The 115,343-nt window shown below is 61.3% G+C and carries 97 protein-coding genes and 1 pseudogene (1 of these 98 running past the window's edge); 36 read left to right on the top strand and 62 right to left on the bottom strand.

The annotated features are described in order from the left end of the window. Together nirB and KNN17_RS22660 are read left to right on the top strand one after the other, a co-directional pair. Positions 1-1,538, top strand: partial view of a nitrite reductase large subunit NirB gene (gene nirB, locus KNN17_RS11265; RefSeq protein ID WP_241709129.1) — the 3' portion only. The gene continues 1,078 nt to the left of window position 1, outside the view; only the last 1,538 of its 2,616 coding nucleotides appear in the window; its start codon lies off the left edge, out of view; it ends in the stop codon at positions 1,536-1,538. A 96-nt stretch (positions 1,539-1,634) separates the two neighbouring features. Further along, positions 1,635-1,793 (top strand): annotated as a pseudogene (locus tag KNN17_RS22660) (TIR domain-containing protein); the annotation flags it as partial. A 698-nt stretch (positions 1,794-2,491) separates the two neighbouring features. On the opposite strand, the gene KNN17_RS11260 reads toward KNN17_RS22660, so the two are convergent. Continuing rightward, positions 2,492-3,952, bottom strand: a complete 1,461-nt coding sequence (locus KNN17_RS11260; RefSeq protein WP_241709128.1) for an MFS transporter — start codon at positions 3,950-3,952, stop codon at positions 2,492-2,494. Positions 3,953-4,254: 302 nt separating this feature from the next. Then, a complete protein-coding gene (locus KNN17_RS11255; RefSeq protein ID WP_241709125.1) occupies positions 4,255-5,631 on the bottom strand; it encodes an MFS transporter in 1,377 nt (458 codons plus the stop codon). A 229-nt stretch (positions 5,632-5,860) separates the two neighbouring features. Between KNN17_RS11255 and KNN17_RS11250 the strand changes: the two genes are divergently transcribed. Then, on the top strand, positions 5,861-6,250 hold the full coding sequence (locus KNN17_RS11250) for a MerR family transcriptional regulator (RefSeq protein ID WP_241709123.1): 390 nt from the start codon (positions 5,861-5,863) through the stop codon (positions 6,248-6,250). Between the two features lie 75 nt (positions 6,251-6,325). Here KNN17_RS11250 and KNN17_RS11245 read toward each other — a convergent pair whose 3' ends face one another. Both KNN17_RS11245 and KNN17_RS11240 read right to left on the bottom strand, forming a co-directional pair. Next, positions 6,326-6,880: a VOC family protein gene (locus KNN17_RS11245; protein ID WP_241709120.1), complete on the bottom strand. Its 555-nt coding sequence runs from the start codon at positions 6,878-6,880 to the stop codon at positions 6,326-6,328. A 22-nt stretch (positions 6,881-6,902) separates the two neighbouring features. After that, on the bottom strand, positions 6,903-7,610 hold the full coding sequence (locus KNN17_RS11240; RefSeq protein ID WP_241709119.1) for a GntR family transcriptional regulator: 708 nt from the start codon (positions 7,608-7,610) through the stop codon (positions 6,903-6,905). A gap of 113 nt (positions 7,611-7,723) precedes the next feature. Between KNN17_RS11240 and KNN17_RS11235 the strand changes: the two genes are divergently transcribed. From KNN17_RS11235 to KNN17_RS11220, 4 genes are all read left to right on the top strand, one after another. Beyond that, positions 7,724-9,940 carry an alpha-ketoacid dehydrogenase subunit alpha/beta gene (locus KNN17_RS11235; RefSeq protein ID WP_241709118.1) on the top strand — a complete coding sequence of 739 codons (2,217 nt, stop codon included), beginning with the start codon at positions 7,724-7,726 and terminating at the stop codon, positions 9,938-9,940. A gap of 26 nt (positions 9,941-9,966) precedes the next feature. Continuing rightward, on the top strand, positions 9,967-11,280 hold the full coding sequence (locus KNN17_RS11230) for a dihydrolipoamide acetyltransferase family protein (protein ID WP_241709116.1): 1,314 nt from the start codon (positions 9,967-9,969) through the stop codon (positions 11,278-11,280). A gap of 63 nt (positions 11,281-11,343) precedes the next feature. Next, on the top strand, positions 11,344-13,029 hold the full coding sequence (locus KNN17_RS11225) for a thiamine pyrophosphate-dependent enzyme (protein ID WP_241709115.1): 1,686 nt from the start codon (positions 11,344-11,346) through the stop codon (positions 13,027-13,029). Between the two features lie 69 nt (positions 13,030-13,098). Beyond that, on the top strand, positions 13,099-14,601 hold the full coding sequence (locus tag KNN17_RS11220) for an NAD-dependent succinate-semialdehyde dehydrogenase (RefSeq protein WP_241709112.1): 1,503 nt from the start codon (positions 13,099-13,101) through the stop codon (positions 14,599-14,601). A 433-nt stretch (positions 14,602-15,034) separates the two neighbouring features. Here the strand turns inward: KNN17_RS11220 and KNN17_RS11215 are convergent, their stop codons facing one another. Both KNN17_RS11215 and KNN17_RS11210 read right to left on the bottom strand, forming a co-directional pair. Continuing rightward, entirely contained in the window at positions 15,035-15,235 is a 201-nt protein-coding gene (locus KNN17_RS11215) for a hypothetical protein (protein ID WP_241709111.1), read from the bottom strand. Between the two features lie 129 nt (positions 15,236-15,364). Further along, the gene (locus KNN17_RS11210; RefSeq protein WP_241709109.1) at positions 15,365-16,081 is read right to left on the bottom strand and encodes an NADPH-dependent F420 reductase; all 717 of its coding nucleotides are present in this window, start codon (positions 16,079-16,081) and stop codon (positions 15,365-15,367) included. A 152-nt stretch (positions 16,082-16,233) separates the two neighbouring features. Between KNN17_RS11210 and KNN17_RS11205 the strand changes: the two genes are divergently transcribed. Continuing rightward, positions 16,234-16,584: an ArsR/SmtB family transcription factor gene (locus KNN17_RS11205; protein ID WP_241709107.1), complete on the top strand. Its 351-nt coding sequence runs from the start codon at positions 16,234-16,236 to the stop codon at positions 16,582-16,584. On the opposite strand, the gene KNN17_RS11200 is transcribed toward KNN17_RS11205, so the two are convergent. The 7 genes from KNN17_RS11200 to KNN17_RS11170 form a co-directional block, all read right to left on the bottom strand. Continuing rightward, the gene (locus KNN17_RS11200; RefSeq protein ID WP_241709105.1) at positions 16,572-17,114 is read right to left on the bottom strand and encodes an NUDIX domain-containing protein; all 543 of its coding nucleotides are present in this window, start codon (positions 17,112-17,114) and stop codon (positions 16,572-16,574) included. The two genes, KNN17_RS11205 and KNN17_RS11200, sit on opposite strands and share 13 nt — an antisense overlap. A gap of 35 nt (positions 17,115-17,149) precedes the next feature. Further along, positions 17,150-17,689, bottom strand: a complete 540-nt coding sequence (locus KNN17_RS11195) for a flavin reductase family protein (protein WP_241709104.1) — start codon at positions 17,687-17,689, stop codon at positions 17,150-17,152. A gap of 74 nt (positions 17,690-17,763) precedes the next feature. Next, on the bottom strand, positions 17,764-18,513 hold the full coding sequence (locus KNN17_RS11190) for an SDR family NAD(P)-dependent oxidoreductase (protein WP_241709103.1): 750 nt from the start codon (positions 18,511-18,513) through the stop codon (positions 17,764-17,766). Positions 18,514-18,892: 379 nt separating this feature from the next. Then, the gene (locus KNN17_RS11185) at positions 18,893-20,593 is read right to left on the bottom strand and encodes a flavin-containing monooxygenase (protein ID WP_241709102.1); all 1,701 of its coding nucleotides are present in this window, start codon (positions 20,591-20,593) and stop codon (positions 18,893-18,895) included. Positions 20,594-20,839: 246 nt separating this feature from the next. Then, positions 20,840-21,991: an FAS1-like dehydratase domain-containing protein gene (locus tag KNN17_RS11180; protein ID WP_241709101.1), complete on the bottom strand. Its 1,152-nt coding sequence runs from the start codon at positions 21,989-21,991 to the stop codon at positions 20,840-20,842. Next, complete coding sequence (locus KNN17_RS11175) at positions 21,988-24,114, bottom strand: acetate--CoA ligase family protein (RefSeq protein WP_241709100.1); 2,127 nt, start codon at positions 24,112-24,114, stop codon at positions 21,988-21,990. Before KNN17_RS11175 ends, KNN17_RS11180 begins: the two co-directional genes overlap by 4 nt. After that, entirely contained in the window at positions 24,115-24,711 is a 597-nt protein-coding gene (locus tag KNN17_RS11170; RefSeq protein WP_241709099.1) for a VOC family protein, read from the bottom strand. Positions 24,712-24,830: 119 nt separating this feature from the next. Between KNN17_RS11170 and KNN17_RS11165 the strand changes: the two genes are divergently transcribed. Next, a complete protein-coding gene (locus KNN17_RS11165) occupies positions 24,831-25,652 on the top strand; it encodes an IclR family transcriptional regulator (RefSeq protein ID WP_241709098.1) in 822 nt (273 codons plus the stop codon). Here the strand turns inward: KNN17_RS11165 and KNN17_RS11160 are convergent. The 3 genes from KNN17_RS11160 to KNN17_RS11150 form a co-directional block, all read right to left on the bottom strand. Further along, a complete protein-coding gene (locus KNN17_RS11160; RefSeq protein WP_241709096.1) occupies positions 25,638-27,200 on the bottom strand; it encodes a CocE/NonD family hydrolase in 1,563 nt (520 codons plus the stop codon). The two genes, KNN17_RS11165 and KNN17_RS11160, sit on opposite strands and share 15 nt — an antisense overlap. A 40-nt stretch (positions 27,201-27,240) precedes the next feature. Next, complete coding sequence (locus tag KNN17_RS11155) at positions 27,241-28,497, bottom strand: M24 family metallopeptidase (protein ID WP_241709094.1); 1,257 nt, start codon at positions 28,495-28,497, stop codon at positions 27,241-27,243. Positions 28,498-28,761: 264 nt separating this feature from the next. After that, positions 28,762-29,589, bottom strand: coding sequence for a crotonase/enoyl-CoA hydratase family protein (locus KNN17_RS11150; RefSeq protein WP_241709093.1), 828 nt, complete (start codon positions 29,587-29,589; stop codon positions 28,762-28,764). Positions 29,590-29,766: 177 nt separating this feature from the next. Between KNN17_RS11150 and KNN17_RS11145 the strand changes: the two genes are divergently transcribed. Beyond that, the gene (locus tag KNN17_RS11145; RefSeq protein WP_241709091.1) at positions 29,767-30,642 is read left to right on the top strand and encodes an isocitrate lyase/PEP mutase family protein; all 876 of its coding nucleotides are present in this window, start codon (positions 29,767-29,769) and stop codon (positions 30,640-30,642) included. Between the two features lie 162 nt (positions 30,643-30,804). Here the strand turns inward: KNN17_RS11145 and KNN17_RS11140 are convergent, their stop codons facing one another. The 12 genes from KNN17_RS11140 to KNN17_RS11085 form a co-directional block, all read right to left on the bottom strand. After that, on the bottom strand, positions 30,805-31,620 hold the full coding sequence (locus tag KNN17_RS11140; RefSeq protein WP_241709088.1) for an enoyl-CoA hydratase/isomerase family protein: 816 nt from the start codon (positions 31,618-31,620) through the stop codon (positions 30,805-30,807). Positions 31,621-31,828: 208 nt separating this feature from the next. Further along, positions 31,829-33,451, bottom strand: a complete 1,623-nt coding sequence (locus tag KNN17_RS11135; protein ID WP_241709086.1) for an FAD-dependent monooxygenase — start codon at positions 33,449-33,451, stop codon at positions 31,829-31,831. Then, complete coding sequence (locus KNN17_RS11130) at positions 33,448-34,368, bottom strand: SDR family NAD(P)-dependent oxidoreductase (RefSeq protein ID WP_241709084.1); 921 nt, start codon at positions 34,366-34,368, stop codon at positions 33,448-33,450. The genes KNN17_RS11135 and KNN17_RS11130 overlap by 4 nt, the downstream gene beginning before the upstream one ends. Then, complete coding sequence (locus tag KNN17_RS11125; RefSeq protein WP_241709082.1) at positions 34,361-34,969, bottom strand: nuclear transport factor 2 family protein; 609 nt, start codon at positions 34,967-34,969, stop codon at positions 34,361-34,363. The genes KNN17_RS11130 and KNN17_RS11125 overlap by 8 nt, the downstream gene beginning before the upstream one ends. 24 nt (positions 34,970-34,993) lie before the next feature. Beyond that, positions 34,994-36,184, bottom strand: coding sequence for an acetyl-CoA C-acetyltransferase (locus tag KNN17_RS11120; protein WP_241709080.1), 1,191 nt, complete (start codon positions 36,182-36,184; stop codon positions 34,994-34,996). A 42-nt stretch (positions 36,185-36,226) separates the two neighbouring features. Beyond that, positions 36,227-36,970, bottom strand: a complete 744-nt coding sequence (locus tag KNN17_RS11115) for an NADPH-dependent F420 reductase (protein WP_241709078.1) — start codon at positions 36,968-36,970, stop codon at positions 36,227-36,229. Between the two features lie 70 nt (positions 36,971-37,040). Then, positions 37,041-37,964, bottom strand: coding sequence for an SDR family NAD(P)-dependent oxidoreductase (locus KNN17_RS11110; protein ID WP_241709077.1), 924 nt, complete (start codon positions 37,962-37,964; stop codon positions 37,041-37,043). Positions 37,965-38,009: 45 nt separating this feature from the next. Further along, complete coding sequence (locus tag KNN17_RS11105; RefSeq protein WP_241709075.1) at positions 38,010-38,768, bottom strand: SDR family NAD(P)-dependent oxidoreductase; 759 nt, start codon at positions 38,766-38,768, stop codon at positions 38,010-38,012. Between the two features lie 17 nt (positions 38,769-38,785). Then, positions 38,786-39,736: an isocitrate lyase/PEP mutase family protein gene (locus KNN17_RS11100; RefSeq protein WP_234752177.1), complete on the bottom strand. Its 951-nt coding sequence runs from the start codon at positions 39,734-39,736 to the stop codon at positions 38,786-38,788. Next, entirely contained in the window at positions 39,733-40,254 is a 522-nt protein-coding gene (locus tag KNN17_RS11095) for a cupin domain-containing protein (protein WP_241709072.1), read from the bottom strand. The genes KNN17_RS11100 and KNN17_RS11095 overlap by 4 nt, the downstream gene beginning before the upstream one ends. A gap of 35 nt (positions 40,255-40,289) precedes the next feature. Continuing rightward, a complete protein-coding gene (locus KNN17_RS11090; RefSeq protein WP_241709071.1) occupies positions 40,290-41,492 on the bottom strand; it encodes an LLM class flavin-dependent oxidoreductase in 1,203 nt (400 codons plus the stop codon). Positions 41,493-41,567: 75 nt separating this feature from the next. Next, the gene (locus KNN17_RS11085) at positions 41,568-42,104 is read right to left on the bottom strand and encodes a flavin reductase family protein (protein ID WP_241709069.1); all 537 of its coding nucleotides are present in this window, start codon (positions 42,102-42,104) and stop codon (positions 41,568-41,570) included. Between the two features lie 260 nt (positions 42,105-42,364). Here KNN17_RS11085 and KNN17_RS11080 point away from each other — a divergent pair, with 260 nt between their 5' ends. Continuing rightward, positions 42,365-43,411, top strand: coding sequence for an AraC family transcriptional regulator (locus KNN17_RS11080; protein ID WP_241709067.1), 1,047 nt, complete (start codon positions 42,365-42,367; stop codon positions 43,409-43,411). On the opposite strand, the gene KNN17_RS11075 is transcribed toward KNN17_RS11080, so the two are convergent. Further along, positions 43,408-45,201 carry a glycoside hydrolase family 15 protein gene (locus KNN17_RS11075; protein ID WP_241709065.1) on the bottom strand — a complete coding sequence of 598 codons (1,794 nt, stop codon included), beginning with the start codon at positions 45,199-45,201 and terminating at the stop codon, positions 43,408-43,410. The genes KNN17_RS11080 and KNN17_RS11075 overlap by 4 nt on opposite strands. 534 nt (positions 45,202-45,735) lie before the next feature. Between KNN17_RS11075 and KNN17_RS11070 the strand changes: the two genes are divergently transcribed. The 8 genes from KNN17_RS11070 (at position 45,736) to KNN17_RS11035 (ending at position 54,882) form a co-directional block, all read left to right on the top strand. Further along, positions 45,736-46,791 carry an AraC family transcriptional regulator gene (locus tag KNN17_RS11070; RefSeq protein ID WP_308196797.1) on the top strand — a complete coding sequence of 352 codons (1,056 nt, stop codon included), beginning with the start codon at positions 45,736-45,738 and terminating at the stop codon, positions 46,789-46,791. 283 nt (positions 46,792-47,074) lie between these two features. After that, on the top strand, positions 47,075-48,526 hold the full coding sequence (locus KNN17_RS11065; protein ID WP_241709064.1) for an MFS transporter: 1,452 nt from the start codon (positions 47,075-47,077) through the stop codon (positions 48,524-48,526). Positions 48,527-48,571: 45 nt separating this feature from the next. Then, a complete protein-coding gene (locus KNN17_RS11060; protein WP_241709061.1) occupies positions 48,572-48,799 on the top strand; it encodes a hypothetical protein in 228 nt (75 codons plus the stop codon). 274 nt (positions 48,800-49,073) lie between these two features. Continuing rightward, the gene (locus KNN17_RS11055; RefSeq protein ID WP_241709059.1) at positions 49,074-50,159 is read left to right on the top strand and encodes a sugar ABC transporter substrate-binding protein; all 1,086 of its coding nucleotides are present in this window, start codon (positions 49,074-49,076) and stop codon (positions 50,157-50,159) included. Between the two features lie 144 nt (positions 50,160-50,303). After that, positions 50,304-51,401: a sugar ABC transporter substrate-binding protein gene (locus KNN17_RS11050; protein ID WP_241709051.1), complete on the top strand. Its 1,098-nt coding sequence runs from the start codon at positions 50,304-50,306 to the stop codon at positions 51,399-51,401. 81 nt (positions 51,402-51,482) lie between these two features. After that, positions 51,483-53,051, top strand: a complete 1,569-nt coding sequence (locus KNN17_RS11045; protein ID WP_241709050.1) for a sugar ABC transporter ATP-binding protein — start codon at positions 51,483-51,485, stop codon at positions 53,049-53,051. Continuing rightward, positions 53,048-54,064, top strand: coding sequence for an ABC transporter permease (locus KNN17_RS11040; protein WP_241709047.1), 1,017 nt, complete (start codon positions 53,048-53,050; stop codon positions 54,062-54,064). The genes KNN17_RS11045 and KNN17_RS11040 overlap by 4 nt, the downstream gene beginning before the upstream one ends. 56 nt (positions 54,065-54,120) lie before the next feature. Beyond that, a complete protein-coding gene (locus tag KNN17_RS11035; RefSeq protein ID WP_241709042.1) occupies positions 54,121-54,882 on the top strand; it encodes an SDR family NAD(P)-dependent oxidoreductase in 762 nt (253 codons plus the stop codon). Positions 54,883-55,199: 317 nt separating this feature from the next. Here KNN17_RS11035 and KNN17_RS22655 read toward each other — a convergent pair whose 3' ends face one another. Next, positions 55,200-55,307, bottom strand: a complete 108-nt coding sequence (locus tag KNN17_RS22655) for a Dabb family protein (protein WP_241709041.1) — start codon at positions 55,305-55,307, stop codon at positions 55,200-55,202. 101 nt (positions 55,308-55,408) lie between these two features. Further along, positions 55,409-56,731: an NtaA/DmoA family FMN-dependent monooxygenase gene (locus KNN17_RS11025; protein ID WP_241709040.1), complete on the bottom strand. Its 1,323-nt coding sequence runs from the start codon at positions 56,729-56,731 to the stop codon at positions 55,409-55,411. 1,157 nt (positions 56,732-57,888) lie between these two features. On the opposite strand from KNN17_RS11025, the gene KNN17_RS11020 reads away from it, so the two are divergent. Continuing rightward, positions 57,889-59,148 carry an IS110 family transposase gene (locus tag KNN17_RS11020; protein WP_241709038.1) on the top strand — a complete coding sequence of 420 codons (1,260 nt, stop codon included), beginning with the start codon at positions 57,889-57,891 and terminating at the stop codon, positions 59,146-59,148. A gap of 1,442 nt (positions 59,149-60,590) precedes the next feature. Here KNN17_RS11020 and KNN17_RS11015 read toward each other — a convergent pair. From KNN17_RS11015 to KNN17_RS10975, 9 genes are all read right to left on the bottom strand, one after another. Then, a complete protein-coding gene (locus KNN17_RS11015) occupies positions 60,591-60,767 on the bottom strand; it encodes a hypothetical protein (protein ID WP_241709037.1) in 177 nt (58 codons plus the stop codon). Between the two features lie 89 nt (positions 60,768-60,856). Beyond that, entirely contained in the window at positions 60,857-61,237 is a 381-nt protein-coding gene (locus tag KNN17_RS11010; RefSeq protein ID WP_241709036.1) for a hypothetical protein, read from the bottom strand. Between the two features lie 64 nt (positions 61,238-61,301). Beyond that, a complete protein-coding gene (locus tag KNN17_RS11005; RefSeq protein WP_241709035.1) occupies positions 61,302-62,660 on the bottom strand; it encodes an MFS transporter in 1,359 nt (452 codons plus the stop codon). A gap of 25 nt (positions 62,661-62,685) precedes the next feature. Beyond that, positions 62,686-63,735, bottom strand: a complete 1,050-nt coding sequence (gene dmpG / locus KNN17_RS11000; RefSeq protein ID WP_241709034.1) for a 4-hydroxy-2-oxovalerate aldolase — start codon at positions 63,733-63,735, stop codon at positions 62,686-62,688. Then, positions 63,732-64,676: an acetaldehyde dehydrogenase (acetylating) gene (locus tag KNN17_RS10995; RefSeq protein WP_241709033.1), complete on the bottom strand. Its 945-nt coding sequence runs from the start codon at positions 64,674-64,676 to the stop codon at positions 63,732-63,734. Before KNN17_RS10995 ends, dmpG begins: the two co-directional genes overlap by 4 nt. Continuing rightward, complete coding sequence (locus KNN17_RS10990) at positions 64,673-65,509, bottom strand: 2-keto-4-pentenoate hydratase (protein WP_241709032.1); 837 nt, start codon at positions 65,507-65,509, stop codon at positions 64,673-64,675. Before KNN17_RS10990 ends, KNN17_RS10995 begins: the two co-directional genes overlap by 4 nt. A gap of 96 nt (positions 65,510-65,605) precedes the next feature. Further along, on the bottom strand, positions 65,606-66,550 hold the full coding sequence (locus KNN17_RS10985; protein WP_241709031.1) for a 3-carboxyethylcatechol 2,3-dioxygenase: 945 nt from the start codon (positions 66,548-66,550) through the stop codon (positions 65,606-65,608). Between the two features lie 9 nt (positions 66,551-66,559). Further along, a complete protein-coding gene (locus KNN17_RS10980) occupies positions 66,560-67,474 on the bottom strand; it encodes an alpha/beta fold hydrolase (RefSeq protein ID WP_241709029.1) in 915 nt (304 codons plus the stop codon). After that, positions 67,452-69,260, bottom strand: coding sequence for an FAD-dependent oxidoreductase (locus KNN17_RS10975; RefSeq protein ID WP_241709028.1), 1,809 nt, complete (start codon positions 69,258-69,260; stop codon positions 67,452-67,454). The genes KNN17_RS10980 and KNN17_RS10975 overlap by 23 nt, the downstream gene beginning before the upstream one ends. Positions 69,261-69,592: 332 nt before the next feature. Here KNN17_RS10975 and KNN17_RS10970 point away from each other — a divergent pair, with 332 nt between their 5' ends. The 3 genes from KNN17_RS10970 to KNN17_RS10960 all read left to right on the top strand — a co-directional run bounded on the left by KNN17_RS10970 (position 69,593) and on the right by KNN17_RS10960 (position 72,226). Beyond that, positions 69,593-70,705: an alcohol dehydrogenase catalytic domain-containing protein gene (locus KNN17_RS10970; RefSeq protein WP_241709026.1), complete on the top strand. Its 1,113-nt coding sequence runs from the start codon at positions 69,593-69,595 to the stop codon at positions 70,703-70,705. Positions 70,706-70,781: 76 nt separating this feature from the next. After that, a complete protein-coding gene (locus tag KNN17_RS10965) occupies positions 70,782-71,387 on the top strand; it encodes a cysteine hydrolase family protein (protein WP_241709024.1) in 606 nt (201 codons plus the stop codon). Positions 71,388-71,515: 128 nt separating this feature from the next. Further along, entirely contained in the window at positions 71,516-72,226 is a 711-nt protein-coding gene (locus KNN17_RS10960) for a GntR family transcriptional regulator (RefSeq protein WP_241709022.1), read from the top strand. Positions 72,227-73,302: 1,076 nt separating this feature from the next. Here KNN17_RS10960 and KNN17_RS10955 read toward each other — a convergent pair. Next, entirely contained in the window at positions 73,303-73,608 is a 306-nt protein-coding gene (locus KNN17_RS10955; RefSeq protein WP_241709019.1) for a helix-turn-helix domain-containing protein, read from the bottom strand. Beyond that, on the bottom strand, positions 73,608-74,180 hold the full coding sequence (locus tag KNN17_RS10950) for a type II toxin-antitoxin system RelE/ParE family toxin (RefSeq protein WP_241709016.1): 573 nt from the start codon (positions 74,178-74,180) through the stop codon (positions 73,608-73,610). The genes KNN17_RS10955 and KNN17_RS10950 overlap by 1 nt, the downstream gene beginning before the upstream one ends. Before the next feature lie 926 nt (positions 74,181-75,106). Between KNN17_RS10950 and KNN17_RS10945 the strand changes: the two genes are divergently transcribed. From KNN17_RS10945 to KNN17_RS10935, 3 genes are all read left to right on the top strand, one after another. After that, positions 75,107-76,333 carry a hypothetical protein gene (locus KNN17_RS10945; RefSeq protein WP_241709015.1) on the top strand — a complete coding sequence of 409 codons (1,227 nt, stop codon included), beginning with the start codon at positions 75,107-75,109 and terminating at the stop codon, positions 76,331-76,333. Beyond that, positions 76,330-77,556 (top strand): caspase family protein, encoded by a 1,227-nt coding sequence (locus KNN17_RS10940; RefSeq protein WP_241709013.1) that lies wholly within the window; start codon positions 76,330-76,332, stop codon positions 77,554-77,556. The genes KNN17_RS10945 and KNN17_RS10940 overlap by 4 nt, the downstream gene beginning before the upstream one ends. 1,691 nt (positions 77,557-79,247) lie before the next feature. Then, entirely contained in the window at positions 79,248-79,979 is a 732-nt protein-coding gene (locus tag KNN17_RS10935; RefSeq protein ID WP_241709146.1) for a VOC family protein, read from the top strand. A 378-nt stretch (positions 79,980-80,357) separates the two neighbouring features. On the opposite strand, the gene KNN17_RS10930 is transcribed toward KNN17_RS10935, so the two are convergent. Next, a complete protein-coding gene (locus KNN17_RS10930; RefSeq protein ID WP_241709011.1) occupies positions 80,358-80,963 on the bottom strand; it encodes a hypothetical protein in 606 nt (201 codons plus the stop codon). Positions 80,964-81,597: 634 nt separating this feature from the next. On the opposite strand from KNN17_RS10930, the gene KNN17_RS10925 reads away from it, so the two are divergent. Further along, positions 81,598-84,828, top strand: a complete 3,231-nt coding sequence (locus KNN17_RS10925; RefSeq protein WP_241709009.1) for a DEAD/DEAH box helicase — start codon at positions 81,598-81,600, stop codon at positions 84,826-84,828. A 744-nt stretch (positions 84,829-85,572) separates the two neighbouring features. Here KNN17_RS10925 and KNN17_RS10920 read toward each other — a convergent pair. Both KNN17_RS10920 and KNN17_RS10915 read right to left on the bottom strand, forming a co-directional pair. Beyond that, positions 85,573-85,782, bottom strand: coding sequence for a hypothetical protein (locus KNN17_RS10920; protein WP_241709008.1), 210 nt, complete (start codon positions 85,780-85,782; stop codon positions 85,573-85,575). Between the two features lie 241 nt (positions 85,783-86,023). Further along, a complete protein-coding gene (locus tag KNN17_RS10915) occupies positions 86,024-86,803 on the bottom strand; it encodes a hypothetical protein (protein WP_241709004.1) in 780 nt (259 codons plus the stop codon). A gap of 1,026 nt (positions 86,804-87,829) precedes the next feature. Here KNN17_RS10915 and KNN17_RS10910 point away from each other — a divergent pair. After that, a complete protein-coding gene (locus KNN17_RS10910) occupies positions 87,830-90,259 on the top strand; it encodes an AAA family ATPase (protein ID WP_241709003.1) in 2,430 nt (809 codons plus the stop codon). 454 nt (positions 90,260-90,713) lie between these two features. Here KNN17_RS10910 and KNN17_RS10905 read toward each other — a convergent pair whose 3' ends face one another. The 7 genes from KNN17_RS10905 to KNN17_RS10875 form a co-directional block, all read right to left on the bottom strand. Beyond that, on the bottom strand, positions 90,714-90,854 hold the full coding sequence (locus KNN17_RS10905; RefSeq protein WP_241709002.1) for a hypothetical protein: 141 nt from the start codon (positions 90,852-90,854) through the stop codon (positions 90,714-90,716). A gap of 39 nt (positions 90,855-90,893) precedes the next feature. Further along, complete coding sequence (locus KNN17_RS10900) at positions 90,894-91,325, bottom strand: Wadjet anti-phage system protein JetD domain-containing protein (RefSeq protein WP_241709001.1); 432 nt, start codon at positions 91,323-91,325, stop codon at positions 90,894-90,896. Positions 91,326-91,425: 100 nt separating this feature from the next. Next, positions 91,426-92,139, bottom strand: coding sequence for a GIY-YIG nuclease family protein (locus KNN17_RS10895; RefSeq protein ID WP_241709144.1), 714 nt, complete (start codon positions 92,137-92,139; stop codon positions 91,426-91,428). A gap of 57 nt (positions 92,140-92,196) precedes the next feature. After that, entirely contained in the window at positions 92,197-92,814 is a 618-nt protein-coding gene (locus tag KNN17_RS22535) for a DUF4041 domain-containing protein (RefSeq protein ID WP_308196795.1), read from the bottom strand. Further along, the gene (locus tag KNN17_RS10885; RefSeq protein WP_241708997.1) at positions 92,811-94,010 is read right to left on the bottom strand and encodes a hypothetical protein; all 1,200 of its coding nucleotides are present in this window, start codon (positions 94,008-94,010) and stop codon (positions 92,811-92,813) included. Before KNN17_RS10885 ends, KNN17_RS22535 begins: the two co-directional genes overlap by 4 nt. A gap of 1,445 nt (positions 94,011-95,455) precedes the next feature. Further along, complete coding sequence (locus tag KNN17_RS10880) at positions 95,456-96,010, bottom strand: PIN domain-containing protein (protein ID WP_241708995.1); 555 nt, start codon at positions 96,008-96,010, stop codon at positions 95,456-95,458. A 1-nt stretch (position 96,011) separates the two neighbouring features. Next, a complete protein-coding gene (locus KNN17_RS10875; RefSeq protein WP_241708993.1) occupies positions 96,012-96,467 on the bottom strand; it encodes a helix-turn-helix domain-containing protein in 456 nt (151 codons plus the stop codon). A gap of 239 nt (positions 96,468-96,706) precedes the next feature. Between KNN17_RS10875 and KNN17_RS10870 the strand changes: the two genes are divergently transcribed. Together KNN17_RS10870 and KNN17_RS10865 are read left to right on the top strand one after the other, a co-directional pair. After that, positions 96,707-97,204 carry a hypothetical protein gene (locus KNN17_RS10870; RefSeq protein ID WP_241708991.1) on the top strand — a complete coding sequence of 166 codons (498 nt, stop codon included), beginning with the start codon at positions 96,707-96,709 and terminating at the stop codon, positions 97,202-97,204. Then, positions 97,183-97,908, top strand: coding sequence for a nucleotidyl transferase AbiEii/AbiGii toxin family protein (locus tag KNN17_RS10865; protein WP_241708989.1), 726 nt, complete (start codon positions 97,183-97,185; stop codon positions 97,906-97,908). The genes KNN17_RS10870 and KNN17_RS10865 overlap by 22 nt, the downstream gene beginning before the upstream one ends. 1,086 nt (positions 97,909-98,994) lie before the next feature. Here KNN17_RS10865 and KNN17_RS10860 read toward each other — a convergent pair. Beyond that, positions 98,995-99,696: a hypothetical protein gene (locus KNN17_RS10860; protein ID WP_241708988.1), complete on the bottom strand. Its 702-nt coding sequence runs from the start codon at positions 99,694-99,696 to the stop codon at positions 98,995-98,997. Between the two features lie 1,079 nt (positions 99,697-100,775). On the opposite strand from KNN17_RS10860, the gene KNN17_RS10855 reads away from it, so the two are divergent. Continuing rightward, complete coding sequence (locus KNN17_RS10855) at positions 100,776-100,994, top strand: hypothetical protein (RefSeq protein WP_241708986.1); 219 nt, start codon at positions 100,776-100,778, stop codon at positions 100,992-100,994. Between the two features lie 357 nt (positions 100,995-101,351). On the opposite strand, the gene KNN17_RS10850 is transcribed toward KNN17_RS10855, so the two are convergent. Next, positions 101,352-102,080, bottom strand: a complete 729-nt coding sequence (locus KNN17_RS10850) for a hypothetical protein (RefSeq protein ID WP_241708985.1) — start codon at positions 102,078-102,080, stop codon at positions 101,352-101,354. Between the two features lie 83 nt (positions 102,081-102,163). Between KNN17_RS10850 and KNN17_RS10845 the strand changes: the two genes are divergently transcribed. Together KNN17_RS10845 and KNN17_RS10840 are read left to right on the top strand one after the other, a co-directional pair. Further along, positions 102,164-103,027, top strand: a complete 864-nt coding sequence (locus tag KNN17_RS10845; RefSeq protein WP_241708984.1) for a hypothetical protein — start codon at positions 102,164-102,166, stop codon at positions 103,025-103,027. 31 nt (positions 103,028-103,058) lie between these two features. Then, entirely contained in the window at positions 103,059-103,379 is a 321-nt protein-coding gene (locus KNN17_RS10840; RefSeq protein WP_241708983.1) for a histone-like nucleoid-structuring protein Lsr2, read from the top strand. 266 nt (positions 103,380-103,645) lie between these two features. On the opposite strand, the gene KNN17_RS10835 is transcribed toward KNN17_RS10840, so the two are convergent. Genes KNN17_RS10835 through KNN17_RS10825 form a run of 3 tightly spaced genes read right to left on the bottom strand, consistent with a single transcriptional unit; the run spans position 103,646 to position 105,661 of the window. Beyond that, positions 103,646-103,903 carry a hypothetical protein gene (locus tag KNN17_RS10835; protein WP_241708982.1) on the bottom strand — a complete coding sequence of 86 codons (258 nt, stop codon included), beginning with the start codon at positions 103,901-103,903 and terminating at the stop codon, positions 103,646-103,648. Between the two features lie 16 nt (positions 103,904-103,919). Next, positions 103,920-104,795 carry an aldo/keto reductase gene (locus KNN17_RS10830; protein ID WP_241708974.1) on the bottom strand — a complete coding sequence of 292 codons (876 nt, stop codon included), beginning with the start codon at positions 104,793-104,795 and terminating at the stop codon, positions 103,920-103,922. After that, complete coding sequence (locus tag KNN17_RS10825; protein ID WP_241708963.1) at positions 104,792-105,661, bottom strand: helix-turn-helix transcriptional regulator; 870 nt, start codon at positions 105,659-105,661, stop codon at positions 104,792-104,794. The genes KNN17_RS10830 and KNN17_RS10825 overlap by 4 nt, the downstream gene beginning before the upstream one ends. Before the next feature lie 131 nt (positions 105,662-105,792). Between KNN17_RS10825 and KNN17_RS10820 the strand changes: the two genes are divergently transcribed. From KNN17_RS10820 to KNN17_RS10810, 3 genes are all read left to right on the top strand, one after another. Beyond that, positions 105,793-107,160, top strand: coding sequence for an MFS transporter (locus KNN17_RS10820; protein WP_241708961.1), 1,368 nt, complete (start codon positions 105,793-105,795; stop codon positions 107,158-107,160). 357 nt (positions 107,161-107,517) lie between these two features. Further along, positions 107,518-107,841, top strand: a complete 324-nt coding sequence (locus tag KNN17_RS10815; protein WP_241709142.1) for a flavodoxin — start codon at positions 107,518-107,520, stop codon at positions 107,839-107,841. Between the two features lie 34 nt (positions 107,842-107,875). Continuing rightward, on the top strand, positions 107,876-108,613 hold the full coding sequence (locus KNN17_RS10810) for an SDR family oxidoreductase (RefSeq protein WP_241708959.1): 738 nt from the start codon (positions 107,876-107,878) through the stop codon (positions 108,611-108,613). Here KNN17_RS10810 and KNN17_RS22650 read toward each other — a convergent pair. From KNN17_RS22650 to KNN17_RS10790, 5 genes are all read right to left on the bottom strand, one after another. Then, on the bottom strand, positions 108,601-108,951 hold the full coding sequence (locus tag KNN17_RS22650; protein ID WP_372489659.1) for a substrate-binding domain-containing protein: 351 nt from the start codon (positions 108,949-108,951) through the stop codon (positions 108,601-108,603). The two genes, KNN17_RS10810 and KNN17_RS22650, sit on opposite strands and share 13 nt — an antisense overlap. A gap of 1,486 nt (positions 108,952-110,437) precedes the next feature. Next, positions 110,438-111,316 (bottom strand): alpha/beta fold hydrolase, encoded by an 879-nt coding sequence (locus tag KNN17_RS10805; protein ID WP_241708958.1) that lies wholly within the window; start codon positions 111,314-111,316, stop codon positions 110,438-110,440. A 556-nt stretch (positions 111,317-111,872) separates the two neighbouring features. Then, positions 111,873-113,537, bottom strand: a complete 1,665-nt coding sequence (locus tag KNN17_RS10800; RefSeq protein ID WP_241708957.1) for a thiamine pyrophosphate-binding protein — start codon at positions 113,535-113,537, stop codon at positions 111,873-111,875. Beyond that, positions 113,534-114,598, bottom strand: coding sequence for an agmatinase (speB, locus tag KNN17_RS10795; protein ID WP_241708954.1), 1,065 nt, complete (start codon positions 114,596-114,598; stop codon positions 113,534-113,536). Before speB ends, KNN17_RS10800 begins: the two co-directional genes overlap by 4 nt. A gap of 424 nt (positions 114,599-115,022) precedes the next feature. After that, positions 115,023-115,343 (bottom strand): hypothetical protein (locus KNN17_RS10790; RefSeq protein ID WP_241708948.1); only part of this gene is annotated, 321 nt, incomplete at its 5' end.

Below are 115,343 nucleotides of genomic sequence, written 5' to 3'. Positions count from 1 at the left end.
TGGAAATCGTCTACGCCGACCCCGCCCGGGGCGTCTACCAGAAAATCGTCACCACCGACGACGCCAAGACCCTGCTCGGCGGGATCTTCGTCGGCGACGCCACCCCCTACATGAGCCTGCGCCCCCTGCTCGGCCGCGAACTGCCCGCCGAGCCCGGCGCCTACCTCACCGCAGCCGGAGGCGGGGACGCCCCGGACACCGAACTGCCCGACGACGCGGTCCTGTGTTCCTGCAACAACGTCCCCGCCGGGAACATCCGCGACGCGATCAACGGCTGCGGCTCCTGCGAAGGCAACGCCCCCGTCCGGGAACTGGGCGAACTGAAGACCTGCTCCCGGGCCGGCACCCAGTGCGGCTCCTGCGTGCCGATGCTCAAGAAACTCCTCGAAGGGGAACTGAAGAAGTCCGGCATCGAGGTCTCCAAAGCGTTGTGCGAGCACTTCAGCCTCTCCCGCCAGGAACTCTTCGACGCCATCCGGGTCCTGGAACTGGACTCCTTCGAAGACATCCTGGCCAAATACGGCACCGGCGCCGGCTGCGATATCTGCAAACCCACCATCGCCTCCATCCTCGCGTCGCAGCATTCCGCGTACGTGCTCGACGCCGGGCGAGGCACCCTGCAGGACACCAACGACCGCGCCCTGGCCAACATGCAAAAGGACGGGACCTACTCCGTGGTCCCCCGCATCCCGGGTGGGGAGATTACGCCCGACAAACTCGTCGTCATCGGCACTATCGCGAAGAAGTACGGTCTCTACACGAAAATCACCGGCGGGCAGCGGATCGACATGTTCGGCGCGCGCCTCGAACAGCTCCCACTCATCTGGGGCGAGCTCATTGACGCAGGCATGGAGTCCGGCCAGGCCTACGGCAAGAGCCTGCGCACCGTGAAATCCTGCGTGGGCTCGACCTGGTGCCGCTTCGGCGTCCTCGACTCCGTGGCCATGGCGATCAACCTGGAGCTGCGCTACCGCGGCCTGCGCAGCCCGCACAAACTCAAAATGGGCGTCTCCGGCTGCGCCCGCGAATGCGCCGAAGCCCGCGGCAAAGACGTCGGCGTGATCGCGACTGCGGAAGGGTGGAACCTCTACGTCGGCGGCAACGGCGGCGCGAACCCCGCCCATGCCCAGCTCCTCGTCGGCGGCTTGGACGACGAGACCCTGGTGAAGTACATCGACCGCTACTTCATGTACTACATCCGCACGGCGGACCGCCTCCAGCGCACGGCTCACTGGCAGACGGAGCTCGACGGCGGCCTCGGGCACGTGCGCCAGGTGGTCGTCGAGGACTCCCTCGGCATCGCCGACGAGCTCGAGGCCGCCATGGCCAAGCACGTCGGGTCCTACGAGGACGAGTGGGCCGCGACCCTCAAAGACCCCGAACGGCTCCGCCGCTTCCGCTCCTTCGTCAACGCCCCCGAACAGGAAGACGAGGCCATCGTCTTCGTCCCGGAACGCGGCCAGATCCGCCCCGCCACCAACGAAGAAAAGAGCGCCGTCCTGATCGCCAGCACGATCCCCGTCCGCGGCCAGGACTAAGGAGCAAGAAGCCATTCCTGCAGAGCCGGGTCGAGATTAAAGTCACGATTCTGCAAGAGCAAAGGAACAGGGGGCGGACGACCGCGGAAATTCGAGGACCAGGCAGCGGAGGCCGCATTCGCCGTTGTCCTGTTGACTCCTGATGATCAGGGCGGACCCGCCGGCGTGATGAAACCTCAAGCCCGGCAGAACGTCGTGCTTGAGCTGGGGTACTTCTTCGGCAGGCTCGGCAGAGACAGAGTGGCCGCAATTTAGCGAGATCCCCTTCGAACAGCAGGAGCTGCCACCCTGTCAAAGTCATGCAGCCCGGCCCCTACCCCACCATGAAGAATCAAGACAAGCAGACCACCCCCCAACCAAGAAAGCGAGGCAGAGGACCAACAAAAATGCCCCCGAAGGGGCACACAAAAAGCTGATTTGTGCACAGTCAGAGGGCCAAAGGCCCCCTGAGCTGCGGAAACACGTGCCCAAGGTGGGACTCGAACCGCATTCCAGCCCTTGCAAACAACGGGAACTCCAGAAAACATGCCGAGTAAGGCCCAGTCCGGCACCGGTACGACCGAATCCGACGGCAAGAGTGTGCACATTGTGCACACCCTCTTTTGACGGATTTGGGAGCATCGTCCCCCGGGGTGAGACACGCCGATACAAGGTCTGCCGTGGATTCGGGCGATCGCTGGCCAGCCTCGCAGAGCCTTCGGAATCTGGCTGGGACAGTCGCACTCCCACCAGTTGTCGCCGCAGATGCTGCATTCATTGGAGCCGCATCAGGGCATGGCTCAATGTGGTGATAACGCGTCGCCCGCCCAGACGAGGAGATCGCAATTTCCTGGCCCGCCTCGATCGAGGCGCTGCACCCGGTACAACACACGGTTGGTTCACGTTGAGTAGCCTGGCGGAGCATCGGCCACGATTCGATTCGACATGTTCGCAGATCCGGATAGCCAAGGGTCCTAACCACGTGAGGATGCCGCATTGATCTCGGCCGCCACCTCGGAGGTGGTGCTCTCGCCGTCTACTCCGGGCATCGCGATAACGGCGACAACCGTGAGTATGGCACTGACCAGTACGGCCAGAAACACGGCGGAGGACGCCGACACGATTGTCTGCGGATCGGAATTGCCGCCTGGGACGCTGGCGTAGATCGCGTTGGCTACTGCCCCGAAAACGGCGACGCCGATAGAGCTGCCAATCGAACGGGCAAAGAGATTGGTTCCGGTGACTACGCCGCGCTCGTTCCACTCGACACTTGACTGCGCCGCGATGAGGCTCGGGGTTGCTACCAGCCCCAGCCCTAGTCCGACGATGAAGCAACACGCCGCCACAACCAAAATGTTGGGGGAAGAGGCAGTAAGCGTAAGAACCGATGCACCGATGACCGCGACCGCGACACCGATCAGTGCCGTCCTCCGATACCCAATCCGGAGATAGAACCGGCCCGCCTGGGACGCACTGATCGGCCAGCCGACAGTCAATGCCGCCAGGGCGAGCCCGGACAGAACGGGCGAGGTCGTGAGAGATCCCATGAGGAACGTGGGCACGTAGGAGGTAAGGCCGAACATGGTTGCCCCAATGCCGAAAGAGATGATCGACGTCGTCAGCAGCAGGCGCCGGGACACAACCCACAGCGGCAGTACGGGCTCTGCGGCCCTCCTCTCAACGAGAACGAAAACCGCGAACAGCAGCGTGCCTACTCCAAACACGGACATGCTGGTGGCGGAGTTCCAAGCCCATGCCAGGCCGCCCTCGAGAGCCCCAAGGATAAGCAGGCTGAGGGAAACTGTTAGCAGTCCCGCCCCCAAATAATCTACCCGGTGCTTGGCGCGCTCGATACTTTCGTGGAACGTTCGGATCAGCAGCCACCCAGCCAAGAGGCAAAGCGGGATGTTCACGAGGAATATCGCACGCCAGATGCTGAGTGAAGCGAACAAGCCACCTAGTGTTGGGCCAATGACCGAGGAAAGTGCCCACACACTGGCAAGGTAGCCTTGCACCTTAGCCCGTTCCGTCACCGTGTAGATATCGCCGACGATGGTCATAGCCATCGGCAGGACTGCTCCCGCGCCCAGGCCTTGGAGCACGCGGAACGCAATGAGGGCCGCCATGCTCCACGCCACGCCGCAAAGGATCGAACTGAGCAGAAAAAGAGCGATACCGCTAAGGATGATCGGCTTACGGCCAACGACGTCCGAGAGTTTCGCGTAGACGGGCACGGAGACAGCCTGCGCCAACAGATAGGCCGAGAAAAGCCATGGAAAGGATGTGAAGCCGCCAACGTCTTGCACGATCGAAGGTACAGCCGTCGCCACAATCGTCGAATCAATCGCCACCAAGCCTGACGAGACCATTAAGGCAATAAGGATGGGGCCCCGCCGGGACCGGAACCCGACACCGTCGGCGGTCGCTGTCGTCACTTTATCTCATTCCATCCGTCAATGATGTGCTCTTCGAACCGAGTATGGCGGGTTATGGCAGAACGGACGGCGCGGGTGATTTGATCTTGGTCAATCCCATAGCAGGTGCTGCTTTGATGGCATTGCGATGGATTTCTCACTAAGCCTCGTTCTCAATTAAGGCTAATCGCGTGCGGTACCGGCCGGACATAGGTATCCACGCCAAGAACGCCCGAATGCACGTCACATTGGGCTTGGACCAAACGCCTGACACTGGCTTTGCCCCCTCCTGGCGGGCAGAACCAGCGACAGTTGGCTGACGGTCAGTGCGTGAGGTCTCGTCCCTTGGTTTCCGCCAGGAAGAATACGCACGCTGCTGTGATGAGCCCGGCGATGACGAGGTAGATGGCGACTGACCACGAGGCCAGCGTTGCTGCATACAGGCCGGTTGCGATCAGGGGCGAGAATCCACCACCCAGGGTCTGTCCGAGCTGGTAGCCCATCGACGCACCGCTGTAGCGGAACTTGGTGGCAAAGAGCTCACTAATCAACGAGGCCAGGGGACCGTAAATCATGCCACTCAGGGTGAGGGAGACGGCCATTGCGACCACGATCAGTACGGGACTCTTGGTGTCGACCATGGCGAACATCGGAAATGCCCAGACCCCGTAAGCAATTCCACCAGTGAGAATGACAGGGCGTCGACCTACCCGGTCGGAGATCGCAGAGCTCACCCAGTCACTGATGCCATAGAAAACATAGCCAATCACCAGGGCAATCAGGCCCAGGCCCGCGCCAATCTTGAGGTCCACAGCGGTGTAGCTCAACAACCACCCCAGTACGACGTAATTGAGGGTGCCGAATCCGAAACTGATTCCCGCAGCTAGGAGAAGTTGCTTGGGATTGGTCTTAATCACTTCGAGGATGGGTTTGCGGGTGGTTTTTCCCTTTACCTCTGCGTCTTTGTATACTGGGGTCTCTTTGAGCCGAAGCCGAATGATGAGGCCAGTCACGACGAGGATAATCGATAGCAGGAACGGGATTCTCCAGCCCCACGCCTCGAAAGTTTCCGGTGGCAGGAGACTCACGGCGAAAAGTACGACTGTCGAAAGCACGCCGCCGAGCGCTGATGATGCCGGGATGAACCCTGTGTAGAAGCCCCGCTTTTCGCGGGGGGCCGTCTCGCTCACCATCAAAATGGCACCTCCGTATTCGCCACCAAACGAAAAGCCCTGCACGAAGCGCAGTATGACGAGGAAAATTGGCGCCCAGATCCCGATGGCAACGTATGTCGGAAGAAGCCCGATGGCGGTGGTCGAAATGCCTGCGATGAGCAGCATGGCGACCAGGACGCGTTTTCGACCGTGGAGGTCACCAATGTGGCCGGCTACCAGGCTGCCCAGCGGGCGCGCAATAAATCCAACGGCCTGGGTCGTGAACGCGGCAAGCAGGGCGACAGTCGGGTCGAAGCTTGGAAAAAACAGCTTTCCGAAGATTAGCGCGGCCGCCGATGCGTACAAAGCGAAATCGTATTGCTCCATGATGTTGCCTACAGCGCTGCCGGCGATGGTCCGGCGCAATAGCTTCCTCTGCTGCGGCCCAAACTCCGAGGGGTTTGCCGGGGATAAAACCGTGGTATCCGTGTGTTGCCCCAGCGTCGGTTCACCAGCCTTCACAGCCTGCGACTTCGTTGTCCGCATTGTTCTCCTGAGCGCGTTGTGCCAGCGCCAAAGGCGGCTGGGTGTTCATGTGATGACCGCCCGAACCTTCACATCGGGGTCGGTATGCCGACAGTACTAAGCGCCGGCGTTTGCGTCAAGAAAAACTTTCCCATGAAGTGAGACACTTTCAGGATATGAGTGTTAGGTTGGCGGCAAGTTCTTGGCGTTGTCGCTAGTGTTTACGTCAAGCAGACGACAGAGGAGCGCCATGCGTATCGGAGAATTGGCAGAGCGGTCGGGCGTGCCCGCACGGATGCTGAGGTATTACGAAGAGCAGGGGCTGGTCGTGCCACGCCGGCTCGACAACGGCTACCGCGTCTATGACGACTATCTGCTGGACCGCGTGCAGAAAGTCCGCGGCCTGATTGATGCTGGGATACCGACAAGGATTATCAGTGACATCCTGCCGTGCTTGGATCAACCGCAGGAGATTGTCGTCGCGGACCCCGATCCAAAACTTCGGGAGCTGCTGATTCATGAGCGGGAGCGGATGTCGCAGAAGATTGATCTCCTCATCCAGAACCGCGATGCGATCACCCGTTACATTGAAGCCCTGGACGACGCCGCCACCACTTCGCGCAAGGTCCTCGCAAGCTAGAAACCGCCGGCATGCAGCGTCGTCCTCGTCCCAGCGGGTGTGTTCGTGACAAAGATTGCCGTTGCGCAGCTCTCCTTACGGCATCCAGAGCCGCAGGGGTGTTTGCGATTCGTACTCTTTTCCTTTCGGAAAGGACACGAGTTCGAATTGCATCCCCCAAGGCGCCAGGAAGTAGACCCAACGCTGGCCCTTGCTGGCTCCTGAGCTCAAGGTCGGTTCCCCGAGTACCTGGATCCCCTGGCCCTTCAGGTAGTCGACGGCCGCATCGAGATCGTCAACGTAGAAGGCGAGGTGATGACCGCCGATGTCACTGTTGCGGGGCTGTTCCCGCCGTTGATCCGGGGAGGAGTAGTTGAAGACCTCAAAATTCGCCCCGTTGAAGCAGCGGTAGAAGCGTATCTCCGCCAGTGTCGCCTCCGGGTGGACGTTAAGCTTCGTCCGCATCAACCCGGGGTCCTGTGGATACGGCCCCAGCGAGTAGACGTGCTGGCACCCTATGACGTTGACGAAGAATTCGTGAGCTTGCTCCATGTCGGGCACCGTGAATCCGATGTGGTCCGTGCCACGAATACCCGGTAGCCCGCGCCGTTCCTTGAGGGCATCATCTTGCTGTTCGACGTCCCGGTTCATGTACTTCTCCAACCAAATTTCTTTAGCGGTCAAATATTTCAGGGTGATCAAGCAGGGAAATGCGGGTTTTGCGGACATGCATCGCCAGCAATTCCTCCGCAGAGCGGATGTCACGCCGGCGGATGGCCGCCAAAATGAGCCGATGCTCCAAATGCGTGTCTTCGAGTCCCTCGGGACCGATCAGCTGGACGTATGCGCGCCGATAATGCTGGGTGGTGTTCCAGAGCCTTTCGACCATCTCCAGCAAGGTTGGCATGCCCGCGTCCTGAAAACTGAGCAGGTGGAACTCGCGGTCCAGTTCGACGAAATCCTCCACCACCTGGCAGTTCTCCATCTCCATGGCCAATTGAGTGAGCCGATCCAAAGTTTCGATGCTGACGCTGTCGATGGCCTTGCCCAGCGCGAGCGGCTCAACGCGTTCGCGGATCAGATACGTCTCCTGGCACTCAGCGAGGTTCATGGAACTGACCCAGGCTCCAGAGGAGGCAACCAGTGTGACGAGTCCATGTGATTCAAGAATGCGCAGCGCTTCACGGATCGGCAGCCTGCTCACACCGAACTCTTCCGCGATCTGCTCCTGGCGGATCCTCGTGCCGGGCGCGAGGTCCCCGTCGAGAATCCTTTGACTTAATTCGTCTGCGATGCGCTGACTTGCAGCGCCAGATTTCTTCAACAGAACAGCTTGGGTGGCCATACGTACAGCATACTGATTCACCGCAAATGGATCCATTCGAGGATTATTGTCGGACTAAACAAGGTTGTATACCTTGCATTGGATCCATTGACACGTCTAAGGTGGGACGAACGCAGATGCGATGCACGTACGCCCCATGGGAGCCAAAGATGTCAACCACCACGCCCTTGACCTACTCGACAGAGTGCACAGAATTGCGCACGACCCGCGAAGACTGGGACGCGGCATCTCCCGAGTTGCTCGAATCCATGCTGGTACAAATGCACACCATCCGGATTTTTGAGGAAGTTGTGCTGCAGCTGGCGGCAGAGGGCCTCGTACATGGCCCGGCCCACTCCAGCATTGGCCAGGAGGGAGCAGCCGTGGGATCTGTTCTCGCGCTGCGCGGTGCTGACGGCGTCAACGGCACGCACCGCGGCCATCACCAATTCTTGGCAAAGGGTCTTGCCTATCTGTCCCCGAACGGTATGTCGATCATCGACGGGATAAAGAACGACCAGGTCACGGAATTCATCCGACGGACGATGTCCGAGATTTTGGGTCTCAAGGCCGGGTTCAGCGGCGGCCGGGGCGGCTCAATGCACCTGCAATGGCTTGAGGCCGGAGCTTTGGGCACGAACGCGATCGTGGGTGGCGGCGTGCCCCTTGCCGCGGGCAATGCCTGGGCACAGCGCCATGACGCAGAAGTCCACGACGACGGCGGGCAGGCTGGCGGCATGGGGGTCACTGTGACCTATTTCGGCGATGGCGCCTCAAATATAGGTTCGACGCTGGAGACGCTGAATCTGGCTGCTGCCTGGCGCTTGCCGCTGTGCTTCTATATCGAAAACAATCTCTACGCGGTCTCGACCCATGTTGCCGACGTGACCGGTGAAGCTCGTCTGGCCGCTCGTGGCCCCGGCTTCGGAATCAGGTCCTGGCGCGTGGACGGCATGGATCCCCTCGCGGTCTACCTTGCCCAGAAGGCAGCCGTGGATCACATGCGCGCCGGCAAGGGAGCAACCCTCATCGAGGCGGAAACCTACCGCTATTTCCACCAGAACGGCCCCTTCCCCGGCAGCGCCTTCGGATACCGAACGAAGGAGGAGGAGAAGCAGTGGCGTGACCGCGACCCCTTGGCCAAACTGGCCGCAGAGATGACGCGGCGCGGACTCCTCACGGACGAACAGCTGACTGATCTCACCTTGCAGATCACGGAGCACATTACCCGGATTGTTGACGGAATTACCGAGAAAGACCCGGAGAGCGCGAAAGGCGGCCGCCGGATCCGCCCCACGCTTTGGCCGGATCCCGCCGCGGTGGATACCGACATCAGGAGCGAACCGGCCCTGACAGGATCAACCACCGAAGGACAAACAGAAGCCGGCACCGAGGAGCGCCGCTTCGTGGATGCTATTGCAGACGTACTTGGGCGCAGGATGGATCTGGACCCCGGCGTGCTGGTCCTGGGCGAGGACGTTCACCGGCTCAAAGGCGGCACCAACGGGGCTACCCGCGGGCTGAAGGACGCCTATCCCGATCGGGTTCTTGGCACACCGATCAGCGAGAACGCCTTCGCGGGCCTCGCAGGCGGCCTGTCCATGACCGGGCGCTACAAACCGGTCGTTGAATTCATGTACTCGGACTTCCTCTGGGTCGCCGCTGACCAGATTTTCAACCAGATCGGCAAGGCCCGGCACATGTTCGGCGGCCAGTCGGCGATGCCCGTGGTTCTGCGCTCAAAGGTGGCAATGGGAGCCGGCTATGGCTCCCAGCATTCCATGGATCCGGCAGGCATCTTTGCCAACAACCCAGGCTGGCGCATCGTGGCGCCGTCAACGCCGCACGACTATATCGGCCTGATGAATACTGCTTTGGAACTCCAGGACCCGGTGCTCGTGCTTGAACACGTCGACCTCTACGGGACCAAGGGAGACATCCCCGCGGGGAATCTCGATTACCAGTTGCCAGTGGGAAAAGCTGCCGTGCGGCGGGCGGGCGAAGGCGTCACCGTACTGAGCTACCTGAACATGGTGGATGTTTCGCTTCAGGCTGCCGGGCGGCGCCTCGATCTCGATGCCGAAATTATCGATCTGCGGTGGCTTGACCGGGCCTCCCTGGACTGGGACACGATCGGCGCCTCAATCCAGAAGACCAACAACGTCCTGATCGTCGAGCAGGGTGCCCGCGGCACCTCATATGGCGGCTGGCTGTCCGACGAGATCCAGCGCAGATTCTTCGACTACCTCGACCAGCCCGTTCAGCGGGTCACGGGTAAGGAAGCCGCGCCGAGCATCTCGAAAGTCCTTGAGGCTGCCGCCAACGCCGATCTCGACGACGTCCTTGCCGGCTTCGACGAAGTAGCCCGCAACCTCGGCCGTTCCTGAACCCGATCCATCGAAGGACATTCACCATGGCAACCATTATCACCATGCCGGCCGTCGTCGCAGACGCCACCGAGGCAGCCCTCCAGGACTGGCTCGTGAAAATAGGCGACACAATCGCCGCCGGACAGCCCATCGCCGAAATTGAGACTGAAAAGGCCACTGTTGAACTACAGGCTGAATCTCCGGGCACCATCGGAAGGCTGTTAATACAGCCGGGAACTTCCGTGGGTGTCGGTGAGCCCATTGCTGTGCTCGTCGAAGCGGGGGAAGACGAGGCGTCCATAGACAAGCAGATCGCCTCCGCCGGCGGCGCCTCACACAGCCATGCAGAACATCCCGTGCCGGAGGACACTGAAGCACCAACAACCCGGCGGGATACGCGGCCTGCGGCTCCGGGCGCCAGCCAGGAACCGTCCCGGAATGCTCAAGGACGGGCCTCGCGCATATTCGGGTCACCCTTGGCCCGAAAGCTCGCAAAAGACATGGGCATCGACCTTTCAGCATTGGCAGGCTCCGGACCCAACGGCAGGATCCTGCGCGGAGATGTTGAAGCTGCCGGAAGGCAACAAGCAGCAGGCCCGCAGCCCGTCCCCAAGGCGGAAGGACCCCTCCCCGCTGCCCCAACGGCTTCGTCGCAGACGGCGGGCATGCAAAACTTCCAGGACGTACCGCTCTCAGGCATGCGCAAGGCCATCGCACGGCGGCTGACCGAGTCGAAGACTACCGTTCCCCATTTCTATGTCTCCATCGACGTCGAAATGGACGCCCTCCTGGCTTTACGCAAGCAAATTAACCAGGACTCGATCCCTGCGGGCCAGAAGGCAACCGTCAATGACCTCGTCCTGAAAGCCCTCGGAGGTGCCCTCGTAGACGTGCCCGCCGCAAACGCGTCATGGCAAGGAGACGCCGTCCGCCGCTATTCCACGGTGGATATCTCCGTGGCTATCGCCACCACAGACGGCCTGCTGACACCGGTGGTCCGCGGCCTGGAAAACCTCTCCCTCAGCTCCCTGGGCAGAATCATGGGCGACTACAAAGAACGCGCCAGCGCCGGCCGGATCCGGCAGCAGGAACTCGACGGCGGGTCCTTCAGCCTCACGAACCTGGGAATGTACGGGACACGGGAGTTCTCGGCCATCCTCAACCCGCCCCAGGCAGGGATCCTGGCCGTCGGGGCCGCAGAGCAGCGCCCGGCGGTGCGCGACGGCCAGTTGGCAGTTGCCACGGTCATGAGTTGCACTCTCTCCGCAGACCACCGGGTTATCGACGGCGCGGTGGCAGCCCAATTGTTGGGCGCCTTTAAGAGGCGCATCGAGAGCCCGCTCAGCATTCTCCTGTAATTGCATCCACTAACTGAATTCCTGTTGCGCAAAGACGCGGCATCCAGCGAAAAGGTTTTATCCATGACTCAAGTAACAGCCGAGCAAGACGAGTTGCCAGGGGACCTGCCGCAGGCATCCCTCAAGTCCGCTGGCCACGTCATCGTTGATACGCTGGCCGCCCATGGCATCAAGCGGGCCCATGTGGTGCCCGGCGAGAGCTTCCTTGACGTTCTTGACGGACTCCACGATTCGCCCATCGAAACCATCGTGTGCCGCCACGAGGGTGGAGCGACGTACATGGCAGAGGCTGACGGGAAGATGAACCAGCTGCCTGGCATTGCGATGGTTACCCGTGGTCCCGGCGCTGCCAATGCCCACGTTGGACTGCACACCGCGTGGCAAGACTCCACCCCCATGGTGCTTTTTGTTGGGCTGATCCCCTTCGCCCATAGGGACCGCGAGGCCTTCCAGGAGTTCGACATCAAAGCCTGGTTCGACACCGGTGCCAAGCGCGTGATGGTCCTCGATAACGCCGAACGTGCCTCCGAAATCGTCGCCGAAGCCCTGTTCGCGGCAATGAGCGGACGGCCCGGCCCCGTCGTCGTCGGCCTGCCCGAGGACGTCATCCGCCAGCAGATCAACGCCAGGCTGCATCCCCCCATCCCGGTCGCCACCGGCGGAATGACCACTGTGGACGCGGCTGCGTTGGCCGATGCCCTGGCCGCGTCCAGCAAGCCACTCTTCGTCACCGGTGGAAACGACTGGACCCAGGAAGGCGCCGACCAGCTCACACGCTGGCTGGAAAAGCACCGCATCCCCGCCGCAGCCGAATGGCGCACCGAAGGCACCATCCCCTTCGATTCCCCGTCCTACGTAGGCCCCATCGGCTACGGCCGGCCCCGACCCACCTACGACCTGCTGGAAGAAACCGACCTGCTGATCTTTGTTGGCACGGTCCCAGGGGACGTCATTACCGACGGGTTCCTGTGCCGCCAGGACTGGACCAAAAAGAACTTCCTCGTCACCATCGACCCATCCCTCCGCGGCCGCTCCGGACCCGTCTCCTACCAAATCCTGGCCAAACCGGACGTCTTTATCCGCGACCTGGCCAAGATCGAACTTCCAGTCAAAGACGAATGGGTGAACTGGACGGCCAAAATGCGCGCCGAACAGGTTGCCTTCGCCGCGCTCCCCCCGGCGACGCCGTCGGCCGGTCCCGCACGGATGGACACCCTGATGGCCAACCTGGTCCCCACCCTGCCAGCCGACGCGATGGTCACCCTCGGCGCCGGCGAGCACACCAACTGGGCACACCGCTACTTCCCCACCCAGCGTTATGCCTCGATGATCAGCGCCCGCAATGGCTCCATGGGCTACTCCATACCGTCCGCCATCGCCGCGTCCCTGGAATACCCGGGCAGGCGTGTGGTGACTATTGCCGGTGACGGCGAATTCCTCATGAACGGCCAGGAACTGGCAACAGCCGCCCAGTACGGCGCCACTCCCCTGGTCATCGTCATGGACAACCAGGAATACGGCACCATCCGCACCCACCAGGAACGGCACTACCCGGAAAGGGTGTCCGGAACGCAGTTGAAGAACCCGGAGTTCGCGCTCATGGCCCAGGCCTTCGGCGGCTTCGGCGTCAAGGTAGAACATGATGCAGACGTTCCTGCCGCTATCAAAGCGGCGCTGCGAGCCATCAACGAGGACAGCGTGTTTGCGCTCATCCATCTGGTGGTTGAGCAGCGGGTCAAAGCCTACTAACCCTCCCCCATCAGCCCCCGGGTCGGTTGCGCCCGCCCATACCCCTACAACTTTTAAGGACTTCCCTTCATGACTGTTTCCGCGCTTTCCCCTGCCGTTTCACCCGAACGCGAAGCTTCGCTCCTCGACTCCGTCCCCACCGGCCTGCTGATCGGCGGGCAGTGGCGGGACGCGTCCGACGGCGGCACGTTCGACGTCCACGACCCCGCGACCGGGGAGGTGCTCGCCACCCTTGCTTCCGCGACCAGCGAGGACGCTCTCGCCGCGCTGGACGCAGCCGACGCCGCCCAGGCGTCCTGGGCGCGGACCGCCCCGCGAGAACGCGCCGAAATCCTCCGCCGCGCCTTTGACCTGGTCACCGAACGCGCCGAGGACTTCGCCCTCCTGATGACCCTGGAAATGGGCAAACCGCTGGCCGAAGCCCGCGGCGAAGTCACCTACGGGGCCGAATTCCTGCGCTGGTTCTCCGAAGAAACCGTCCGCGACTACGGCCGTTACCTCACCACACCCGAAGGCAAAAACAAGATCCTCGTCCAGCACAAGCCCGTCGGACCGTGCCTGCTCATCACCCCCTGGAACTTCCCGCTCGCCATGGCCACCCGCAAGGTCGCCCCCGCCGTAGCAGCGGGTTGCACCATGATCCTCAAGCCCGCGAAGCTCACCCCGCTCACCGCGCAGTACTTCGCGCAGACCATGCTCGATGCCGGACTGCCCGCCGGTGTCCTGAACGTCGTGGCCTCCTCCAGCGCGTCCGGGATCTCCGGCCCCCTGCTCAAAGACTCACGGCTGCGGAAGGTTTCGTTCACCGGCTCCACACCGGTGGGCAAGCGCCTCATGGCCGACGCGGCTCAGAATGTGCTGCGGACCTCCATGGAATTGGGCGGGAATGCCCCGTTCATCGTGTTTGAGGACGCCGACCTGGACAAGGCCGTCGAAGGGGCCATTGCGGCCAAAATGCGAAACATGGGTGAAGCCTGCACCGCCGCCAACCGCTTCCTCGTCCAGGAATCCGTCTCCGCCGAGTTCACACAGAAGTTTGCTGCGGCCATGGGCGCCTTGACCACCGGCCGCGGCACCGACCCCTGCACCCAGGTCGGTCCGCTGATCGACGCCGGCGCCCGAGATGACGTGCACGCCCTGGTGGCTGCCGCCGTCGACGCCGGGGCTACCGCCGTTACAGGTGGCGGGCCCGTGGACGGGCCCGGATACTTCTACCAGCCCACGGTCCTCGCCAACGTTCCCAACGGCGCAGCGATTCTAGGCCAGGAAATTTTCGGTCCCGTCGCCCCGGTCACCACCTTCAAAACCGAGGAGGACGCCATCCGGCTCGCCAACAACACCGAATACGGCCTCGCTTCCTACCTCTACAGCCGAGACTTCAACCAGCTCCTGCGCGTGGCAGAGCAGATCGAGTTCGGCATGGTCGGCTTAAACGCCGGCGTCATCTCCAACGCCGCAGCCCCCTTCGGCGGCGTCAAACAATCCGGCCTCGGCCGCGAAGGCGGATCCGAAGGCATCGCCGAATACACCACCATCCAGTACATCGGCCTCGCAGACCCCCACGCCAGCTAGACAAGCCACCCCGGAACACTAAAGCGCCTGTCTGCCCCGTACGTGGGGCCGGCAGGCGCTTTAGTGCTTACTTCAGGAAAGGCAGCCGCGACGCGTGTGGTGGCTACCGGGAGAATTCCGTCGGCGGGCTGTCCACCCAGTCCTTGTAGATCGGGTCCTCGGGATGCCAGGCTCCCCAGTGCGAGACCCGAGGAACATTCACCACTGGGCCGCTAGCGCGATCTGTGCGAGAATCGCGATGGCGTGTGGAAGATCCTCCATCGGACCTGTATCGGGGACTAGATCGACGTCCGGCCCATCAACTCGGATTGGGTGGTCGTTTCCGACGTCGCCACCGTGATCATCGAAAGAATCAGGCCAGTACCGGGACGACGATCTTGCCCACCTGAGTATTGGACTCCAGGTATCTGTAGGCCTCCGCGATGTCAGCGAGCTAATAAAACCGCATCCAGCTCAGGGGCGAGGCTCCTGGTATGTGCGGCGGCGTCAGTGAGGCGCGCGGCACCAGCGGACCTGCGACCGGATCGAAGATCAGCGATTGAGTGGTTGCCAATCCCACGCTGCTGGAGGCCGTCGGCAGAACGACACGTGAGGTGGCCAGGACGAGTTCGCTGTGCAGCGAGTAGTCGGTCATTGCAGATGAGGGTGCGATACCGACCCGGTCTCCGACCTCCAGGCCCACAGTAAGGGCCTGTATGCCCCGCTGGCCTTAGTGCCGCCGTCAAAGGCTTGACCCTAAGGCCAGCCCGCCGTGGAACGGTTTCTAGAAGGTGCGAGCGGCAACCCGCACCGGTTCGGCACGCTTCAGTGCGTCGCTCAGCCGCTCAGCGGACACAGGTGCGGCGGGAGCTTCGAGCATGCTGTCGTCCGGGGTGGCGGCGTCCGCCAGGTAAAGCCTGGTGTAGGCACCGGCTTCCGGCTCGAAACGCCAGCTCTCAGCCAACGAACCGGCGTCCACTGCATCGAAACCCAGTTGCCCGATAAGGCTCATGACCTTGGTCTTGGCGGAAGCGTCATCGCCCGCCACGGGAAGGGCGGTGCGATCGGGTGCGCCGGCGGGGCGCGCCAGCTGGGGGATGTGGTGCGCGAGGATGTTGTTAAAGGCCTTCGTCAGGCCGGCTCCTTGAAAGTGCCGTAGCACGAGTTCGCTCGTAGTCAGCCGTTCCTCGTCGAGCTCAGACACCCTTCCATCCCGGAACGGGTAGTAGTTGGTGGTGTCGAGTACGGCCTTCCCTTCCAGCAGGGATGCGGGAATGGCGCTATGCGCCGTGAGCGGCACGGACAGCACAACAACGTCTCCGGCCGCTGCGGACTGTTCGATGGTGCCGGCGGAAGCCAGCGGTCCCAACTCTGAGACGAGGCCTGCGAGTGTCTCCGGGCCGCGGGAATTGGACAGCACTACCGGGATGCCGGCATTTACGGCGAGACGAGCGATGGCAGCACCGATGTTCCCGGTGCCAATAATTCCAAGTGTGGGCATTTTTTGTTTCCTCAGTCGAGAGTCGTGGATGGGGCGGAAACCTGAAAGCTCCGGCCCGTTGGTGGCACGCACTGGTGGGTGGGTCTGGCGTTAAATGTATCTTATGTTCGCGTCAGGGTAAACATAGGCGGTTTTAGCGATAGACTGGGCACATGGCCAGCCGAACTTCCAATCCCCTCACACACCCTGACGCCAGTGAACTGGACCTGTTCCGCCTGATGGCGGCCGTGACTGACCCGGTGCGGCTGGGGATCGTCATCAAGCTGGCTGGCAGCAGCGAGGACATCCCGTGCACCGACTTTGCCCTTCCAGTGACAAAGTCTGCCGGGACCCGCCATTTTCGGGTGCTGCGTGAGGCTGGCGTGATCCATCAGCACGACGTGGGCGTCCGCCGCATGAGCCGGCTGCGCAGCGATGACCTGGAAGTCCGCTTCCCCGGCCTGCTGAAACTGATCCTCCAGGAGGCTGCCCACTTCAACCACGGGGATCGTCAGGCCTCCTGACGTGGAGCGCCACCCGGGATCCATCCCGAGGATGCCCCGGGTTCAGGCGCCGGAGCGGTACGCGGGACATGACCGGTCGCATCGAGTACGTTGTCCAGCCAGTCCACGCGGTTAGCGAAACGCTTGGCCTTGTGCGGAGCGGTCCACCGGTAGGCGTCGTTTTCCCAATTGATCTTCAGCCGCCGTCGGGACGTCAAGGCAGTGAAGGTATGGATGAGCCAAGGATTGCTCAAGCCGTCAGCCACCACCAAGTCCGGTCCCGGCAGGAGTCCCAGGAGGTCTTTGGTTTGCAGACCTGCTTCCTCAAACAACTCTTCAAGGGTCTGCTGTTCAGGCGTGGCCCCGGCTTCCATAAAACCGGTAATGCAGTGCCAAAGGCCACTGTCGTGGCCAAGTTTTCCGCTTCTTCTGAACAGGGCAATCTTGTCCCGCCACTGGATGACGGCCGCTATCACGGTGCGGTCCGCAGGGATGTCACGCGCAGCGCGCGAGGGAAACCTCTCGCCGGACGCCGCATCAACGACCCTCATAGTGTCCTTCCAACGCACAGCAACCGCTCAGTCTGCTACACCACGTCGATCGACTGCGCGTTGACGAGGTCGCGGAACTTGGCGCCGTGCCAAATGAGCGGCTCGTTTTCGCCCACTCCGAGCTTCTTCACCTCAAGCAGCGCCATCCAGTGATCGCCGGCCTCTGAAACCTCGTGGACCGAGCACTCGAGCCACAACGCCGCATCTTCTATGAACACTGCCCCGTCCTCACCGACGTCGATGGCCACCTGCTCAAAGCGTGCAGCACGGTCCTTGCCTGCGAGCCTGCGGGTCAGATGTCCCTGCCCCTTGCCAAAGATCGATACCCCGAGTGAGGCGGCATTCTTGATCTGCTCCCATGTCTCCGATGACTTCTGCACCGCTACCGCGACGAGGCACGGTTCGAGCGACACGCCAACCATGAACGATGACGCGACGAGTGCATGCTTCTCGTCGCCGGCTTCGACCGCGAGCACCGCCACTCCTGACGGAAACTGTGCGAACGTGCTTCTCACCAGCAAAGGGTCGTTGCCGAATGCACTGACCTTCGGCCGGGTCATAAACTTTTGGGTCATGGTTTTCTTCCTCTCGGTGCCCGCGTGGGAGTGATGGCTCTCTGACCACACCCGGGCCGAATTTGTGTGGACAATTATGCGGCGGTCTGGCCGCCGTCGATCGGCAACGCGACGCCGGTAATGTACGAAGACTGCTCACTGGCGAGGAACAGGACGGCATTGGCTACTTCTTCGGCTGTTCCAACACGACGTGCCGGAACCATATTGATGAGATAGTCCGCGGCGGCAGGGTTTTCTGCCAAGGCTTCTTCCATCATTGGAGTCCTGATGGGGCCAGGGCAGATGGAATTCGCGCGTATATTCTGCTCCGCGTACTCAAGGGCGATGGTGCGGGTCAGCCCGAGGAGGCCTGTCTTGGCAGCGCTGTAACTGCCGTACAGAGGCGTTCCCATCAAGGCTGCGGCTGAAGCCACATTGACTATCGATCCCCCGCCACGCTCCAGCATGGCCGGAATGGCAAACTTCATCGTGAGGAAAGCGCCTCGGAGATTGACGTTGATCATCTTGTCGAAATCGGACTCCAGCGCCTCATGGTGCTGGACCATCGGAGCATTTGCCCCGGCAATGTTGCACAGAATGTCCAGTCCGCCGAATTCGCTGATGGCCAGGCTTACCATTGCCTTCACGTCTGCGGCGTTTGAGATGTCAGCCTGGATGGGCACCGTGCGATCTCCGAGCTCGACAGCCGTTTTCTCCTGGGCCCCGGAGAAGTCCGCCAGAACAATGTTCGCGCCCTGCTGATGAAACAGGCGGGCAGTTGCCAAACCCATGCCTGAACCGGCACCGGTGACTATTGCGGTCTTGCCTTCGAGTACGTTGGTCATCGTTATTCCTTCATGTCCTTGTAGTTGTGGGGCATACCTGCCCGCGAGAGTTGGCCTCGCCTTTGGCGGCCTCGCGTAGGCGGCGGGATGAGGGTTTTGGACTGGGGAAGCTCACCGGATCTCCTTTGATTTCAGTGCGTCGGCTTGCCCTGCCGACTTCGCCCACAATCAACGCTAAGAGAAGGTGGGGCAGCACCGGCATGGCCATCGGTGCCAACCAGGAAGGAAACGGCGCCAAAGTGTGTCCTCCCGTGAGGGCAAGCCAAAAAGCCCTGGCCATGCACTTCGACGGATATGTTGCGCGCAGGAATAAAAGTGCTCCCCGGGAGCCTGAACTGGATGACCAGTCCGGCTTCCGGGGAGCACGTTGGCTGTCTATTTACTTTGCCGTGAGGACCGCGTCACGGCTCCGGCTTTCGTTCGCGCTTTGTCCTGAATTGCCGGGTGCGAAAGCCTTCGTAAAAACGAAGCCGCGGTAGTCGTCGGAGACAACTTCTTCGACCTTCTTGACGTACTTGTCGAAGCCACCGGCATACGGAATGAAATAGCGCGAGCCGTCGTATTTGTTGACGTGGACCATGTAGTTGTCCACGGCACGGCGCAGGAGCGGCGCCGCGATCTCATTGCAGTGGTCGCCCCACTCCCGCTCGGCCTCAAGGCTTGCCTCAATGCGAACGGCGCCCTTTTTTTCGGCGTGCGCAATGATATCCGCCACAAAGTCAACGTGTTGGTTGTTCCCCACGAAGAAGTTTGCGAGCACACTCGGGCTTTGCGCGCCGGTGAGCATAAACAGATTCGGGAACCCATGCGTCATAACCCCCAAATGGGTCTGCGGCTTATGCTTCCACCGGTCGCTCGGCTGCTGGCCGTGCTCGTTGCGGACGTTGGCCTGGTCCAGGGCGCCTGTAAAGGCCTCGAAGCCGAGGGCAAAGACGATCAGGTCAACCTCGTACTCATTGTCCCGGGTCTTAATCCCCGTCTTGGTGATGCACTCGATCGGATCACTTCTCAAGTCCGCGAGACTGACATTGCTTTGATTGAAGATCGGGTAATACCCGGTATCAATGCAGAGCCGACGGATGCCGATCGGGTAGGAGGTAGGCATCAGCTTCTCGGCGGTCTCGGGATCGTCGATCATGTCGCGGATCTTGCCGCGGACGAACTCTGCGACGACGTTATTGACATCGATGTTCGTCCCCTGGTCGGAGAAAGTTCCGAGCAGGGTCTGGCCCCCGAACGCCCATCTGGACTCGAGAATCTGCTGCTGCTGTTCTTCCGAGAAGTCGGAAGCCTTGCCCGCAAAGCCCTGCATGACATAACCGACCGGGGAGTTATATGACTCGTCACGCAGTTGCAGAACTTTTTTATTGAGGCGGGCCTTCTTCCTCCTGTCCGCCGGTCCGTTGTGTGCAGGGATCGAGTAGTTCGGGGTCCGCTGCAGGACACAGAGTTGCGCGGCTGTCTTGGCGATCTCCGTGGCAGCCTGCACACCCGAAGATCCCGTTCCAATGAGGGCCACGCGCTTGCCGGCAATCTCAACGGGGGTCTTAGGCCAATGGGCGGTTTGATACCACTCGCCCTCGAAATCATCGAGTCCCGGGAAGTCCGGCTTCCGGGGCTTGGAGAGCTGTCCCGTCGCCATCACGAGATAGCGGGCCCAAACCGTCCGGCCGGTATTGGTCTTGATGAGGTACTTGTTCTCGTGGGGCTGCCAATCGGCCGAAGTCACCCAGGTGCTCAGCGAGAGGTTTCGGCGCACATCGAGGCGGTCCGCCACATAGTTGAGGTACCGCAGGATTTCGGGTTGTGCAGCGTATCGCTCGCTCCAGTCCCATCCCGCGTAAAGCTCGGGATCAAACATGAAGGCGTAGCTATGGCTCTCCAAGTCCACGCGGGCACCTGGGTAGGCGTTGTGATACCACACGCCCCCCACGCCGTCTGCTCCCTCGAAGCCGTGTACCTCGTGTCCCAAATCTGCAAACCGGTGGAGGGCGTAAATGCCCCCCATGCCCGCGCCGATCACAACGACGGAATATTCCTCCGTCTCGCCCGTGGGGTCCTGGATGTGGTTGTTTGACATGACTTCGCTCCCTGGACGTGCGTCTTCACTGGTCACTGGCGTCACCACTCGTTGGATGGAACAATCCATCCTGATTTCGTACTTTTGAAAAACCCACCGGATCTCCTTTGATGTCAGTGCGTCGGCTTCATTGCCGATCCTTGTTCACAAATAACGCTAAGAGCCGCCGGGGCAGGACCGGCACGGCAATGGACGCCAATAAGGCGGGAAAAGGCGCCAGCTATTCACCCTCCGCCCGCGGGCGGGTCAGCTGATCCGAGTCTCGGCCAGCGAGACGACCGCTACGGCACTCGTGGTCTCCACGCCCAGTTGGTTGATGGCCTTCACCGTGACTTCGGCGCATGCTCCGTGGTTCTCATCGCGGAACACGCGGGTGACCTCGCCTCCGATCCACTGCGTGTCACCGAAGACACCGGGCTGCTTAATGCGCACCGAAAGCGACACGAGATCCGCGTCGTCCCCCATCCAGTTGGTCACACAGTGCGCCATCCACGACACCCGCTGGTTGCCGTTGTCGTACGCGCCCGGCATGCCGATCGCGTGCGCCATTGCAGCATCCTGGTGCCCCAGGCTAGGGAAGGGCTCGGAGAGGAAGTGCTCGGGACCGAGGTTGGTCGGCGCGCTCGGGTCACCGTTCCTCACCCGCTCCTGCTGGCGCACGCGGGTCTCGACGCCGCGGTAGCCGGCGGTTCCGATTGCTCCGGCATAGTACGCGGTCATGGTGATGAGGTCGAGTGGACCCTTGACTATCTGCGGTACGACGTCGCCGACGGACACCGTTTCGGCAAAGCGCGTGCGCTGACCGCGGATCTCCTCAGCCAGGATCTCGGCACGGATCTGTTCTTTCTCCTCGTCGGTGTATACATGGGGGTCGCGCGGTTCGTGCATCCGTTGGCCCTTGGAACTTCTAGCCACGCAGACGATCGTGTTACGGACAATCCCGACAAGCTCCTCGCCGACGAAGTAATCGGTGCGCCCCACCTGCTCCACCAGGCGACCGGAGCGGCGGCCCACGCGTTCACGGACGTCTTCGACGAAGGCTCGGGCGCGAACCCGCTCGCCCAGGCGGATCGGCCGGCGGAAGTCGAGGTCGGCACCGAGGTGGATAGCCTGGATGCCCTCCGACATCCCCATCGCGACCTCGGCGTCGCACACGGAGTAGAGGAATGTCGGGGGTGCGATCCGGGTGCCGTAACGCGTTGTCTGCGCGTACGAATCCGACAGCCACAGCGGGTTCTCGTCACCGATCCCCCACGCGTAGTGGCGGATCGAGTCGGTGCTGGCCTCCTCGTTCCATTGCACAACAACGGCCGACTCACCGATAAAGCTCTTCATGTAGGCGACGTCTTCATCGGTGATCTGCCTTGCAGGTACGCCGGTAGTGGTGCTGGTGGTCATTGTGTTGGTCCTAACGAGGCGGTGTGGACCGACACGACGGCGTCGACGACGGTAACCGTGGCTGTTGCCGGGTCCGCAAGGATAGGGTTGAATTCGAATTCGTCGATGTTCCCGCGCTGTTCCGCCCAGGCGAGAATGTCCATCACAGTACTGGTGAGCGCGTCGAGGGTCCTCCCCGCGGCCTCCCCACGAAGGCTTGCGGCGACGACGCGCACGTCAGAGATAGCTTGGCGGACCTCCGGACGGGACACGGGGAGCGGAAGGATCCTGATATCGTCGATCGCCTCAGTCATACCTCCTCCGGCGCCGAGGACGAGGACCGGGCCGAACTCGGGATCGCGCCGGAGTCCTACCAGGACTTCGGTCTTCCCCGGCGCCATGGTTTGGACGGAGATCGTCGCGGCCTCCCCTTGGATGGACGTGAGCTGGACTGCTGCAGCACGTGCGCTGTCGGCGTCGTTGACGCCGATGAAGACGCCTCCAGCGTCTGCCTTGTGAAGGATCTCGGCATCATCGATTTTGATCGCTACCGGGAAGCCGATCTCCTCGGCAGCCCGGACGACGCCGTCGACATCACTGACGGCGCGGCTGGCCGGTACAGGAACGCCGGACTTGGCCAGGGATTCGGCCACCTCGCGCCAGGTCAGGTTGCACGTCCCGCCCGTTGTTACCGCCTTGAGCGACGCCCCCACCAGATCGCCGCGGTTGGCACGGGTGAGTTGGACCTGCGCCCAGGAGGATGCGGCCGCGATAGCATCCAGTGCCCGCCCGGCTGTGGGCAGGGACAGGACACCTGCCTTGCGCAGGGTTCCTGCCTGGGCGGCCGTGACCCGGTCGTCCTCGGACAGCGGGACCACCATGACGCGTACTCCCGCCGGGATGGTCATGCCGGCGATACCGGCCGCGAGCTCATCGAAGTCGTGCGCGAGCCGGGTCGCTGTCACGATAACCCAGCCGTCCGGCGTCGTGGTGAGAACCCGCTCAACGATGCGCAGGTAGTCGGCAGTTGTTGACTGTACTCCAACGTCGATGGGATTGCCGAGGTGATTGCTGCCCACCGCGTCACCGATTGAGCGGAGCGCTTCCGGTTCAAGGTCGCGGAAGGTCAGGCCGCGGTCGTCGGCCAGGTCGTTCCACAGCCCCACCTGGGCGCCGGAGGTGGTGACGACGGTCAGCTCCTGGTCGCGGCCGGAGAGCCGTCCGTGGAAGACGTCGAAGGTCTCGGTCAGGTCAAGGAGTTGTTCGGGCGACGTGCAGACCATTCCGAAACGGTGGCGGAGGACGCTTAAGGCGACGCGGCCGCTGCCTGCAAGTTTGCCGGTATGGGACTGGGCGCTCATCGCGCCGCGCGTGGACCGGCCCAGCTTCAGGACGATGACCGGGATACCGCGGTCTCCCGCGGCGGTTGCAGCGGCCTCAAGGTCATCGTTTGCGCTGAAGCTCTCGACGATGCAGGTGAGGACATGCGTGTCCGGATCAGCGCCCAGCCACTGCGCCCAGTCGGTAAAGCCCGTCGAAATCTCGTTCCCGGAGCTGGCCCAGGCGCTCAACCCGCTCGCGCCGCGTGCGGCGAGGGACTGCATGAGCGCGTTTCCCAGTCCGCCGCTCTGGCTGAACATCGCCACGTGACCGGCCGGAATCTCGCCACGTTGCAGGACCGATGAGAAGGTTGCGGTCAGAGACCGGCCCACGTGCATGAAGCCGATGCAGTTAGGGCCGATAAGTCGGGTGGTGCCTTTGGCCAATACCGCACGGAGCAGCTCGTCGCGGTCGTGCCGGCCGGTTTCACCGAAGCCGGCAGCGAACGCCACCGCGAAGGGGACGCCAAGCGCCACGCACTCACGCAGATCCTCGATGACCCTGTCCGCGGGTCCCACAAGGACGGCAACGTCGGGCACCTCGGGGAGGTCAGAGAGCGTCTCTACCGCGGGTACACCCAGCACTTCCTTGTGCACACTGCTGACCGCGTAGAAACGCCCCTCGAATCCGAGGCGGGCGAGGTAATCGAGTGTCCGCCCCGAGGTCTTCCACGGGTCCCGGGAAGGGCCAACCACCGCCACACTCTCTGCCTTCAACGGGTTATCGATGCGCACGGGGCTCAAAACAGCCTTGCTATCCAACATTTAGATTCCTCCAGTCCGTCGCACGGTCCCCGGCCTGCGGCTGACCGGGATCTCTATTGCCTCGACCACCACGCCGAGATCCCGGTCGGTGTCAAAGTAGGCGAATCCGCCGTCGCCGCCCTGGCCATAACCGCGCGCCGTTTGCGTAACCCTGTATCCGGACGCTTCCATGAGCGTGATCGCAGCATCCAGGCTGTCTACAAATACGCCCAGGTGGTGGAGGCCGGTGCGGCCCTGCTCGGTGAACTCGTGGTAGATACTTGGGCCGGCCAATGGCTGAATGAGTTCGATCTGGGGATTGGAACCGCCCATGGCAATGTGCATCGCGAAAGCGCCTTCCTCGGCACCAAAGCGCGACCAAGGCATGAACTCCTGGTCATAGCGGTAACAGAGCCACTCTTCGATGCCGAAAGCGCGTCCGTACAGCTCGATGGCCTCGTCGAGGTCCGGCACGAGGATCCCCACCTGCCCGACGCTCCCGATCGGAACAGGAGCTGCGGACTGAACCTCGGGCAGGCCTCTAAGGTCCTTCCCGGCAGCGGGCGTGGCACCGTTGCCATCACCGCTAAACTCTCTTGATGTGATAGTTACATTCATAATGTAATAACTACGCTACCCTTCCGGTTGCTGTCAACGGATGAAGTGCTGCCCCTGCGCCGAGGGACCCCTTCCGCGGTCTTGTGGCCCTTCTTTCGCCATGTGCGTATGATTTCCGCATGGCAAGTACAGCTAAGACAGCCGACAAACCGTCCGCCGATACCGACGCACCGAAGGACTTGGTCCAGTCGGTTGCCCGTGCCCTTAATATCGTTGATGTCGTTGCGGCGTCGAAGGAGCCGATGCGGGCTCAATCCATCGCGAGCGCAGTAAACCTGCACATTGCGACGACGTCACATTTGCTGGCGACACTTGTACATGCCGGTTACCTGGAACGTAACGAGCGCACCTACAAACTCGCTGCCGGGAAAATCCTGGATCTGAGTTCGCGAGTGGAAGAAGACTGGCGTCCCTCCCCGCTGGCACTCCGCCTCCTGAAAATGGTGGTTGAGGCTACTGGCGAAAGCGCCTACTTGTCCGCATGGCAAGGAGGCACCGTCACAGTCGTTGCCGTGGAAGAAGGCAGCCACGCCGTCAGGGTGGCGGACCTGCGGGTCGGTGTTTCCGGCGACATTCATGCACGCGCCTCCGGGAAGGCCCTCCTCGCCTTCGGTCCGGAATCTCAACTTGAACGGGTCCGCTCCGTCGATGGTGGACTCACCAGACGAACCGAACACACGATCACCACCCTTCCTGAATTTTTGGCCGACCTTGAGTTGACCAGGTCACGTGGTTACGCACTGGACCACCAGGAATACGTCCTGGGCGTCTGCGGCATGGCAGTTCCAATCTTCGAAGGATCACAGCGCCCCCGCACCGCCTTGTCTATTACGGTCCCGCTTCATCGCTTTACCAACGAGCAATACTTCCAGCAATGCCTCGATGCCCTGATGGAAGCCCGCCGCCTGGACGACGAGGAAAGCGACTCAACCCAGCCGTAGAACGTCAAGTTCCAGTACCGGCCCCTCGTCGGCACAAACGTTCAAGGATGTCCGGGGCCCGTCCTCCAAGCGGGGGAAATCCGATGTGGCAACATAGGCGCACAAACGCATGCCTTTCGCCACCCGGACCGCAGTGGAACCAAGATCCACGCTGATTGACTCCGCGTTTCCAGCGCCCGTCTTGCTGTACGACGATCCCTCGCACAGCAACTCAGGGGCACCAGTACAGTCGAGCGTTGCCACCTTGACGACGACCGGCGTCGGGCCATCTGCGGTCACCCTGAGCCGGCACGTGATAGTGCCCAGGATTTCGATATCGTCATCCAGTGGCTCCGAAACGAAGGTGTGCACGTCATTCCGGGCATGCAATGCCTCCAACAAGCGCGGACCCGAGTTGGCACCCACTTTGTAGCCGGGGAAAAATGTCCGTCCGCCGATCGTCGGGACGGGTGAATCCAACAACGACGCCGTCCGGGCAGCCATACTGGGTGTGGGTTGCTCAATGGTGCTGGGGTGCAGTCGAAGGTGCACCCTGTCGGCGCCCTCAGGCGGCCAGCTTGAAAAGCCTCGCCATTCATCAGCCCCCATGGCGAACACCCTCACGGGGTACTCCGATTGATTGAGCCCATCACGCACTTCCTCCAGCCAACCGAGTTGGAGCGCCGTCGGGTCGAGGCTGTCGAAGGAGGACGCCGGACCGAACGAGCGGGCCGGGAACCAGCCACCCATGAGCCCATGCGCCCACGGCCCAACCAACAGGCGATCGTGGGGATTTTGTGTCCCGGCGGCCTCCCGGCGGACAAAACTCGCTACCGTTCCTGGAAGGAAGATGTCGAACCAGCCTCCGATGACAAAAGCTGGCACTTCGACCCGCCCAGCCAGCTCTGGATCCACCAGGGAATGGCTTCGATCCCGCCAGTCCTGCAGATAGGGCGCGAATTCCCCCGCCTCCTCAACCAGTTGTTGAAAGGTTTGGATGCGCCCCTCAGCGACGTTCCGCTCCAAGGCTGCGATCCGGGCTCGGCTTTTCTCATCCAGTCGGCTGCTTCCGAGCAGAATTGATACCCAGTGTGCAAGGAATCCCAGCACCACGTTGTCGTCCTCGTAAAGCCAGCCGGAGTGGACGTCGTCGGCGGTGACCGCCGGAACGATGCCGATGAGGCCTTCAGGATTCCTCGCTGCCGCCAACCATTGGCTGATACCAACGTACGAACCGCCAGCCATACCCACTTTGCCGTCCGACCAGGGCTGGTCGCGCACCCACTGGATAGTGTCGACACCGTCATCGGCTTCATTTACAAAAGGCACGAACTGGCCCTCGCTCCGGAACCGGCCCCGTACGTCCTGAACCACCACTACCCATCCGCATTCCACGGCGCGCAGGACGTTAATCCACGTGTTGGCGTGCGCTGGGTCATCTTTGCAGTACGGCGTCCGTATCAGCACTGTGGAGCGGGGTTCGCCGTCACTTGGCCGGTACACATCTCCGGAGAGAGTAACGCCGTCGCGCATTGCGATAGGGACGTGCTTTTCAACTATGAGGTTCATGGCAACCTTCGCTGTGTTGCTTTCGCATCGGCTGGGGTGCTCACCCGGCGGTTTGGACCATGTCGAGGCGCGGGTAGTGGTCAAGCAGTTCCGCACCATTGGCCGTGACGACAACGAGGTTCTCGAGACGTACTCCTCCGACCCGGTGCTCCCCTTCGATCCCTTCGATGGCAATGACCATGCCTTCTTTGATCTCCTCAGGATGATCAAGCGACCACGAGCGCGTGATAGTCGGAGGGTTGTAGTGGATTGCCCGCGACCCTGCGTTGACCAGGCCGATCCCGTGCCCAAGTTCGATGCTGAAGCATTCCGCCTCGGACGGAAAACCCAGGTCCTCCGCAGGTGCAAGGACGGCGGCCACGTCAGCTGTGCTGGCGCCTGGTTTCATGAGCGACATCGCCAGATCCAGACGGTCCGTCAGCTTTGTGTAGGAGGAGCGCTCCGCTGAGGTTGGAGCCCGGCCGACGACGTACTGGCGGTAGAGACACGCCGTGTACCCCATGTAGGAAGTTCCGCACGTGAGCAGGTACGCGAGATCGCCATGCTCAACGATGCGGTCTCCGCCGCTGATTCCACGCGGGAATGACAGGGGTCCGGAGAGCAGGCGGGCCGCTCCCACTTCCGCGCCGGCATCTTCGATGGCGCGACGGGCCATCAAAGCAATCCGGGCCTGCTTGGTTCCGGGCCGCAAGGCGGCCCGCGTCGCCTCGAACCCCGCAGTGCTCAGGCTCGCCGCCATCGAGATACAGGAGATTTCATCAGCTGTCTTGATCGTTGAGCATTCGAGCAACAGCGGGAGCCCAGGAATCGTCTCGATTCCAGCATCGGCCAGCGCACTCATACCGGGCACATCGATCTCGCTGACCGCCAGCCGCTCGCCCGCGAGGGAACGTGCGGCAAGCTCATCGCGAATCTGTGCTGCGAAAACGGCCGACAGTTCGGCAATGGCAGAACTGGGCGCCACACCGCCAAGCCAGGAGATGGCCGGGCGCCACTGTGTGATCCAGGGAGCCTGGTCGGGCATTTGCTGGAGGGATCCTGCTGGTGCGAACACAATCGGTTCGTCGTCTGCGAAGAACAGTGCGTAGCCGACCTGGAGAGAAAATTCCCCCCACCAGAAACCCGTCAGATAACGCACATTGTCCGCACCCGTGAGCAGCAGCGCCGGAATACCCTTCGAACGCATCAGCGCCCGCATACGGTCAGCGCGCTCACGGCGCATCCGGTCCAGATCAACGCCTACGTGCAGTTCTGTACGCGCCGGTCCGAAGTGCAATTTCTGGTGGTTTTCGGGCATCGTTGCCGTGGCCTTTCGTGTTTTGTACTGATCGGTGATTCGCGGCTGTGGATGGCACCGTCCGCGGCGATGCGGCCGGGCCTTCCGCGAGCCAAGGCCATCCCGCAAAAGTTGGGAAGCCAACCGGAAGTTCGTTGATGTCAGTGCCGGGGCATTTCGGCCGACCTTTGTTCTGAAATAACGCTAAGGGGCGGCGGACACTCAGCGGCATGGAATAGAACGCCAATGACGTAGGAAGCCACGCCAGTCTTTCAGATTTCGTATTTAGTCGCCGTGGTTACCTTGTGCAGCGACGACCCAGGCCGGGTCGCGCCGTTCCACGAAAGCCAGGGCACCCTCCCGCGCTTCCGGTCCACTTCGCAAGGGAGCAACGATTTCTTCTTGGGCAGCGAAGCGCGCCTCCGCCGCCGCGTACCGCGACTCCGTAATGATGCGTTTGGCAGTCTTCATTGCAACGGGTCCATTGAGCTGGATTTTCCCGGCGAGTTCGAGCGCCGTATCGAGCGCTTCGCCCGGGTCCGTCAGCCTGTTGATGAGACCGAGCTCGGCGAGGCGTGCCGCAGTGATGGGCTCCCCCAGCAGCGCCAGTTCCATTGCGATGTGATAAGGCACACGGTCCGGCAGGCGGAGCAGCCCGCCACCGGCGGCGATCAGTCCGCGCTTCACCTCGGGCAGGGCAAACGACGCCGTTGAGCTGGCGACGATCAGATCGCATGCAAGGGCAAGCTCAAAGCCCCCTGCATACGCGTAGCCTTCGACGGCGGCAATGACAGGTTTCACCGGGGGCCGGCGGGTAATGCCGGCGAACCCGCGTCCCTCAAGGACCGGGACATCCCCTGCTGCAACCGACACGAGGTCAGCGCCCGCCGAGAAATACCCGCCGGCCCCGGTGAGGATGGCGACACTTGCAGAATCGTCGGCATCAAACTCATCGAAAGCAGCCGCAAGCGCCAGGGCAGTGGGCCGGTCAATCGCATTCCGCTTGTGCGGACGCGTAATCGTTATGACGCGGATTCCTCCGGAGTTGCTGACGTGAACGCTCGGTTCACTGACGTTGTTGCTTGCTTCAGTTTGGGGCTTGGTCTGTTGCACTGTTCATCCTTTGGGTCGTACTGATGAGGAGAGAGCAACAGGGTTGCCGACTCCCTTGTCGGTAGTTTTTTCAAATAGTGAATGCTATTAGCGTGATACGATAGTAGCACTGCTACGTTCCGCGAAAACTCTTTCCCGTCGTAGCCATAAACTCCGACGAAAAGAAGGGAAAAGCCCATGAAACCCGCACAAAGACTCCGGGAACTGCTTGCGGACTCCAAAATGATCATCGCGCCGGGCGCCTACGATGCACTCTCGGCGAAATTGATTGAGCAAGCCGGCTTCGACGTCGTGCTCATCGCCGGGGGCACCTACTCCAACTTCCATTACGGGGTGCCGGATAACGGCTTTATCTCCCAGGGAGAACTCATCGAGGCCGGCAGGCGCATCACGGCAGTCACCGATCTGCCACTCATTCTCGACTTCGATGACGCAGGAGGATCACCCCTTCAAGCATTCCGCGGCGTGCAGCTTGCCGAGCAAGCCGGCGTCGCAGCCCTGCTCGTCGAAGACATGGTGCCCGCAACGAAACACTTTTGGACACCCAAAGACGGCGGCGAGCGCTGGAAACCGCAACTCAAACTCCGCAGCGTCGAGGAGATGAGCGACATCATCCGTGCTTGCGTGGAAGCCCGGACGTCCCCGGACACGGTGATCGTGGCCCGCTCGGACGCGAGCCGCTTTGGCTTCGACACTCTCGCTGAACGCATGGCTGCCTATTCTGCTGCCGGCGCAGACATGCTCTATCCGTGCGGCTACCCCCTTCTCGATCTGCCCAAGCTCTCAGCAGTCGTCCCTGGCCAGTACGTCATGGTGACCGTGAAGAATCCCACCCTGGAGGAGCGCCAGGAACTCGAAGACGCCGGTGTGAAGATGCTGCTGGTCATCAACACCGTGAACGGGGCTGTGGCAGGCTTCCGCGAGAATCTGTCCCTCCTGGCGCGTGGTGAGTTGCTCGAAGGCGAAGCAGAAGGCGGCGCTTACCTGCCCATCATGGAAGCAATCGATGCGGCAGAGTGGGCCCGCCGGGCCCGCCACTTCGGATATTCCTGACACAACCCCATCCTGGCCGGACCCTGACCCCGGCCAGGAACGGTACTCGCGATTCTCGTCGCGCATATTTCGCGTGGCGAATTCCAATTCCCGGAGCTATGGCAGTTAAAAGGGGGCAGAAAGCGCCGACGACATCTCAAGTCGTCGGCGCTTCCGTTTGCGTCAGGCTGGCGTTTTGACGCCCGCAGCCAGTTCCGGTCCGGTGAGCGGAGACGGGTTCCAGCCCTCACCCATGGCTACCAAACCCTCGGTCATCATTCCGTGGCTTACCGCGTCATTCATGGTCTTCTTGAGCTCGTTAACCATCAGCATGCGCGTGGACCGCAGCGTCAGCGTAGGCTTCGCAGCCAGCATCCGTGCAAGTTCATATGCCCTGGTGACTACCTGATCCTTAGGCACCACTTCGTTCACGGCACCCCATTCGTATGCCTGCTGTGCAGTGATCTCCTGGCCGGTGAGGTGGAAATACCGGCCGCGGTTCAAACCAATGACCAGCGGCCAGATAATCTGCATTCCGTCGCCGGGAATGTTCCCCTGCGAGAAGTGTGCATGATCGGCGAATACGGCATCCTCGGAAGCGATGACGATGTCGCAGAGCAGCGCCTGCTCATTGTGGTATCTTGCGGGACCGTTTACCGCGGCAATCATCGGAACCTCGATGTCGAGGTGACCTAGCACAAGGCGCTTGGCGTCATGATGCAGACCGAGCCAGATCTCTGGGGTGACCCAGTTCTTGTTGTCAATCGGGGCTTCCTTGTCGATGAAGGTGTCACCCGCTCCCGTGATGATGACAACGCGGTTCCCCCGATCCCTGCTGATGTCATCCCAGAGCGATGAAACGTTGTCGTGGACGCCTACACCCCAGACCACGTCGCTGCCATCGGTGTGGAACATGACCAGCAGAATGCCGTCTTCATCACGTTCCAGTTTGATGTGCTCGTACTTGTCCTTGTAATCATCAAACGTTATCCACGCCATCGTGAATCTCCTTAATTTCTGTGATTGAGCAATGAGTTGCGGCTACACCACGACTTGTCCGGCCGCCGGCCAAACTATCGTAATATGAACCCTATGTACAAATAGCGCGAATTCTCAATAGTAGAGATAGAAAATAGCGCCGGGAATAGCGATGTGTTCGGGCCGTGTCACCTATTTACCGGCGGCGGCAGGTCGAGTTCCGCCGGAATCATGGAGCTGCGCTCCGGCCCGCGTAAGCAAGAAGGGCGCGGTCCACGGCGCCGGGCTCATTGCCGTCCAGGCGGGCAAGGACGTGGCCGTCCGGCCGAACAAGGATGGCCTCGTCCCCGATAACCCGGTAAGCAGCAGCCCACTCGGCCTCGGCACCAACGAAATCCCCCAAGTGCCCGAACGTCACCGCGCTGTAGGGAATGCCGTGGATCTCTGCACGCCGCGCTGCCTCCCGTGCCCGCTCCGAACCGGAGCGGGCAAGGATAGTCAGTTCACGTCCGAACAAGTCAAGAGTTGAGACAGTGCCCTCAGCGTTGAGCCAGACATGTGGAGCGCGTTCACCCACGGCAGCAGTCGGAGTGAAGGTTCCCACCGGCCAGCCGGCATCGGGCGATGTGGCTCCGGCAACCGCTCCACGGTCGTAGCGGAATCCGATGTCCAGGCCGGGGTGCACAAAGTTTTCCGGCCGGAAGGAGCGCGGGCCTTTCTCGGCGTTGCCCACAATGGACCGGAAGTTGCGGACAGCTTCGGCGATGTTGAAAACCGCGACGGGCCGCCGCTCCACTTCGTAGGTATCCAGGAGGGCAGGATCCGCCCAGCCCTTAAGGACGGCCGCGAGCTTCCAGGCGACATTGTGGACGTCCTGAATGCCGGTGTTTTGGTTGAACCCGCCGTAAGGAGGCATAACGTGCACCGCGTCTCCGGCGAGCAGGACCCTGCCGGACTGGTAGCGGTCAGCGACCCACGCGCCCACGGTCCAGGTCCGGGCGTCCATCAACTCCACCGACTCGTGAGGATCGCCGATCGCGTCGCGTATTTCTGTCGTCCAATCAATGTCCTCGAAGGGCAGTCTGTCCATGACCAGCGGGCGGCCTAGCATCGCCACCCGGTCGGTCGCATCCACAGGAGCGATCACGACAGCCCCGATCGTGTCCGGATTATCAAGATAGATAAAGCTCGACGGATCGCCCGTCCGGCGCTGGATAACAGGCGAACGGAACAGCACGCTCACCGCCGTCTGCAGGTCCTGATCGCCCGTGGTCCCGATCCCCAAGGCGGTGCGCACCTGGCTGGCGGCGCCGTCGGCCGCGATCGCATACTTCGCGGCGACGACTTCCGTGCCCTTGGCACTGGTGATGGACACGAGGACCTCTGCCCCCGTGTCGCTCACCGTCGACACCGTGCTTCCGAAGTCGATCGTGACGGTGTCCTCGGCCTGCGCCGCGTCAGCGAGGATGGGCTCAAGCGCGTCCTGGGAGCACAGAACTACGTCCAGCGTCTCCGGACCGAACCTGGTGTCCGCGGGTCCATTCGCAGTCCCGTTGCTGGTGACCACTGAACGCCAGGGCGATACGGCATCGCTGCCCAGGAGGCGGCGTGGTCCGCCGGGAAGCGCCGCTGCCCGCACTTCGTCAGCGAGGCCGAGTTCGCGAAACACCTCCATCGTGCGGCAACTGACCGCCCGGGACCTGGGGTGGCGCGACCGCTCGGTCCGTCGCTCTACCACGAGCGTGTCGATACCGAACCGTCCCAGAAGGATCGCCGCCGAAAGCCCGACCGGACCTGCGCCGATTATCACGACGTCGACTCTGCGCTTTGCGGGTTCGTTCGGCTCGTTCACTGGCTGACTCCTGCAAACTCCGTCAGCTCGGGCTCCGTGATGCGGGAGTCCATGTACGTCAGCTGGCCGCAGGGCTGCATCCTGGCGCGCAGCACATCATCGAACGCGGCGCTGACATCAAGGGGCGTCCATGTCTCGCGGGTGAGGGCGGAGTCGACGATGGCGGGGTGTGAAAGCAGCATTAGGTCATGCCCGTTCGCAAAGCGGACCACCTGGCCGTTTACTCCCTTGCTGAGGTCGGACAGGAGATAGAGCACTACTGGAGCGTTAGTGGAAGGCGGCGGCGCGACGGGGTTGCCGCCGAAGAACTTCGTGTACGCCTCAGTCCCTGCCGTCATCATCGGTGTGTCGGCGTGGGGCGCCATGGCGTTGACCCGGATGTCTCCACCCTCGGCGCCGAACTCGGTGGCCCAGGCGAAGGTCAAGGAGGCGATCGCCGCCTTGGCTGCAGCATAAGCGCTCATCATCCGAAGACCCGCAACGGCGCCGGACGTGACGTTGACGATGGATCCGCGGCCTTCCATGGCGGCGAGGCCGTGGACTGACATGAAGTAGGTACCGCAGACGTTGATGTCGACGTGACGGCGAATGTGCTCCTGGGTCTCCTGCCCGGCAGTCACCGTCTCCAGGTACCCGGCGTTGTTAACCAGGCCGTCAAGCTTGCCGAAGTGTTCTACGGCAGCAGTGACGAGCCGCTGGCAACTGTCCCAATCGGTGACGTCCGCCGCGACGGCTAATGCTTCGCCACCCTCCCGGTTGATTGACCCGGCCACTGCCTCGGCGCTTGCGGCATTGATGTCGGAGACGACCACGCGGGCGCCTTCAGCTGCGGCCGCGCGTGCATACGCCTCGCCGAGGCCGCGGCCTGCGCCGGTAATGAGGACGTGCTTTCCAGCGAGGATTTGATCGCTAGTCATGGAGATGCTCCTTTGCATTCGTAGTCTGGACCGGGGATGCTTCTCCCCAATCCGTGGCATAGGTCGGGTCGCGCGGATAGCGGTCACCGAAGTTGGACGTGGGTGGGATGCCGAACAGTTCGGTGACTTCCGCTTCCGGAGCGAGTCGTTGCGCCCCGTCCCAGACGCAAGTCCTCGCGAGCACCTTCCACTCCCCCTGGCGCTGTTCGCAGAGATCCCTGTAACGGCCAAAAAGCAGGTCGGTAGGGCCGCCGTCGGCCGGCATGGCCAAGTAGATAAAGGCCGTTTCACGCTTGGCCTGGTTGCCGTTCAGTTCAATGAGTATGTTGGTCACGTAATGGCTAGCCTTGTGGGCGGACTCCCGCCGCATGGAATACACCCAGTCGCAGAAGTCATGGGACAGGCCGACGAACATGCCATGATCTTCAGTCGCCTCAGGCCAGTAGGTGGACTTCATCACGTCAAGGTCCTTGCGGTCCATGCCCCGGCAATAGCGGATCATGTTCTCGTTCAACTCCTGCTTGGCAACGAGGACACGCAGTTGCTCCAGTTCGGCGGCCCAGTCCGCCGTGTTGCCGGTGGTCGACGTAGCCTCCTTCATGGGCTCAAATACTCCCGTCATCTATCAGCCCAGGGACAGGAGCAGTGCCTCGCCCTGTCCGCCCCCACCACACAGGGCCACCGCGGCCTTGCCCCTTCCGCGGCGCTGGAGTTCGTATACGGCCGAGACGACGACGCGTGCCCCCGAGGCGCCGATGGGGTGTCCGAGAGCGATGGCACCGCCGTTGACGTTGACCCTGTCCATCCCGATCCCGAGCTGCGCCGCCGAGTGGAGTGCCACGGAGGCGAACGCTTCGTTGATCTCCACGAAGTCCAGCTCCTCCATCGTCCAACCTGCGGCGCCGAGCGCCTTGGCAATGGCCTGGGCGGGTTTGTCTGGAAGTGATGTGTCCGGGCCGGCGATCTGGCCGTAGGCCCCGAGTACCGCCACGATCTCTACGCCGTGGGCCTCCGCGTAACCCCGCGTGGTCAGGACGACGGCGGCAGCGCCATCCGTGAGCGGCGAGGCGTTGCCTGCGGTCACGGTACCCGCCGGGGAAAACGCTGGCCGGAGTTTGCTGAGGGACTCCTCATTGCTGTCCGGCCGGACACCCTCGTCGCCGCCTGCCAGTTCAGGCGCTCCCCGGCGACGGGGCACTTTGACCGGAACTATTTCCGTATCGAAGTACCCTGCGTCCTGGGCCGCTGCTGCCCGCCGGTGGGAGTCTGCAGCGGCCTTGTCCTGCTCGGCCCGCCCGATGCCGAGTAAGCCATTGGCACGATCAGTGTTGAGGCCCATTGACTCGTGGTCGAAGGCATCGGTGAGTCCGTCGCAGGCAAGGGCGTCTGTCAGCACGGCATCCCCGTACAAGTGCCCGGCGCGCGAACCGGGAAGCAGATGCGGGGCATTGCTCATTGATTCCTGTCCGCCGGCGATGACCACTTCCGCTTCTCCCAGCTGGAGCAACCGGCTGGCTTCGATGATCGCGCTCAGCCCGGACAGGCACACCTTGTTAACGGTGACAGCGTAGGCACTCAGCGATATCCCCCCGGCTACGGCTGCCTGCCGTGCAGGGTTCTGGCCAGCCCCTGCCTGGATCACCTGGCCCATGACAACGGCGTCAACAACATCAGCACTGATGCCTGCCCTGTCCAGTGCCGCAGCGATTGCAATGCCGCCCAGTTCGACGGCGGAGACCGTGGCGAGCTGGCCCATCAACCTGCCCTGGGGAGTCCGGGCAGCCCCGACGATGACTACATCTTCATTACGGTTCACTTCTGCTCCTTGGCCTGTGGCCGGCGGTGAATTGTCACAGGTTCAGCTGTAGATGGCCCGATGCAGCCGGACAAGGTAGTCGGCGGTGACGTCCGAATAGTCCGGGAACCGTTCTGTGATGGCAGCAAGCGCGATGTCCCTTCGCTGCGGGAGCCGGGCCTTATCAGCGGCAGCAAGGGCCCCCGGCAACTTCTGGCGCGTAAAGTCGGTGCAATAGCTGGGCGCACCGGGCTGCTGGCGCCAGGAGTCCGCCAGGGATCCGGCGTCGACCGCGTCAAACCCGGTCTCCTCTACGAGGGCCATCGCTACCGCTTTGTCGCGATCGCGATCCGCGGCCACGGGGATAGCGATCCGGTCGGGATCCCCATCTTCTCTTCCATAGGCTTCGAAGGACCCGGCCGTGATGGCGTTCCAGGCCTTGGCAACCGGGCGCCCGAGCTGCTCGGTAATCCAGACGCTTTCGACCTTCCCGTCTTCCAGGGCTTCCACCCGCCCATCACGCAGGGGGTAGTAGTTGGACGTATCGATGATGACGGTGTTGGCCGGGAGGCCGGTGATAAGGGACTTGACCTCGGGCATCCGGCTGAGCGGCATTGACGTGATGAGGACATCGACGTCAGTGACGGCGTGCCTTGCCTCTACTGGTCGGGCACCCGATGCCACAATGTCGGAACTGATGGTTTCGGGGCCGCGGGAATTCGCAACCTTAACATCATGGCCGGCTCCACTCAGTTTGCGGGCGAGTGTGGCCCCTATCGAACCAGCTCCTAGAATACCGATTTTCATGAGAGTCCTGCTCCTTTGGTTGGCCGATTATTGGTCTTAGCGTTGCTGCTCTTTACGGGTTCCAGCAGGCTCACCTCGAGACGTCTGCCGCGTTGGCGGGGAGGACCTCGTCCAGTTCCGGCGCCAAGTACACCATCTGGTCGCGGAACGACTCACTCGCGGTGCGGAATGCCCGCAGCTCGCCGTCCTTCATGAGCGCCTCTCCGCTGTCAGCCCAGCTCTCGGGCGTCGGTGCTTCGACCTTCATGCGCGGCATGCCCGCAATTGCCACGCGACCGGCCGCGACTCCGGCGATCTCAAACGTTTCGCCGAAAACTGTCGTGTCCTGGTGTGCCAGCCACGTTACGAAGGCAGACACCGAGCTTGCCGGAACCGTCGTACGCATGGCGTCCTTGATGACGGGGTTGGGGAAGGCGTCCTCGGTCATCGGGGTCAAGGCCACCGGCATCAGGGTGGTGACTTGAACTCCCACCTCGCGGGCCTCGGCCGCGAGGGTGATACCGAGTCCCCAGATGGCGGCCTTGGCGGCGTTGTAGGCCGAATCCGTCGGCACGCCCATGACCCCGTTCGACGAGATGTTGATAAGCCGGCCACTGCCTGAGGCAATGAGGTGCGGCATGGCTGCGCGGGAAACTCCGACGACGCCCTTGACGGCCACGTCGAAGATGCGCCACCACGTGTCCGGCTCCATCTCCCAGAAGCGGCCGAACGCATTAATCCCGGCGTTGTTGACCACGACGTCGAGCTGCCCAAAGGTGTCGAGTGCGGTCTGGACGATCTCAGGCGCCTCGGTGACGACGTTGTGGCTGTCTACCACCGCGGTGCCGCCTGCGTTGGCTATTTCGGCCACAGCTTCGGCCGCGTTCGCCGCGTTGACGTCGTTGACGACAACCCGCGCCCCGCGGGAGGCGAGCATCTTTGCGTGCTGGCGGCCCATTCCCTGTCCTGCGCCCGTGACGATTGCCACCCGGCCCTTGAAATCAAGATTCGTCATTTTTCAGTTGCTCCATTTTCTTTTGAACCCGGATGGCAGTGCCATTTACTTTCCGGCCAGCCAGCCGCCGTCGACCGCCAGGGAGATACCGGTAACCATGCGGGCCTGGTCAGAGCAGAGCCACACAACGGCATCTGCCTGATCATCGGGTTCGGCCAGCTCGCGCATCGGAATCGCCGACAGAATTCTTTCCCGGAATTCGGGCGGGTTCTGCTCGAATGCGTTCTTCATCATGGGACTCGTGGTCGACCCCGGTGTGAGGGCGTTGATACGGATGCCCAGGGGGCCGTAGTCCATGGCCGCGTTCCTCGTGATCCCGACGACGCCGAACTTCGAGGCGGTGTACGGGGCGTTGTTGGCGATTCCGACGAGGCCCGCAGCAGAAGCAGTGTTGACGATCGCACCGCCTCCGGTCTTTAGCATCGCGTTGACTTCGTGCTTCAGGCAGTAGAAGGTGCTGTACAGGTTCACCTTCATGACCCGATCCCAGGTCGCGCTGTCGGTCTCCCCAATAGGTGCGAAGACGCCGTTCATCCCGGCATTATTGAAAGCGAAGTCCAACTGCCCGAAGTTCGACACCGTCGCATCGACAAGGGCTTTGACCTGCTCCTCGTCGCTGACATCGCACTGGAAGAAGACAGCCTTCCCACCAGATGCTTCGATGATCTCCACCGTTTCGCGCCCGGCTGCCTCGTCAATATCGGACACCACTACGCGCGCGCCGTTCTTTGCGAACGCCAGGGCACCAGCCCGGCCAATGCCCGAGCCCGCGCCGGTAACGAGTCCGGCTTTGTCTTTCATCATCAGATTCTCCTCATTCATTAGTAGCTCTCTCCAACATGGACGTTGTTGTCATAGTTGCGGCGCGATTCCTGCGGGAGGAACCTGTCCTCGGTTTCACGCACATAGTCGGTTAAAGGACGGCCGAACATGGCTCCCCAGCCGATGCTGTCGGGGCCATCGTTCAAGTGGTCGATGTACTCGCCGATCGGCGTGGCCTCGCCTGATTCCTTGACCTGCATCAGCAAGCGCCAAACCTCTTTGACCCCGGGAAGCACGAACGCCACAGGCTGAATCGCCTGGCCGATCGTTGTCATCTCGGCCACCGTCTTGCGTCCGATCAGCGGAACCCCGACGGCGTAGGCTGGCCCGGGTGTCTCCTTCAGTGCGACTTCGGCCTGCTCCCAGGTATGGAATCCCTCGTAGAAGATGACGTCCGCGCCGGTCTCGGCTTTGTACAGCTGGGCGCGGCGGATCGCCTCGTCCACGCCGCCGCCGGCGGCACCGTAGCCGTCGGTACGGGCAACGATAACGAAGTCGCTGTCCAACTTGTCCCGGGCGTCGACGGCGGCGTTCAGTCGTCCGATAGCCTCGGCGTCCGACACCAATTCGATCCCGGCGACACCACCCGATTTCTTGGGCTCCCGCTGATCCTCAATGTGGATTCCGGCGACGCCCGCGTCAATGAACTCAGACACTGTGCGCTGAACGTTGATCGGCGCGCCAAAGCCCGTATCGGCGTCGCAATAGATGGGAATGTCAGCGGCGCGGGCGGTGCGCTTCGCATGCTCAACCACCTCGGTCAGGGTGAGCCATCCCGTGTCGGAGACACCTTGCCACCAGGCCGACATGCCGCCGGAGAGCTGGAAGGCGTCGAAGCCGGCGTGCTGCGCCATCTGCGCATGGAGCGGCAAGGCACCGAACGGCACCAGCGCCGTCTCGGGACTGTCGAAGACTGCACGCAGCGCCTTGCCCGGTGACGTCAGGCTCATGACGCGACCTCAGGGGTGTTGAAACCGACCGTGACCACGACGTAGACGCAGTCCTCGTCGTACGGGTTCTTCCAGGCATGGGGCACGCCGGCCATGACCAGCAGGTCTCCCGGAACGAGCGTGCGCTTCTTCCCGCCGGGGAGCACGAGGTCCACCTTGCCCGAGATGACCACCTCGTAGTCGATGGTATCGCTCGCGTGCATCCCGGTATCGCCGTCGTCATCGGTGGCGGCCATGCTCTCGTCGAGCGTCGCCGCGTCCACCTCGCCCGACGAGTACGCGGGGAAGCTGCTCACGCCGAAGGTGGATCCATTGGGCCCTGCGAGGGCGACCTTGCTTGGCGGGGCACCGAAGTTCGCTTTGCCGTGGCCCCCGTCGACCGCCCAGTAAAAGGCACCCGCGGCCACACCGGGGAAGTCGAACTCGGCGGCCGGGCCGACGTCGAGGAAGTCGGCTTCGCCGGACTCGTTCGGTCCCGCGACGACGAGTTGGAATTTCTTGGGATCAGGAAAAGTCATCTGTGTTCACTCCTTCGTGGATGGACGCTTCGTCGTCAGGCGCGCAGGCCCGCCTCGCGCATCAGCGGGAAGACCTGCTCGTTCAGCCGGTCGAGGCCCTCGTCGTAGTCGACGAGGCCGGTGCAGATGCCCGTGATGCCAGAGGCCTGCAACTTCTGCAGCTCCTCAACGACCATCTCGGGGGTACCAGTGATCGGCATGAGTGCCGCGCGGCCAAAGGCCCTCACCGACTCGTCACGCTTGTAGTCCTCGGATTGCTTGTATTCATCCCAATTGAAACTCTGGGTGCCGCTGCGGATGATCTCGCGATAGCGGAGCGCGCTCTCCCAGTCGGTGCTCTCTGTCACGTAGTCGGCGTAGGCGCGTGCTTCCTTCTCGGTGTCCTTGACGATGATGTGCGCGCCGGCCCAGAGACCGAGGTCCTCGCGTCCGGCCGCGTCGGCTTTCTGCCGGATTTTCGGCGTGAGCTCGCCGCTGTGCTCGACGCTGGCAACTGATGCGAACAGGACGTTTGCGTGCTTGAATGCGAACTCCTGCCCTGCGGGGCTTGAACCGGCGCTCATCACCATCGGGCGGGGGGATTGCACGGGCTTCGGGTGCGCCTGCGCACCCTTCAGATTGAAGAATTTGCCGTCGAAGTCGAACTCCTGCTCCTCGTTGGCCCACAGGCGCTCGGCGATCTCAATCCACTCGTCGGCGAGCTCGTAGCGCACGTCGTGCTCGGGGAGTTCCACGCCGAAGATGTCGTATTCGGGCTTGAAGTAACCCGCTGTTACGTTGAGCCCCATGCGGCCGCCGCTGATGTGGTCAATAGTTGTCACCATCTTCGCGCCCATTACCGGGTTGATGAACTGCACATTGCACGTGGCGATGATCTGGATGTTCTGCGTCACCGCGGCCAGTCCCGCTGCCCAGGTGAACGTCTCGAACTGACGGCCCCAGGGCCGGTCGGGACCCGCGAGCCCCTGCCAGCGCGCGATGGGAATGAATCCGTCCACTCCGTACCGGTCCGCCTTCTGCGCAAGATGCTGCACCTCGCCCCAGTTGCCAAGCTTGATCGAGTTCTCCGCGAAGTTCAGGCCGCCTTGCCCGGTCGACACGTTCGCGCCGAAGATCGCGACCTTGAAAGCGTTGTCGCCTCCAACCATCGGGCCGTTGTCACGCTCGACTGTGTAATCCGCGACGAAGTCGCGATCGACGGGATGGTCAGTGGAAGTTTCGTTGGATGCGATGCTCATAATCGCCGTCCTTTCGGGAAGATGGAAATTGGGTGTAGAACGTGGTGCATTTCTTACGACCGGCAGGGTCACGGTTTAGATTTGGGACGCATCCCCAAGGGCGTGCCAGCGCCGGTTGTGGTAGACCAGCGGATCTGCGGGTGCCGCGTCACCTGACAGGGCCGGTGACGCCTGGAGCGCCTCGACGGCCACGATGGACGACCCCCCGGCGGCCATCGTGTTGATGATCCTGCCCCGGATCCAGACCTGGGCCTGCACGAAGTAGGGCTCGCCTGTCTCCAGGCGCGACCAGAGAGACCTGTCAGCAAAGCGGTCGATCCCGCTGGTGGCGCAGAGTTTGGCAATGTCCACTTGTTCAGCGCTCAGTAGATGCACGACGACGGTGTCTGCGCCGAGAATGGTCGGAGTGCTGGACGAAAATTCCGATACCGAGAATGCCAGGATGGCGGGTTCGGCACTGGCCGAAATGACTGACGTTGCTGTCAGGCCGACCGGCCCATTGCCCGCATCAGCAGTGATGACAGCGACACCACCGGGATGGTTGCGGAATGCCGCCTTGAATTCGTCGGCAGTGATTGCCGGTTCAAGGCTTTGGGCGATGGATATGCTCACCGGATCTCCTTTGATATCAGTGCGCCGGCTTCACTGCCGGCCCTTGCTCAGGCTTCAACGTTAGGTGTGTAGGTGAGTTAAGCGGCATGGCAAGACATGCCAAACAGATGGGAAATCGCGCCACGCCAGGGCCTCTTGTGAATACATGGCGTGGGATGCAAAGCTGGTGACGTGCTTCACATGCCGGGCCGCTGCTACTCCTCGCACTCACGCCCTGAAACGCTGGAGCGCCTCTTCCTCAACGGTGAAAGGAGGCAGCAGTGAAACTAAGCTCTTACCAGAATCTGCGGCTACCGAACTTCAGCGTTCACGGACTATGCGCAGTGCTGAAGGACGCCGACCTTGATTGGCAAACTGCGCTCACAAACGCAGAACTCGACCCCGACGCGATCGACCGCCCGGGAGGCACTATTCCCGCGAAAAAGGAGTTGGCCTTCCAGCTGCAGTTCGTGGCTCTCACAAAAGATCGTGTCGATCTCTGGGTGAAGGCCGCACAGGCCTACACACTCGGATCCTTCGGCATTCGCGGTTTGGCCCTGGCTACCGCGCCGACCATTGGGGCCTGGGTAGAAGCTGGCAGCTCAACAGACTATGCCCCCGGCCTGATGGAAATAGCGCCTCTCCGGATTTCGGATGGCACGGTGATTGGGATGGAGTACACCTACCCCGATACCCCTGAAGAGCTCATCCCGTTCAGCATCTACCGCGATTTCTGCGTCGTTGCCCGAACTTTCACTTGGATGTACGGCGGTCCGTTCCCCTTCACCCGTGTCGAATTCCCCCTCGCAGAAGCCTCCCCCGAGGTCTTCCCCTACGTCCCCTGCGCCATCGACTGCGGATCCGACGCATTGCGGCTCTGGTGGGCTCCCGCAACATCGGAACACGAGCTCCCCTTCGGTAACGCCTTCCAACACGAAGCATGGCTCAAAGCGGATCACCAGATTCTTGACGATCTCAGGGCAACGGGCGACTGGCCCGACACTGTCATGAAGATCATCAGAGCCGCGCCCGAGCTCAACCGCAAACTCGCAAATGTGGCCGCAACACTGCGGGTCTCCCCCCGCACCCTTCAACGCAAGCTCGAACTAACTGGTGACGACTTCGCCCAGCTCCGGGACAAAGCCCTGCGTGACCTCGCCGCCGATCTGCTCTCGAAAACGGATCACTCTGTAGCACGGATATCCCGCACTCTGGGCTACACAGACCCAACGAGCTTCACCATCGCCTTCAAACGGTGGAATGGGATGCCACCGACGGCCTACAGAGAAGCTTCCCGATACAAGAACAACGCACGGTCCAAGTCCTAGCCGCCCGCGCTGTGCATGGCGTCTGCGGCCCGTATCAGCGCAAGGTGGGAGAAGGCTTGTGGGAAGTTTCCCGCCATCCGTTTTTCGTTCATGGAATATTCTTCGCTGAGCAGGCCGAGATCATTGGAAAGTCCCACCAAGGCGCCCATCAGGTTCTTGGCGTCTGCCCGTCGGCCCGAGCGTGCGTACTGTTCCACCAGCCAGAAGGAGCAGGCAAGGAATGGATGTTCACCCGGTGCCAATCCGTCGACACCGGTCTCGGTTCGGTAGCGCATCAGCAGGCCCTCACTGGTGAGTAGCTCCTTCTCCAACTGGGCGACTGTTCCCAGCATCCGCTCATCGTCGTAGGTGAGGAAGCCGACCTGCGGCAAGACCAGCAGTGCCGCGTCCGTCTCCTCACTGCCGTATGTCTGGGTGAAGGAATTAAGGTCACGGTTGAATCCGAGATCCATTATCTCTGCGGCCAGTCGATCCCGATGCCGCTCCCAGTGCCCGAGCGGCCCAGGCAGTCCGTGGTCCCGGACAGCCCATACCCCGCTGTCATAGGCTGCCCACATCATGACCCGGGAGTGCGTGAAATACTGCGGAGCCCCCCGCATTTCCCACAGTCCCAAGTCTTTGTCTTCGAAGTGTTTGTCCACTGATCCAAGGAGGGCGCGCTGTAGCGCCCAGGAGAAATGGTCCTCCTTGCCCCCGGCGAGGCGAAGCCTCTCCAGTACCACCATCACCTCCCCCACTACATCGGCCTGATGCTGGGAGACGGCTGCGTTGCCGATTCGAACGGGTCTGGCGTCCTGATAGCCCGGCAGATGCGGGAGTTCCTTTTCCGTGAGGTCACGTTCGCCCCCTACGCCGTACATTATTTGCAGATCTTCCGGATCCCCCGCGAGCGCCCGCAGAAGCCAGTTGCGCCATTTCAGGGCTTCGGATTCGTAGCCGTGCGTCAACATGGCTTCGAGTGTCAAGGATGCGTCGCGCAGCCAACAGTAGCGGTAGTCCCAGTTGCGTGGTCCGCCAAACTCCTCGGGCAGGGAAGTGGTAGGAGCGGCGACAATGCCGCCCGTTTCATAGTGGGTTAAAGCACGCAGGACCAGCAGTGAACGCTTCACTGCACTCTGATACGGCCCGTTGTAGCGGCAATTGCCCGCCCACGTGGTCCAGTAGTGGATGGCGTCGTCCAAGGCTGCGTCAATTTTGATGGCCGGCGGCACGTCCTGGTAGGAAGGGAACCATGTTAGGTGGAAGTCCACATTCCGTCCCTGCTGAACGGTGAACTCCCCCGCATGCCGGTGGTCTTCGGCCTGCGGAAGAGGGGTGCCCCGCAAAGATAGAGCGTCCGGACCGGACATGGCGAGCAGTATTTCCGAGCCGGGGTCAGCGCTGTCGCGGATCCTGCTCACCCAAGGCAGGACGGTGGCGTACTGGGGCCGAATCCTTATCTCTTGACGCATTTGGACTGACCCGCTGAGTCCGGTTACCCGCCGGACGAGTGATGGCTGGGCGCCACCTACCGGCATGAAGTCCGTCACCAAGACCTTTCCGGAATTGGTCTGCCACGTTGTCTGTAGTACGAACGTGGAGTCCATATAGTGACGGTCCACGACAACGGCCTCCTGCGGACTCGGGGCTAACAGCCACCGGCCATGGTCTTCATGCCCAAGCAGGGAGGCAAAGACCGAGGGCGAGTCGAAGCGCGGGAAGCAGAGCCAGTCCACACTGCCCTGCCGGGAAACCAGGGGGCCGGTGTGGAGATCCGAAAGCAGCGCGTAATCCTCAATCGGGGCAGCCATGCTTCACTCAACCACAAGATGAAAGATCTCCATAGGCCTCGCGGTGTGGCCACGAACGCAGGGTCAATTACCTTGCCCGGGAGTTTCGCTGGCCTGGTGTACAGACAAAGAACTGAGGCTGTGCGACCGGTGCAAACGGGACGATGAGCCATTGGTTGCCGTAGAGCTCCACGTAGGAGTCGGAAGGGCAGAATGTAAAGGCTTCTTCGCGTGTCATCTCGTTCCCTCTCTTAGTTGCGTCGTTCCGGCTCCACTGCGGAGCCTTATTTAGCTTCAACGTTAAGAGCCTGCAGCGTTGGACCGGCATGACAAGCGACGCCAAGTAGATGGGAAACTGCGCCAAACGTGAGCTCTTGTGTGGTGAAGGCCCCCCTAGGGTGCAAAGCTACACACGTGACTTCACCATCTTCTGATACTCGAATTTCCGAAGCACTTTCGAGCAGGAGCCCGTCCCTCCACAAAGAAGAGGAGAGAGATGCATCCCCGAACCGGTCCCGAACATACTGAGGCACCCCGCTATGCCTGCGGCAGAGGGTGGCAACGGTGAAAGGCGGAACCTATCAGAACCTTCGGGTACCAAACTTCAGCGTGCACATACTGCGTGGACTGCTTGAGGATGCGAACCTGGATTGGCAAACTGCGCTGGCGCATGCGGAAATTGACCCCGATGCGGTGAACCGCCCTGGAGGCACTATCCCTGCGAGGAAGGAGTTGGCCTTCCAGCTTCAGTTCGTTGGTCTCACAGGAGATCGTGCGGACCTCTGGGTGCGCGCCGCCCGGGCCTACTCACTGGGCTCCTTCGGGGTGAGAGGATTGGCCCTCGCTACTGCGCCGACCATCGAGGCATGGGTGGAAGTTGCAAGTACAGCTGACTACGGCCCTGCCCTGTTCGAGCTAGCGTCGCTGAGGACACCGGATGGCACGGTAACCGGCATGGAGTTCACCTACCCCGGTGCCCCGGAAGAGTTGATCCCGTTCAGCGTTTACCGGGACCTCTGTTTCATTGCCCGGAATTTCACATGGCTCTACGGCAGCCCTTTCCCCTTCACTCAGATTGAATTCCCGCTCGCAGAAGCCTCCCCCGAACTTTCGGCAAACGTCCCCTGTACCATCGACTGCGGCGCCGAAACGCTCCGGCTATGGTGGGACCCTGCTACGTCAGCACAGGAACTTCCCTTCGGTAACGCGTTTCAGCACGCGGCGTGGATCAAGGCGGATACCCAGATTGTGGACACTCTTAGGGCCACCGGAGACTGGGCCGACACCGTGGCGAAGACCATAAGGGCCGCGCCCGAGCTCAACCGCAAACTGGCAAATGTGGCCGCAACACTTCGGGTTTCCCCCCGCACCCTGCAGCGAAAGCTCGAACTCACCGGGGACGACTTCGCCCAACTCCGGGACAAGACCCTGAGTGACCTCGCCGGCGACTTGCTCTCGAATACGGATCTTTCGGTAGCGCGGATATCCCGCAGGCTTGGCTATACAGAGCCTGCCAGCTTCACCATCGCCTTTAAACGGTGGAAGGGGATGCCACCGACGGCCTACCGGGAAGCTTCCCACTACAAGAACAATGTCAATTTAAGGGCCTAGGCCAGACCGCACAGCCGTCCTAAACCACGACATACCTTGGCGTACATTCCCAGGTGAACGGCGTTGATTGCCGTGCCGGGCTGGGACCGCCGCAACTTAACGTTGAAGCCTGCGCAAGCCCGGCGATGAAGCCGGATTCTTCCGCGGGACACAACGCATGGCGTCGACGTCGTCGGCACATCGAAACAATGATTCCTCCCGGGTCCCTCCGATCTCATGCGCTACTCTCCGCGGTCAGTAACGACCCCAGCGACCGCTGGGTATAAGACAAAGGTGGTCAAAGATGACACAAACAATATCGGTCGAGTCCCGCACGGGCCGAAGCATACCCATAATTGCCCTACTCCTGCTGAGCGGCATAACGCTCGACATCCAGTACGGGATCCTCGCTCCGCTCATCGGGGTGATTGCTAAAGAATCAGGCCTCACGGGATCAGAAATCGGGTGGGTCCTAAACGCGTTGATGATGGGCAGCGTGATCTCCGTCAGCCTGACCGCCCGTATGGGTGACATTTTCGGGCATCGCAAAGTCCTCATCGCGCTGATCCTCTTGGCACTGGTGGGATGTGCCCTGGGTGCAACCGCCAAGGGTTTCTGGCCTTTGGTCGCGGGCCGATTCCTCATGGGCCTCGCGGTCACGATTCCGCTGAGCTGGGGGCTTCTGCGTCCACGGGCTACCGCGAGGCAAATCCGGTTGGTCTCGCTGGTGCTCTCGACGGTGATGGCAGTCCTTGTACCGCTCGCACTTATTGCCGGCGGGCTCATCGTTGGATTGGGTTTGCCTTGGGAGACCGTCTTCTGGGTGACCTTCGCCTTGTACGGGGTGATGTTGATCCTCGCTCTGAAGTCACCGGAGACACCCGTCGCCGCCCGCGCCGTGGTTCAGTTGGACTGGTCCGGTGCGCTGGGGCTCGGCGTGTGGGTCACAGCACTCCTGGTCGGAATTGCTGAAGGGCCCGGCCAGGGCTGGACCTCACCGCTGGTCCTCGGAGCATTCATCCTAAGCGCAGTGACACTGGCTGCTTGGATCGTTCAGCAGCGGCGCACCCAGGAGCCCCTGGTGTCATTCCGCAACATGGATATCCGCCAGACGCTGATCGGCTATTCGGGAATCCTCCTGATCAGCCTGGTTGGCCAGGGCATATTTATCGTGCTGCCGGCATGGCTGCAGACCCCGGCTTCTTCCGGGTATGGCCACGGGCTCTCTGCTCTGGACTCCTCGTACGTACTGCTCGCGATGATTCCGGGGGCGGCACTGGGATACCTTTGGACCCGATGGGGCCTGCGGCGCCTGGGACCGAAGACCGTCCTGGTCATTTCCGGATCCGCTGCGGTCATCGTCTTCCTCGGACTCGCCCTGGCCCAGGACCACGTGTGGCTGTCCTGGTTGTGGGTGTTCCTGTACGCGCTCACGATCCTCAGCTGCCTGACCACCGGATACACCCTCGTTGCGGCTGCTGGCCGCCAGGACAACATGGCGGTGACCGTTGGCATGCAAAACATCATCCAGTTCGTCGGAGCGATGATAGCCGTCGCAATTATCCTGAACGTGTTGGTTCCCGGCTCCGACGGATTCATTCCCCAGGCAACGTTCGCCGGCATCTACATCGCCTCGGCCGTGGTCATCGCTGTCTTCGTCATCGTCTGGGCGGTACTGGCACCCAAGCGCATCACCGACCTGCATGCGGTCGACACGGAGACCGATCCCACGAAGGTTCATGTTGCCAGTCACTAGAAGGAGCTAAAGCTGATCCAGGGCCACGGCAAGGACGGACGTCAGATGACACTCCATAAGCAAGATGACTGGCTTCCCCTTGTTGGGGAAATGGTGCAAATAAGAATCAGTGGCCGGTTTGTCCGGACGGGAGTAGTTGACGCCGTGACAATCGACGACGGGATCCTTTGGCTTGCGGCCGATGGCGTGAACCAGCGTCGGTTGATCAGCAAAGCCGACGGATATGAGGTCTGGATGACCTACAAATGGGAGGCCGCGGGAGCTTGGAGGTAATTTCAAGCCACAACTGACCTCCGCGCTGCCGTCGTTGGAATTCTTTCTGATAGCAATCGTCGCATTACGATACTTACAATCAGATTATGTGAGTTTTCTATTGACGATCCACATCAGACGCAAGTAGCGTCTGCAGAGCACCCCACCGAGATCGCTAAGCAAAGAAGCTGGCGAAGAGTCACCCTGCATTCCGGTCATCAATGGCGCCGGCCGGATGTACGGGAGGCCAGGGGGACGCACGCTTCGCAGCGTGCGAAGAAATCCGAGGAGAAAAATGCGAACAACGAAGTCGCGAATCATATTGGCTGCTGGATCGACGGCGGTGCTGCTGGCTTTGGCTGGTTGCGTTGGAGGCGCCAGCAGCCAGAGCCCCAGCGACACTGTCGCCATCGATGTCGGTAATCATATGAAGGTCAACTTGAAGACAAGCCCCAACCTCAAGGTCGCCGTTTTTATCCCGGGTGTCGCCAATGCGTACGGGCAGGCGCAAGAGCTTGCCGCGAAGGAGACGGCCAAGAAACTCGGCATGGAGATGACGTTGTTCGACGGCGGCTATAACCCGAGCCAACAGCTCAACCAAATGCAGACCGCGCTGGTGTCAGGGGGCTATGACGCTGCAGTCGTGCAGGCGCTCGACGGCACAGTAGTTTGCAAAACCCTCACCGAGGATTACCCCAAGGCCAACATTCTCGTGGTGAACAACGTCACGCCACTATGCGACTACGGCACAAATCAGACGGGTAAGAAAGTTGAGGAGGTCTGGGCCCCGGGCACGATGAACTTTGTAGGTAGCAACAACACCCGCGCTTACATCGACGGCTGGTTCTCGGCGGCAGCGAAAGCGAACCCGGGCAAGCAGAAGGTAGTTGCTGTTCTTGGTCCTGCTGTCGCCGCCCAAACGCGTGTGATTGAGGTTGCCTTGGCGAAGTTCGCGGAGGACAACCCCGGCTACAAGGTGGACAAGCTCTACACCGACTACACAACTACTGGCACATTCAATGAGACCCAAACCTACTTGCAAGGCCATACGGACACCAGCCTCATCCTCTCCATGTATACCCCGGACATCTCACAGGGTGTCGTCAAAGCTGTAGAAGCCGCAGGACTTCTTGGAAAGATCCACATTGTGGACCAAGGGTTCGGCGAGTTCTCAATCGAACAGATTAAGGCGGGAAATATCCAGTTCTCTACGCTGTTTTTCCCTTACAACGGGATAAAGGTATCGCTTGAGGCCATTGCCTCGGCTCAACGCGGGGATGCAGGCCCCCGTTTTGTCGATGACTCGGTCATCGGCACTGCGAAGAGTCCTTTCACGGTCACGAAGGACACGATCACCGAGCTTCCCGCCGAACTACGCTAGTCGCGCAGATCGCTCAGAGAGCCGCTGTCGGCGTTCACCGTAGCGTCGGCGTTCCACAACACAATAGCGAAGCAACGAAGCTCCGCGACAAACCACATTCATACCGGCCGCCCAAGGCGGCGGTACGAGCAAATCAGGAGAATTATGCGTACAACGAAGTCGCTGACCATATTGGCTACTGGATCCATGGCGGTACTGCTGGCCTTGGCCGGCTGCGCTGGCAACGCCAGCGGTAACTCGGGCGGTCAGGGCCCAGCCGGCACGGTCGCAATCGACGTCGGCAATGACATGACAGTCAACCTCAAGACCGGCCCGGGCCTTAAGGTCGCAGTTTTTATCCCCGGTGTGGCCAATGAGTTTGGGCTGGAGCAGGAGCGGGCGGCAAAGGAAACTGCCAAAGAACTCGGTATGGACATGACCTTGTTTGACGCAGGCTATGACCCGAACAAGCAGCTCAACCAAATGCAGACAGCGATGACATCCGGAAAGTTCGACGCCGCGGTAGTAATGGCCCTCGACGGCGTGATGTCCTGCAAACTCCTCACCCATGACTTCGCTAAGGCCAATATCCTTACGTCGATTTCAGGCTCGCCCCTCTGCGACGACGGCACAAATAAGGCCGGCAAGTCAGTTGACGACGTCTGGGCCCCCGGCACGTTGAACTTTGTGGGCAGCAACACCACCCGCAATTACGTCGACGGCTGGTTGGCGGCCGCAGCAAAGGCCAACCCGGGTAAGCAGAAAGTGCTTGCTGTTCTTGGCCCGGCGGTCAACACCCAGACGCGTGTCACAGAAGCCGCAATGGCAAAGCTAACGGCGGACAACACCGACTATTCGGTTGACACGATCTACACCGACTGGACGACGACTGACGCGTACAACAAGACCCAGACCTACCTGCAGGGCCATCCGGACACCACCCTCATCCTTTCTGCGTCCTCGCCCGACCTCACCCAAGGGGTCATCCAGGCTGGAAAAGACGCCGGTCTTTCGAAAAAGATCCACATTGCGGACGTCGGTTTCGGCAAATTCCAGATCCAACAATTGCAAGCCGGCAACGTCCAGCTCTCCACAATGCTCTTCCCTTACAACCAAATGAAGGCAAACCTCAGCTCCATCGCTGCCGCCCAACGAGGGGACGCAGGCGCCCGCTTTGTGGATGACTCGGTCATTGGCACCGCAAAGAATCCTTTTGTGGTCACAAAGGAAACGATCTCCGACCTGCCCGCCGAGCTACGCTAGCGCCGCAGTTCGCCCAACCTGGGGCTGGGGCGGCGTTCGCTCGAACGCCGCCCCAGCCCAATAGAGAAAGTAGAACTGGCAATGGAGCCTTCGCTATCGGACCCGGTTATCGCCGTCGCGCTTAAAGCGGTGTCGAAGACCTATGGTGCCACCCGCGCATTGATTGATGTGGACGTCGAGATCCACGAAGGAACGGTACATGCACTGATCGGCGAGAACGGAGCGGGCAAGTCCACTGCGTTGGGCGCGATCGCCGGCCGCGTCGACTTTGATGGGGGTGTCGTCGAAGTCTTCGGTGAACCGCTTGAAGCGGGGAATCTTCGCGCTGCGCGCCGGAACGGAGTCTCGGCCATCTATCAGGAACTTACGATCGTCCCGCATCTGGATGCAGCGGCCAACGTATTCCTAGGGTCCGTTCTGTCCCGGTTCGGAGTTCTCTCCAGCCGCGAAATGCGTCGCCGTTACGTCCAACTGTGCGCCGAGCTGGACGTCCGGGTCATACCTGCCGGCGTTCCCGTTGGCTCCCTCTCGGTGGCAGAGCAGCAGTTGCTCGAGATCATGCGGTCCCTCGTGGTCGAGCCTCGCGTCATCCTCTTCGATGAGCCCAGCGCTTCGCTTGCCGTCGAGGAACGCGAGGCGCTCTATAAAGCGATCGAAGGGTTACGCAAACGCGGCGTCACCATCGTGATCGTGAGCCACAACTTCGACGAAATCGAACGGCTCGCGGACTGGATAACGGTTTTCCGCAATGGCCGGGCCATCACCACGAGCAGGCGCGGGGAGAAATCCCGGGCCGAACTCGTGCGAGCGATGCTCGGTGAGCAGCGGGGTGACCAGACGCTTGGCCGGGTACTCATGGACAAACCCGTGGAAATACACTCAAGGCCGGTCGAGACGGGTGTGGCCCCGATTCTTGAAGTGGTTGGGCTCACCGTCCCGGGAGCCCTCGAAAATATCGACCTGGAAGTGAAGCCCGGGGAAATACTTGGCATCGCAGGTCTGGTGGGTTCGGGCCGCTCGACATTGCTGCGGGCAATCGCTGGCGCCGAACCCACCGCACGGGGAACCATCCGTCTGGCGGGCGCGGAGTCCCCCTGGCCGCGGACCGTGCGCGCCGCGCGCAAACTTGGAATCGGCTTGATCCCCGAAGATCGCAAGGGAGAAGGGCTCGTTTTGCTCCGCAGCGCCGCGGACAACATCGCACTCGCAAATCTTGGCGCGGCCTCATCCGGCGGCGTGATCGGGCGAAGGAAACTCCGTGCGATGGTCGCCGAGGCAGCCTCACGGCTGAACTTCCCCGTAGCCCGACTCGGTGAACGCAGCGACAGGTTCTCGGGCGGCAATCAGCAGAAGTTACTGATGGCACGGTGGCTGTACGACCGACCCCGAGTCCTCCTCGCCGACGAGCCCACACGCGGCATCGACGTCGGAGCCAAGGGCGAGCTTCTGGAGACCTTACGCGTGATGGCAGCCGATGGCATTGCCGTGATCATGGTCTCGTCCGAGCTTGAGGAAGTGCTTGCGGTGTCCGATCGGGTGCTCGTTGTCGCCAAGGGCCGCAGCACGGGGCTCATTGAGCCAAACGGCGATCAGCAGATCGCCATGGAAGACGTACTACAAGCAGCATTTGGATTGAAGGAGCACGCATGAGCGCCACCATCGACAGGGACACCACCCCGGATAACACCGTTACTCCCAATGTGACGGCAAACAGGAGGCTCAACCTGCGGGAGCGAGCAGCAAGCCTCGGGATGGTCTGGGTGCTCATCATCCTCGTCATCACCGCGACCATCCTCAATCCCCGCTTCCTCAACGTGGGAAACCTGGTCAACATCCTGACCCAGAACGCCCCCGTCGGCATCATTGCCGTAGGGATGACATTCATTATCATCGCAGGGGGCTTCGACCTTTCGGTGGCCGCCGTGCTCGCTATCGGCGGAGTGTCCTATGCAACCCTGTCCCACATGATGCCCGCGGGGCCAGCCATACTCATCACGCTGGTGATCGGATTCCTCCTCGGCCTGATCAACGCCCTCCTCATCACAAAAGCCAAAGTAAATGCGTTCATCGCGACTCTCGCAACGGCCTCATTGTTCAGCGGCCTGACCTTGCTCTACACGAACTCCAAACCCGTGTCCATGGCAACGGGCGGCTACGATTTTCTCTCGGGCGTTGACTTCCTTCGAGCGCCGCTCTCCGTCTGGCTGCTCGCGATCCTCGTCGCTGCAGGATGGTTCACGCTAGCCAAGACCGTCTACGGCCGGGGAATCTACGCGATCGGAGGCAATAACGAAGCCGCACGGCTGGCCGGACTGCCCGTGATCTCACTTCGGGCAAGTACCTACGTGCTGACAGCTATGCTCGCCTCACTCGCGGGAATCGTTTTGGGGTCGGTCATCGGCGTCGGACAGCCGGGCGTGGCCGTTGGAGTCACGCTTAACTCGATCGCGATCGTTATCATCGGCGGAACTTCATTGCTCGGCGGAGAAGGCGCCATGTGGCGGACGCTCGTTGGCATCCTGATCTTTGGAACTATCAACAATGTCTTCGACATCCTGGCATTTCCACAGGCGACACAAGAGGTGGCCCTCGGCGTGATCGTGCTCGCCGCCGTATCGCTGGACGCCTACACACGGTCTCGGAAGCGGTCAGGAGAAGCCTGAGCTATGTCGACAATGGCAGGCGCTGAAGAATCCACTATCAGAGAAGGAAGATGAATATGTCGCGATTGGCCGGCAAGGTCGCCATCATCACGGGAGCAGCCAGCGGAATAGGGCTCTCCGCCCTCAAGCTCTTCGTGGCCGAGGGGGCGCGGGTAGTCGCCACGGACATCTCCGCGGAGGCACTGCGACAGGCGGTCGCGGAAATCACCGGGAACGGCGGCGAGGCGATGGCACGCACGCACGACGTTTCTTCCGCTGAGGACTGGAAGCGTGTAGTTGACGACGTCCTCGCCGAATGGGGCACCATCGACATCCTAATAAACAACGCTGGCATTGCCATGGCAAAGGGTGTCCTCGAAGCCGAGCTTGATGATTGGAACAAGGTGATGGCGATCAATGTCACCGGACCGTGGCTCGGAATGAAGAGTGTCATCCCCGCGATGCAGGCCGCCGGCCGCGGTTCCATCGTGAACGTATCGTCGATCGCCGGGATTGTCGGCGGCGCTTCCGACGGCGGCAGCGCGGCCTACTCCGCTTCGAAGGGGGCAGTCCGCTCACTGACAAAACACACCGCCCAGTGGTTTGCCAAGGATAACATCCGGGTGAACTCAGTGCATCCAGGTCCGGTCGACACCGGCCTGACCCGTGGCTACGGGCTTACGAAGGAATCGCTGGCCAACCCCGGCACCGTTCCTTTGCCGCCTCACGCCGGGGAGGCCTCTGATATTGCGTATGGCATGGTCTACCTTGCGTCGGATGAGGCGAAATTCATCACCGGAACCGAGCTCGTTATCGACGGCGGATTTACCTCTCAGTGAAAAACCCGCTTTCCTACTCACACAGCGGGCCGTGCTCGGTCACAGGACTGCTGGGATCCGAAACCCACCTCATCCGCCGAGGTCGGACGGGGGCCTCCGAACTGCTGGTTCGGAAGCCCCCGTGGATTGGCTCAGATCTCAAGGTCGAGGATGGCGATGTCGGTATTCTTGCGGAACTCGAGGATATACATGGCCACGTCCATGTGGGTGGCATCGGTCGAGAACACCTCCAGGGCGGCGCGGTCTTCGAGTTCGGCGACGAGGCCGAAGTCGAAGTTTCCCTCGATGCCAATGTCGATACCTGCCTCCAGAGAGCGTCAGCCGGGGATTACGCCCACGAGTGCTTCCAGGCGATCCATCGCCTCTTGCACCCGCTCGATTGGCGTGCCTTCGATCACGCGGAATAAAACGATGTGTCGGATCAAGATGTTTCCTTTTACTTACCCGGCGTAGCCGCCGTCGATGTCCTTGCCGGTGTCAGTCACGAACCGCGGCTCGCCTACGGCGAGATGATGTTGGCTTAAAGTCACCGCATGGTTCGCGGATCGACTCCATATTGGGCCGGAGCGCCAAGATGATCGCGCAAGGTAGTACCGTCATATTCACGGTGGAACAACCCGCGATCCTGGAGGATTGGCACCACGCCATCAACGAAGGCGTCCAGCCCATCCTCGTATATGTCTGGGGACACCCAGAAGCCATCAACAGCGTCTGCCTCGAACCATTCCTGCATGTGGTCAGCGGCTTCGGCGGCAGGTCCTACGATGACGGGGTGGTAGTCGATGACACCGTGCGCGAGCACGTCGAGGACCGACCAGCCTTCACGAGCGATCTTGAGTGCATGGACCGAGCGCGGGTCACCCGCTGATGGACGGGCGCTGGACAACTGATCCGCCGATAGTGGTTCGTCGAGCCGTGCAGGATCGAGGCGCAGGCTGAGCATCTGTCCGAGATAAGACGCGCGCTCAGGAAAAAGTCGTCCGCTCAACCTGGTTCGGCGATCGAGGCCTTCGCGCCTATCGTTCGCGATCGTCGTCATCAGGCCGGCAAAGAATTTAATCTCATCCGGGTCCCGCCCGGCGCGTTCGGCCGCTTCACGAAACGCGGCGCGCTGCGCCCGCGCATCGTCGATCGTGAATGCCGCGCCGATGACGCCGCTGGCGTAGCGGCCGGCGAGTTCGAGGGCGTTCGGACTGCCTCCGGCGTGGAAGATGACGGGTTGCCCCTGTTCGGAGGGAGGAATGTACAGCGGCCCACGCGAGGCGACGAACTTGCCGCCCATGTTGATGGGAGCGACCTGTTTGGCGTTCGCGAAGCGGCCCGTTGCTTTATCGTGCACCCATGCCGTGTTTCCCCAGCTGCCCCAGAGGGCCTGTACCAGCTGGACCGTCTCATGCGCCCTTCCGTAGCGTTCGGGGCTGGATGGGAGTCGTTGGCCATAATTCGCCGCGACGTCCTCGCCAATCGATGTGACGGCGTTCCAACCGGTACGTCCATGACTCATGACGTCCAGCGCCTTGAACTGCCGTGCGAGGTTGAAGGGCTCGTTGAAGGTGGTCGAGCCGGTGGCGACGAGGCCAATCCGGCTCGTTTCGCGGGCAACGGCTGCCAAGGTAACCATGACATCGAGATTGAAGTTAGGCGGCTCATTCTCAAGGTCGCCGACGTGACTGGGACCGTCCGGTAGGAACAGGAACTGGAGCTTTCCGCGCTCGGCCGCTTGGGCGTGCCGAACCTTCGCGTCGAAACTTGTATAGCTCATGGGGTCGACCGCCGGGGCGCGCCAGGCACCCGGCAAGTTGCCATACCCGTTGCCTAGATGCATGCCGATAATCATTTGTCTGGTCATGATGTCCTTCTTCCGCGCGCAGATCCGAGCTGTTCGTGCTGCCGACTGCGCGCTATACGGAGATCTCTCCGGTTCAAATCCGACTTGCGAAAGTCAAAGTTGAAGTCGCTGTGCGCGTCGTATCCGGCCTTTGCGGTTTCTTGGACGCATTTGTTGATCCTGGTGCGGACGATGCGCTCTGAGACGTAATGTTCGAGGTCGACCCCTTCGGTATGTAACTGCTGCATGCAACCAACAAGAATCTGTACGTAAGGCGAATTCACCCACTCATCGTCTGACCTTCTCACCAATGACAAGGTCAAATGATGTGTCCATTTATGAAGACTGAAGTCGATCGGCAAGAGCGTCGAGTCTTCTGTTCCGGACTGACGTGGCCCCTCCATAAGGTCTCGACGCAAGACTGGCATGCTCTTTCCGCGGGACAGGGCACGAGGCAAAGGACGCCAATTCGAGTGCACCCGGACACCCTTAACTTGGCATCTGTCACGGCAGGAGCCAAAGCTGTAAGGGGCCAGATGAGGTCCAAGATCCAATTAACGGAGGCGCAACAGACAGGTTCAGCGCCCACCACAACTACATGACGCCCACGGGTCTGCACCGGATCGGCACCCCCACCGCCGACACCCAACCCCCTATCAACTCCTGGCATTGCTGACCCGCACTGATTCGCCCAACCACACCCCAAAGGCGACAGCTCCCCCAAGTCACGCCCCGGGCAGGTATCGGTCGACCGTAAGTCATGAACGGACCTGTCAAAGGGCGCTGCGTAGGGGGCTACGTACCACTCGCTCTCGGAGGGTCCTTTGCCTCTCGGGATAAGTTATTAGGGCCATACCCACGCGCAATGAAAACGTGTGAGCCCGGTAGCGAAGAGGGAAGCTGAGTGTGACTTCCTGGAAAAGCAGAGGTAAGTGTGGACAGTAATGATGAAATTGGTTGTGTTGCGGTGTGGCTCTAAGTGTGCCTGACGCCCGTATGCAGGGTTTGTCTTGACAATGATCTGTCCACCACAACACGGCTGCGGTAAACGCTCGCGGCCAGGTGGACATGACCTCATAGGAGCCTGTTCCGAAGAGTCCCATTACTGTCTTGTCTGCCCACCCGGCCGGCGTGCCCCTTCTCATCGCATGCAACGGAAGACCAGGGCAGTTCTCATCATGGCAAAGGAACATCTGAAAGTCATCGCCGGTATCGATACCCACGCCGATACCCACCACGTCGCCATCATCACCGAAACCGGCCGGCACCTGGCCGACAGGGGATTCCCCGCCGCGGGGTCCGGCTACCGGGGCATCATCGACTTCATGAACGGTTTCGGTCCGGTCCTCGCCGTAGGCGTCGAAGGGACCGGCAGCTACGGCGCCGAACTCTCACGCGTACTCACCCGTGAGGGCATGCACGTCGTGGAGGTCACGCGCCCCAACCGGCAGGCCCGCCGCCTGCAGGGAAAATCCGACCCGCTCGATGCCTACCAGGCCGCCGAATCTGTGCTCGCCGGCCACGCCACTGCCACCCCGAAATCCCGCGACGGTGCGGTGGAATCCCTGCGGGTGCTGCGCGCCGAGCGCGCCACGGCAATGCGCGCACGCATCGCCGTGATGGCCCAGGCCAAGGCCATCCTCGTGACCGCCCCGGAAACCATCCGCGCCAGATACCGCGGCATGAGAAGCCCGGCCTTGATGGCTGCACTGGTCAAAGCACGGCCCGTCGGAGCACCGTCCGATCCGCTGACCAGCACCGCAACCGTGCTCAAACGACTCGCCGTCAGCTACCGGCACCTGCACCAAGAGCTGGCACTGATCGATGCCGAACTCGACGCCATCCTTACCCTCCACGCACCGATGCTGCGCGACCTTCCCGGCGTGGGCACCGACGTCGCCAGCCAACTCCTGGTCACCGTAGGCGACAACCCCGAACGCGTCACCACCGAAGCGAAGTTCGCGGCCCTGGTCGGCGTCGCCCCGATCCCCGCCTCATCGAGAAAGACGACCCGGCACCGGCTCAGCCGGGCCGGGGACCGACAGGCCAACAAGGCCATCCACCACGTCGTGCTCGTGCGGATGAGGTGGGACAGCAGGACCAGGGCCTATGTTGCCAGGCGTCGTCAGGAGGGCAAGAGCACCAAGGAAATCATGCGCTGCCTCAAACGGTACGTCGCCCGGGAACTCTACGAGCAACTCCTTCACCCGCACCCCGGCCCTGACCCCGGAACACTCCGGACAGTACGGACAGCCAAGCACCTGACCCTCCAACAAGCCGCCGACGCCCTGCACGTCTGGCCCACCACGCTGTCCCGCCTCGAACGCGGACTCAGTCACGACAACGACTTCCACCACCGCTACGAAACCTGGCTCACCGCGCAATCCCCTGAAACCGTACAGACTCCGCACCACGGGTTGGCCCGAGGATCGGCATAGCATCGCACCGCCAGGGGCCGGCCTGGACCGGGCCCTGGCGCCTGCCTGCCCAACCGGGGCAGCAGAGGCTCCGGGGTCAAGGGCGGCCGCAGGCCGTCGCACAGCGATCGAAGACCCTTGAGGCCGGAGTGGCCGGCCCGGTACCCTATCCCGGCGCGGGGGCTCGTCAGGCGATTGACAACAATAGGAGCATCATTGTCCATACCCCCTTTGGCAGGACAAACCGAGCTCATACGGCTCCCGTGACGTCGAAGAGGAGCCTCCGCAAGAAAACTTTTGGACCAAAGTCGGCGACGTCATGTCGTGCCCGCAACCCCGGACCATGAACTGGTGTTAGCCACCCACGACCAACCAGGAAAAACCGGAACGAGGAACCATTCAACAGCCACACAGCAGGCGGAAGGCCCACCAGCAGGGGACTTGAACCCGGATCCCACACACCTGGACTCCGTCGACGGATCGGACCCAGGAGCCCAAGGACGTTCCGCTGACAGGAACGTCCAACGACACCGACGATCCAGGCCGCAAAGTCATGCCGCCCGCAACGGAGAACTGCATGAAGCGGTGAAGGCAGAACCAGGGAGAAGGAATCAAAATGCAGGTCGAAAAGCCGCCCGCGCACAAAGGTGTGCACAGGGTGCACACCTCCTTTGGCCGGACAAACACACGATATGCGCACCCTGTCTTGCTCGCAGAAAGCAGCCATCCCGGGATGATTCTCGAAGACAATCCGTCCTCGTCATGTCGTCACCACAAAACTTGGCCATGAATGAGTAACGGCAACAACTGGACACCCGAAACAGCAGAAAAGGACGACACATAACCCTAGATTCCGCCACGCGGGGGGCACCAGCCAGGGCACTGCACCCGTTACCCACACAACTTCACCGGCCACCGCGGCGCCCGGCACGAACCGCGGCGAACGTCAGAGGGTCCCGCAGAGGGTCAATGTCCACACATTAAAGCAAAAACCCCTCTGACGAGAGGTCATGCTGTGCCCAAGGTGGGACTCGAACCGGCTTCCAAGCCCCGGAAACACTGGGAAGTCTTGGAAACATGCCGAGTACGGGCCAGTCCAGCCCCGGTACGGACGAGTCCCAAGGCAGGAGTGTGCACATTGTGCACACCCTTCTTGCACAGTCAGGACCGCACAGACCAGTTGATGTCTAGCGGCGAAAGTGGCTGGCCGATTTCCGGACGGCGATCGGACCGCCGCAGCCCAGGCAGACCGAGCCGATCCTTCTTGCCTGGCGTCAGGCGGCATCAAACCTGCTGAATTCAGTCGCGTTCCAGTCGCGTCCGTCTACTTTGCTCCTTGCCTAATTCATGATTTCTCAGCTTCACCGGGCCCGCATCCACCTGGATAACTCCGTGGGCCGCCGTGGGGAGTGCCGCCAAACTTTCGAGGTGCCGGCTTCTGCGGGCACGGTCTTTGAGCTAGCTTAGAGGTCATTCTTCAGTCTTCGGGGGGCAGTCTGGTGCCACCAGCCTTCCCAGGCTGATGAGGTGATTTGGCCTTGGGGAAAGTCTTCGGCGCTCCGCGGGCTGCCGCTTGCATGCGTGCTGCCGTTTCCGTCGTTGGAGTTGTCCAGCTTAGGTTCGGTGGGGACGGTGATCACGTTCTCTCCTTTATGTAGCTGATCTGGCGACGTGCAGTGCGGTTCTCTTGGCGTTGCTGCCGGCGCCTCTTCCCACAGCCGGTCTCTATTCAGCGGATTGGGGGGCGGACTCTCCGGAGCTGGAGTTGCTCGGCTGTGATCCAGAGGCCGTAGCCTGCGGACTTTTCGATCATGATCCGGCGGTCGAGCCCGTCCGCCGCTATCCATGCCGTGTCGCCGGACGGGGTGGCGTCTTCCACGAAGCCTGTCCTGACGAACATGCCTTCGCGCCTGACATCGACGACGGCGCCGACCAGCATGCTCCATTCCATGAAGGGATACGGGCGGTGGATTCCGGCAGCTTCCAGACCACCGGGTTCGTTCGCGGGCTCGTAGTACCGGGAATTCCCTTGCATGGGGGCCGGCCCTTTCTGTCGATTGGTGGCGGCCTTGTCCAAATCGTTGGTGGTCGCTGCGCTCGTCTTGTCCATTTCGTCGTTTTCCGGTTAGGGCGGACGGTTAGTTGCCATACCGGCCGCCCGCCCTATGGCCGGATCAGGCGTCAGCGGTGCTGGGATGCGGGGTGGGTTGGGTTTCCTGCCCCTCTCCGTTTTGGCGTGCTGCTTCCTTGCGTCCCCAGCCTCCAGGGAGGAGCGCAACGGAGATGATGGAGATGGCCGAGACGATCAGGAGGTAGACGACGATGGAGTCGCTGCTCTTGGTTGCGGCGAACAGCGCGGTGGCGATCGTGGGGGCGAACGCGGATCCGCAGATCTGGGAGATGGTGTATCCGACTGATGCTCCGGTGTAGCGGACTTCGCGGGAGAAGACCATGGAGAACAGCGACCCGGTGACGCCGGCGGCCGGTGCCATCGCCACGCCGAAGATCAGCACCACCGCCAGGACGAAGTTCGCCGCCACGCCGGTGTTGATCAGCATGAACGCGGGCCCGATGAGCACGCCCATGGCCACTGCCCCGATGAGGTACATCGTCTTGCGGCCGTACTTGTCCGACAGGGAGCCGAAGACCGGGTAGAGGACGACGGCGACGAGTCCGGCTAGGAAGACCCCGAGCAGGACGCTGGTGCGGTCGATCTGAGCTACCGCGGTGGAGTAGTTCACCAGGTAGGACATGGTGATGTAGGCGAAGACGCCCTGACTGAGGTACGTGCCGGCAACGAGGAAGATTTCCTTGGGGTGGCTGCGGAAGGCTTCCTTGATGGGGAGCTTGACGAGTTCCTGCTTTTCGCGGGCGGCGGTGAAGGCGGGGCTTTCGGCGATGGTGAGCCGGATGATCAGGCCGACGATGACCAGGACGGCGCTGACGAGGAAGGGCAATCGCCAGCCCCAGGTGATGAACTGGTCCCCGGGCAGCTGGGTTGCTCCGAGGAAGGCGACGGTGGCAAGGCTGGTTCCGGCGGGGGCGCCCATCTGCGGGAAGGCACCAAAGAAGCCCTTCTTGCCTTTAGGTGCGTGTTCGACGGCCATGAGTGTGGCGCCGCCCCATTCGCCGCCGACCATGAAGCCCTGAATGATGCGCAGCACGGTCAGCAGGATGGGGGCGGCGATGCCGATCTGGGCATACCCCGGCAGGAGTCCCATCAGGAACGTGGCGGCGCCCATGCCGACCAGGGAGATGATGAGCATCGTCTTCCGCCCGACCCGGTCACCGAAGTGCCCGAACACGATCCCCCCGAGAGGGCGGGCCAGGAACCCGACACCGAAGGTGGCAAAGGACAGCAGCGTGCCCATGAGCGGGCTCGCTTCCGGGAAGAACAGTTTGGGGAAGACCAGTGCGGCCGCTGTCCCGTAGATGAAGAAGTCGTAGTACTCGACGGTCGTGCCGATGAGGCTGGCCATGGCCACCTTCATGGGGCCGGTATGGCTGTCGGCCGGGGATGTCTTCGTTGACATTTGGGGTTCCTTGGAAGAGGTGGTGTTAGCGGACGGGGAGGGGTTGGGGGTGCTTTTTGGCGGCGTGCTGCAGGTCCAGGGCGACGTCGGTGATCATGTCTTCCTGGCCGCCGACGAGCTGGCGGCGGCCGACCTCGACGAGGATGTCCCGGGTGTCCAGGCCATAGCGGGCCGAGGCGCGTTCTGCGTGGCGCAGGAAGCTGGAGTACACGCCGGCGTAGCCGAGGGTGAGGGTTTCGCGGTCGACCTGGACGGGCCGGTCGTGCAGGGGCCGTACGAGATCTTCGGCTGCGTCTTGCAGGGCGAAGAGGTCTGCATTGTGTTCCCAGCCGTGCAGGGTGGCGACGGCGACGAAGGGTTCGACCGGGGTGTTGCCGGCTCCTGCGCCGTGGCCGGCGAGAGAGGCGTCCACGCGGTAGGCGCCTTCTTCGACGGCGACGACGGAGTTGGCGACGGCCAGGGAGAGGTTCTGGTGGGCGTGGATGCCGATTTCGGTTTCCGCCTTCAACACGTCGCGGTAGGCACGGACCCGCTGGCGGACTCCGTCCATGGTCAGGCCGCCGCCGGAGTCGGTGACGTAGACGCAGTGGGCGCCGTAGGATTCCATGAGCTTGGCCTGGGCGGCGAGCTTTTCCGGCTCGGACATGTGGGACATCATGAGAAATCCGGAGACGTCCATGCCCAGTTCGCGGGCGTAGGCGATGTGCTGGGCCGAGACGTCCGCTTCGGTGCAGTGGGTGGCGACCCGGACGGAGCGCACGCCGAGGTCGTAGGCCTGGCGGAGTTCTTTCAGGGTGCCGATGCCGGGCAGCAGCAGCGCGGTGAGCCGGGCGTTCTTGACGACCGAGGCGGCAGCTTCGATCCATTCCCAGTCGGTGTGGCTTCCGGGGCCATAGGTGAGGCTGCTGCCGGCGAGGCCGTCGCCGTGGGCTACTTCGATGGCGTCGACGCCGGCGGCGTCCAGTGCCGCGGCGATCCTGGCGACGTTCTCGGGGCTGAGGCGGTGGCGGACGGCATGCATGCCGTCGCGCAGGGTGACGTCCTGGATGAAGACGCGGGTGGGGGTCTGGCTCATGATGCTACTTCCTCTTTGGTGGTGACCAGCCGTTCGGCGACGCGGAGCGCGGCGGAGGTCATGATGTCCAGGTTTCCGGCGTATTCCGGGAGGTAGTGTGCGGCGCCTTCGACTTCGAGGAAGACGCTGACCCTCGTGTATTCTCCTGTTCCACGGCCTTCGGGAATGAGTCCGCTGACTTCGGCACCTTCGTTTTGGAACTGCACGGCCTGCTTGAGCCGGTAACCGGGGACGTAGCCGGCGACTTCGGTGACCCGGTCCCGGACGGCGGCGGCGACGCGGTCCTGTTCGGCGTCGGTGAGCCGGTCCACCAGGCACAGGACGGTGTCGCGCATGATCATGGGCGGTTCTGCCGGGTTGAGCACGATGATGGCCTTGCCCCTGGCCGCTCCCCCGACGGTGACGATGGCATCGGAGGTGGTCTCGGTGAATTCGTCGATGTTGGCGCGTGTCCCGGGTCCGGCGGACTTGGAGGAGATGGAGGCGACGATTTCGCCGTAGTGAACCGGTGTTTCGCTGTTGATGGCGGCGATGACCGGGATGGTGGCCTGTCCGCCGCAGGTGACCATGTTGACGTTGCCGGCGTCCAGGTGCTGTTCGAGGTTTACGGAGGGCACGACGTAGGGTCCGATGGCGGCCGGTGTGAGGTCTACCAGCTTCTTCCCGAAAGGAGCCAGTCCGGCGGCGTTGTGCCGGTGGGCCCCGGCTGAGGTGGCGTCGAAGATGACCTCGATATCCTCGAATTCCGGCATGGCGATGAGGCCTTCGACTCCTTCGGCTGTGGTGGCGATGCCGAGCCGGGATGCCCGGGCCAGACCGTCGGAGGCGGGATCGATACCGACCATGACGCCCATCTCCAGCTTGTCGGTCAGCCGCAAGATCTTGAACATGAGGTCGGTGCCGATGTTTCCTGAGCCGATGATGGCTGCTTTTGCGCTCATGAGAGCTCCTTAGTGACTGATGCGGTGACGGTGCCCAGCCCGCCGATGCGGGCTTCGACGATGTCGCCGGCGTTGAGGGGGGCCATGGGGCCGAGGGCGCCGGAGAGAACGATCTCCCCGGCCCGGAGGGGCCGGCCCAACGCGGCGGCGGTTTCCGCGACCCAGAGCAGGGCGTTGACGGGATCCCCGAGGCAGTCCGCCCCGGTCCCCATCGAGCCCTGTTGACCGTTGATGGTCATGATCATTTCCGCCCCGGCCGGGACGTAGCCGTTAAGTGTCGCCTTGCCTTGGCCGAGGACGAAGTAGGCGCTGGAGGCGTTGTCGGCCACCGTGTCGACGATGCCGATGTCCCATCCGGCGATGCGGCTGTCCACGATTTCAAGGGCCGGTGCGACGTAGTCCACGGCCGACAGGACCGAGTCTCGGTCGGTGGCGTCGACGTCGCGACCCATGATGAAGGCGATTTCCGCTTCGATGCGCGGAGCGATGAGTCTGTCGTACGGGATCTGTTCGTCCTCCCCCAACTGCATGTCCGAGAGCAGGACGCCGAAGTCGGGCTGGTCAACGCCGAGCTGGCGCTGGACGGCCGGGGCGGTCAGTCCGACTTTGCGTCCAATACGGCGGTTCCCGAGGCTGGTCCGGCTCTGGATCATCAGTTCCTGAACCTCGTAAGCCGAGTCCAGATCACCGTCGAGGAGATCACGCACGGGCTTGCAGGGGCGTGCTGTCTTCAGGGCGCCGAGAAGGGTGTTGGCGACGCTCCTGAGGCTCGCCGGCGACGTGCGCGCCGTAACCGCTCCGCCGTCCTTGGCGGGAGTGGGTTGGTGTGTCATGAGGTTGCTCTCTGTCGTGCAGCCCGTAGGCTGCGGCGAGAAAAGGGACATCACACGGTCTAGCATGCTAGACGTCTAGATCGTGTGGCGGGTTGGTTAGTTGTTGAGGGTTGCGGTGGTGACGCCGAAGCCGGCGATGTATTCACGGATCGGGCGGTAGTAGCTGTACTGGACGGTGTAGGGTCCGATGGCGCCGAGTGCTGCGTAGGCGGCGATCCAGGAGCGGACTTCGTGGGAGGAGTTCCCGGCGGTTTCGGTCATTTCCTGGGGCGTCCAGGCGTCGATGGGTGACAGGTCGCCGGAGGCGAGGATCTTCATCAGTTGGTGGTCCCATTCGGGGGCGAGGTCCTGGATGTCCGCTTCGCCGCGGGCGAAGGCGTCGGCGGTGTCGTAGACCCGCTGTTGCCGGGCGGCACGCGCTTCGGCCGTTTGATGGCCGTCGGCGCCGAGCAGCATCCTGCGTTGCGCTTCGGTGGCGGTTGCCAGCCGGGGCACCGGAGGATCGTGGGAGAGGCCTCCGGAGGCGATCAGCAGGACCTTCCGGTCCAGTGTCTTCAGGTATTCGCCGATGGCTTCGCCGAGGAGGCGGACGCGTTTGAGCGGGGTGAAGGGCGGGGCGACGGAGTTGATGAAGACCGGCACGATGGGCTTGGCTGTGATGTCCCCGTACATGAGCTCCATGGGCTGGACGGCGCCGTGGTCGACTTCCATTTTCAGGGAGATGGCGATGTCGATGCCGCGGTCGATCACAAACTGGGCGAGGCCTTCCGCGATGTCTTTCGGGACGTTCAGCGGTCCTGCCTGGCTTCCGTAGTCGCCGATGCTGACGGCGTCGTAGCCGATGCAGAATGGCGGCATGAGTTGGTAGAAGAAGCCGTTGTAGTGGTCGGGTCCGAGGTTGATGACCACGTCCGGGTCGTAGTCGTGGACGAAGCTGCGAGCGGCTTCGAAGGCGGCCTCGACTTCGGCTTTGATTTCGGGCCCGGGATCCCCGTGTTCCAGCAGCGGGCTGTGGGACATGGCTAGCAGTGCAACAGTCATGGCGGTCTCCTAGCCGTTCGCGTGTTCGGGGGTCAGTTCCGTGCCGGTGCAGGCGTCGAGGCTGAGCAGGAAGTCCAGGTGGATTTTGTTGAAGATTTCGGGTTGTTCGTACTGGGGCCAGTGGCCGGCGTTTTCGATGACGGCGAGGCGGCCGTTGGGGATGAGGCCCGCGATGCGGCGGCCTTCATCGACCGGGCCTGAGGGATCCTTGGTGGTCCAGACGACGAGGGCGGGCGCCTGGATAGAGCGCAGGTCATCATCGGTGAGCATGTTCCTGCGGCGGGTTTCCCGGTCCTGCAGTGCCATGTTGGCTTCGCACGCGCGCAGCCAGTCGGGCTGCTGGAAGATGGCCTGGCGGGTGCGGATGAGGTCATCGGTCACCATGGCGGGGTCGGCCATGAGCCATTCGAGCCTCGTCTTCACGCGCTCCCAGGACGGGTCCTTCGCAGCTTCCATGGAGAGTGTGTAGAGCCGTTCCATCACAACTGGGTTGGCCATCGTGCCACCCATGGTGTTCAGGACGATGCGTTCGACCCGTTCGGGGTACTCGATGGCGAAGCGTGCCGTGACCCAACCGCCGAGGGACTCGCCGGTGAAGTAGGCCTTTTCGACACCGATGGCGTCCAGGAAGTGGTTGACCTGGTCAATGTAGTGCCGGATTTCCAGCGCGTGTTCGGGCTTGCTGCTGTAGCCGTGGCCGATGAAGTCGATGGCGTAGACGTTGAAGTGCTCGGCGTGGGCTTTGAGGTTGCGGACGTAGGCTTCGGCGTGGCCGGTGATGCCGTGGAGCATCAGCAGGGTGGGCTTGGAGCTGTCGCCGGCGTGCAGGTAGCGGGTGCGGTAGGGGCCGGCCTGGAGGAAGCCCTGGCTGAATTCGACCTGGTTGAGGTCGGACCAGACGCTAGTGTACGTGCGTGAATTCACGGGTTTCTCCTACGTTTTCGGGGGTGGTCTGTTGGGTGTGGCCAAGGATGGCGTCCAGTGCGGTCCGGAGTTCGGTGCGGGCTGTCTCCACATCCCACACGGGGGCGCTTTGGCGCCAGGCGATGTAGCCGTCGGGGCGGACGAGCAGGGCGCCGGCCTCATGGATGCCGCGGACCTTGTGCCAGGCGCCGTAGGGGTCTTCTGCACCCTTTTCGCCGATGACGACTGTGCGCAGGAAGGGTTCATTCAGCTCCGCGGCGGCGGCTTCCCAGGCCCTGCCGGCGAGTCCGGTGACGAGGCTGAATTTGCCGTGGCCGGTGACGTCCAGGGTGGAGGTGCGGCTGCCGTTGGGGTCCACAAGCCAGGCGTGCGGGATTTTCGCTCCCGGCCGGGTGGTCGGCTGGACGTAGAGCTGCGGGTCTTTGGCCCACTGTTCCTCTCCCGCTGTCGGGTCGGGGATGACGGCGGCGGATTCGTAGCGCTGGTTGAGTTCCACGCCGTGGGCGTTGAATTCGTAGTTCTTCAGTTCCAGGGCTTCCTGCAGTTTCTGGCGCAGTTCGACGCCTTCCGGGGTCGGCGCGTGCAGCCGTGCCAGCCCTGCTTCGATGCTGTGTTCCTGGCCCGGGACGCGGAAGGTCTCGTTCAGGGGGCCGTAGTCCTTGCGGGACTGGTTGGCGCGGGCGACGATCTGCCGGCCGACGGGCGCGCGTTCGAGGGAATAGGAGTCCAGCAGGCTTTCCCCCGCGTAGCCCTTGATGACGTAGGCGAGTTTCCATGCGAGGTTGAAGGCGTCCTGCATGCAGGTGTTGGAACCCAGGCCGCTGCTCGGCGGATGGCGGTGCACGGCGTCTCCTCCGCAGAAGACCCGTCCGACGGAGAACTGGTTGGCGTGCTGCTGGTTCACGTACCAGGTGGACTTCGTCTGGACATCAACTTCAAGGTCCGGGTCGCCCACGAGGGTGCGGATTTTCGCCAGTACGGTGTCCTCGGAGAGGTCGGGTTCGCCGTCGGCCATGTTGAATCCCCAGCCGGCGATCCATTCGCCCCACGGACGCACGGCCCGCAGCAGCCCCATGCCGATTTCGCCGAAGCCGGCGACCGGGTTCATGATCCAGTGCAGGATGCTGGGGCGGTGGGCGACATACTTGCTCAGGTCCGCCTTAAAAAGGACATACGCCGTGCCGGCGCGGGCAAGCTGACCTTCGAAGGGCAGGCCGATGTCTTCGGCAATCTGGGAGCGGGCACCGTCGGCGCCGATCAGGTACCGGGCCCGCAGCGTGTAGTCCGTACCGGTCACGTGGTTCCGGAACGTCACGGTCACGCCGTCCCTGTCCTGGACGTGGGAGAGGTACTCGGTGTTGAAGGTGACCTGCGCCCCGCGTTCGCCGGCGTTCTTGAGCAGGATCGGTTCCATCAGCGGCTGTGGAACGTCGAGCATCGTGCACGGGCTGGCCTTCAGGTAATCCCCGTACCGCTCGTCCCCTGTCCCCCAGGTGCGGAGCCGGGCTATTTCCTGTCCCGCAAGGCTGGTGGTGAACAAGGTATCGCCCATGTCACCCCAGGGAACGGCGTACTTGGCGGCTTCTTCTTCCACACCCAGGTCCCGCAGTACCTCCACGGCCCGCTGGTTCGTGATGTGTGCGCGGGGAGTATTGGCGAGCCAGTTCCACCGCGAAAGCATGTGGACGCGCACCCCTTGGGTGGCCAGTGCCAGAGCCGCCGTGGCTCCGGTCGGGCCGGTGCCGACAATGAGCACATCCGTGTCGAATTCCAACTGAGTTTTCATCACACCTTCTAAGTCCAGGTTCCGGGACGGCATCATCCCGTCCGTGCACGAGCGGAGGTCATTCTCCGGCCGGGCCGAGTGCGTGGCCTCTACGCTTCCGCGGTGAAACGTGAGGTCCATCACTTGGAGCAAGCGTACTAGCATGCTAGATCGTTTGTAAAGGATCTTAGGTAACTTAAAGGCTTCACTGGCATGCTTGCACGCTTGCAGTCATGAATGTAATGTGGCTCACGTACTCGTGACGCAGATCATGCTGTGGTTGGGCCCACGTTGCCCGTCCAGACGCATCCTGACGGCGCTTTCTCCGATTCCCGAATGCAAGGAGCACAACGATGAGCTTGATGCAGGCCGCTCGGCTTCATGAAGTAGGCAAGCCTTTCCAGATCGACCGGGTTGAAATTCCCGAGCCGGGGCCGCGGGATGTGATCGTGGAGGTGAAGGCGTGCAACGTCGTGCCCAACCTGCGAAACGTCATCACGTCCTACCCCGAATGGTTCCCGTACCTCCCCCTGCCTGCGCTGCCGGCGATCTACGGGCTGGATGCCGCCGGGGTTGTGAGCAAGGTCGGATCCCAGGTCCGCAACGTCAAGCCTGGAGACCGCGTTTACATCAACCCGGGCCGCGATTCCGGTGACTCGCATGCCTCCCTGCGCGGGGAACGGATCAATGACCCGGCCTACACGTTCCAGGGATACTTCGGCTTCGGTGCCGGATCACAGGAAATCTTCGAGGACTACCCCCACGGCGGCTTCTGTGAATACATGAAGGCGCCCGCCGACGGCCTGGTGGTCCTGCCCGAAACAATCTCCTTCGAAGCGGCCTGCCGCTTCGGCTACATGGGCACATCATATTCGGCACTCCGCAAGGCCGGTGCCGGGGCCGGAACTTCCGTGCTGGTCAACGGCGGCACCGGAACCCTCGGGCTCGGCGCGGTACTGAACGCCCTGGCCATGGGCGCGACAAAGGTCTTCGCAATGGCCCGGGACCGTGAGCTCTTGGAGCGGGTCCGCCTCCTTGATCCCAAGCGCGTCCATGTCCTCTCCCATGGCGACCAGCCGGTGGGCGAATGGGTCAGGGAGAACACTGGCGGCCTGGGTGCTGACATCTTCATCGACGCCGTCGGCCCTGGAGCCCCCCACGAAATCACCATCGCCGGCATCGAAGCCCTGCGCCGCGGTGGCCGCATGGTCGACATCGGGGGCATGTCCGAGCCGCTTCCGCTGGAAATGTTCAAGCTCATGTGCTTCCAGATCAGCGTCATCGGCTCCCTCTGGTTCAGCGTCGCCGAAGGCCAGGACATGGCCGAAATGGCGAACGCCGGGACCCTGGACCTCTCGGTCTTCGAGCACGAGGTCTACCCGCTCTCTGAAGTCAATGAAGCCTTGGACGCAGTAGACAAGAGACGCGGCGGATTCACCAATGTCGTCGTAGCCCCCGGCTCCTAAGAACAGCCACACGTGGCCGCGGGCGATAGTCAGCGGCCACATCCTTACTCCACCAGCCAAGAACGGAAGACCAGAAATGGAACTCAACCCAGAACGCACGGCCGTCATCGCCGTCCACTGCCAGGGAGACATCGTCTCGGGCGACGGAGCCTTCGCCCCGTTCTTCCACGACCAGGTCGTCAGCAGAAACGTCATCAGCAAGATCGGCAATCTGCTCGACTCCGCCCGTGAATCCGGAATGACCGTGATCTACACCCGCGTCGCGTTCAAACCTGATTTCAGCGACCTCAACGCCAACTCGCCGCTGCTGAAAGTAGTCGAGCAAGCCGGCTGCCTGAAGGAGGGCACCGGCCTTGCCGAAATCGTCCCGGAACTGGCCCCCGGCGGCGAGGATGTCGTCATCACGCACCAACGCGTCGGCGGCTTCGTCCTGGAGCTCACCGCGATCCTGGAGGGGCGTGGCATCGACACCGTGGTCTTCGCGGGCGTTGCAACCAACGCATCGGTCGAAAGCTCTGCCCGGGTCGCCACGGACGCCGGCTACCGGGTCATCATCGCCGAAGATGCCTGCTCCGCCGCCACCCCTGAAGCCCACAAGGCCAGCATCGAATCCCTTGGCCTGCTGGCAGAGATCTCGACTACTGCCGAGATCGTCGGGGCATCCGCCCCGCAAACCGTTTAGATAAGCCGTGCCCGGCAGCCGCGTGCTCGCACCCGGCTGCCGGGCAAGCTCACAACCTTCCAACGAAAAATGCACATGCTAGCGTGCCAGTCGCAAAGAAACGGAACACCATGCGCGATACTGGACATATGGCACCGGAATCTTCAGCTCTGAATCAACGTTCGACCGGCACCGGCGGGCGGCTTCTCGGACGCATCTACGAAGCCATCCAGAACCGGCTACTCGTAGGTGACTACCCCGCCGGGTCAAAGCTCTCCGTGGAAGCCATCCGCGCGGAATTCGGCGTGAGCAAACAGCCCGTCATGGAAGCGCTCCGCCTGCTCTCTGCCGACGGACTCGTCGAGATTTTCCCGCAAATCGGCTGCGTCGTAACCGAGTATTCCCTTCAAGAGGTCGAGGACTTTTTCCGGATGTTCGCCGGCTTCGAATCCGTCATTGCTGCCGCAGCAGCCCAGCGGCGCACGGACGAGCACTTGGACGAGCTGTACCTCGCCGCCCGTCGGATGGACCGCCTGAACAACGAACCCGACCCTGCGGTCCGGGCACGTCAATACCGGATCCAAAACCGCAATTTCCACGAGATCATCCACCGAATGGCTCATTCCCGGGTCATGAGCAACATGAGCCGCCGCATGTGGGACCTCAGCGACTTCCTCATCAACACCACCGGAGCTCCCCAACCCTTCGGCTCGGCCATTGCCGAGCGCAATGAAGACCACGGCCGCATTATCAAAGCGCTCGAGGCCGGCGACGCCGCAACCGCCAAGGCAGAGATGGAACGACACATCCTGTCGACAGCAACCATCATCCAGCAGGCCAGGACCTCAGACGTCTCGTAGCCACAGGACAAGGACGTCAATTTTTTGTCCCCAAGGGCGCGTCACTTGCGTGCGACGGCTACGGCCTTTAACGCCAAAAGTTTCAAGACATCCTGAACCCGGCTGTTCCGTTTATTGGTTCTCAGCGATCCGTCCCGCAACCCTTGTCTTGCTGGACACACCCGGTCAGCCCAAAACCCGCCGATGATCCGCTGGCCGCTTCCGGTCATCCACGCCGGCTTGCCCACGGCCGGGCGTCCGCATTGGACAGCCATGATGGCAACCAAACGAGGACAGCCCGGAAGAAAGTCCGGATCCCACACACCTGGACCCTGTCGACGGATCGGACCCAAGAGCCCAAAGACGTTTCCGCTGACAGGAACGTCCAACGACACCGAGGATCCAGGCCGCGAAGTCATGTCGCCTGCAACAGAGAACTGCATGAAGCGGTGTCGGAGAACCCGTAGGAAGGGATCAAAATGCAGGTCGAAAAGCCGCGCGTGCACAAAGGTCTGCACGATGTGCACACCATCTTTGGCCGGACAAACACACGATGAGCGCACACTGCCTGGTTCGCAGAAGGCAGCCATCCCGAGATGATTCTCGAAGACAATTCGGCCTCGTCATGTCGTCACCACAAAACTTGACCATGAACGAGTGACGGCCAACAACCGGATACCGGAAACAGCAGAGAAGGACGACATATAACCTAGATTCCACAAAGCGGAGGGGCCACAAGCAAGGACCCTGAACCCGCCACCCACACAACCGAACAGGCCACCGCGGCGCCAAGCACAAGCCGCGGCCAACGTCCGAGGGACCCGCAGAATTCGCCCCGCCAGAATGTACACACGTTAAAGCAAAAACCCCCTCTGACGAGGGGGTATGCCGTGCCCGAGGTGGGACTCGAACCGCATTCCAACGCCTAAAAACAGAGGGAACTCCCGAAAACATAGGCAATCCGAGCCAGTCCGGCGTCAGTACGGCCCAGTCCGACGCCACAAGTGTTGACATTGTCAACACTTCCTTTTTACCCCCATTGAGCCTGCTCCCCGGCGAAACCAGGGGGTGCCTGAGCAATGGTCCGGGTTGTCAGGTCAGGCGATCTGGATCCGTTCGTCGCCGAGTTCAACCTCGACACGAAGCCGGCCACCGACCGCTTCAACATATTTCCGCAAGGTATCGACCTGGGCACGGTCAATGTCGCCGTGCTCAATGCGGGACACCCTGTTCTGGCTGACGTGCAGGCGCGCAGCCAGCTCGACCTGCGTCAGATCCGAGGCCTCGCGGAGCTCCCGAAGCCGGTAGGCCCGGACCTCATCGAGCAGATGCTTCTTGTGGGCCTCCACGGCAACCCGGTCGACAGGCCGCTTCGCCAGCATCTCTTCAATAGTCTTTGCCATTACGATCCTCCTTTCAGAATCCTCAGATGATCATCGAACAAATCATCCGCAATCGGGATATTCGTTTTGTACCACTTGCTCCAGTTACCGGCCTTGTCACCTGCGACAAGCAAAATCGCATGCCGTTCCGGGTCGAAGGCGAACAAGATCCGCAGCTCCGACCGGCCGCTCGACCCCGGCCGAAGTTCCTTCATGTTCTTGTGCCGCGAACGAACCACCGTGTCGACCAGCGGCCTGCCAAGGTGCGGACCACGCTCGGCAAGAAGTTCCAACGCGGCAATCACTTGCTCGTACGAGTCCTGATCGAGCCCGAGCAGCCACGGCTCCACGAAGTCGAGGTCAACATTCCACACCAAAGCCCATGATACAACCCACAGGGTATACAACTCAAGAGTTATATCACCGGGAGGCGCACGCATCCGTACGGCGGGATTGTCTTGCCAGAGGTCGACCGATCCCGCGATCGTATCGCCGATCCGTTCCATGGCGTCCCGGGCGGTAAGCACGTGCATCCCCTGGGACCAGATGTTGCAAGATCCAACGAACGCGCTGCGCACGTGGATCATCACCATTGGGATCACTTCCACCCCAGGCCTGAGCCTGGCGCGGTATCCGACGGCGGCCGCGTCTATCCAACGCCCAGTAGACCACAGGCATGGCCACCACCGCCGCTAGCACGACCAGAAAGAGCAGGAGCACGGACTTTCGGGCGACCCGCCGCACCGTCGCCGGTCACCTGGACGACACTGTGCTCCAAATGTTTCTCGCATCACCCGGCGAGCCAGATGCTGGTTCAGCGAACCTAGCGTCGCACCACCGGAACGACTAATCACCCGCGAGCCGGTCTCTCCGGAATCGTGTTGACCGCACCTAGCCGCGGCAGCCGATCCGCGTTGCGGGGACCACGCTCTCCTTCGTCTGGGGCAAGAAGCTTCAGGGCGAATGTCCGGCGGAAGAAGAACCGCCTCAGCCCAGCGCGTGTCGGGCGACTGCTCGTCCCGTTGCCAGCCCGATTCCGTGGTGACAAAAATCAGGCTGGCAACGTGCGGCAATAGGCCTGGCGCCGTACTGGGCGCCAACTAGGGTGATGAGGCCCAAGAAAAGGTCGAATCCGGCGTCTCACAGCAAGGCTGCGGACCGCGCGCAATGTTCCTTCATGAAGGAGGAACAGTCATCTGCCCAGCACAATTCCGACGATCCTTACAGCGTTGTCACCAAACTTCGGCCGCAGGAATCGGAAACGCCGATCGGTTCAATTCGCGCACCCGCGACTGGCGCGAACATCGTCACTGTGGACTCAGTACCGAACGGCGTCTTCCACACACGGACTCGTATTTTCTGCCCGAGCCGGTGTTTCAGATGCGCAGTCAGGTGTATAAGTGGAGATTACGGGCGCGAGGCTCCTAATCGCATAACGGCAATGTCCGGGTCTCGACACGGTCGGCGATTTTCGTCTCGTTCTCGTGGCTGAGACCTGAGTCGTGGTTTGGAGACTGAAATGCCACTCGTATTTGTCCATGGAGTGAACGTCAGATGTGAAGACGACCCTGCCGAATTCGAATCGTCTGTCAGATCCAGGGACGCGCTTTTCAGGGAAATTTCCTTCAGGGATGCAGTATCCGAATCCCCCAAGATGGCGATTTTCAATCCGTACTGGGGGGATCTCGGTGCCTCATTCCCTTGGAATCATGCGGGCTTGCCTCGTGGGGAGCAGGAGACGTTCGGGCCGGAAGACGAGGCACTGTCTCTCCTTTTGGATGAGGTGGTCACCGATCCGTCCTCCCCCGGGCTGGTCGCGCTAGAGACAGCGCGGCGTGGCACATTGATTGACGCAATTGACCTCCTCTGGGCGGCTTCCTCTTCTCGTACGCCAAATGTTGAAGAGGCGACCGCCTGGGCAGCGGCAGGCGCTGCCGCTGCCCAGTATGCACACCTTAACCCTCGGCCTGCATGGCTTGGACAAGTCGGGACAGACCCGCAGTTCATCAGCCGGCTCCGAAACGAGTTAGAGGAGTTTACTCTCCCAACATCTGCCGATTCTGATACATCGAGCCAACAGGAGGCGTTCGGTGGAACCGCATCATCTAAGCTCACAGCGGGTATTGAACTCGTCCGTAAACGGCTGCCGGGCCTGACAAACGCTGCCAGACGAAAGGTAGGTGCTGCCTTTGTGAGTAGGAATCGCGCGGAGCTGCATCGACGCTTGGCACGTTTCTTCGGCGATGTTTTTGTTTATCTACGTTTCCGCGGGACGGTCGATCAGCCGGGTCAAATCGTCAGCCGAATTCTTAGCGACCTTGAGCGTGCCGACAACTTGCGCGGACAGGAAGGGAAGAGGCTATACGTAATTGGTCACAGCATGGGCGGCGTGATTCTGTACGACATATTGACCAACTTTAGGCCAGACATCAGGATCGATGCACTGGTGACGGTCGGCTCTCAAGTCACTGTCTTCGAGGAAATGAAACTATTCACCGAGCACACATCGGACACCCGATTCAATCCGGGCTTGGACAAGATTTCGCGCCCGGCCAACGTCGATTGCTGGATCAACGTCTTTGACGAACAGGATGTCCTCGGCTTTGCGACTGAAGGCATATTTTCAGGCACCAAGGATTATGCTTTCTCCACAGGCAAGCCCCTTTTGGCGGCCCACTCCAGTTACTTCTCACAACCGTCCTTCCATGAACGGCTCGCCGAACGCCTGGGGAGCGATTGCCGATGACAACAGTTGAGCTGACTCCAGGGGAGCCCGGCCAGCCCCGGACCCATGCACTGGTTGTCGGGGTCGGCGCTTACCGTCATTTAAGGAAAGGAGCCCAACCCAAGCGCAATGACCCCCTGTTTAGTCTGGGCCAACTTACCTCGCCGACCATCTCAGCCCGACATTTCACGGATTGGCTTCTCAAGGACTTCCACAATTCATCTGCCGAGCTCGGCACAGTGGAGCTTTTGCTATCGGAGCCTCGTCCGTCCTTGGCAGAGCATGACAGTGGACCCTCTAGTGAGGTTGAGTATCTCTCCCCTGACGGAACCCGGTCGTGGCCTATCGAGCCAGCCACAATTGATAATCTCGAGGATGCCTTCTGGCGGTGGAGAGATCGATGCCATGAACATCCCGGCAACGTCGCTATCTTCTACTACTGCGGCCACGGTGTCCTTCTGGAAGATGCCAACGTTCTCCTGGCCGAGGACTATGGGGCCAAACGGCCGCGCTTTGATGGCGCTTTCAATTTCAGCGCTATGCGGCGTGGAATGGAGGAGTCTTGCTCAGCTGGCCTGCAGATGTTCTTCATAGATGCGTGCAGCACCAGGCCCCCCGACCCTCCGAAGCTACTTACCTCGGGAGCAAGGATCTTCGATGACGACCAGACGACGACTTTAACTTCTCCTGGTGGTTTGGCACTGCATGCAGCAGCGAACGGCAATAGCGCTTACGGAACTATTGGGCAAGTCAGCCGATTCACTGAGGCACTTGTCCGATGCCTGAAAGGACTTGCCTCCCAACGCCGAAGCGGCCAATGGGTTATCCGTATTGACCACCTCCAAGAGTCGATAAATGACGTCATGGACTTTCTTCCCAAAATTGATGGGGGAAACCGTCAAGAGTCGATGTTGCTTTGGTCCAAGGGAAAGGGAATACTCCTTGAATCTGACCGCCCCCCGCTCGTGCCTGTCGTGGTACGGCTAGTACCGGACAGTGCCGCCCTGGAAGCGAATCTGGCGTTAATCGCTTCGACTGACCCTGCGCTCGTGTGGCAATTTTCGGGTGGACCGGACAGCACTCTCAACGGCGACGGATGGTGGATCGATGGCGTTCCAGCTGGAAAATACGATCTGCGAGCAGACTTCCCGAAAGGTCGATTCAGAGCGCAAACCGTTGAAGTGGTCATTACACCACCAGGTCCGGATCCGGATCCGCACCCCCTCAGCTGTGAGGAAGTTTGATGAATAAGCTGCGAATCTGCGTCGAGATACCGAATCTTCAGCGCGAGGACATTCCCGTTGCGGTAGAAATCCTCGATGACCGTCTTGAGTCCAGATGGGCGTCCATCCGTGGGGAAGCCACATTTACTGTGGAATCGGGGACATATCGGGTGCGCGCCCGCACACCCTCAGGGGAAACCGTCAGTTCCGTCGCAACAGTCACGGAACTGAAGGCTGGCTTTGTCCTGCTTCGCCTTTCCGATCCAGGCCAAGAATGGCTCGCCTGGCCGCGCTTTCTTGGAGAGTTCGACGAGAACGTGGACCAAGTGTTGTTACGTCGATTTCCCGCTACGTGGTTGCGTGTATGGGTAGATCGGCGGAATCGGGAATTGTTTGGGTCCGCCGATATGGAGTCCGGGCACAATGCGCGTTGGGAGGTGAGCGAGAATGCGAGCTGGGCGAGCTGGCAACGCATCGACGAACACGCCGGGTTGCTCGAACTGTTGCCAGCACAGGAGGAAGCCCTGCGGCCGCGCCTGCTTCAAATAGGGGGCCCATTCGTTCCCTGGCGGTTCATCGCGTTGCCTCCTACCTTCGGTCCGATTCAGATCTTGGTGAGGCCCTCCCGCTCACCAAACGTTCTTGATGGCGGTTTGACCGCCAAAGTCTTCAGCACGGAGTGGACCGCGGAGACACTGCTCCACTACATGCACGGCGGACGGTCGGACGCGGCCCAAAGCATGTGGGCAAATGTCGAATACCAGGCCCTGCAGTTTCACGACATGGTCCCGCCACGCGAGTTCCCTCAAGGTTCTGATGTGGCTGTTCGCGCGGCCGAGCATCTACTATTGCACAAATTGGAGAGCCCAATGGGTGCCGCCATCGGCGGCTACTATCTTCTCCGAGAGGGCGCCGATGCAAGGCTCCATGACTGGCCGAAAAACTTCGCAAACTGGATGTACTGGCTGCCGGATGCCGCTCTAGTCCACGCCTGGCAGCTACTGCGTTCACGTGATCGAACGCAGTTGGAACTGGCCAACCACCGGCTACTTGAAGCGGCTGATCGTGGCGTCCCAACTTATACTCAGGGCATTCGATTGCTAATCGACGGCTTGGAGCTAATACGCCGAAGGACCTCAGACACCGAGGTCAATGAAGACGATCGTGTGGGCCGTGCACTGGCTAGCATTCGCCGCTACGCAAGCGCAGTCGATTGGAGCCAGACCAACACGACCTTTTATGGCGAGCATCCCTCGGAACCGTCTCTCGCTTTGAAGACCGGAGTGCCCTCGGATGGCCGCAGGATCCGATTCGTGGGACAAGCCTCAGACCTAACCAATGAGGAAGTCGGAGCGCTGCACCGCGCCCCTGAAAGTGCGCGTACGAAGGTAGATCTGGACGGGCGTACTGACGAACCGTCTTCGGTGCTGAATCTCGCCCTTGAGAAGCTGGGCCTGAACTTCATGACATTCACGTCCCACCTTCGTCAACAATCGGCAAAAGCAGCGTACCCTGGGCAGCCGGTGAATTTTGGAGAACCCCATCGTCAGAGCATGGAGGTGTGGCATGAGCAACCAGCTGATGCTGCGGTCGACCACAGGCTGTCCGATCCCCATACCGAGCTCACAACACTCTGGTCAGAGAACGGAGGACATATTGGTTATGGGCGGACCCCTGACATCACCCCCGGTTCGCCTTGCTGGATCGACCTGATGACCTCGGACCCGGAGAAGGCAAAGTCCTTCTACAACACGCTCTTCGGCTGGACCTACGAGACCGGGGACCAGGAGAAGTACGGCGGCTACATTACGGCCTCGAAGGACGGAAGCATGGTGGCCGGGATCATGCAGAAGCAGGAAGACATGGGCCAGATGCCCGATGTCTGGTCCACCTACCTTCGCACTGAAGACATCAAGGCCACCACTGAAGCGGTCGTCGCCAACGGCGGCCAGGTCTACATGGAACCCATGGAGGTGCCTGACCAGGGGACCATGGCCATGTACGCGGATTCGTCCGGAGCGGCGATCGGTGCCTGGCAGTTCGGCGAGATGAAGGGCTTTCAGCTTGTTGGCGCGGTAGGTTCCCCCGTCTGGCACGAGCTCTTCGCCAAGGAATACGATTCCGCGGTCGCCTTCTACCAGAACGTCTTCGGTTGGGAAACCACGGTCGTCGGCGATACCCCGGAGTTCCGTTACACCACGCTCGGGGCGGGCGACGACTCGAAGGCAGGCATCATGGATGCCTCCGGTTTCCTCCCCGCGGAGGTGCCGTCCTACTGGGGCGTCTACTTCGCCGTGGACAAGGTCGATGACACCATCGAGCAGGCTGTCTCCTTGGGCGCCACGGTCGTCCAGGCGGCTGAGGACACTCCTTACGGCCAGATGTCCACCCTGACCGACCCAACGGGCGCGGTCTTCAGACTCATCGAAAGCGACGTCTACTAGCCTTCATCGTGACGTCCGTGGCGCGTGCGTTCAACACTCTGGATCTGACGGCGGCGCCCTTAAATTACTCCATCGAGGATCGTCTGCTGTCCGTTGATGTCTATTGTCAGAACGGGTTGGTCGACTTCGCCTATGACACCAGCTGCCGCGCGGATCTTTGTGTTCAACCTGGCGGTACCTCTTTAACCGACGGCGTGGTTCGCTCAGCGACAAGCGGCCAACGCGGGCCGATTGCGTGTCCCCGACCGGCCGCAATTCCGGACTGTTAGCTGGGCGGACCGATAAAAGGTTCGACGTCCACAAGGAATCGATCTCCCTTCTTAGTGCGGCCGGGAATCCTCAGCCAAGTCGACCTAACGCACAATCCCTTCAGAGCCCCTAACTGTGCCCGTTGGCCGATGCCCGCTCGGTCAGCCATTTCGACACCTGGTCTTTGAAAGGCTGTAGGCGCCGATACGCATCGCGGGCGAATGAAATCTGCCATTCGAGATCGGCCTGGCGCAGCGCCGCGTGGATGTGGATGTAATTCCGTGCCGTATAGTAGCCGGCTATCTCTTTACCGAGTCCCTCGTCGATAATTCCCAATCCCACAGCCGCAGCCACCTTGCTATCGAATCTGATCTTCGAATCCCGCGTGCGGCGCGTTACGCGCACCGCCCCAATGATACTGTCGGAGTCGCCCCCGTTGAGCCCCCGAATTCGGTTCATGATGTGACCAGGCAGCTGGCGCTCGATCAAGGTCTCATACTCAAAGAGGCGCTGAACCTCAGGCGCGTCCGCTGCCTCGACGAACAGTAGGTGGTGAATGGATGCCTCGTAAATGGATGCATACTGCTGGACCTGCAACTGAACCTGAGCCTGCCTCGCCCAATTCTCGTCGACCCTCAACCCCTCCCAGAGCTTGTAGAGGTATCTCGCGGCGTAGAACTCTTGCCCGATCCGCTGGCGAAGCTCTAGGTCACTAATGAAGTCGAAGTATTCCACATGCCAAGCAACGTCGCCGGGGAGGTCGTTACGCGCGTACTCGACCGCTTCTGATCGGGTTGGCTCTCGGAGTGGCATAAACTGCCTTTCAGTCCTGAATATGTTTGTCGGACATACTCTAGGTGTTTGGCACGAAGAGTGCCGGGTCGCTTACATCTGCGCGTTCAGTCCTCCAACGAACAGATGGAGTTCCCGCTCGGAGGCATCCTGCGTTTCGCTGATTGGTTCGGCGATCAGACGCATACCGGTTCATGAATCCTCGACGGCTTGCAGGAGAGTCGGGAATTCGTCGAGCGCGACCGCGCTTTGGCGACCGACGGCGAATTTGTCCTCAACAGTCGCAGTGTACGAATCTGCATCGAGCAGCACGTTGGAGGGGTCGAAGGTGAAACAGCAGCGCGCTAAGGTTCATCCAGTTCAAGACCCCACAGCCTGAACCTGAAATTGTCTTCTACTTCCCAGTTGAAGGCTTGCGTTTACCTTCGTCGATCAAAATTGGAGCGGGTTCTTTTGTTCCTGGCCCACACGCGAAGAGGCCCACCTCGACATCAGGTATTGGGGCGGACCGCCACCGATTAGTCTTTCAGTATCTGGGCGCGGGCGCCTAACAATGCTAGTAAGGGGTATGCGCACAATGGACGAAACCGATGAGCGGCGGTCATCTGCAGGGTGGCGAAATCCAAAAGTCTGGGCGACGCCGGAAGCCTTCGACGGTAACGTCGTAAAGCAACTGCTGATACCCGCAGGGCTCTTCACGCAAGTCCATGGCGTTGAGGGCGATCTTCGCGTTCAGAACAACTACGGAACTTGGCCAGCAGCAACTAGCCAGGGACTTGAGGAACCGCCGACGATTTGGGCCAGACTCCCCATTGGTTCCAAGCCTGGCGATTCCATAGCCACGAGCGCGTGGATCAAGTCGGCTAAGCTCCGTCGGAACGATCCCGAGAAGGTCCTTGCAAGCTACGAAGGCGCAATCACCTTTGCTGAAGGCACGGACCAAGCACCCGGACTTCGACGACCTCAACTGGGTGCAATGCATGCAGTACTCGGATACTGGACAACCAATAGCTCAACGCCGGCAACTGTGGTGATGCCCACAGGTACTGGCAAGACTGAAACCATGCTTGCGCTCCTCGTGGCGGCCCGCCCAAAGCGCGTTCTGGTGGTCGTTCCATCCGACGCATTGCGTACACAAGTTGCCACCAAATTTGAGTCACTTGGAGTCCTTCAGGAACTCGGCATCGTAACCCCCTCCGCCATCCGACCCGCAGTGGGACAGATTCAACACGGATTCGCTACACCTGCCGTCGCCGAAGCGTTTGCGCGGTCATGCAACGTCATCGTCACCACCCCTCAAGCACTCGATGCTTGCCAAGACCATGCGCGCAAAGCAATCCTCGACTCTTGCACACACCTATTCGTCGATGAAGCCCACCACGTCGCCGCCAAAACCTGGGCTTCGATTCGCGAGCAATTCGCTGACAAACGCGTGGTTCAGTTCACTGCAACTCCGTTCCGCGAAGACGGAAAACATCTCCAGGGGCGAGTCCTCTACTCTTTCCCACTACGAGAGGCACAAGCCCAGGGTTACTTCTCCAAGATCGACTACACGAGCGTCATCGATTTTGGAGACATCGATAGCGCCCTAGCTGTGCGCAGCATAGAGAGGTTGCGTACAGACCTGAAGGCAGGTTCAGACCACGTTCTGATGGCCCGCGTTGGCAGCATAGCTCGGGCAAAGGCTGTCAAACCCTACTACGACAAAATCGCCCCGGACCTTCACCCAGTCATCATCAACAGCCAGATGCCGAAGAAGCACCAGACGGAGGCCCTTACCGAGCTGAAAACGCGCAAGTCGCGGGTCATCATCTGCGTAAACATGCTCGGCGAAGGATTTGACCTCCCAGCTCTGAAAGTGGCTGCGGTTCACGATCCCCAGAAAAGCCTTGGTGTAACCCTGCAGTTTATCGGCCGCTTCGCTCGTACGTCGACGAACGGGGCATATGGGCAGGCATCAATCTTCGTGGCTCGGAAGGACTTCGAGGTAGACAAAAGGCTGCGTAGCCTTTATTCCGAAGACTCTGACTGGAACGTTGTGCTTCGCAATCTCACCGAGGAGGCGGTGGGAGAGCAACAACAAGTTAGCGACTTTGAGTACGGGTTCACAAGCCTGCCGCAGGAAGTGACGCTTCGAAGCCTGCTTCCAAAGATGAGCACGGTGGTATACCGGACTGCGCACGGACTCTGGGAGCCCGAGAACATCGTTGATTTTTTTGGAGAAGTCAATCTGTTGACTACCCCGATAGGTCTTAACAAAGAGGCGGGAATAGCTTGGTGCGTCGTCGAGAACCGCACCGACGTTCGATGGGGAGTTCTGCAAACCATCGAGGAGGTCACCTATGACCTCTACATCCTGTATTTCGACCATGATCGCCGGCTGCTCTACATCAACAACTCCGCCAACGACGGAGTATTCGAAGACCTTGCGTGCGCCGTCGCAGGCGAGGATGCGTCGCGATTCACCGGGTCGACTGTTTACCGCGTTATGGCGGACATAGAGCGCCTGATCCCTACCAATGTCGGTGTGTTGGACGCTCACGATCGCTTTCGGCGATTCTCCATGCATGCGGGCTCCGACGTAACGGCCAGCTTTTCTCAAGCGGAAGCTGGAACGAAGACTCAGACAAACATCTCCGGAGGTGGTTTCCGCAATGGTGAACGCGTCAGCATCAGCGCCTCACTCAAAGGCCGTATTTGGTCTCACACAACAGCCAAGAGCCTGAAACATTGGCGTGACTGGTGCGACGACATCGGCTCGAAACTCCTCGACGATAGCATCAACATAGACCGGGTCATCGGCCAGTTCATCCTTCCAATTCCCATAAAAGAACGACCAGAAGGGGTCCTCATTGCCTTGGACTGGCCCTGGCAAATCTACGCGCTCCGGGCTGATAACCTTCATCTGTCGTACGGGGGCAAATCCCACGAACTTGCGTACACGGATCTCGTTCCAGATACGGCTTCTCAAGAAGGTCCGTTCCGCTTCGCCGTCAAAACAGGGGCCTGGGAAGTCGCTTACGAGGCGACAGTGGAAAAGGGTCGACTGATTTACAGCACCGACTCAACCGAAGAAGTCATGGTCGTCCGCTCACGTTCCGAAACGCGGCTCAGCGATTGGCTCAACGACACCGGGCTAATTCTCACGCTTGACGATGACCGAATCATCGAAGACGACATGATTCTCCGGCCGACCTGGGATAAGGAACCGTTCGATTCATCAACCCTCATCGCCCTCGATTGGAAGGGTACGAAGCTCAACCGTGAATCCCAGACTAAGGAACGACGCACCGACTCGATCCAGTTCAAAGCAATCGCGAAACTCAAGGCGGATATCGAACCTTGGGACGTCGTAATAGACGACGACGGCTCCGGCGAAATAGCCGACGTAGTGGCAATGCGAATCGATGAGCACGGGCTACTTGTCCGGCTGATCCACTGCAAGTACGCGCACGCCGGCGTACCTGGCGCGCGCGTTTCGGATTTGTACGAGGTCTGCGGGCAAGCCCAAAAATCGGTCATGTGGCGCCGTAGCGACCTTGCCCCCTTCTTTACGACACTTCTCGATCGTGCAAGAAAGAAGGAAAAAAGGGAGGGCAGTAGCCCATTTGAGGTAGGTGACATCAGGAGGCTTTACCAACTTCAGGACAAGGCCATGGTGTTGCCCCGGCGGATGGAGATCGTGATCGTCCAGCCTGGATTGTCCGCGTCCAAAGCATCATCCCAGCAACTCGACTTGCTGGCATCCACACAGGCATATCTCAAAACTACGATCAAAGCGCCACTTATCGTGTGGTGCAGCAATTAATAGTTCAGGGCAGTACTTCCATCTTAAACGCGGCGCGAGGATCAGCTGCTTGCCGAAAGGCTGTATGCCCGGAGCCACGGCCTTATCGCGGAGAGTCTATGCACCTCGATGTAAATCAGATAAACAGCTCGTCCCGCCGTCGGTACAGTCATGATTTGCGAGCCATGATCCGAGAGTTCACCCGCGGCACCTGCAGGATGCTGCGCGTCGCCAGAAACGTCAAACAACGATGGCGTATGCCGACTTTCAAATGGGCCGAGCGGCGCGAATTGTGGCACCGCTTCTACACCCAACCACAGCAATAAGTCAAGTTTTGTCAACAGTCAGGGGCCAAATAGGCCCCTGACCTGCGACAACATTGTGCCCGAGGTGGGACTCGAACCGCATTCCGGCCCTTGAAAACACTGGAAACTCCCGAAAACATGCCGAGTACGAGCCAATCCGGCCGATTTACGGCTCAGTCCAAAGCCAAATGTGTTGACAGTGTCAACACCCCCAATTCTTGTTCCACACAGCAACACCGACCAGGCGCCGCACACCAGTCCGGTGCGCGGCAGACCCACTACTTTCCACTTGGAAGCGTTGTATCCGGGATCCTGAAATAGGCACTACCCAGTTCCCTCCATCTCTTCGATGCCGACCGGGCTTAGCCCGTCTTCCGCTTGCCGATAAGGGACTTCCCGTCCGCCATCTCTCGCCGGGCAGAACCACGAGAACCCGGACAGGACCGTTGATCGCGCTGGTCTAGGTGGAGCTGACGGGCAGGGCGAGGCTGGTGCTTGGGTCGCCGTCGTAGGGGGAGAATGATTCGTCGCCGATGAAGAAGCCGTCGCGGATGGCAATGCTTTGTTCGGCGAGGACTCCTGTGAGCGCGGGGATGGTGCCGGTCTGCGGTCTGGCCTGCCCGGGCTGGCAGGGTTCGCTCGTGTAGACGGCGAAGAGTACCTTCGCCACGCAGCTTTGGAGTAAGCCCCTCCCCTCCCCCGCGCTCCCAGACAGCCCCAAGGATTACCCTGCAGCGATGTTCATGAAACTTCGACCAACCGCTATTTGGCCGGAGTTCCGCCAATTTCAGGCCTTCCGCCGACATCGCCTGACAAATATCAGGGGCGGTGTCAACGCGCGAACGGGCGGGACGGGGGCGCCGTTACCCCGCCGGTCGCGAAGTAAGCGGCGGGTGTTGGAGTCGCATGCTTTACCGTTCGGGCAACGTGTTGTCCCAATGGTCGCGCCAGTTTCCGTACAGTCCATCGTTCAGATCTGCAGAGGGCTTACGCCAATGGCGGCCGCTGGTCGGCAGGGGCGGGAGTCGATCCGGGTCCTGGGCAGGCGTGAAGGCGCCAGGGCGCGGGTTTGCCGAACCGTTTGGCGCCCTCCTGTGCGCTGAAGTCGGCTTTGTAGGTTGTTGCTGTTGTGAGAGCTGCACAGGAGTTGGCCGCTGTGGAAGCTCCTTTCTCTGCCGCTTGATGTACTCGAGGTCACTGCCGACATCTTTGAAACCAGCTGTGCCTTTGTGAATCTGGGAAAGGTCCAACAGCTCGGTCTCCAGCCAGTACCTCCTCAGCAATGTCTCTTCTCCGGGGTATCCCGTACCTTCTGCCATGATGAGCGCGTGGCCGGCTTCAACCATCAGCTGGAGTCTGGCCACTTCGCGGTTGGCCGGGGTGGCGGCCCTGCCGTAGACATCCGCCAGGGAGCTCCACGTATGGAGCAGCGCATCGAGAAGATATTCGTCTTTCAGCGTTTGGCGGACCTTTGAGTTGCTGAGCTCCAGAATGTCTATGACAAGCGCGTTGGGCATCGTCGCGGGGTCATGGCCGCTAAGCCGCAGGAAGGCGTCGACCCTTGCGGCTGTAATGCCATGGGCCCCTAGCCAAGTGAGTACCGGCCGAGACTGCCCGGTGCCCAGTTGGCGTTCCTCGATGTAAGTCGCCGCGGTCCAGTCGATGAAGCGTGGATATGGGTGTGACTTCATGGTTACCTTCTGTGTCTGAGGGCGTCTGCGGCGCCCGGAAGTTTCGGATAAGGGCAAAAGAAAAGGACCGTCCAGGGGACGGTCCTTTTAGGGGTCATGATTTTGAGGCTGACTTAGGGCATAGAGGTTGGCTCCTTTCGGTGCTTAAAAGACAAAAACCCCTGCTGTTGCAGAGGTTTGAAGGTTGTTGAGGCAGTATGCCCCGTATGCCGTTACCAATTCAACGGCGATGATCACACGGTCTGAAGGCTGCTATCAGGCTACCTATACGAATCATGGTGGCGGGTCGTGTCAATAGGTTTTTGGTTACGCGTAACAGCGCACGTTCGTATCTACTCCTTAAGTTAGCAGTCGCTCCAAATTTAACTGTGCACGCGGATCATCAGCAGTGCTTCTGGCCTTCGCAAAGAGAGACCCCTGCGGCAGGCAGGGGTCCCTCTTAAGCTATGCCCGATGTTCCTGCGACTTCCGTGTCACTTGCAAGTCGAGGGTTCGGGTGACTATCGCCAGGCAAATTCAGCGCCGCGGGTCGGCCTGCAGCTCCGGTCCTCGAGTACTGCAGAATCGAAACTTGCGCTGGGAGGAGGGCAGCTTCTTCTAACTTTGACCATACTGGATCCTGTCAAGTTTCTTGCGTACACGCCTCGGGTCCCGGGCTGATGATTGCTCATGTCCCATGAGAGCATAGGCAGAAAAATGAAGGTGCGAACGGACGTTTTGCATGGTGTCCACGTGGGTGTGATCCACGATTTTCACCGTGCTGCCGGGCGACACGAGCCCGACCATTGTGGTGACACCCCAACTACCGTTTCTGAAATACCCTCTAAAGTCGCCACTGCCCCAGCCCTAAAGAATCTTCGGTATCGGCGTTCAAACCACGGGAGTGAAAGTAGCTGCGAGAACGCCGAGCTGACCACGGCGATATCTACCCGTCCATCCTTAGTTTTCCCGATGCCGCCGTGTCATCGTCGACACGGCACCAGCACGAATTAGGATGACTCAGGCACATATAAGTCGGGGGAAAAATTGCGCATAGAGAACGTCCGGTCCATCAAAAATTTCCGCATCTTTCAGAACTGGTCTCCCAGCAGCGATTTCACAGGCTTCAGCGACATCAATCTCATCTATGCCAACAACGGCACTGGCAAGTCGACCTTAGCGTCACTCCTTTCCCCCGCCCAATCACCCGATGCATGGGAAGCCGGCGTCTCTGTGGAGGTTTCCGGTAAGGGAATCACAGAGACGAGAACCGTTGTATCTTCTGAGGATGCCTTTTGGGATCGGATGTCAGTCTTCAACAAGGATTATGTTGCCGATTGCTTCGACTTTTCGGTCGGCGAGGCCAAAGCACTCTTGGCAATCGGCAAGGCAAACGCGAACCGTGAGAAAGAGCTCCGAGCCGCGCGTACGCGCTTGGACGACTTGTCGCGCCTAACCGACTCTTTGACGAAAGAAGCCAAGCGCAAGCAGGCGCTTCCTAACGCCATTCTTAAGAGCATCGGGACACTCGTTACGTCCACCCTTGGCGGGGTAGACGGCTACGGTCGAGGTTACGACGCTCGCAACGTCTTGAAGCGACTACCCTTCGCGATGCCGCTTGAGGAGCGCAGTGATTTTAGGACCGAAGAAGAGATAGCGAAAGCTCAGAGCACGTTCCTAAAGGAGGTCGACATACCTCTGATTTCAGCTATAGAGCCTCTCTCGTGTTCGACCATCAGCGGTGTTTTCGAACGGATCCCAACAGCACGAGTCATTGATACTTTGGCAGCACACCCCGAACGGGCTGCTTGGGTACAACAAGGTCTGGATCTCCACAACCATGAGCATGTGTGCCTCTTCTGTACGGGCGAGTTGTCTCAAGAGCGCCTAGAGGCTCTAAACCGCCACTTCGACTCCAGCTCGCGTGAGCTGCAAAATGATTTACGCCTGCTCGGCAAACAGCTCGAAGCCCTGGTCGCGTCGTTAGGCAAGTTGCACGCGCTTTTTCCTGAGTCGGGACTGCTCTACCCAGAGTTTCGGACCGAATATGACCTGCTTCGAAGCTCACTGAAGATCCAAATTCAAATAGATCTTAGCGAACTGGAGAAGCTCCGGGAGTTCCTCGAACGCAAGCAGCAGCATCTACATGCTGCGGCTCCTCTTCCGGAGAGTTGGCGGACTAAGTCGTTTTCGATTCCGGACGTCAGGCCGCTCAAAAAGCTCCTTGCTACCCACAACGACAGAAGTACCCGGTTTGAAGCTGTTCGGAAGTCGGCTTGTCAAAGCCTGGAAGCCTTTTGGATCGGTGAGCAACAAGAGACCTATATGGCGGCACTACATGATGCAGACGCTGCCGCAATGGCTGTTGAAGACAATGCCAAGGCGATCAAAGATACTCGGCGTGTCATCACTGAGCTAGAAAATGCCGAGCTTGATCCTGCGCCCCCGGCCGAATGGCTAAACCACCGTCTGCAAACCCTTCTGGGCAGGTCCGACCTCAGGGTGGAGCCTGTGGAAGGCAATCGCTACGCGATATATAGGCACGGTGAGCCGGCTCTGCACCTGAGTGAGGGCGAATGCACGGCTCTGGCGTTGCTCTACTTCGTCCGGAGCCTTAACACCGGAGGTCGGAGCCGTCGTGACCAAATCATCGTTATTGACGATCCCGTGTCTAGCTTGGACGAGAACTTTACAGTCGGCGCGTCGAGCCTACTTTGGTCGGAATTGGTCCAGCCTTCCATTTGCTCGTGCGGAGCACCACTGGATTGTTCATGCGGCCAGAAGCCCACCCGCGACTGTGGCCAGGTCTTCCTGATGACCCACAACTTCGAACTTTTCCGGATTTGGTCCAACCAACTAGATCGGCTCCAAAGCAGCGTAATGAAACAAGGGCGCCGCTTCAAGATTCTCGAGCTACAGGCTCAGGGCAGGAGAGTGGAAGTAGGGGTTGCACGTCGCGTGCCCGTCTGGCGCGATTGGGGGTCTGACCAAAACAAGGAGCACAAGGCGCTTCGTACACGCCTGAGATCGGAATACCACTATCTGTTTTGGAGGGCGGCCTCAACGCTGATCTCGTGCCAAGGCGAACCCACAATTGAGCACGAGATGGACGCGGCCATCATCCTTCCCAACATTTGCCGACGGATGTTGGAAGGATTTCTTAGCTTCAAATTCCCCGCCCTAATGGGTGATTTCAGACTTCAGATGCAAGCAGCAATTGACCAGGTTGATGATGGCCTGACACGTCAGAGATTGGTCACTTACCTGCATCAATACTCGCACCAAGAGCGCGTGGAGACCACGCGGGGAGTCAATCGTCCCGAGGCTGTTTCCGTTCTTCATGCCGTGTTTGAACTCATGCGAAACCATGATTCCAAGCATTTTATGGACATGTGTACTGCGTTGGAGTTGGACGCCGTGCTTCTAGCAAGCCGTGCGCCCAACTCCGGAAGCAGCCTTGAAGCTGCAATTGCTTGAGGCCGGTCCATCCTGCCCCCAGTCACATCGAGCGCGGCTGTCCTGGGGGTGCGCTGGTTCGTCCGCCTACCAGGAATAGCTAGATTACTAACTCCCCTTGCCATCGAGCCTGTTTTTCATGCATCACGTCCTACAGGCGTGAGCGTTATAGACGGTGTAGAGGGGAGATTGGCCCAATTCCTCGGTTGCTTAGTGCTTTCGCTTCGTCGCCGATGATCTTGCCGTCTTCCAGTGCGACAGTCAGCAACTCAAGGTACTTGTCGGCGGCCGCGTCAACCCTCGATCCAGTATTCCTGCTCCGCGCCGGTCCAGGGTTCCGCCATGAAGCTGATCCGCGTCTTGCTGCTGCGGTGCACGACTGCCCTGATTCGCTGGCCGGGAAGGCAGGCCGCCGGGGACTTCCGCTTGATCCGGAGTGCTTCACCTCCCGATTTTACCGGTCCCGTCTTCGTGACTAACGAAGGTTCCTCGATCCCCTGCGCCCGAAGTCAGCCGTGTCCAGATAGACGCTGATCTTGGCGCGGTAGATCTTGAAATGGTGGCGCCACTTCTCCGGCATCCGGTTGGTGTTGAACGTAATTCCGGATTTCTGCATGTCACCCCAAGAGGCCTTGCAAACAGCACCCAATTTACGTCAGGGCCCAAAGATTTCGCACCGGTCCAACCTCCGGCGAACCAACTCCACTTTTTCCAGCGCCCTGGCGAGGGGGATCCGTTCCTGCTCGACGCGCCGGTGGCCGGTATGCTGCGGATCGAGGAGACGCAGGTACACCATCCGCTCTTCTGCGCGGAGCGTCTCCACCGGCCTCGGCTTGCCGGGCTGGAGCACCCGGCCCGTCTGGTCCAGTTCTGTGCCGAAGACCTCGTAGGCCTCGTAGGCCTCCGGTCCCATGAGGATCGACTCGATGTCGCGCCCGAAGTCGGCCCGGTAGCCATCCAGGATCTCGTAGCCGTCGCAGTCCATGTCGCCCCAGTAGACCAGCACAGGGGCATCACGGATCCACGGGAACGATGCGGGCGTCTTCCCGCCCTTACCGATAAGGCGGCCTTCCGATCCGCATGACATGGGCACCCTTCGTGTCTGAGGGTTGGGGAGGTTCGCATTCAGCACCGTGCCAGTTCGTCAAGGTGCGACAGCCGCATATAACGTTCCGTCTGTTATCTCGTCAGCTCGATGTTTCTAATCCGCCGTCTAATGCTCTTCGCTGGGGAGGCCACGCGCCCAAAGACTGGAAGTATTCGGTCGCCTCAGCCTCTTCGGTGAACTCGAGGAGATTACCGACTTTGCCTGCTAGGACGTCCCGTACCTCGGCCGGTGTGGCGAAGAAGAACTCCTTCCGGGCGTTCGCCTGATTCACGGCGCGGTCTGCGAAGTGACGGTGTAGATCGGCTTCGAGGGTGACGGCATCTTCGGAGAAGTAGATGGTATGGATGTCGAAGCGGAAGGGGACAGAGGCTCCGCTGAGCTCGCTGACACGGTCCGTGGGGTCGAGCCGGCGGGTCAGGCCGATCTTGACGACTCCCTTGCCGAACGCTCCTCGGTTGGAGATGACGTAGACGTAGCCTGCGCGGATGTTGGCTGCACGGTAGTCGTTCTCCGCGATCGCCTGGTCGATTTCGGCGAGCCGCCGGACGAGGTCGTCGTTCGTGGTCCCGGCGGCGGTGAGGGTCTCGAGCGTCTGCATGAGCAGCGCGCGTTCCTTGTCGAGCCTGGCACGTTCCTCCGCGAGCTCTTTCTCCACGCGCCGTTCCTCGCGGAGCCGGGCCCGCTCGTCGCGCTCCCGCTCCTTCTCCTCCTGCTTCATCATCAGCCAGTCAGCCGTCAGCTCGATCTCCCCAATGCGGAGAGAATGGTAGGCATCGCTGATGCGCATCTGCATTATCGCTCCCAATCGGGCGATCGCGACGCGGGAGGCTTCCAGTCGCCGCTTGGCCGTCTAAACGTTGCCGGCCTTCAGCGTGCGGATGCTGTTGTCGGCTTCGGCGTTGTAGGCGCGGAGCATTAGCTTGGCCATGTCTGCGGACATCTTCCGTCCCTTGGCCAGCGAGTTGTCGAAAGTGAACATGTTCGACGTCTCGATCGCGTGGCCGTCGCGGATCAGGGCCGCCGCGCGGGACTCGACGTCTTGGAGGCGTGACAGGTATGCCGCGGCGTTCTCAAGAGGGTGGTGGTACCGGTAGACGCCGACTTCCTGCAGCACCTTCTGGTCATCGAGCTGAACATCGGCTTCAGACGCCGCGGACGCGTCCTCGAGGAGTCGGCGGAGTCTTGCGTTCTCTGCCTCGAGTGCTTCGATCCTCCCCGTGGACGTCTCACCCCCGGAACCAAGGGCGCCTGCCTGCGTTGTCTCTTGCGCGAGCTCGGCACAGTCGGGATCCGGCATACCGGTGGGCTCGTCGACCGCTTCATCCTCGCCGTCGGGGATCCAGAGCTGCCAGCCCGTCGGCGGCGGAGGCCAGGAGCTCGGCGGCCTCCAACCCGCAGGGGGCGTCCACCCCGCCCGTGCAGGTGGCCACCCGGGGGCCGGGTTGAACCGCAGGCGATCCGGGCTCATGAACGGCGTACGCCGGCGGGATCCACCGCTGACAGCGCCGAGGGGTTCTTCGACACGGCAGCGCCGAGGTGCTGGAGCGTGGCAGCAGGGACCACACCAGAGAGGTCGAACTCCAGGAACGTCTCCCGGGGTGAGGTCACCGCGACGAGCGGAATGAACGTGCTTCGCCCCGTCGCGGGGTCCTTCGTCTGGGGGCCGACCTGCAGGGAGACCGCATGGATGAGGCCCTGACGGTCGGACTCGAAGATCTCGTGCAGTGATCTGATCGCGACCTGGTGCAGTGCGGAGGCGTAGCGATTGCTCGCTTCCGCCTTCGACAGCTGGGTCTCGGTGATCTCGTCGCTGGCCTTGACGTACCTATAGGCCTTCACGGTGCGGACTTGGTCCGGTGCTGGCACAGCAACAGTGAGCTTCAACTCAGCCGTATCCGGGTCGAACTTGGCCTCGTGCTGAACGGGGAAGCGCTCGGGATAGAGGGAGTTAGCTAGAACGATCCCGACGTACTCCTCGACCGCGTCGGCTACCCCGTAGCCGAGGGCGGCCTCAAGGTCGTCGATGGCAGCGTTGTGCTCGGCCACCTCCTTCTCGCGCTCCTTGCAGTCCCCCTCATAACGGGAAGTTTCAGCCTTGAGCTGCTCGAGCCTCTTCTTTTCGAAGGCAGCACGTGTCGCTTTGAGCGCAGCCTCCTTTGCCGGGATCGAGTCCCGGTACGCCGTCCACTCCCGCATGGCCTGCTCATACTCGATCTCGGCCTCCTGGCGAGCCGCCTCGAGCTTCTTCTTCCGGCCGAAGAGTCCCGTTGGAGGCTCCGGTTCGCGCCGAACCGGAGCTGGGGGTACCTCAATGGGTCTAGGAACTGGATTCGGACTTTCCAGTTCGGGATGGGGGAATGGCGGGTGCTGCACTGTCTGCTTCAGCGACTGCAGGTCAACCCAGTCGTCTGACTCCAGGGTGGCAGCAAGGAGTCCGTCGATCTGCGAGTACTCGTTGGCTAGGTCCGCGTTCAGCTTTTCGGCCACGGCCTGCTGCGCCTCGACGTGCGCGGCATTGGCCTCCTTCTCGAGCCGCTTGCGCTGGGCCTCAGACGCCCGTTCCGCTGCCGCCGCAGCCCGAACCGCGGCAGCCCGCGCTCTCTCCGCCCTTGCCTGGGCAGCCGCAGACGCCCGTTGAGAAGCATTCTCCCGCTGCTGAGCCAACCGCTGTTGACGTTGAATTTCTGCAAGAAATCCGCGACTCCGCGCCATTCCAACCACCCCCATACAAAACGGACCAAGGATCATCTTAGAACGTCAAATCGCGGAACTGATGAAAGCTGAACGATTCCTCCAGCGGCGTTTCCTGCCAGCGGCTGAACCTTAGGTTTGCATGCCTCGATTAGGGATGTCATTGGGAATGAGAGCTTAGGACGCCGCAACAAACTTACTGATGACGCACACCTGAAATACGTGATGCCAGAGAACTTACCCAAGTAATGTCAGTGTCCCTTGGCCCCGAATATTTCGCTACATGCCGGCAGTACTCTGCTGCTTCATGGAATTTAGGGCGTGTAAGCGCACCTGAACGGTGCCGGTTGGAAAAGTTCAAGTCTATTGCGCCGTAGATCGGCAAGCGCTCGACCGAGATAAGCGCCCGGGTGGCGGGAAGTGGGCGGAAGGTCCCTTGCCAACCGGACACTTTCGTTTTTCGGGCAAGGCTGGCGTTGCAGCGGCTGAGGGCAACAATCTGAGACATCTAACAGCCCTCGATCGGTGTCGTGACTCATTTCTTGCTTAGCTCGCCGAGATTATTCCATGAAAAACTCCCCGGCCTGGCTAATTCCACAGCAAGGGTCGACCGCCTCGGCGTCGTGCTTTCCCAGCGCGACGGGCGTGTACGGCACATTGGCCAGCGCCTCCGTGTGGGGACGGCGGCAATGATCCGAGACGAGCAAGCGGCTACTATGGAGCGTCGCTTCGAGCGAAGCTGCTTTCGTTGACCCTTTTCGCGTGGCCATGCCCCCGATCTCACGCCTAGTCAAGGAACAGCACTCCGAAGTGCGCCGGGTTCCTGAAACTGACTGCCGTCGCCGTCTGCGGCGGGAACGGCTCCATCGCGTGCATGGCCCCGTGCCCCGATTTCAGCTCTCACCCAGCGCGGATTTCGGGCCAAGTCTTCGAGAAACGTCGGACCTGCTCCGCGTAGTGATCTCCTCGGGGTCGAGGTTTCCTACCCTCGACGCGATGGATTTTCTTTCTGAAGAATTCCAAAAAGTCAAGCTTTGTCAACAGTAAGAAGACAAAAAGCCCCTGACCTGCGAAAAAGCTGTGCCCGAGGTGGGACTCGAACCGCATTCCAGGCCGCGGAAACACTGAGAACTCCCGAAAACATGCCGAGTACGGCCCAGTCCGGCCGATGTACGACCCAGTCCGAAGGCCAAAGTGTTCACATTGTGCACACGCCGTTTTGCCCCTTCGAGATCTGAACCGTCCCTGGAATCACGCCGAACAAGTGCCCGTAACGAACACGCGGTCGTCGCGGGCCACGGGACCCGTTGAGCCACGGCAAAACCACTCGCGGTTTTCACCCTTCATCGAAGCCTCTCGCAAGACCGAGGGCCCGCCGGGAAACGCCGAGCGGACGCTTGAGAAGCAACGTCTACGGCTTACCTGCGAAGAGCCGCAGCAATTTGAGGCATTCCCTCGGAATCGAGCCGGTCCAAGACATCGTTAACATCCAGCGGTGGATTCCTGTAGGCCTCGGACATGTTGCGTATAGCAATGTGAAGTTCCACCGCATCTAAATAAAACTGGTCCATGAGGAAATCATCGGGATGTTTGGCCTCCACGCCCCATGGGCTGAGCGTTTCCGCCGGAAAATGCTTGAGGTTGTTGGTGACGATTACTTGAGCCTGAACCTTCAAAGCGGCTGCCATTACATGGGCATCCCCCGGGTCCGGGAGGTCCATGAAGACCTGCTCCAGAGGCTGGTAGTCATCTACGATGCAATCCGGTATCGCGGTGCACATCAACTCACGGGTGCGGTCGAGCTTCAACGGATCCAGGTCCGGCCGGTTCTCCTTCAGGTTCCGGAAGGTCTCGTCGAGTATGGCTTCCGTCCAGCGGGCTCGAACCAATCCCGCCTGAGCAACTCGTATCAGAAGATCGCGGAGCATGCTCGGATACAGGACGTTTGCATCGTAAATGACCGTAACGACCACTCTAGATAATCCCCATGTCCTGACCCAGCGCTGACAGCTCGTCCGCGGCGTCCTTCTGAGCTACAGACGTGCGGCGCTTGTAATCATAGAGTGACTCGGCGAGTACCCGCCTGTGCGTTCCGACCCTTCGGTACTTGATTTCCTGGGACTCAAGGAGCCCCACCAGATACGGGCGCGATACATTCAGAATATCCGCTGCTTGCTGTGTCGTGAGTTCGGCATTCATGGGAACCACCGTGACCCCTTGCCCGGCTGCCATCTTCCCAAGGATTCTCATCATCAGATCCGCTGCAGCACGGGGCATCTCCAGCTGCCCCCCATCGGTAACCTTCATTTCCACCGGCTGCTGCGGATCCGCGTGCGCCTCAACGGCGCGACGCAGCGTCTTCAGTGCTTCCCGCGCCAGTTCAGAATCATTTCCGTGAGGGTACGCCGGGGTTGGTGCCTGAGTCGCCATTGTCCTACTCCTCTCCACTTTCCTGTCTTCTGTGTGTATGTATGTATTTACGCTACCCTACAAACGAAATAAACAAAACAAGCGAAATAAACAAAACAAGTGAAACAAGAAAAACGAAAAGACGTGATGGGATGCGGATGGCCCGCCTCTTACCTTGTCATGGCACCCTATATCGGGGTGTCATGACACCGGGTAGGCTTGACCATGAAGCCAAACCCTCTCAAAGGCAGGAGCGCGCCATGTCGGCAGGGACACCACGGCACACCATCCGCGTCAGCGACGACCTCTGGAACGAAGCCCACCGCAAAGCCGTGCGGGAAGGCACGTCGGTGTCCGAACTCATCCGTACCCGGCTCCACGAATACGTCGCAGCCCCGGACAAGCACCGCCACACGATCGCTGACTCCCTCGTATACCTGGTCCCGCCCGCTTTAAACGACCTGCACGGCCCCGCGACCGGATCCGTGGAACTCCCGCTGCACCTGGACTGGGGGCCGGAGAGAAGCTACAACGTGGACGATGACGGCAGCTGCTCGGTGCTGTACCAACTCACCTTGCAGAATTCCGGGTCCATCGAGGAAATCTGCCGCATCGTCCACGCTGGACGGCTGACCGCCCTGTGGCCGACCATGATCCTGCCCGCCCGGTGCAGGCAGCTCTGGGAAACGACCTTCCCCCAGCTTCCCGGCACCCGCGAAGCGAAGGAACACCCGTCATGGACGACTCTCAGCGCGTAGCAGCCAAGATCGCACTTGCCGTCCTGGCAGCTGATGGCTTCATCCTCGCCGGCGGCCAGGCCCTGATCGAGCACGGCATCACCGAACGTCTCTCGGACGACATCGATCTCTTCGCCCTGCACCGCCAGCACACCCCGGCAACCTTCGCCGCATCGGTTCAGAAAATGACAGCCGCCCTCGAAGCCGCCGGATACGCCGTGGAGATCACCCGACAATACGAGGAATTCGCCAGCGTCACCGTAGGACACAATGAACAAGCCGTCGTCATCGACCTCGGACTGGACTGGTGGGAGAACTCCCCCGCCATCATCGACATCGGCCCCGTCCTCTCCCTCAAAGATACCGTCGCGTCCAAACTGCTCGCCGTCTACGCCCGCGGATACGCCCGCGACTACCTCGACGCCTACTCCATCATCACCAGCCACCGCTTCACCCACCAACAACTGATCACCCTCTGCCAACGCCGCGACCCGACCCTGGACCTGCCAACCCTCGCCGCCGCCATCGCCAGGCACCGGACACTCCCCACCACCGAATTCACCAAATACGGCCTGCAACCCCGTGAACTCCCCACCCTCAGCACCACCCTCCTGGACTTCGCCGAAACAATCCACAAAACCAGCCAAAACCCCGGCACAACCCACACAGACTCAGCCAACCCCACCGGGCCGGCAAACCCCGAACCCGGTCCCGAACTGCTCTAAGCGCCAATCCGCGCAGGCACCGCAGCCAACTAACACCGAGACCTCCGAAGTTTGCCTAATTCTTCGCAACCAGTTGGCAGCCGAGCCGAAAGCGGTCGGTCCACCGACTCGCCCCTGCCCTCAAGGGCGGCAGCGCTGCCTCTCCGAACGGCAATCGCGCTAAGGCTTGCCGCCACCACCCGCAACGGCAACATTCCGGTGAGGCCCACACCCAGTTGAAAAGATTCTGCCGTGCGCACCAACGAATGCCGTTAAGAGGATCACGGCTACAACCCGACCTTTCACCCCGATGGATCTCTGGGCCTTGAGAATTGGCCCAGTCTGGTGGGCGCTCGTCGCCCGTGTCTGTACGGCGAAGCTCAGGCTTGTACGGCGAAGCTCAGGGACCTCGCTGGAGGTTAAGTCCGCTTAGCTTCGACGGGCCTTCGACCAGAGGCCCTTATTCGCCCTCGAGGCAGAGGCTTCATGAACGTCGTCTCCATAGTCGAAAAGTTGCATGCTGCCGACCGCCAGAAGGCCGCCACCAAATAGCCTGACTATGGTGCCCCGATTAAAGCTGGCCACCAGATAAGGCCCTACGCGATGCACGCGTAGACGAGCACGCCGGTCATCGAAGCGATGAGCACAAACGCCGCAACGTTCCGGCCTTTCACCGTCGCTTCCCCTTCCGCATAAGCGCGGCGCAGTAGCGAGCAGCTTCGAACTCGATGAGATGTCGTAAAAATGCCACTGTCCGCGTCCTGGCCTGACTTCTCGTTGATATGCACGGCCCGCCCCGGTCTGATGTTTTGATCGAGGGCATTTCGAAGCACGACCTCGAAAATACGGAGCGCTTCGTAAGTAGCGCCAGAGGGCCGGGGTCCAACGGTGCCGGCGAAAGGCAGCCTGCAGTCTTTCGGCAGCCTCAAGCTACGGGGCCCGGCCTTCGCCGGACGACCTCATGTTGCTTGGGATCACTAGACACATTAGATGCGCTAATGCCAAGCCGCAGCCGCTCGACCATAAGTACCTAAAGTCAGACTCACGGTTCCACCACAGGGACAGTCCTCCGGTGCGCCTTCGGATCGCTTGGGCAATCAGGAAATTTCAATTTGGACATGCTCGCCGGGGTTGCCAGCCGATCAACAATTGGTAGACCGACCTTGACAAGGGGACGCGAGATTCTTCAAATATGCAGGATTCGCGAGTGTCAATCGCAGTTGCATTTCGAATGGTCACATTTCGTGCGGCGTCATCGACAACGGTCAGATGGTTGTCGTCCTGCGAAATTACGAAGAACGTCCTAGCTGGCTCGCCGTGGAACGCAATCGATTCGGACGATTGCCAGGGAAGTCCGATGGCCGTTGTGAAGAGAAGAATGACTCCTGTCCAGGTCATGACGATTCCGCCAGTTGGCACGAAGGCCTGCAGAAGGCGCGCCATCCGACGGGGCACTAGCCGGTGCCGATGGATTCCTTTGTATAGACTTCGAGCCCCCCACAATAGCGTGGCAAGGGCAGCGATCGCGACGTTTGACAAAGCAAGTGCCGCCACCACAAAAATGACACCGACCAGAGGGATGACCCACTTCGTCACCTCGTCAGCAACCATACGTCGAAGCACCAGCACCAACAGCAGGGCAAACGGGATCGCCATGAACGGGACGACCGAAACTACCATTGCTGTCAGAGTCGGCAAGAGATCAAGGTGTGGTATCAAAGCCAGGGCCGAGTCTATGTCTCCATCGACGAAGCCGATGATCCGTAACGCATAGTAGATAGTGCCGATGGCTCCCAGGGTGATGACCATTCCTGGTGTTCCTAGACTCCCATGTTTAGTGGACACTATTGAGCGTCCTAGCAGCCTGCGTGCTGAGTACGACGAGCCTTTTCCACGAGGCACAGGGTTTCGCGCGCGGGGCATAATTCTTTTCGCCACATTGAGTTCGGGGTCCATGCAGTCCATTCTGCCGATGAATCTGGGAACTTAGGGGCAATCACGGGCAAGACGATCCGCGCTGGGATCGTGTCGCCCAAGGTTTCGACCGGTCATCACCTCGACATCCCGACCGAAGCGGGGTCCTCCGCTGGATCGGAGCTGGCGAATCCCCCAGCTTCCTTGCCGGAAAGGCGTCTGCCCCTTTTCCATCCTCTGCTGGGTGGAGCCCACAATCTAGTCATCTCAAGCCGCGACACTTTGGGCAACAGACCGTACAGCAGTACTGCTGTGGGCGCCGGCTCCGGATACCTGGCGATTTCGAAAGTTGAGCTGCAGCGGCGTTGGACGTATTCGCGGTGCCCCACGGCAGCAGGCTCTCCTCGTTGGCGGCGCGCGTCAAGTGGAGGCGTAGTACTAATTCGGCTCTTAATATTTAGGCACGGTTTGTCTTTCGGGCGGCGCCGGACACGCTCTGCCCACAGCAGCCGCACCGGACGGCCGAAATACGGGGTGTCGCGGAGCTGGACCTGCCGGTGGACGTTCCGGGCGGCGACGACACCGCAGTCCGGATAACCGCTAAGAGTTTCGGCGGTCTCAACGTGCAGAACCAGACCGGGCTCGGGCGCCGTGACAGAGCAGAGTTCGATGCCGTCGACGCCAAGAACCACGTCTGCCCGCTCGCAACAGAGACCGCCCGGGAAGGAAGTAGCGCTGGGCATATCAGGGTGTCTTTTTCTATTTGGAAGCTTGGTCGCCACCAATTCAAAGAGGCCCTTGACCTCTCCTGCCCCCGACGTCAGACGGCCCTAACCACGCTAGTCTGCGAAGTGCCGGAAATGAAGATCTGCGCTGGGCCGTAGCCCTTAGCTGTCGAAATCGCGCCGCCGGTGAGAATGTAGCGGATGCCGGCCTTGATGGCTCGGATGGCTTCACGCTGATTCGGCGTGGGGATGATACGAGGTCTAACTGTCTCCGTCATCTGCGGCCATGTCGACGAAGGCTATGGGGCCACCGCCTTTACCCGTGTGTTCAAGCTTCTTGTTAATACGAGCCTTGAGAGCGTTGTACTCGCGGATTCCAGCCATCTTGGACGGGAGATCAGCGTTCTGCATGATGACGAACGGGAGCTCTCGATCGACGGTCTCTTCGTTCAGTGGACCGAGTTCTAGCAACGCACGAATAGCAGCAAGAATGTGAGGCTTAGTGACCTTGTCGTATGCCCGGCGCGAGCGGCCGCGTAGGCTCCTACCCTCGTCAGATCAGCGTGATACGCCTCGATGTAGGCCTGCGTGCCGTTCCCGAAGTACTCGCCTGGGGCAGCGTAAAGCTTGCAGAAAAATTCCTGCTTGGGATTGAGTTTCTTGGCTTCGGCAATTTGACTCTCTGCCATCACTAATCTTGCGGCTTGGGTGCAGGCGTCGAGATCGGAGGCTGACCCTGCCTCGTTAGTACTGGAATGTCGGAGATGGTCATTCCACCCATTTGCTGAGTTCCTGCTATGAGTGGATTATAGCATTTACGCCAAACTAGCGGTGACGGGGATGCCGCCAGGTAGGCGCTTTCGACTTCCGTCTACCAGCGACAAAGTAAATTACACCGAAAATTAAAGTCACTGCGACTCCAGGGGGCTGCCAGTCATGCGGAGCGAATACATTGGTCCCAGATATCACGACAAACATAAATCCTGAAATGAACTGCACAAGCCGCCAAAAATCTCGCCGCTTTTCAGCAATCTCGACAGTCTCGGTGTCGTGGCCAGCTACTCTTGCGGACAGTATGGGCGTCTCTACGTCACCATCAGTAACAAACTGAACTTCAAACCATTCATTCTTGTTGAGCAACGATGGAGTGAATGTGGCAGAGTTGCCTTCTTGCGTGATGTCCGCTGTCACGCCAATTCCCAGGCGGTCGTGCAGAGCCGCGCCGATGAGTTTGCTTCGTTTGAAGGACACCCGAATCGGTCCATCGAAGTGGTGCGCCGTAATTTCAGCTTTTCCGCGGTTTCCCAGTCGGATAACTGAGAGCTGCGGAAACTGGGCTTCAACGCCATCGCCATGAATTATCCTGATTGGCAACCCCGCAGCACTCCTGCTGAGGATTGGCGTTTGATCCATCAGCTGCCAGCCGAACCGCTTCGGCCTGCGTGACAGCCAGTAAAAGATGAAACCGGTCAGGACTCCTAGGACACCAACTACCAGGCCGGCAAACCCAATCCAACCCGCGTTGGCGTCAAACCATGACAAATGATGCTCCATGCGCTGAGCCTACTGGAGCAAGCGGACGATCCTTCGTAATGGCAGCGTCGAACCTGTCAGCCCCATCCCCTATAGTCCTCCTCATGACGATCTTCACATCTGCTGAGCTAGCCGCATTGGCTGAAGAGATCCCCAACAAGGCCGTGGATCGCGGGTTGCTGTATGTAGCAGAAGCCGAATTTGTGAAATCGGCTGACGTGCAACTCAGCGCGGCGATGGTCAGCATCGACAACGCACTTGCTATCGCTATCTCCGCCCAGGCAGTGTTCGTCTCCCTCACGGTGCACAAGTTTGATCCTGACGAGCTAAGAGAAGTCATAGCCCAGGAGGACGGAGAGGAGCTTCCGGCCGAGGTGAACCGCCTTGTTTCGGCAGCCGGTTCACATGACGGCGAAGTGGACGTGCTGTGGCTACGTTGGCCGGCGCACGGTCTTATTTTCGAATGGACGGCAACCTGCGAATGGCGGGAGTCGCTGTTTGAGAGCCTGGATACCGCGATGGCCGAAACCCAGCGAACCATGACCCTGGAATCTCTAAACCACGAGATCGCTCAAAAAGTCAGGATCATTGAGCTCATCTCCGCTCTCGTCACATCTCCCGAGTTCCGCGGTGCGCCGGCGAATAAGCGTCGTCAGGTTGCGGAGTCGATAATAGCGTCCGTTACCAAAGACGAGATTGAACCCTATGTTGTAGGTGAAGCTGCCAGCCAAGCTGGTCGAGTAGCGGACCAGAACATCTTCGAGTATGAGAGAAAGTTCCAGTACCAAATTCAGGAACTAGCTGATGAGCTGAAAACGCTGCCTGATTGGAAAAATGCCACGACGATGCAGCGTCGTCGTGAAGTCGCCCAGACGTTTCTGACGCATAAAGCGGATGGTTATCGGATTGGCCCGCGGATCGTCGGGCCGGTTATGGAAGCCGCTCGAAGCGCAGCCCGTGACATCTAAATTTAAGGCTTCCTCAACTATGCTTGTTCCCATGGCTACTAAAACATATATCCGTCTAGTCGACGACATCGACGGTACCGATGCAAACGAAACTATCAGCTTTGCCATCGACGGTGCTGAATATGAGATTGATCTCAATGAAGCTCACTCGAATGAACTGCGTGAAGCCGTGAGCAAGTTCACGGCCGCGGCTCGTAAAGTGGGGCGAGTCAAGACTCCGTCACGTCGCTCGGCCGCTACTACCACCGACACCAAGGCTATCCGCGCCTGGGCGATTGGACAAGGTATTCCGATCAACAGTCGGGGCCGAATTCAGGCCGACGTAATCGAGCGCTACCAAACAGCTCACTAGGTTCGATACCGACCAGGAAAGCGTGCACGTCTAACTGGTATCGGCTATAACAGAGCGTATGGGGGCGCAATTGACTATTCAACAAAAGAGATCAGGGATTGAAGAAATTAGCTTCAGTCCCTGATTCGTTTAATTGACCTCAAGATTCTGCCGGTAACAGGATCAGAGCACGGTAGCCCAACAGTTCCAGGTCGCGCCCAACCAGAGGGTCCACCGCTCCACCCGTCGCCGCGACGAGGCGGTCGTAAAGATCCAGCAAGGCCGCGTTACGGGCGGGGAACGCGACCGTCCCCCGCCCGGCGCGTGAGCGACCCCGGCGCGTGCGCGACCTCGGCGACCAGCGAGTCTGCGCGGAACCGCGACCAGGTGCGGTCGAAATCCTCAGCGAGCCCGAGGATTTCAGAGCGCAACCGCCCGGGCAGCGCATCCGTAGTGTCGATCTGCCAGCCGGTGCCGATTGCCGTGAACTGGAACGGTATTCCCGGCTCCGAAGTCCCCGGCCCCGGTGCGTTAATCTGCGGCACGCGCGGCCCTCGCGGCTCAGGCCTCGGGGATGTCGCGGTGGAAGGATTCCAGGGTAATGATGGCGGGGTCCGGGCCGCCGCGCACTCCGGTGTTCAGGGCGTCGATCTGGGCCAGCTCATCAGCGGTCAGCTCGAAACCGAAGACGTCGAAGTTCGCAGCGATGCGTACCGGGTTGACGGACTTCGGGATGGCTGAGCGGCCTTCCTGCAGGTGCCAGCGCAGCATGACCTGGGCGGGCGTCTTTCCGTGCGCCTCAGCGATCTCACCGATCACCGGGTCGTTGAACGTGGACTTGCTGGCGTCTCCGCGGTAGCTGGTGATCCCGCCCATTGGCGACCAGGCCTGGGTCAGGATGCCGTGCTTGGCGTCCGCTGTCTGGACCTCCGGCTGGGAGAAGTACGGGTGGACCTCCACTTGGTTGACGGCGGGGACCACGCCTGTCTCGGCGAGCAGGCGGTCCAGGACCTCCGGCATGAAGTTGGAAACACCGATCGCCCGGACCCGGCCATCGGCCTGCAGGGTCTCCAAGGCCTTGTACGCGCCGATGGTCTTGCTGAAGTCGGTGGGCAGCGGCTGGTGCAGCAAGAGCAGGTCGATCTGCTCCACGCCGAGCTTACCGGCGGATTTCTCGAAGGAGCGCAGGGCCTCGTCGTAGCCATAGTCACTGATCCACAGCTTGGTCTCGATGAAAACCTCGGACCGGTGGATCCCGGACTGGCGGATACCTTCGCCGACTTCGCGCTCGTTGAAGTACGACGCGGCGGTGTCGATCAACCGGTAGCCGACACCGATCGCCTCCACGACGGAGGACACCGTCTCTTCGGGCGGGGTCTGGAAGACGCCAAAGCCCAGGGCCGGCATCTCGACGCCGTTGTTCAGGGTGATGTTCATGCTTTCTCCTTGTGTTCGGAAGGTGAGGTTTCGGCGGCGAGGCTGCCCAGCAGCTTCAGGCGCTCCTCGCTGGGGGTGCCGGGTTCGGCGGTGTAGCCGAACATGAACCATTCGGGGTTCGAGGGGAAGTCCATCGCCTCGTACACCAGCTCAAGGTCGCCAACCGCGGGATGGTGGATGCGTTTGATGCCGGTCCGGTGGTGCCGGACATTGTGCGCGGCCCACTGGACGCGGAAGTCATCGCTGCGCGTCACCAGTTCGCCAATCAGGTCGGTCAGGCGCTTGTCCCGGGGGTTTTGACCTGCGTAGCTGCGCAACGAGGCGACGATGTCTGAGGCGTTCTGCTCCCAATCGGGGAAGAACACCCGCGCGGCCGGGCTGAAGAAGGTGAACCTTGCCGTGTTGCCCTGGCTCGCCGGATCCTCCAGCAGCGGCGCATAGAGAGCCCGGCCCTGCGCGTTGCCGGCCACGAAATCCATCCGGCGATCCCGCACCCACACGGGCATCGCGATCGCGTCGATGAACCGCTGCAGGCTCGGACGGAACGGCTGCTCCAGCGGACGTTTGCGCCTGCGGACCGGCTGAGGACTGGCTGCCGTAGCAAGGGCATGCAGGTGATCGGTCTCGGCCTCGTCCAGAAGCAAGGTTCTGCCAATGCTGTCGAGGACCTCATCTGAGACTCCGCGCAGGTCTCCCCGTTCCATCCTGGCGTAGTACTCGACGCTGACGCCGGCCAGCATTGCCACTTCCTCACGCCTCAGGCCCGGAACCCTGCGACGGGTACCGCCGAGGATCCCCGCCTGCTCCGTCGAGATCCGGTCTCGTCTGGTGCGCAAGAATTCGCCCACCGCATTTTTCTGGTCCATGCATAAACGCTACGACGGTTTTCAGCTACTTGGGAGGAACTGCCATTACACGGATAACCGGTCCCTTCTTCGCTCTCTTCCTGACTGCTTGCATTGATGAAGTACCTAACGCGCAGAACCGAAAGACGAACATGGCCGAGACCAGTTCCCCCACCCGCACCATCCAGGCCGCCAGGCCGCGCATGTCGCTCGCCGTCGCGATGCTCGGCTTCTTCGTCGTCGCGCTCGACGCCCAGATCGTGAACGTCGCACTCCCCCACATCCGTGACGAGCTGAGCGGCGGGCTGTCCGGGCTCCAGTGGATCGTCACCGGTTACACGCTAATGTTCTCCGCGCTCCAGCTCTTCGGCGGGTCCATCTCCGACCGTGTCGGTGCACGCCGCGCGTTTGGCATCGGCATGATTGTTTTTGTCCTGGGCTCCGCAGCGTGCGGGGCGGCCCCGAGCCTTGCCATCCTGATCGCGGGGCGTGTCGTGCAAGGCATCGGCGCGGCGATGATCACCCCGACCTCCCTGGCGCTGATCCGCGAGGCCTTTCACGACGCCGTCCAGCGCGGACGAGCGATCACCTACTGGGCGCTCGGCGGTTCCGTCGCCTCAGCCGCCGGACCGGTAGTCGGCGGGATCCTGACCCAGGTCGGCTGGCGCTGGATCTTCTTCGTCAACCTGCCCGTCGGCGTCCTTGCTCTCATCGTCCTTGCCCGCGTCGCCCCGTCCCCGCGCCGAGCCGTCCCGTTCGACTGGGCCGGGCAGATCGCGGCGATCGCCGCTCTCGGCGGACTTACCTTCGCCATTATCGAAGGCGGATCCATCGGCTATGGTGCCCCTGAGGTTCTCGCCGCGTTCGCACTGGCCGTGATCGGTGCGGTCATGTTCCTCATCGCACAGGCTCGTGGATTGCATCCGATGATGCCTCTGGACTTGTTCCGGTCTACCACGGTGTCTATCGGGCTTGGCATTGCCTTCGTCACCATGGCTGCGTTTTATGGCGTCGTCTTCGTGCAGAGCCTCTACTTCCAGGAACAGCGCGGAGTCAGCGCCCTGATCACCGGCCTCCTGTTCCTGCCGATGACCGGACTCGTGGCCCTGCTCAACCCGTTCGTCGCCCGTGCGATGGAACGACTCGGGAAGATCTCCACCACCATCGGTGGCATGACTTTGATGGCTCTCGGGCTCCTTTCCCAGGCTCTGCTTCCGGCGGACGCCCCGGTCATCGTCAACGCCTTGCTCATGGTTCCTGTCGGTCTGGGTGGATCCTCCACCGTTCCCCCGCTGACCGCTCTCATCCTGGACCATATCCCCGCCGAACGGGCCGGTACGGCCAGTGGTGTGCTGAACACAGCGAGGCAGATGGGTGGTTCGCTTGGCATCGCGATCTTCGGTGCGGTCCTCGCTACTCAGACCGTGTTCCAGGCAGGCCTCCGCATCGACTACATCGTCACCGGTTTGGTGCTCCTGGTCCTTGCCGCCGTAACTCTCCGTCTTCGCAAGGCTGCCTGAGTCCTCGATGAGCGAACTGACCCGCAGGCCCCTCATCAGCGCCGCAGGATTCGCAGCCCTGGCGACGCCGAAAGGATCACTCGATATGCCACCGCAGTTCCCGCCAAGTTCAGGATCCAGGACGTTGCTCACGTACTTCTCCCGGCCTGGCGAGAACTATTGCGAGGGAGGAGGTCGCGATCTCGAGTTCGGCAACACGAAACCCTCAACACAGACGATCGCCGGCCTCGTCGACCGCGACACCTTCGAAATCCAGGCAGCAGACCCTTATCCCCGGCCTACGATCCGACCCTTTAGCGAAACGTGGAGGAGAAGAAACGCGACGCACGGCCCGGCATCGCCGGAACGATCCGAGTTATGTCCGGATACGACACGGTGCTGCAGGGCAGCCCGATCTGGAATGTCCGCGCACCGATGAGCATGTCCACCTTCATCGAGAGCGTCAACTTGAAGGGCAAGACCGTCATGCCCTTCGTCACCTATGCCGTCAGCGGCATGGGGGGTGTTGATCGGCGCTACCGGAAAAACTGCCGGGAGCATCGTCCGCAATGGTCTGGCCGTCCGAGGCGAAGACGTCAACAAAGGCCCCAGCCAAACTTGATGCCTGGCTTCGAGCAAACGGCGTCATGTAATCAACTCCGCCAGCCTGCGGCATCAAGAGACCACAGACCAGCGACATAAACCTGTAATCAACGATTCGAAGGAGTCCCCACTCATGAGCAACACCCAAAACACCGCTCGCGTCGCCGTCATCACCGGCGCATCCTCCGGCATCGGCGCAGCAACCGCCCGAGCCCTGGCAGCAGACGGGTACCGCGTCGCGCTGCTCGCACGCCGGCTGGACCGGATCGAAGCTCTTGCCGCCGAACTCGGCAACGGATCCATCGCGATCCAAGCCGATGTGACCGACCGCGATCAGCTCCTCTCCGCCGCTCAGCGAGTACAGGACGAGCTCGGCGGAGCCGATGTCCTGGTCAACAATGCCGGGGTCATGCTGCTCGGGCCGTTCTCCCCCGATCAGCACGGGGACTACCGGGCCATGATCGAGGCCAACCTGCTCGGCTGCATCACCGCCACCGAGGTCTTTCTCGAACAGCTCAAGAACGGCGACGGCGGTGACCTGATCAACATCTCGTCCGTCGCAGGCCGTACCGCCCGGGCAACAAACGGCGTCTACGCCGCCACCAAGTGGGGCGTCAACGGTTGGTCGGAATCGCTGCGCCAGGAACTGTTGCCGACCGTCCGGGTGACACTGATCGAGCCCGGTGTCGTCGACACCGAGCTGCCCACCCACATCACCCACGAGGCAACCCGCGAGGCTGTTCAGAAGAGTTACGACGTCGCCAAGGTCAAGCCCGAGGAAGTGGCCGAGGTCATCGCCTTCGTCCTCTCCCGGCCCCGCCACCTGGTGATCAACGAGGTCCTCCTCCGCCCGGCTGATCAGCTCGGCTGAAATACACTCCAGAGCACCATGGGAGGCCCGTGCCCTCCGGGATGTCTGTCCCGGAACGATCCTGGTCGACAGCGCATAGCGACTCGGAAGGGAAGACATCCCCGCGATCCTGTCCACCAAGAGGCGGGCCACAGGGCCGCCTGGTCTTTCACCGGTTGCGCGACCGTACTCAAGTGGAGCTGGGAGCTTATGGTGTGATCGTCGATGCCCACGATGGAGAGATTCTCAGAGGTTCTCAGTCCGTGTTCCTCAAGCGCTTTCAGAGATCCAAAGGCGATCTCGTTGCATCCGGCCACCATGGTGGTGGGGCGTCCACGGTAGGTGATGAGCTCGTTCACAGCGCGGTAGCCGCCATCGATCGAGGTGCTCGTGGTGACGATGAGGTCCTAGTCAGCCTCCAGGTCGCTCTCCGCCAGTGCCCGCCCGTACCCTGCCCGCAGTACGGCCATGGTGTCGTATGTTCCAGCCAATGGCTGGTTGCGATCCAGGCAGCAAGTTCGTCGTCGGTCCCCACCGTGTCCCAAAGTTCCGTCGCCTGTCCCCTTTGGACGACGGAGGCACCTGAATCTTGCGTGGCATCGATCTGTTGGAGCTCGAGTCCAGTCCCCTCGCCAGGACCCCACTGCTGCGCTGGTTCACCTGGTGGATGACCTGATCGAGGCCCGCGAGTTGCGGGAGTCCGTGCCCGAGCTCCCGACAGAAGCTAAGCACGGTGGACGGAATCCCCCGGAGCTGAAATATGCGATGTGCGATGCTTGCGGCCTGGGCGTAGAACCACGATGTCAGGGCGGGCACCACGATCTTTACACCCAAAGGTGCTTCGCCGATTGCAGGCACTAGAGGGCGGTAGCCGAGCTTCCTCATCGCGACGAACAAGCGATCAGACTGGTGCTACGCCAGCGTCGCCCCACCGTGGAGTGCCTCAGAGGCTTGAAGGACGGATTGCCGAGCGAGGACGCCGACATCGTAGAGGGTGGAAGACTGCTCAGCCATCGAGGTCCCATGAGCGGCCCAGTCCAAACGTTCGGGGGCAACGCAGAATTGCTGATCGAGTTGCGCGTGGCCTTGCGGGAGGTTCCCCTCCGTTTCCGGCCTGCGCCGCGTGCCTGCCGGAAGGAGAGTCGTTGGGCTTCCCCGCAACGCGACCAGAACCTGGGTGTTGGCAAGCAAGCATCGGCAGGACAGCTGTGGCGGATCTCCGAGCCGTGGACTCCGACCATTTCGTTCCGTAAAAAATCCCGAAATCGTCACGAACCTTCTCGTGGAAGACTCTACCTCGCCGCGCCCCTGTTCGGTTCAGCCCCAGCGGTCCTTCTTCCAAACCCGAAGAGGCGCCAAGTCGCCAGCTGGATCCACCGAGGGTTCTTGCTCGCGCCGAATCGTCCCATTAACGCGAACGCTGGCGGTAGCCGACGGCGCGTTACGACGGCACATGCAGATCAGGGTGTCCGCTCAGCATCAGCATTGTCTGCCGTAGACCATAAACTTTGGCCACTATTTCAAGTCAGAATTCCCTCGTCGCCTCGGCCGGGAACGCCTCGACAGCCGCGGTCTTGACCACGAACGCGCACTTCCGATTCGTCATTACAGGCTCCAGACCTTCGATCCCATAAGGGTAATGTAGCCCCCACTACATGGTCTCCTTCGGCACTCCCATCAACGTCACAACGGCCCGCGAGCCGTATCACGCTCGGTGCGATCCGCCACCTGTCGGCAGACTCGAACATCATGTTTATTCAGCCCTCCGAAGACCAGACTCTTATTTTCGAGTCCAACTTTCGGCGTGCGGTTCAAACCTATTAGGGCGCTTTCTCGGCGGGGCATTCATCCGAATTTCGACCCGGTTTCTCCGGTTGGGGTGTCGGCGTCAATCCATTGAGAGATCCGGTCAAGGATTTGTTCCGAACCGCGTTCGATGGGCATCATGTGACCAAATCCGGGCAAGCCCCAGTCGCGGCCGAGGAGAACGAACTCAGCTTGAAGGAAGTCGGCCACCTCGATGGAGGACTCGGTCGGGCTAAGCGCATCCTGCTCGGCCGCAATCACCAGCGACCGCACCGCGGTGAGTCGAGCGACGTTGCGAATCATGAGCGTTCCACTGCCGTCAACGTTGCCGCACGCGTTCTGGACGGACGGACTCAGGTCGCATAGCGAGCTAAGATACTCGTCAAAGTACTCGCGGGGGAACCGCTCGGAATTGGCGAGGGTACGGGCCGCCTCGTCGGCGCCGATCTTGTAGGGCTGCGTTGTGGGTAGCCCTGGCCAAGCCTGGGGAATGTTTCCGGGTGCTGATGGCGCGAGACAAACGAATGCGCGGACAGATTCCGGTGCAGTTTCGATCGCCTTCGCCGCTAGCGGTGCCCCGATGCTGTGCGCGATAACCACGACATCATCCAGGCGGCCGAGCAGCTGCGCGATGACATCGACGGTCGGACCTGCGCCCTGCGTGGTGTACCCCTCATCCCGACGAGACCGGCCTGTGCCTGGCCAGTCGACGACGTAGTTGGTCCGACCTGCTACGGCAAGAAGACGTCCCCAGCCGGGGCGGCCATCTGGCGTGGTTGTCCAGCACATGCCTGTGTGGCAACCGCCCGGGATCAAGACGATCGCAGGACCGGAGCGCGAAGGCCCGACCCCGCCAAGTCGACGCTGGACGTACATCGGGCTGACGCTTCCGAGGAAGAACTCATCAGCTTCGTCCACTGTGCCTTCCCCACGATTCATTCGGACACCTGCTCCGCTGTGCGGGCCCTGAGGGCCGTCGCGTCAATTTGCACGCGACAATTACAGGAGACGTCGACCTTCGATCGGAATGCACGGTCGGAATCCGGGTCGATAGATGTCAGCATGAGAACCTTCCTGTCGTGTGGTGTGAGTTATGTTGTGGCGCGGTCGGTTAGACGGTGACCGTATTTCGTCCTGTTCCCGAATGGCGGCTATTCGTGAAGGGGTTTCGGGGCGGACCTCGTCAGCCATCAGCAAAGGCGGCGTGTCGCGTTTTCCGGCCCGAACTTTCCCACGGCGCGTCCAGTTGTCCGCCTCGGGCTCGATCCATATCCGGACTAGTCGTTCGTTGACGGACTCGGGTGAAACAACGAAAAAGGAGGCCCGTTCACTCAACAAATCCCAGCCGTCATCGAGATGAGCGCCCGGCCAGTTGGGTCCCCTCCCAGATCTCAATGTGACACCGCCTGAGGTAAGACTGCGGCCTAGTGAAATCTGTTCCAGGCACAATGAGTGCCACCCCGTTCTCATTGTGTTAGTCGCCCAGGTGTGTGGGGCCGAACATCTTCAGGAGGGTTTCAACCACGACGACGTTGGGGCCGTCCGCGGCGAACCCTTCCCGGAGCGCGTCCCCGACGTCGCCCGGGGCCACTCTGCGGGCCGGGACACCGAAGGCCTCGGCGAGCTTGACGAAGTCCGGGCGGGCGAGCTCGGTGGCCGTGGCTTTGCCGAAGGCGCCCACCATGTATTCGCGCAGGATGCCGTAGCCGCCGTCGTCCACGATCAGCCACGTGACCGGGACGTTGTGCTGCTTGGCGGTGGCCAGCTCGGAGATTGAATACATGGACGAGCCGTCGCCCGAAACTGCGAGCACGCGGCTGGGTTTGCCGACGGTTTCCAATCCCACCGCACCACCGATGGCCGCCGGGAAACCGTAGCCGAGGCCCCCGGCGCCCTGGGCCGAGTGGAACTGGCCCTCGCGGGCGTCCCAGCAACTCCATCCCCAGTACGCGGAGATCGTCATGTCCCAGAAGGTCTGCATGTCCGCCGGAACGGCTTCGCGGATGTCGGCCATGAACTTCAGTTCCTTGCCGAGGTCCTGCTCTTCAAGTCGCGTCTTGACCTTGGCCAGGGACTCCTTGACGAGGTCCTCGGGCGTAGCGCCGTGCCAGTCCGGTACCGTCGCCGTCGCAGACAAAGCCTCATCCAAGGCAGAGTCGAGGGCGGCAAGGGCCTGTCCGGCGTCGGCGCGGATGCCCAGGCCGGGCCGGTTGGACTCGAGGACCCGGGGTTCGGCGTCGATCTGGATGATGCGCCCGCGCGGTTCGAAGGTGAAGTAGTTGGACGTCACCTCGCCCAGGGAGGAACCGATGACGATGAGCACGTCGGCGTCCTCGAGGACATCGGTCATGTGGCGGTCCTCGATCCAGGACTGCAGGGACAGCTCGTGGGTCCACGGGAACGCCCCGTTGCCGCCCGGCGTGCAGATCACCGGGGCGCGGAGTTTTTCCGCGATCGACAGGAGCGACTTCTCGGCCCGGCCGCGGCGCGTGCCGCCGCCGGCGATGATCGCCGGACGTTCCGCCGTCGAAAGCCATTTGACGGCTTCGCGAATCAGCTCCACGCGCGGCGGGTTGTCAGCCGCCTCGGCGAGGGCGTCCTCCACCGGCGGGACCATGATGGGGTCCAGGAGTACGTTCTGCGGAATTTCGATCCACACCGGGCCCTGGGGCGAGGAAATGGCCTCGGTCCAGGCGTCCTGGATGGCCGAGGGAATCCCGGACGCGTGCTGGATGAGGCGCTGGCTCTTGGTGACGTTCGCGGCCGAGGCCTTCTGGTCATCGAGCTGATGCAGCATGCCCTTCCGGCGCGCCCCCAAACCCTCCAAGGGGATCTGGCTCGCCACGACCACCATCGGCACGCCGGTGGCATACGCTTCCTGCAGGCCGGCCAGGGACGTCAAAGCGCCCGGACCGGTGGACAGGAACAGCACCCCGACCTCGCCCGTGGCACGGGAATACCCGTCCGCGGCGAAAGCCGAGTTGTTCTCCACACGGGAGGAGACGAAGTGCAGATTGCCGCGGCCCATCGCGTCGAACAGGCCCAGGGCATGCTGGCCCGGGATCCCGAAGACCGTCTTCGCACCGAGCGCCTCAAGGGTCTCGACGACGAGATCCCCGCCGTTGCGCTGGTCCGTCACTTCGTGACCACCGCGGCGAACCCGGCCGGGCGCCGGGATTCCTGGCCAAGGGCCTGGGCAGCGTAGCCGTTCGGGGCGCCGTGGCGGTTGCCTTCGACGGCGTTGTCCGCCATGAGGGTGACGAGTTCGTAGGCAACGTGGCTGGCCGCGACGCCCGTGATTTCAGCGTGGTCATACGCCGGGGCGACCTCGACAATGTCTGCACCCACGAGGTTCATGCCTCGGAAACCGCGGATGATTTCGAGGAGTTCGCGGCTTGTGATGCCGCCGGCTTCAGGCGTGCCGGTACCCGGAGCGTGGGCCGGATCCAGGACGTCGATGTCCACGGAAATGTACAGCGGGCGGCTGCCGATGCGGTCCCGGATCTTGGCCACGGTCTCGAGGACGCCCTGGTAGTAGACGTCCGCCGAGGTGACGATTCCGAAGCCGAAGCGGTGGTCGTCGTCGAGGTCCTTCTTGCCGTAAAGAGGGCCGCGGGTACCGACGTGGCTGATGGCTTCGGTGTCCAGGATGCCTTCTTCGACGGCGCGGCGGAACGGGGTGCCGTGCGTGTATTCGGCGCCGAAGTAGGTGTCCCAGGTGTCGAGGTGGGCGTCGAAGTGAAGCATGGCAACGGGCTCGCCGGCGCGTTCGGCAGCGGCGCGGAGCAGCGGCAGGGCGATGGTGTGGTCGCCACCAAGCGTCACGAGCTTGCTTCCGTTGGCGGTCAGATCCAGCGCGTTCTGCTGGATGGTCTCGATCGCCTCGTTGATGTTGAACGGGTTCACAGCCATGTCGCCTGCGTCGGCAACCTGGATGTTCTCAAAGGGGCTGACGTCCCAGGCCGGGTTGTACGGGCGCAGCAAACGGCTGGCTTCACGCACGTGGTTGGCCCCGAAACGGGCGCCGGGTCGGTAGGAAACTCCGGAGTCGAAGGGGACACCGACCACCGTGACATCGGCCTTGGACACCTGGTCCAGGCGGGGCAAGCGGGCGTAGGTGGCAGCACCGGCATAGCGCGGGATTCGGGCCGAATCAATAGGACCAAGGTTGCCGTTGGCCTCAATACGAAGCTCTTCCATGTTTAAGTCGTTTCCTCTTGATTTGTTGTCTACGTAAATGTGCCGAATAAATGTACGAAGTGTATGGGGGCATGGCAAGGTGCGAATGACATTTAGGGGGAGCTGGCTCCCTGCGTGCTAGGCACCACTTGTGTATTCTATGAGCACATTGAGCAGGGAGTCGGCCCGCCCCAGATTGAGTACGTACACGCGTTCCCTTGACGGCAAAGTTGCACTATTTGCGCAGGCTGACACCATGCCTAAATTACCCAGTTTGTTTAGTATCTGACCGACCTGACCGTGGCTTAATTCCGTGGCTTCAACGATGTCAGGACGTGTTGAGGGCCCGTTCAGGCGGAGGTGGCGGATGACGCGAATTCTGGACGCGGCCCCATATGCGGCACTCGCAGCAGCCGCGTCGGCTGCAAAAGCGGCATGATCGCGACTAAGAACCATTCTGTCGTATTTCTCGATGGAGTTTTAGAAAACTGCGAATTGAGTCTCCGGGCGTTTTGCTTTTGGAAAACCGCAGAATTTGTCCTCGAAGCCGGCGGTTCATGCTTCCTTTTTCCATGTCTTTACACAAAAGGTCGGGTCGTGGCGCATCTGCACTACGGCGAATTTTCTTTGCCCAGGCGATCACCATGTCTTTGTCTTTCCGGCTGGGGTTTTTGAGGCTGGTGTGTGTGGGGTCCGTTGGCTCACGTGGTGAGTCTGGCGTATTGTCCTTGGTGGAATAGCAGGGGTTTTCTGTCGTCGTCGGGCA

The organism is Arthrobacter bambusae, from assembly GCF_022606295.1.
GTDB classification, from domain to species: domain Bacteria; phylum Actinomycetota; class Actinomycetes; order Actinomycetales; family Micrococcaceae; genus Arthrobacter; species Arthrobacter bambusae_A.
This window is presented reverse-complemented; position numbering and strand designations above follow the sequence as displayed.

Coding starts and splice junctions, on each gene's coding strand:
- KNN17_RS11230 (WP_241709116.1), top strand. CDS start 9,967: ATGGCAACCATTATCACCATGCCGGCCGTCGTCGCAGACGCCACCGAG.
- KNN17_RS10865 (WP_241708989.1), top strand. CDS start 97,183: ATGGACGACTCTCAGCGCGTAGCAGCCAAGATCGCACTTGCCGTCCTG.
- KNN17_RS11145 (WP_241709091.1), top strand. CDS start 29,767: ATGAAACCCGCACAAAGACTCCGGGAACTGCTTGCGGACTCCAAAATG.
- KNN17_RS11025 (WP_241709040.1), bottom strand. CDS start 56,731: ATGACCAGACAAATGATTATCGGCATGCATCTAGGCAACGGGTATGGC.
- KNN17_RS10830 (WP_241708974.1), bottom strand. CDS start 104,795: ATGAACATCACCCTGAACAACGGCGTCGAGATGCCGGCCCTGGGCTTT.
- KNN17_RS10925 (WP_241709009.1), top strand. CDS start 81,598: ATGGACGAAACCGATGAGCGGCGGTCATCTGCAGGGTGGCGAAATCCA.
- KNN17_RS11185 (WP_241709102.1), bottom strand. CDS start 20,593: ATGTCAAACAACCACATCCAGGACCCCACGGGCGAGACGGAGGAATAT.
- KNN17_RS10870 (WP_241708991.1), top strand. CDS start 96,707: ATGTCGGCAGGGACACCACGGCACACCATCCGCGTCAGCGACGACCTC.
- KNN17_RS11125 (WP_241709082.1), bottom strand. CDS start 34,969: ATGAAGGAGGCTACGTCGACCACCGGCAACACGGCGGACTGGGCCGCC.
- KNN17_RS11105 (WP_241709075.1), bottom strand. CDS start 38,768: ATGATGAAAGACAAAGCCGGACTCGTTACCGGCGCGGGCTCGGGCATT.
- KNN17_RS11075 (WP_241709065.1), bottom strand. CDS start 45,201: ATGGCTGCCCCGATTGAGGATTACGCGCTGCTTTCGGATCTCCACACC.
- KNN17_RS10895 (WP_241709144.1), bottom strand. CDS start 92,139: ATGCAGATGCGCATCAGCGATGCCTACCATTCTCTCCGCATTGGGGAG.
- KNN17_RS10825 (WP_241708963.1), bottom strand. CDS start 105,661: ATGGACCAGAAAAATGCGGTGGGCGAATTCTTGCGCACCAGACGAGAC.
- KNN17_RS11180 (WP_241709101.1), bottom strand. CDS start 21,991: ATGACCACCAGCACCACTACCGGCGTACCTGCAAGGCAGATCACCGAT.
- KNN17_RS10985 (WP_241709031.1), bottom strand. CDS start 66,550: ATGACTGTTGCACTGCTAGCCATGTCCCACAGCCCGCTGCTGGAACAC.
- speB (WP_241708954.1), bottom strand. CDS start 114,598: ATGGAAGAGCTTCGTATTGAGGCCAACGGCAACCTTGGTCCTATTGAT.
- KNN17_RS10975 (WP_241709028.1), bottom strand. CDS start 69,260: ATGAAAACTCAGTTGGAATTCGACACGGATGTGCTCATTGTCGGCACC.
- KNN17_RS10875 (WP_241708993.1), bottom strand. CDS start 96,467: ATGGCGACTCAGGCACCAACCCCGGCGTACCCTCACGGAAATGATTCT.
- KNN17_RS11100 (WP_234752177.1), bottom strand. CDS start 39,736: ATGAGCCTGACGTCACCGGGCAAGGCGCTGCGTGCAGTCTTCGACAGT.
- KNN17_RS11110 (WP_241709077.1), bottom strand. CDS start 37,964: ATGACGAATCTTGATTTCAAGGGCCGGGTGGCAATCGTCACGGGCGCA.
- KNN17_RS11065 (WP_241709064.1), top strand. CDS start 47,075: ATGACACAAACAATATCGGTCGAGTCCCGCACGGGCCGAAGCATACCC.
- KNN17_RS10815 (WP_241709142.1), top strand. CDS start 107,518: ATGTCCGGATACGACACGGTGCTGCAGGGCAGCCCGATCTGGAATGTC.
- KNN17_RS10965 (WP_241709024.1), top strand. CDS start 70,782: ATGGAACTCAACCCAGAACGCACGGCCGTCATCGCCGTCCACTGCCAG.
- KNN17_RS11035 (WP_241709042.1), top strand. CDS start 54,121: ATGTCGCGATTGGCCGGCAAGGTCGCCATCATCACGGGAGCAGCCAGC.
- KNN17_RS10810 (WP_241708959.1), top strand. CDS start 107,876: ATGAGCAACACCCAAAACACCGCTCGCGTCGCCGTCATCACCGGCGCA.
- KNN17_RS10990 (WP_241709032.1), bottom strand. CDS start 65,509: ATGACACACCAACCCACTCCCGCCAAGGACGGCGGAGCGGTTACGGCG.
- KNN17_RS11045 (WP_241709050.1), top strand. CDS start 51,483: ATGGAGCCTTCGCTATCGGACCCGGTTATCGCCGTCGCGCTTAAAGCG.
- KNN17_RS11200 (WP_241709105.1), bottom strand. CDS start 17,114: ATGAGGGTCGTTGATGCGGCGTCCGGCGAGAGGTTTCCCTCGCGCGCT.
- KNN17_RS11050 (WP_241709051.1), top strand. CDS start 50,304: ATGCGTACAACGAAGTCGCTGACCATATTGGCTACTGGATCCATGGCG.
- KNN17_RS10940 (WP_241709013.1), top strand. CDS start 76,330: ATGACAACAGTTGAGCTGACTCCAGGGGAGCCCGGCCAGCCCCGGACC.
- KNN17_RS11140 (WP_241709088.1), bottom strand. CDS start 31,620: ATGGCGTGGATAACGTTTGATGATTACAAGGACAAGTACGAGCACATC.
- KNN17_RS10850 (WP_241708985.1), bottom strand. CDS start 102,080: ATGGAGCATCATTTGTCATGGTTTGACGCCAACGCGGGTTGGATTGGG.
- KNN17_RS11040 (WP_241709047.1), top strand. CDS start 53,048: ATGAGCGCCACCATCGACAGGGACACCACCCCGGATAACACCGTTACT.
- dmpG (WP_241709034.1), bottom strand. CDS start 63,735: ATGAGCCAGACCCCCACCCGCGTCTTCATCCAGGACGTCACCCTGCGC.
- KNN17_RS10900 (WP_241709001.1), bottom strand. CDS start 91,325: ATGTCATGCGGATCGGAAGGCCGCCTTATCGGTAAGGGCGGGAAGACG.
- KNN17_RS11245 (WP_241709120.1), bottom strand. CDS start 6,880: ATGAACCGGGACGTCGAACAGCAAGATGATGCCCTCAAGGAACGGCGC.
- KNN17_RS11215 (WP_241709111.1), bottom strand. CDS start 15,235: ATGACCGACTACTCGCTGCACAGCGAACTCGTCCTGGCCACCTCACGT.
- KNN17_RS11225 (WP_241709115.1), top strand. CDS start 11,344: ATGACTCAAGTAACAGCCGAGCAAGACGAGTTGCCAGGGGACCTGCCG.
- KNN17_RS11205 (WP_241709107.1), top strand. CDS start 16,234: ATGGCCAGCCGAACTTCCAATCCCCTCACACACCCTGACGCCAGTGAA.
- KNN17_RS11060 (WP_241709061.1), top strand. CDS start 48,572: ATGACACTCCATAAGCAAGATGACTGGCTTCCCCTTGTTGGGGAAATG.
- KNN17_RS10855 (WP_241708986.1), top strand. CDS start 100,776: ATGATACGAGGTCTAACTGTCTCCGTCATCTGCGGCCATGTCGACGAA.
- KNN17_RS11155 (WP_241709094.1), bottom strand. CDS start 28,497: ATGCCCGAAAACCACCAGAAATTGCACTTCGGACCGGCGCGTACAGAA.
- KNN17_RS11170 (WP_241709099.1), bottom strand. CDS start 24,711: ATGAATGTAACTATCACATCAAGAGAGTTTAGCGGTGATGGCAACGGT.
- KNN17_RS11160 (WP_241709096.1), bottom strand. CDS start 27,200: ATGAACCTCATAGTTGAAAAGCACGTCCCTATCGCAATGCGCGACGGC.
- KNN17_RS10950 (WP_241709016.1), bottom strand. CDS start 74,180: ATGGTGATGATCCACGTGCGCAGCGCGTTCGTTGGATCTTGCAACATC.
- KNN17_RS10860 (WP_241708988.1), bottom strand. CDS start 99,696: ATGGTCATCACCCTGGGAGCCATCGGCACTATCTACTATGCGTTACGG.
- KNN17_RS11240 (WP_241709119.1), bottom strand. CDS start 7,610: ATGGATCCATTTGCGGTGAATCAGTATGCTGTACGTATGGCCACCCAA.
- KNN17_RS11010 (WP_241709036.1), bottom strand. CDS start 61,237: ATGGACAAGACGAGCGCAGCGACCACCAACGATTTGGACAAGGCCGCC.
- KNN17_RS11255 (WP_241709125.1), bottom strand. CDS start 5,631: ATGCGGACAACGAAGTCGCAGGCTGTGAAGGCTGGTGAACCGACGCTG.
- KNN17_RS10840 (WP_241708983.1), top strand. CDS start 103,059: ATGGCTACTAAAACATATATCCGTCTAGTCGACGACATCGACGGTACC.
- KNN17_RS11250 (WP_241709123.1), top strand. CDS start 5,861: ATGCGTATCGGAGAATTGGCAGAGCGGTCGGGCGTGCCCGCACGGATG.
- KNN17_RS11090 (WP_241709071.1), bottom strand. CDS start 41,492: ATGAGCATCGCATCCAACGAAACTTCCACTGACCATCCCGTCGATCGC.
- KNN17_RS11130 (WP_241709084.1), bottom strand. CDS start 34,368: ATGACTAGCGATCAAATCCTCGCTGGAAAGCACGTCCTCATTACCGGC.
- KNN17_RS11195 (WP_241709104.1), bottom strand. CDS start 17,689: ATGACCCAAAAGTTTATGACCCGGCCGAAGGTCAGTGCATTCGGCAAC.
- KNN17_RS11020 (WP_241709038.1), top strand. CDS start 57,889: ATGGCAAAGGAACATCTGAAAGTCATCGCCGGTATCGATACCCACGCC.
- KNN17_RS10935 (WP_241709146.1), top strand. CDS start 79,248: ATGACCTCGGACCCGGAGAAGGCAAAGTCCTTCTACAACACGCTCTTC.
- KNN17_RS11165 (WP_241709098.1), top strand. CDS start 24,831: ATGGCAAGTACAGCTAAGACAGCCGACAAACCGTCCGCCGATACCGAC.
- KNN17_RS11235 (WP_241709118.1), top strand. CDS start 7,724: ATGTCAACCACCACGCCCTTGACCTACTCGACAGAGTGCACAGAATTG.
- KNN17_RS10915 (WP_241709004.1), bottom strand. CDS start 86,803: ATGAAGTCACACCCATATCCACGCTTCATCGACTGGACCGCGGCGACT.
- KNN17_RS11220 (WP_241709112.1), top strand. CDS start 13,099: ATGACTGTTTCCGCGCTTTCCCCTGCCGTTTCACCCGAACGCGAAGCT.
- KNN17_RS11095 (WP_241709072.1), bottom strand. CDS start 40,254: ATGACTTTTCCTGATCCCAAGAAATTCCAACTCGTCGTCGCGGGACCG.
- KNN17_RS10905 (WP_241709002.1), bottom strand. CDS start 90,854: ATGCAGAAATCCGGAATTACGTTCAACACCAACCGGATGCCGGAGAAG.
- KNN17_RS11115 (WP_241709078.1), bottom strand. CDS start 36,970: ATGAAAATCGGTATTCTAGGAGCTGGTTCGATAGGGGCCACACTCGCC.
- KNN17_RS10955 (WP_241709019.1), bottom strand. CDS start 73,608: ATGGCAAAGACTATTGAAGAGATGCTGGCGAAGCGGCCTGTCGACCGG.
- KNN17_RS10995 (WP_241709033.1), bottom strand. CDS start 64,676: ATGAGCGCAAAAGCAGCCATCATCGGCTCAGGAAACATCGGCACCGAC.
- KNN17_RS10820 (WP_241708961.1), top strand. CDS start 105,793: ATGGCCGAGACCAGTTCCCCCACCCGCACCATCCAGGCCGCCAGGCCG.
- KNN17_RS11055 (WP_241709059.1), top strand. CDS start 49,074: ATGCGAACAACGAAGTCGCGAATCATATTGGCTGCTGGATCGACGGCG.
- KNN17_RS10960 (WP_241709022.1), top strand. CDS start 71,516: ATGGCACCGGAATCTTCAGCTCTGAATCAACGTTCGACCGGCACCGGC.
- KNN17_RS10845 (WP_241708984.1), top strand. CDS start 102,164: ATGACGATCTTCACATCTGCTGAGCTAGCCGCATTGGCTGAAGAGATC.
- KNN17_RS11005 (WP_241709035.1), bottom strand. CDS start 62,660: ATGTCAACGAAGACATCCCCGGCCGACAGCCATACCGGCCCCATGAAG.
- KNN17_RS11190 (WP_241709103.1), bottom strand. CDS start 18,513: ATGACCAACGTACTCGAAGGCAAGACCGCAATAGTCACCGGTGCCGGT.
- KNN17_RS11175 (WP_241709100.1), bottom strand. CDS start 24,114: ATGTTGGATAGCAAGGCTGTTTTGAGCCCCGTGCGCATCGATAACCCG.
- KNN17_RS10970 (WP_241709026.1), top strand. CDS start 69,593: ATGAGCTTGATGCAGGCCGCTCGGCTTCATGAAGTAGGCAAGCCTTTC.
- KNN17_RS10945 (WP_241709015.1), top strand. CDS start 75,107: ATGCCACTCGTATTTGTCCATGGAGTGAACGTCAGATGTGAAGACGAC.
- KNN17_RS22535 (WP_308196795.1), bottom strand. CDS start 92,814: ATGAGCCCGGATCGCCTGCGGTTCAACCCGGCCCCCGGGTGGCCACCT.
- KNN17_RS11210 (WP_241709109.1), bottom strand. CDS start 16,081: ATGCCCACACTTGGAATTATTGGCACCGGGAACATCGGTGCTGCCATC.